This is a genomic window from Leifsonia sp. NPDC058194 (assembly GCF_042883605.1).
Classification (GTDB): Bacteria; Actinomycetota; Actinomycetes; order Actinomycetales; family Microbacteriaceae; genus Leifsonia.
The window spans coordinates 1,053,459-1,162,249 of record NZ_JBHVVL010000001.1; the positions used below are offsets into that span (position 1 = coordinate 1,053,459).

The following is a 108,791-nucleotide window of genomic DNA, read 5'->3' on the forward strand; positions in this document are numbered from 1 at the left end:
CCCCGTGGGGGCCGCCCCCCCCCCCGCCGGCCCGCCGCCCCCCGCCCCCCGCCCCGGGGGGGGTTTTTTTTTGGGTGTTGTTGGGCGGTGTAACCCCCCAAAAAACCCACCCCTCGACGGCTGGCCCCGGCTAGGCTGAAACAATGCTGGTACTGACGCGCAAACCCGGTGAGCGAGTGCTCATCGGCGACGACATCGTCGTGACGATCCTCGACGCGCGCGGCGACGGCATCCGGATCGGGATCGACGCCCCGCGCGGCATCCGCATCCAGCGCGACGAGGTTGTCAAGGCCGTCACCGAGGCCAACCAGGAGGCCACCGAGCAGGCCGCCGGAACCGCCGACCCCGAGGCCCTCATCAAGAAGTCGCTCGGGCTCTGACGCGCCTGGCGACTGGCGGGGTGGACGACATCGCAGACCTTCCCCTCGCCGAATTCGGGTTCCCGGGCACCCTTCGCGACCGCTTGGTCGCGGCGATCCTCGCGGGCGAGAAGACCGCGACGTCCTCCCTCCTGGTCGAGTACGAACGTGAAGGCGAGCCGCTGCCCGTGGTCGGTGCCCGAGCGGTCGTGCCCGACTCGGACGGAAGGGCCGTGGCCGAGATCGTGGTGACGGAGGTCCGCGTCGTGCCGCTCGCGCGGGTGGATGTCGCGCACGCGGTCGCAGAGGGCGAAGGAGATCGCACGGTGGCCGAATGGCGGGCGTCGCACGAGCGCTTCTGGCACGGCGATGAGTTCCGCGCCACCATCGGCGACCCCGAGTTCACCGTGGACGACGCAACCGACGTGGTCCTCGAGCGCTTCGCGCTCACGCTATCCACAGCCCTGCCCCTCCCGCGCTCGTGAAACGACGCAACACGCCCTTTTCCGCGACGTTTCAGGGCGGAGAAGGGCGTGTTGTGACGTCTCAGGTCGGCCGCGCGGCGCGGGTGGAGTGATCGCTAGGCGATGCCGCCGCCGTCCACGACCAGGGCCGAGCCGGTGACGTACGACGACTCGTCGCTGGCCAGCCACACGACCGCGGCGGCGATCTCGGTCGGCTCACCCATGCGGCCGAGCGGCCGGTCGGCGGCCTCGGCGAGGAACGACCCCGCCTCCTGGCCGAGCTGGCGGGCCTCGTCGCGCAGCATCCCGGTGTTCACGTCCCCGGGGTTGACCGAGTTCACGCGGATCCCCTGCGGGCCGTGGTCGATCGCCAGCGCGCGGGTCATGTTGACGACGGCGCCCTTCGACGCGCAGTAGGAGATCGCCTGGCCGCCGCCCTTGAGCCCCCAGCCGCTGCCCGTGTTGATGATGGAGCCCTTCCCGGCCGCCGCCATCACCGGCACGACGTGCTTGCACATGAGGAAGATGCCGCGCACGTTGACACCGAAGACGCGGTCCCACTCCTCGACGGTGGTCTCGACGGCGGTGGTGCGGCGGATGATGCCCGCGTTGTTGAACGCGATGTCGAGGCCGCCGAACGCGTCGACGGCGGAGGCGACGGCGCGCTCGACGTCGGGCTCGGCCGAGACGTCGGCCGCGATGGCGATCGCCTCGCCGCCGGCCGCGCGGATCTCGGCGGCGACGGCCTCCGCTGCCTCCTGCTGCAGGTCGACGACGGCGACGCGGGCGCCGTCGGCGGCGAGGGCGAGGGAGGTGGCGCGGCCGATGCCGCCCGCTCCTCCGGTGACGATGGCGGACTTGCCGGCTAGACGCATTCGGGATCTCCTTCGATGGGGGCCGCGGTGGCGGCACTGACAGGGTAGATGCTCGCCGTGGCGGGCCCGGTGACCACCGTGAGGTGGCCGGCCAGCCGAGCGTCGAGCGCGGGGTCGCCGGTGTCGACCAGCAGGGGCCGGCCGGCGAGGTCGATGAGTTTCTGCTCCGTCGCGACGACGAGCAGAGGGTGCGGCCCGAGCGCCGCGACGACGCGCGGCGAGAGCTGCTGGTTGCCGCGGCCGAGCACGAAGCCCTGGCCGCCGATGACGGTGACGACGGCCTGGGCGGGCCGCCCGTCCACGGCGGAGAGCGCCTGAGCGGCGGTCACGTCGCGCGCCACGAGCTGGCCGTCCTCGACGACGTCCACGCCGAGCGGTGTGGTGTCGAGGCCGAGCACCCGGCCGACCTCGGCGGTGGTGCCGCCCGGGCCGAGCAGGTAGCGCACGCCGGGGAGCATCCGGGAGACCGCGCCGACGGCGGCGCCGTGCACGGACTCCCGCTCGCTCGCGGGGGTGGACGCCTTGCGGGCCTGAGTGCGGCCGGGAGCCGCGGGGACGGGGACGAGGGCGAACAGTCGCGGATCGGGCCGCCCGGCGCGCATCCCCTCCTCGTCGAGGTCGAGCACCTCGGCGTCCGCCGTCGGGAGGGGGCCGCCGGTCCAGGCGGCGGCGAGTGCGCCGGCCGCAGCCGGGCCGACTGCGAAGCAGCCCGAGTACATCTTGACCCCGGCCGGGATGCCGAGCACCGGGACGCCGGCCTGGAGGCCGCGGGCGACATCCCGCGCCGTGCCGTCGCCGCCCGCGAAGAGCACGAGCGTCGCGCCCGCGGCGTGCAGGGCCGCAGCCGCGCGCGCGGTGTCGTCCCCGGTGGTGGCGGCCGCGCGCGCCGCGACATCGGCCGGCCGGTACACGACCCGGGGGACCAGACCGGCCGCCCGCACTGCGTCTTCACCCAGCGCCCCCGCCGCGGTGAGCACCTCGGCTCCGGGATGCGCGCTCGCGAGCACGGCCAGCGCCTCCTCCGCCCGCACCGACGCCCGGGGGACGCCGCCGCGACGCAGCGCCTCCTGCTGCACCGCGGCGCCGTCGCTCCCGGCCAGACCCGCGGGCCCGCCGATCCCCGCGACCGGGTTCACGACGAGCCCGATGCTCATGCGGCGGCATCCTCCGGTGTAGACGCCTCTGCCGATGAGGTCGCACCTGCGCCGAAGTACTTGCGCTGGTACGCCCGCCACGTGACCGCCCACCGCTCCGGGTCGTCCAGGTCGTCGTGGTGGGTGTGGTGCACGGTCTGGTTGTGCGGGGCGGTGCGCACGACCTCCGGTGTCTGGCGCGCCTCCCGTGCCACCTCGGCCAGCACGGCCGCGTATTCGTCGAGCTCCGCCATCGAGTACGACTCCGTCGGCTCGAGGGTGAACGGCTGCGGCACGACGTACGGGTGGTGGCTGGTCCAGTAGTGCATCCCGAAGTCGGAGGCGCGGACGCCGATCTCCTCCGAGCTGATGCCGGTCTCCTCGAACAGCTCCTGCCACGAGTAGCGCACCTGCTCGATGCGGCGGCGGCCGGTCGCGTAGGGGGCGCTCGCGCCCGGGATCTCGAGGATGCGCTTCATCAGGTAGTTGTTGTTGAGCACGGCGGTCTCGGCGACCGCGCGCAGCCCGGGGGCGCCGAGTGCGCGGATCCACGCGTAGGTGCGGACGATGTTCGGGATGACGCCGTAGAACGGCGCGACCGTCCCGATCGACTGGGGCCGGTCGCCGTCGAGCACGTACCGGTCGCCGACCTTCTCGACCACCGGCCCGGGCAGGAACGGCACGAGCGCCTCCGACACCGCGTTGGCGCCGGATCCCGGCCCGCCGCAGCCGTGCGGGGTGCCGAAGGTCTTGTGGAGGTTGAAGTGGCACACGTCGAACCCGGCGTCGCGGGCGCGGGTGATGCCGAGGATGCCGTTGGCGTTCGCCTGGTCGTACGACGCCAGAGCGCCGACCGAGTGCGCCAGGTCGACCCACTCGCGGATGCGCGGGTTGTAGATGCCCGTGTCCTCCGGGTTGGTGACCATGATGGCAGCCGTGCGGGGCGAGATCGCCGCGCGCAGGGCCTCCACGTCGGGGTAGCCGTCGGCGTCGGGGAAGATCGTGATGACCCGGTAGCCGGCCATCTTCGCGGCGGCCGCGTTGGAGGGGTGCGAGAAGATCGTGGTGATCACCTCGTCGCGCTGCTCGCCCTCGCCGCGCGACGCGTGGTAGGCGCGGATCATCGAGATGTTGGCCCAGATCGCCTCGGAGCCGCCGCTGGTCTGCAGCGAGACGCGGCTCATCCCCGAGATCTCGGCGAGCATGCGCTCGGTGCGCCAGACGATCTCGAGCACGCCCTGTGCGGAGTCCGGGTCCTGCAGGGGGTGCAGGTCGGTCAGGTCGGGGGTGCGGATGATCGCCTCGTTGACCTTGGGCGCGTACTTCATCGTGCAGGTGCCCTGGCCCACGTCGACGTTGAGGTCGGCGCCGAGGTTCTCCTGGCTGAGGCGGAGGTAGTGCTTGAGCACGCGCATCTGCCCGATCTCGGGGAGAGTAGGCGGCGCCGGCCGGCGGAGGGAGGCGGGGAGCGCCGCGACGACGTCGCCGACCGCGTCCCCCACGCCCGCCTCGACCTGCGACGGCACGACCCCGCGCTCGCCGGGCGTGTGCAGCTCGAAGACGATCGGTTCGTCCCAGCGTGCCTGGTGGAAGCGGCGCAGCGCCGGCTTGGGTGCGATGGGAAGGCTCACAGTGACGTCTCCTCGAGGGCGGTGCGGACGGCCTCGGCCAGGTCGTCGATGTCGGTCTGGGTGTTCTGCTCCGTCACGCAGACGAGCAGGCGGGCGTCGTCGAGCGCGAGTCCCGGCTCGAAGCCGCGGGCGCGCAGCGCGGTCACGAGCGCGGGCGCGGTGAGGGAGGCGTCGCTCAGGTCGAGCACGAACTCGCGCAGATGCACGGCGTCGTCGGCGTCCTCCACGCCCGGCAGTGCGGTGAGGGCGGCACGGGCGTAAGCGGTGCGGGCGAGCAGGGTCTCACCGAGCTCGGCCATCCCTTGCGGCCCGAGCAGCGCCAGGTACACGCCCGCGGCGATGCCCCAGAGCGCGGCTGCCGTGCCCACCCACTCCTTGCCCTCCTCGCGCACGGCGAAGGAGGTGCGGTCGTAGGCGACGTCGCCGAAGCCGTATTCGCCGGGCACGTCGGTGGAGGCGAGGCCGAAGAGGCGCGACGGCATCTCCATCACCAGGCGCGGGTCGTCGGCGACGGCGATGAAACCGGCGTGCGCTCCGCCGTACCAGGGGTGCAGGCCGAGCGACTGGATGTCGCCGTGCAGGATGTCGGCGCCCGCGTCGGCGGGGGAGGCCAGCACGCCGAGCCCGATCGGGTCCGTGCCCGCGACGAGCAGGGCGCCTGCGGCGTGGGCTGCGTCGGCCAGCTCGGCGATCGCGGTCTCGAGAGCGCCGTGGAAGCTCGGGGTCTCGATCCACACGGCCGCGGTGTCGGCGCCGATGAGCGCGGTCGCGGCGGTGACGTCGGCCGTGCCGCGCAGGGTCGGCACGATCGTCAGGTCGGCGATCGGCCGCACGTAGTCGCGCACCTTGCTCAGCTTGTCCGGGTGGGCGTCGCTGACCAGCAGGATGCCGCGGCGGCCGGTGATGCGGGTCGCCATGGCCAGCGCGGTCGCCGCCGCCTGGTAACCGTCATAGGTGGGCACGTTCACGACGTCCGTGTTCAGCAGCTCGCCCATCAGGGACTGGTACTCGAACAGGGCCTGGAAGCGCCCGTGGTCCTCGTACGGCTCACCGGCGTAGGCCGTGAGGAACTCGCTGCGGTTGATCACCTCGTCGACGATCGCGGGGACGGCGTGGTTGTACGTGCCGGCGCCGAGGAAGAGCCGGCCCGGCTCGACCGCGCGGTTGCGGCGCAGCAGGCCGCCGACGTGACGCACCAGGTCCTGCTCGGCGACCAGCGGCTCCGGGAGGTCGAGGTCGCGACCGAGCCGCAGATCCGCCGGGATGTCCGCGTAGAACTCCTCGACGCTCGCCGCACCGACGGCGTCGAGCATCGCCTGCCGCGACGCGGGCGCCGTGTTCGGCACGTAGGGATGGACGAAGGGGTGGGTCATGCTGGCCTCTCAGTGTTCGCAGGGCGGTTCGTCGGATGTGCGACCACGGCGACGCCGAACGCGTCCAGCGGCAGACCTGCTCCAGCGTCCGCGCCGGTGAGCAGGTCGGTGCCGCCCGGGATGCGCGGTGCGTTCCGCGCCTCCCGGCCGTGATTGAGCACGAAGGTGAAGTCGGTGACCCCGTCGGTGCGGGTGACGATCTCGAGGGCGGTGTCGGGCTCGCGGGTGACGACGCCGGCCGCCGCGAAGACGGCGGAGAGCGCGGAGCGCATCCCCTCCTCGTCGAGACCGGCGCCCAGGTACCAGGCGGCTCCCGCCCCGTGCGTGCGGCGGGTGAGGGCGGGGAGCGCGGCGAGGTCGCCGTCGGCGAAGCGGGCGAGCACCTCGGTGCCGTCGGCCGGCTCGATCCACTCGCCCCAGACGCGGGTCGAGTGCACCCGGCCGCCGAGCTCGACGGTGCGCTGCTGCCCGTCGGCCAGCGGCCACCATTCGTCCACCTCGATGCCGAGGAGGTCGCGCAACGGACCCGGGGCGCCTCCCTCGTGCACCTGCTCGCTGTGGTCGACGACGCCGGAGAACGGGCCGACGACCAGCTGGCCGCCCGCCGCGACGAAGGCCGTGAGCGCCTCCGCCTGCTCGGTGGTGGCCGCATAGAGGTTCGGGACGAGCACGACCCGGTGGTCGCCGAACGGACCGGCGGCGCGTGCGACATCCACCGGCTGGCCGAGGGCGAACGCGGCGGCGTGCCAGGCACGCGCCTCCGTCAGCCAGTCGAGCCGTTGCGACGGCATGGACTCGGTCTGCGTGACGCCCCACCAGGCGTCCCAGTCGGCCACGAGCGCGACCTCGGCCCGCACGCGGGTCCCGCGCACCGCCTCCAGCAGCCGCAGTTCGGCGCCGAGCGCCTTCGTCTCCTGGAAGGAGCGGCTGCGCTCGCCGCGGTGGCCCAGCATCGCCGAGTGGAACTTCTCCGGGCCGAACTTCGCCTGCCGCCACTGGAAGAACATGACGCCGTCCGACCCGTGGGCGACGGCCTGCAGGCTTCCGAGCCGCATCTGGCCGGGCGCTTTCGGCACGTTGACGTCGCGCCAGCTGACGGCGCTCGGGGCCTGTTCGAGCAGCAGCCAGGGACGGCCGTCCTTGAGACTGCGCATGAGGCCGTAGTTGAGAGCCGCACCGACGTGGGCGCGCGGGTCGGCGGGGTCGGGGTACGCGTCGTCCGTCACGAGGTCCTCGGCGTCGGCGAAGCGCCAGTAGTCCAGCTCGCGGAAGAGGCTCATGAAGTTGGTGGTGACGGCGATCTCGGGAGTGACCTCCCGCAGCACGTCGACCTCCGCCTGGAACAGCTCCAGGAGGGCGTCCGACGAGAACCGCTCGAAGTCGACGACCTCGGCCGGGTTGATCGGGCCGGTCGCCGTGCGAGGCGGCTCGATCTGGTCGAAGCTCAGGTAGTTCTGACCCCAGCAGCTCGTGCCCCAGGCGTCGTTCAGCCCGGCGATGCTGCCGTAACGGTCCTCCAGCCAGCGACGGAAGTGGCGCGCCGACTCCGGGCACCAGCATCGCGAGACGTGGTCGCCGTATTCGTTCGAGACGTGCCAGAGCGCGAGCGCGGGATGCGCGCCGTAGCGCTCCGCCAGCGCCCGCGTCAGCCGCAGCGCCGCCTCCCGGAACACCGGAGAGCTCGGGCAGTACGACTGCCGCGAGCCGAACTCGAGTCGCACGCCGTCCGCGTTCCACGGCAGCACGTCGGGATGCTCGCGCACCAGCCAGGCCGGCGGCGTCGCCGTGGCCGTGGCCAAGTCGACGCGGATCCCGTGCTCCCAGAGCAGGTCGATCACGCGGTCGAGGCCGGCGAAGTCCCAGACGCCCGGCTCCGGCTCCAGCAGCGGCCAGGAGAACACCGGGAGCGTGACCAGGTTGACCCCGGCCTCCACCATCAGGCGCACGTCCTCGGCCCAGACCTCTTCGGGCCACTGGTCGGGGTTGTAGTCGCCGCCGTAGGCGAGCGCGTCGAGCCGGATGCTCCGGGGCGCGGGGATCGTCATCGGTCTCCTCTGGTGCTTCGCGTCTTGTGTCGATTCCGTGTCGACTGTATTCTGTATACAGTAACGCTAAGACGATCGCCACCGCGGGTCAACCCCTAAGCTGGCGACCACGGGTCCGGCCGGGAGGGGTCACATGGCGATCGAACGCAAGAATCTGCGTTCCCAGGTGCGCGAGGAGCTCATCGCGCGCATGCGCGCGGGGGACGTCCGCCCGGGGGAGAGCATCAACGAAGTCCAGCTCGCCGCCGAGCTCGGCGTCAGCCGCACCCCGCTGCGCGAGGCCCTCATCGCCCTCGAGAGCGAAGGCCAGATCGAGAGCGAGAACGGCAAGGGGTTCCGCTTCGTGCCCCTCAGTGCACGCGAGTTCGAAGAGCTCTGCCCCATCATCGTCACCCTCGAAGGCCTCGCCCTCGACCTCTCGCCCCTCGACGAGCTCGCCGCCCTCGGCGCGCGGCTCGGCTCCCTCGCCGCCGACTTCTCAGACGACGTCGCCCAGCACGCGGTCGTCAACCGCAAGGACGACGAGTGGCACAACCTGATGCTGAGCGCCTGCCCCAACCGCAAGCTCCTGGAGCAGATCTCCCAGGTGCGCAGCGCCATCCACCGTTACGAGTCGCTGCTGGTCGGTGGAGAGGTGCTCGTGGAGCGTTCCGCCGCCGAGCACGCGATCATCGCCCAGCACCTCGTCGAGCGCGACGTGCCCGCGGCCAAGGCCGCGCTGGCGGAGAACTGGACGAACGGCATGCGCCGTCTGCTCGCCGACGCCGGCATCAAGTGGGAGCGCCTGGCCTAGCGGCTGTCTTCGCCGGAGGCGCCCCGCGCCTCAGCCCGCCGACTCGCCCGCCGCTGCGGGCGACGACGTCGAGCACACCCTTTGTCAGCACCCACCACCCTTGACCGAGGCAGGCCGTCGCCGGGCATGGGCGATTAGAATGCCCCGCGGTGTCAGGCCAGTTTCGGTCGGCCGGGAGCACCACATCGTGCGTGCGCGGCTTGCCTTCGCTTCGACTGAGGACGCGCCGCCCTTCACGGTAGATTCCTGCGGCGGCCTTCGGCTCGACACCCAGGCCAGGCAGCGCGAGCCGTGCAATTCACTGCACGCGCATAGGGTCCCGATTCTGGGCAACGCGGGGGAGGACCAGAGTTGATCGATGAGATTCCTGTGCCTCCGTGCGCCGAAGCCGATCCGGGCGGCCATCCGCAGAATTTCGTGAGCGGGCGGTTCGGCTGGTGTCGAGGGCGGCAAAGAGGATCGGACCTGTCGCTCAACGCGAAAGTGGTCCCGGGCCGTGGTAAATGCGGCACACTGCGAGCTACCGGAGTGTTCTTGGGAGGAACGGTTGGATACAGCTGTGCGTGGTAATCGGTTGCGTGCATTCGCATGGGCAGCTGCAGCCCTCTGGGCGGGGGTGCTGCTCGTGTCGGTGCTCACGGCTGTTGGTTGGATTCGGGCACCGGGACTCCTGATTGCTTGCCTCATCGTCTCCATAGCCGCGTGGGGAGGCGCCCTCGTGTGGCTTTCTCTCAGCGATCGAACGAAGTCGACTGTCAGCTCACTGCGCGTCTTCCGCACCCTAGCGGCGGGTTTCCATCGTGATAAGTCGGCGTTGAGCGTCGTGCTCCCCGTCATGTGTCTTGTAAGTGTCGGTGTATTCGTGGCGGGGGCGATCGTGCTTCCGCGAGGAACGGGGTTGGAGCAAGCCGGTGATACGTACTTTCAGACTGGAGAGCAGGGCCGGCAACAGATCTCCGCTAGCGCAGCCCTCTACTTTCAACTTGCGCGGGATGTCCTGGTCCCGACAGGCCTCACATTGAGTGCCTGTTGCCTTTCGACTCTCACACTCAGAGGTATCGCGCGTTCGCTTGAAATCCATTCGTACAGGGGCTAGCCCATGTCGCGTGAACCGTCCCCGGTTCTCGCCACTTCTGTGCACGTGCCATATCAGCTTCGGATGGCGCGTCGAAGGCGGCGAAATACGCGGTCTCGAGTTCTCCCGCCATGAGTTGTCAAAGTCGACCCGCCCTGGTGGTCGGCTCGGCGGCGAGATTATCCTCGTGGTTGTCAGCGATGACCGAGTGGCATCGTTGCCGCCTCACCCCCGCGACACCTGCACCGCCAGATCCACGAACAGCGCCGCCGACCACCCGAACGCGGTCGTGGCCGTGCGCGCCTTCTCGCCCGTCGCCGGGTTGAAGTACTCGTGCGGCCCGCCCCCGTGGATCACGAGACGCAGCGTCTGCTCGATCAGTTCACGCGCACGCTCGGCCTGCCCCGACACGGCCAGACCCTCGGCCAGCAGCGAATTGACGTTCACCCACACCGGTCCGCGCCACATGCGCTCATCGGAATATGACGGGTCGTGGCGCGCGACGGTCGGCACCGTCCAGGTCGTCGCGAAGCGGTCGGGGTCGTCGAGGGCGGCGAGGATGCTGGTGACGTACCGGCCCGGCAGCCGGCCGGTGAGCAGGGGCAGCAGCGAGACGACCGCTTCCGCGGCGACGGGGGTTCCGGCGCCGGAGGAGCGGAAGAAGCCGGCCGACTCGTCCCACATGCCCTCCAGCAGCTCCAGCGTGCGTGCGGAGCGGGCAGCGTGCCGGGAGGCGGCGTCGACGTCGCCCACCGACCGTGCGCGCGACGCCAGCAGGTCGTCCTGCAGGATCAGGTAGGCCGCGAGATCGGGGGAGGCCACCGGCAGCTCGGCGTCGAAGACGGGGCTGTCGTCGAGGCCGGAGGAGTAGGGGTGGCCGTACTCGGGCATGCCGTCGCCGTCGAGGTCGGAGCGCTCGAACCACCAGTCCTGACTGCGCGTGACGGTCTCCCATGCGGCCGCGAACCACGCGTCGTCGGAGACAAACCCCTCCAGGCGGCGCAACGCCCACGCGGCCAGCGGCGGCTTGGTGAGCGGGATGGGCGCGGACGGGTCGGCGATGGCCGAGCCGGCGCGGCGCAGGTTGTCGCGGTCGCCGGGCGGGAGGTCGTCGCTGGAGGCGAGCACGCCCTCGTCGTGCACGACGTCCGGCAGCTGCCCGTCGGCGGTCGGGAAGGCGAAGGCGAGCTCCAGCTGCTCGCGGGCGAGCTCGGGGTCGCCGTGGCGGAGGCCGGAGGCGATGAAGTACGCGTCCCACTGCCACAGCCCGACGTAGCCGATCTTCGACGGGACGACGGCGCGAGCGCCGCGGCCGGGCAGCGAGACGATGTTCGCGCCGAGCACCCACCAGCAGAACGCGGTCATGTCCGCGAGGTCGTCGCGCACGACGGGCGTGCGATCGAACCACGCATCCCAGACCCGTGTCGTCGCCTCGAGCGCCCGCGTATGCCCGTCAACGCCGGGATGCTCCGAGACCTGCGCGGTGAATCGCGCGCCCGGCCGAAGCTCGGTGGAGGCCGGAACCACGGCGATGCGCACCGCGGAGGACGTCCGCACGGCCGGCGCGAAGGGGAGGTCGAGGTCGGCCGACCAGGCGACCGTGCCGTCACCGCCCAGGCTGAGGGCGTCCGGGCCGTCGAAGGTCAACATGACGCCCGCCTCCCCGAACTCGATGCGGTCGGGGTGCACGGCGGTCACGGCGGCGGGGCGCCCCTCCGCGCCGAGGACGCGCAGGGTGCGCACGAGCACGCAGTCGTCGAGCCGACGCTCGTACTCGGCCAGCCGCACCGTCACCCCGTCGCCGGCCCGCTGCACCAGGATGCGCGAACCCGGGAACGTGAACGGCGCCGACTCGAGGTCGAGGAACGGGGAGACCCGCGCGGCGGTCGCGGCGGCGCGGCTCATCGCCCGCCCAGCCCGGAGGCGGCCATCGAGTTCAGGATGCGCCGCTGACCGATCACGAACGCGATCAGCATCGGGATGGTCGCGATGGCCGACGCCGCCATGATCAGCCCGTAGTTGATCGATCCGTACTGCCCGCGGAAGCTCTGCAGCAGCAGCGGCACCGTGAACAGGTCCTGCGAGTTGAGCAGCACGAGCGGCAGGAGGAAGTTGTTCCAGGTGCTCAGCGCCACGATGATCGCCAGCGCCCCGAGTCCCGGCTTCAGGTTGGGCAGGATGATGCTCCAGAAGATGCGCCAGCGTCCCGCGCCGTCGACGAGGGCGGCCTCCTCCAGCTCCCGCGGCAGCGACAGCACGAACTGGCGCATCAGGAACACCGCGAACGGGTTGGCGAGCGCGGCCGGCACGATCAGCGCGAGGTGCGAGTCCACCCAGCCGAGCCGCGCCATCAGGAAGTAGAACGGGATCAGCGTCACCTGCATCGGGATCATCTGCGTCGCGAGGAACAGCACGAAGAGCATCTTGCTGCCGCGGAAGGGGATGCGCGCGAACGCGTACCCGGCCATGGCGGCGGTGATCAAGGTGCCGGCGACGACGAGCACGGCGATGTAGATGGTGTTCCAGTACGCCTGCCCGAAGGGCACGTCGTTCCACGCGTCGGCGTAGTTCTGCAGCGTGAACGGCTTCGGCCAGACGCTCAGCGGGTCGTTCAGCAGCTGGGGCAGCGACTTGAACGACGTGATGAGCATCCAGAGGAAGGGGAACACCATGGCCAGGCCGCCGAGCAGCAGGACGACGTGCAGCAGCGTCTTGCGGGTGCGTGCGGCGGCGCGCCCGGGGTGGGCGCCGGCGCTGCGGGTGGCAGCGTCGGGGCGGGCGGTGGCGGTGGTCATGCGGCACCATCCTCGTAGTGGACGAACTTCTTCTGGGCGGCGAACTGGATGCCCGTGATCACGAGGGTGATCAGCAGCAGGATGATCGACGCGGCGCTGGCCGGGCCGAACTGGAACTTGCCGAAGCCCAGATCGTAGATGTGGTAGACGATGGTCCGCGTCGCGTTGTCCGGCCCCGCGTTCGCGGTGAGGATGAACACGGTGTCGAACGTCTGCAGCGAGCTGATGAACGCGATGACCGTCGAGAAGAAGATGATCGGCGACAGCAGCGGTAGCCGCACGCGGAAGAACAGGGTGAGCGCGCCCGCGCCGTCGAGCCGGGCCGCCTCGATGACGGCCGGCGAGATGTTCTGCAGTCCGGCCAGGAAGATGATCACGTTCAGCCCGACGGAGGACCAGATGGTCACGATGCACACGGCGATGAGCGCGAGGTGCGGGTCGCCGAGCCAGTCGGGCGGGGCGACGTGGAACACGTTCGCGATGAACCCACTGAGCACGCCGTCCTTGCGGAACAGCTGCTGCCAGATCATCGCGACGGCGACCGACGAAGTGACGACGGGCGCGAAGAACAGGATCAGGTAGAGCGTGCGCGTCTTCAGCTTCTCCAGCGCGACCGCCAGCACGACGGCCAGGGCGAGGCCGATCGGCACGGTGATGAGGGCGATGAGCAGGGTGTTGACGATCGACCGCCCGAACAGCGGGTCGCTCATCTCGGTGCGGAAGTTGTCGAAGCCGACCCAGCTGAGGTCGTTGAGGCCGTCCCACTGCGCGAACGCCAGCACGAGGCTCGCGATGAACGGCACGACGACGAAGAGGGCCATCCCGAACAGCTGGGGCCCGACGAACACGTAGCCCCACCGGCGGTCGCGACGCCGCCAGGCGGACTCCTTGCGGAGCCCGCCCGGCGTCGCGGGAGGGGTGTCGGCCTCGCGGGCGACCAGTGCTTCCCTGACTGCGCTCACGCTCGATGCCTCACTTGCCGCCGGTCTTGTCGGCGATCATCTTCGCGACCTCGTCCAGCGTCGCCTTGGTGGACGCCTTGCCCTGGTAGAGCGCGAGCATCTTGTCGCTGATGTCGCTGGAGAGGCCGGGGACGGACGCCTCGGTGGCGTTGTCCTCGAAGCCGATGTCGCGCATGTCGAGCAGGGTCTGGGCGTGGGCGGGATAGCCGTCCAGCACCACCGAGTCGGCACCCGAGATCGACGGGACCGCGTTGCCGCCGCCCTTGAGCCGGAAGGTCTGGCCCTGGGCCGAGAGGAAGTTCGTCCAGAACTCGAACGCCGCATCCTTGTTCTTGGTCTTCGCGTTGATGGCGAGATAGCTGACCGCGACGCCGGTGGGCGCGGCCTTGCCGCTCGGGGTCGGCCAGGGGGCCACGTCGTAGTTCTCGGGGTCGCCCGCGGCCTTCACCGTTCCGATCGTGTACCGGCCCTGGATGAAGAAGCCGGCCTTGTGCGTGACGAACACGCTGTCCGCGCCCGCGCCCTCCGGCAGGGTGTCGGCGACGACGAAGGTGCCGTCCTGGAAGTTCTTGGCGAGCACGTCCATCGCCTTCACGCTGGTCGGATCGGTGTTCGCGACGAACTTCCCGGAGGAGTCGAACGCCGTGCCGCCCTGGGAGGAGATCCAGCTGTAGTGGGTCGACCAGTAGTTCCAGAACATCGAGCCGGTGAGGCCCGCGTCGTGGAGCTTGGCGTTCATGTCGAGGAACGCCTCGGTCGTCCACTTGCCCTCGGCGGCGAGCGTCGCCGGGTCCTCGGTCACACCGGCCTTCTTCAGGGCCTCCTTGTCGTACCAGAGGGCGTCCGGGTTGGAGTCGTTGGGCGCCGCGTAGATCTCGTCGCCCTTCTTCGTGGCTCCGAACAGGCCCTGCGCGAAGTCCGCCGGCTTGGTCTTGCTGGCCGAGGAGTTCATGAGCGAGGTCAGCGGCATCAGTGCCTTCGAGTTCACGAACTGGCCGATCTTGTCGTCGCCGATGTAGAAGACGTCGGGGGCGGTGCCGGAGGCCAGCTGCGCGAGGAGCTTCGTGTGGTAGTCGCCGTAATCGGCGACCGGCTGGAGCACGACCTTGATGTCGGGGTGCTCCTTCATGAACTGAGTGTCGAATTCCTTGTATCTGGTCAGTTCTTCGGGGGTGCCCCAGGTGGACCAGACGACGGTCTTGGATCCGCCGCCTCCCGATCCGGAGCATGCTGCCATGCTGAGGGCCAGTGCGGCTGCCGCCGTGATGGCCAGCGCCCTTCTCACCTTTGAGTCGACGCGAGACATGAGTACCTCGTTCCTTGAGAGTCTCTGCTGTGGTGGTCTGTATTCTGTATACAGTAGGCAGCCAAGTGATGCAAGCCTTCCAGGAAGGCGAGGTAGTTTATACGTGTGAACGATCTCGTCCTCGACCCGTCCCGTACTGCGCTGCTCCTCATGGACCTGCAGCCCTCCATCCTCGCCTCCCTCCCCGACGCCGACGCGTTCCTCGCCGAGTTGCGCCGTGCGCGGGAGGCCGCACGCGCAGCCGGCGCCACCATCGGCTACGTGCGCGTCGCCCTCTCGGAGGAGGATGCGGCCCACGTCCCGCCGCACTCCCGCTTCGCGACCGCCGCCGAGCGCGTGAACGAGATCGGACCCGACCACCCCGCCGTCTCGGTCGACCCGCGCATCGCGCCCGCCGACGGGGAGATCGTGGTGCGCAAGTCGCGCTACGGCGCCTTCAGCACCACCGACCTGCACGAGCAGCTGCAGGCCCGTGGTGTCGACACGCTCGTGCTCGCCGGGATCTCGACCAGCGGCGTCGTGCTCTCCACCGCCCGTGACGCGGTGGACAAGGACTACCGCCTCGTCGTGCTCTCCGACGGCACGTTCGACCGCGACCCGGAGGTGCACCGCGTCCTCACGGAGAAGGTCTACCCCAACCAGCAGGCCGCCGTCGTCACGATCGACGAACTGGTCGCCGCCCTCTCCTGACCCGCCGGCGTCACCCGTGTCCACCGATCGGTGGACACGGGTGACCACCGGGCGCCGGTGCCGCGCACGGCCGCCGGTCGCGAGGCTGGGAGCATGACATCCTTCTCGAGCTCGTCCGGCGCATCCTCGTCCCGACTGGCGCTCGCCGGCCTCATCCTCGCCGTCTCGATGACGACGATCGACCAGACGATCGTCGCTCTCTCCGCACCTACCATCCAGCAGAACCTCGGGCTCAGCCACGACGGGATGCAGTGGGCGGTCAACGTCTACCTCCTCGCCACTGCGGCGTTCTTCCTGCTCGGCGGCCGCATCGCCGACGTGGTCGGCCACAAGCGGATGGCCCTCATCGGCATCGCCGGCTTCGGCATCACGTCGCTCCTGTGCGGGCTGGCGCCGACCGGTGACCTCGCCGAGCCGTGGCTGGTCGCCGCCCGCGCACTGCAGGGCATCAGCGGGGCGATCATGTTCCCCGCCGCGATCGGCATCGTCGTGGAGGGCTTCGCCCGCGAGAGCCGCGGTCGCGCCATGGCGATCTTCTTCGCCATCACCGGAGCGATGACGGCCCTCGGCCCGATCGCGGGCGGCTACCTGACCCAGTGGACCTGGCGCGCGATCTTCTGGGTCAACGTGCCGATCGCGATCGCCGCGTTCGTCATCGTCGCCATTGCTGCGCGGCCCTCCACCGCGCGCCGCGAGCGCATCGACTGGGTCGGCGCCCTCGTCGTCGCCGCCGGGATGGGCCTGATCGTCTTCGGCCTGCAGCAGGCGAGCCCGTGGGGCTGGGCCAGCCCGGCCGTGCTCGGCTCCCTGGTCGCCGGCGTCGCCCTGATCGTCGTGTTCGTCCTCCTCCAGCGCCGTGCCGCGCAGCCGCTTGTGCAGCTGGCGGCCTTCCGCGACCGCGGGTTCACCCTCTCGACCCTGGCCACGCTGTTCTCGTCGGTCGCCTTCATCGGCACCTTCTTCTTCCTCAGCGTGTACGGCCAGGTGTCGCTCGGGCTCTCCGCCGGCCTCACCGGCGTGCTCTTCCTCAAGTTCTTCATCGGCTTCGTGGTCGCCAGCCGGGTCGGCTCCGTGCGCTTCGACAAGTACGGAGCGCGCGGTGTCGTACTCGCCGGCGGACTCGTCGGCGCGGTCGGATTCGCCTGGCTGGCGCTGAAGGCCACCGATCTGGACTTCGACGCCGAGTCGTTCTTCAACCAGCAGACCTGGCCGATCATGATCGCCGGGGCCGGCATCGGGCTGATGTTCTCGGCGGTGTCGACGGATGCCGTCAACCGGGCCATCGGCGCCAGCTACGGCGAAGTGACCGCCATCTCCCAGACGATGAAGAACTTCGGCGGCGCCCTCGGGCTCGCGGTCTTCACGACCATCGTCACCTCGCGCCTCACCGACCTCCTGACCGCGTCGTTCGAGAAGATCGGCGGCACCGCGGCGGACGCGCAGGGCGCGGTCGACCGCATCAGCGGCGCGTCGGGAGACGGCGGATCCCTGGCGAAGCTGCCCACCGCCGTGCGCGACCAGATCATGCACGCCGTCGCCTCCGACTACGCCGGAGCCGTGCAGTGGGCCTTCTGGGGGATGGCCGGCGCGATGCTGATCGTCGCCGTGATCGGGGTGCTCTACCCGGCCGGTCGCACCTCGGTCGCCGAGGCCTCCTCCGCCGAGGCCGAGCGAGCGGCTACAGTCTGACCGTGCAGCAGCAGCGCAGTAGGGACAGCGAGTTCCTCGAGTTCCGGGCCTGGCTGGTCTACTCGGCCGCGGCCACCGTCGCCACCGTCGTGATCATCCTGGCCAACCCGTACACCGGCGTCGCCAAGTCGATCGTGGCGGCGGCGATCGTGCTCGCCCTGCTCCCGCTGTTCTGGCTGCTGGTGCGCCGCGGCTCCGTGCCGGACGACGCCGGCCGATCGATCGCGTACTGCGTCATCGCCTCCGTCGGCTACCTGGTCGCGCTCTCCCTGAACGACTGGGTCAACGTCGCGCTGTTCGTCCTGTCGCCGCAGTTCTTCCTGCTGCTCTCCCTGCTCCCCGCGGCCGGCGCGATCGTGCTGGTCAACGCGGGCGGTGTCGTGGTGCGCTGGGCGATCGGCGACATCACGCCCGCCTCGCTCGTGGATGTCGCCGGGATGACGCTGCTCGTCATCGCGTTCTCGGTCTTCTTCGGCCACCGCGTCGCCGCGGTCAGCAAGCAGAGCGCCGAGCGCGGGCGGCTCATCGACCGTCTGCGGCAGCAGCAGAAGGAGATCGCCCAGCTCTCCGAGCAGCAGGGCGCGGCTGCGGAGCGGGAGCGCATCGCGCGCGAGATGCACGACACCCTCGCGCAGGGCTTCACCAGCATCGTCACGCTCGGGCACGCCGTGCAGGGCGAGCTGGACGCCGATCCGGCCTCCGCCCGGCGGCACGTGGAGCTGATGACCGAGACCGCGCAGGAGAATCTGCAGGAGTCGCGGCGCATCATCGCGGCGATGACCCCGGGACGGCTGAACGGCTCGCCCCTGCCCGAGGTGCTCGAACGGGTGGTGGCGCAGTTCGCCGAGGAGACCGGGGTCGAGGCGGGCTTCGTCGTGGACGGCGACGCGCGCCCGGCGCCTCCGGCCGTCGACGTGGTCGCCCTGCGCCTGCTCCAGGAGTCGCTGTCGAACGTGCGCAAGCACGCCGGGGCGCGCACCGTGGATGTCGAACTCGCCTACCTGCCCGACGCCGTCCGCCTCCGGGTGGCCGACGACGGCCGCGGCTTCGACGGCGACGCCCCGCGCGACGGCTACGGTCTCGACGGCATGGCCGCGCGCGTCCGCGAGGCCGGCGGCCGCTTCGCCGTCGAGTCGGCCCCCGGCGCCGGCACCGCGATCACCGCGGAGCTGCCCGCCCCGACCGCGACCGCACCGACCACGCCGGCCGCCCCGACCGAGGAGTCCGCATGATCCGCATCGTCCTGGCCGACGACCATCCCGTCGTGCGCGAGGGCATCCGCGGGATGCTCACCGGCTACGACGACATCGACGTGGTCGGGCAGGCGGCGAGCGGCCCCGAAGCGGTCGCGCTCGTCGGCGTGCTCCACCCCGACCTGGTCCTCATGGACCTGCGGATGCCCGGCGGCGACGGCGTCGCGGCGACCCGCGCGATCACCTCCGCCCATCCCGCCACCCGTGTCGTCGTGCTGACGACCTACGAGACCGATCAGGACATCCTGCGCGCGATCGAGGCGGGCGCGAGCGGCTACCTGCTCAAGGACATCGCCCCGGCCGAACTGGCCCGCTCGGTCCGCGCCGCGGCGTCGGGCGAGACGGTGCTCGCGACTTCGGCCGCGTCGGCCCTGCTCGGGAGGCTGCGCGGCGGCGGTCAGCAGGCTCCGGCGCTCTCGCCCCAGGAGGTCAAGGTGCTGCGGCTCGCAGCGGACGGCCGCACCAATGCGGCCATCGGCGCCGAGCTGTTCATCGGCGAGGCGACGGTCAAGACCTACCTGAGCCGTGCGTACGAGAAGCTCGGCGCCTCCGACCGGACCTCCGCCGTCCGGCGTGCCCTGGAGCTCGGTCTGCTCGGCGACGCGACAGAATGAGCGCATGGCAGTGGTGAGGACCGAGCGCGGGCTGGACCGCCTCGTCAACTTCTCGGACGCGACCGTCGCGATCGCGATCACCCTGCTCATCCTGCCGCTGGTCGACCAGGCGGACGACGCGGCCGCGGACATCGGCGCCTGGCTGCGCGACAACTACTGGGAGCTGATCGCGTTCGCGATCTCGTTCATCGTGATCGCCCGGTTCTGGATCACCCACCACCGCATCTTCGAGTGGGTCGTCAGCTACGACGTCCGCATCATCTGGCTGAACTTCCTGTGGCTGGCCTCCATCGTGGTGATGCCGTTCACGACGAACGTGCTCGCGGCCAGCCAGTCCGGTCAGCCCGCGGTCTACGCGCTCTACATCGGCAACATGCTCGTCGCATCGGTGTCGATGCAGTTCATCACCATCGTGCTGCGGCGCTCGCCCGCACTGGTGCGCGACGACGCGAAGCAGGAGATGGACGCGGCCAAGGGCTGGTACGCCGATGTGCTGATGCTGCTGGCCCTGATCTTCGCCGTGATCTTCCCCCACGTCGGGATCTGGTGGCTGTTCCTGCTCTTCCTGCAGGGTCCGCTCATGGGCCTGACGAAGGCGCTGCGCCGCAGGCCCGGCGCGAACTCCTGAGCCGCCCGGGGTTCCAGCCGGGCGGCGTGCGGTCTACTCTCGGCCGTGACGGACTCAGGAGGACCGCATGCGCTTCAAGACTTTCCTCGTTCTGATCGTGATCGCCGTGGCCTACGTGCTCGGCGCGCGAGCGGGCCGCGAACGCTATCAGCAGATCGTGGGCGCGGTGACGTCGTTCTGGAACGACCCGAACGTGAAGAAGACGCGCAAGAAGATCAAGAAGGCGACCCGCTAGGGCGACACCTTCCTCACGGCTCGTCGGTGTCCGTGTACTCGCCCTGCGGGGCGTCTGCGGCCTCTTCGACGTCGGTGTAGGTGCCCTCGACGTCGGTCTCCGGGCCGGGGTTGTCCTCGGTCTCGGTGTACTGACCGTGGACGGTGCGCTCGTGGGGGGCCTCGCCGTCGACCTCGGTGTAGCTGCCCTCGAGGTTCTCCCGCGGCTCGTCGGCCGGCTCTGCTGGGGTGCTCATGCAGCAGACATTACGCCCCGCGGGCCGCTGCGTGTAGAGCGAGATCTATCGCGGGCGACGCGGAGTCTGGCCGCGGCCGGTCGCCGAGCGGTACCCTGCGCGCGTCGGCGGTATCGCGCGGGAGGGTCTCATGGGCTGGTTCACCACGCTGTTCGGCGCGGGCCGCGACGGCACCCGCGACCAGAACATCCTCGAGTTGCGCATCCACGGCATCAAGAACACGCCGCCCGCAGAGATGCTGGGGGTCCCGCCGGGGGATGTCCGGCCGGACCAGGCGGACGAGAACGGCGGCTTCTTCGTGCCGACCGTCGACCCGGTCGACCCGACCGATCCGGCGTACCCGCCGACCCGCATCCGGCGGGAAGGCTATTCGTGGGGCCTGATGGCGCGGTACGGCGGCGGGGCCCTCGTCGTCATCGGGCAGTTCTTCGTGCAGCTGGCCTGGCTGCTCATCCTGCCGTTCGGCCTGTGCAACACCGCGTACTGGACGCGCCGCATCCCCCGGCAGACGGTCGCCGGGGAGTGGAGGGCCGGCCGGGGTGCGGCGTCGCTCCGGGTGTTCGCCCTCTGCCTGACCCTGCTCTACGTCTGCGCGCTCGCCTCGGTGGCGCTCGACCTGATCGGCTCGCAGTGCCTCGCGGGCACCGCCTCGTGCCCGAGCATGCCGAACTGGCTGAACGATTTCTTCGCCCTGCCCGACTTCGATCGCCGCGGCATCCGTCTCGCGATGCTGTCCCTCGTCCCGGTGCTCGGCGTCGTGGTCCTGCTGGTCGTCTCGCACACGGCGCGCACCCGCTACGAAGCCGGGATCTTCGGCACCGTCGACAAGATGCGCCATGCCGAGGAGCGCGGCGGGGCGGCGGCGTCCGACCCCCAGGGCCGCACCCCGCTCGCGACGGAGGGCTTCTGGGGCATGACCCGCGTGAAGCTCCCCTCCGAGCTGCTGCATCTGGCCGGCTCGCTCTTCCTCGTCACGGTGCTGCTCGGCTGGGACAACGTCTTCGCCGCGTGCTCCGGCGGCAGCAGCCGCATCCCGGGCGCGTGCTGGGGAGCCGACCCCGCCCCGCTCGCGCGCTGGTGGGTCTCGGCGGCCGTGGTCGCTGCGGTCCTCGGCCTCGTCGTCACGATCGCGCGGGTCATGGCCGACACGGACACCGTCACGCGCCGCTCGGCCGAGATCTCGTCCGCCGCCCGCCGCAACCTCGTGCGGCGCAAGCTGCGGCGTCGGGAGACGTGGGCGGGATGGACGCTGCTCGCGGCCGTCGCCGTCTACGTCGTCGTGTTCGTCTCGGTCGCGGTGCCCGACCGCAGTCTCAACTACGCGCGCATCCCCTTCCTCGGCCTGGTCGTCTCGCCGGCGGTCGTGACGGGCGTGCTGCTCGCCATCGCGCTGTCCGCCCTCGGCTGGCGCCGGCTGCCCGAGTGGCCGTCCACCGCCGCGCGCGTGCGGGAGTGGTTCCCCGCCGTCGCGTGCATCGTGCTGGTGGTGGTCGCCGGGCTCTCCGTCGCGCTCGCGGTGCTCCTCACTCCGGACGGGATGCCTCCCGAGCCGCCGTCGATCGTCGCGTACGCGGTCAGCGCCACGGCCCTCGTGATCCTCTTCCTGATCATCGCGTTCCAGCCCTCGCGGGCCCGACGGCGGGATGTGCTGCGCTACGAGGGATGGGGCGGCACCGGCCCGGGGGTCGTGCTGCTGCTCTCGCTCGGCGGGGCCATGCTGCTGTCGACCCTGCTGGTGCTCGGCGCCCAGTGCTGGCTCAGCTCGCCCGGTGCGGTGCCGATCTGCCCGCTCTCGCCTGGCGACGCGGCCCTCGTCACCCCGGGCGCGTACCGCAACTTCGGCAGCACCGTGCCCGTGCTCGCGGTGCTCCTCCTCCTGCTGGTCGCGGTCGTCGCCGTGGTCAGGATGCGCACGACGCCCAAGTTCACGACCCCGCGCACCGAGGGCGGTCGGCCGCTGCGGGCGCCGCTGCGCCGGTACCGCGACGGGCACGTGCCGGTGACGACGTCGGCGGGCAAGCTCACGACCCGGATGCTTCACGCCCGCCGCTTCGCCGGGCTGTTCCACCGGGGCGAGCCGATCCTCGGCGCCCTCGCGGGCCTGCTCGCCCTCGGCTGCGCCGTGGCCGTGTCGTTCCCCGACACCTGGCGGCCGACGGCCCTGCTCGACTTCGCGCTGCCCGCGCTCGGGCTGATCGCCGTCACGGCGATCGTCACCATCGCCGAGAACGCCATCGCCACGAAGGAGCGGCCGATCGGGGTGATGTGGGACCTGATGTGCTTCCTCCCGCGGGCGGGACACCCCTATGGGCCGCCCTGCTACGCCGAGCGGGTCATCCCGGAGCTGCGCAGCCGGGTCGTCGCGTGGCTGGAGACGGACCTCCTGAAGGGGAAGATCGTCGACGGGCGCGACATCCGCACCGAGGCCGAGAAGGCGGACGACGAGCTGGCGGCGCTGGGCACTCCGCAACGGCGCAAGGTCGTCCTGAGCGCGCACAGCCTCGGCGGGGTGCTCGCCGTCTCGTGCCTGTTCACCCTCGGCGCCGACACGAAGGACGGCCTGCGCAACGTCGGACTCCTGACGTACGGCACGCAGCTGCGGGCCTTCTTCGGCCGCTTCTTCCCGGAGCTGTTCGGCGGCGAGGTGCTCGGCGTGCGCAAGAGCGGAGGGCCGTCGCTGTGGAGCGCGGACCCCTGGCTGCGGCAGGTCAACCGCGACCAGAGCGCGCCGCCCGTCCAGCGGCCCGGCGACGGCCCGGAGCCGACGCTCCGGGAGCTGCTCACCCAGCCGGACGGCGAGATCGCCTGGATCAACCTCTGGCGCCGCACCGACTATCTGGGCTTCCCCGACGACTCCTACGACGACAACGACATCGACCGCGGCGCGGACGAGTTCGGGCCCACCCGCTACCTGGTGAAGGTGGCGACGCATCCGGGCTATCCGGCATCGGCGCAGTACATGACGGCGTTGCGCGATCTGAGCCGCCGGCTCTGACGTGAAGTCGCTGTGAAACCCTCCCGCTCTTAAAACCGAGTGTTGTAAGGTATTGCCCACCACCCGACCACATCGAAGGAGAACCATGGTCGACCGTCTCGTCCGCGCATCCGAATTGACCACTGAGGAGAAGGCGTCGATCACCTCCGGCGCGAGCTTCTGGGAGACCGAGGCCGTGCAGCGCGTCGGCATCCCCTCCATCTACCTCACCGACGGGCCGCACGGCGTGCGCAAGCAGAGCCAGGGCGGCGACCACCTCGGCATCGGCGACAGCGTGCCGGCCACCTGCTTCCCGCCCGCCGTCGCCCTCGGATCGTCGTGGGACGCCGACCTGCTCGAACGCGTCGGCGCCGCCCTCGGCGAAGAGGCGAAGGCCGAAGGCGTCGGAGTGCTGCTCGGCCCGGGCATCAACATCAAGCGCTCTCCGCTCTGCGGGCGCAACTTCGAGTACCTCTCCGAAGACCCGATCGTCAGCGGCCGGCTGGGCGCCGCCCTCGTCCGCGGCCTCCAGTCGCAGGGCGTCGGCGCCTCCCTCAAGCACTTCGCCGCCAACAACCAGGAGACCGACCGGATGCGCGTCAGCGCCGACGTCGACGAGCGCCCGCTGCGCGAGATCTACCTGCGCGGCTTCCAGCGTGTCGTTCAGGACGCCCAGCCGTGGACGGTCATGTGCTCCTACAACCGCATCAACGGCGTCTACGCCAGCGAGGACCCGTGGCTGCTCACGAAGGTCCTCCGCGACGAGTGGGGCTTCGAGGGCCTCGTGGTCTCCGACTGGGGTGCGGTGAACGACCGTGTCTCCGCCCTCGCCGCCGGCCTCGACCTCGAGATGCCGTCGTCCGGCGGCGTCACCGACGCGCAGCTCGTCGCTGCCGTCCGCGACGGCTCGCTCGACGAGTCGGTGCTCGACACCGGCGCCCAGCGGGTCATCGACCTCGTTCAGAAGGCCGTCGACAACGCCGACGCGAACGCCTCCTACGACGCCGACGCGCACCACGCCCTCGCACGCGAGGTCGCCGGCCGCAGCATCGTGCTCCTCAAGAACGACGGGGTGCTCCCGCTCTCCACGGACTCCGGCCGCCGCATCGCCGTCATCGGGGAGTTCGCCCGCACGCCGCGCTACCAGGGCGCCGGTTCGTCGCAGATCGTCCCGACGCGTCTCGACAACGCGCTCGACGAGATCCGTGCGCTCGCCGGAGGCGCCGACGTCACCTTCGCGGCGGGCTACGCGCTCGGCGCGGAAGGGGACGCCGCAGCGCTCACCGCCGAGGCCGTCGCGGCGGCATCCGCCGCAGACGACGTCCTGCTGTTCCTCGGCCTGCCGGGCGAGGACGAGTCCGAGGGCTTCGACCGCGAGCACATCGAGCTGCCCGCTGCGCAGACCGAGCTGCTGGAGGCCGTGCTCGCCGCGAACCCCCGCGTCGCCGTCGTGCTCTCCAACGGCGGTGTCGTCCGCGTCTCCGGCTGGGCGGACCGTGTGCCGGCGATCGTCGAGGGCTGGCTGCTCGGCCAGGCCGGCGGCGGCGCCGTCGCCGACGTGCTCTTCGGCGCGGTCAACCCGTCGGGCCGTCTGGCCGAGACCGTGGTCGTCCGCCTCGAGGACTCCGCGGCATCGCTCAACTTCCCGGGTGAGAAGGGCCACGTCCGGTACGGCGAGGGCCTGTTCGTCGGCTACCGCGACTTCGACGCGCGCGACGTGACGGTCAGCTTCCCGTTCGGTCACGGCCTGTCGTACACGACGTTCGACTTCGGCGCCCCGGCGGTCGAGGCGACGGCCGAGGGCGGCATCCGCGTCGCCGTCGACGTGACCAACAGCGGCGACCGCGACGGCCGCGAGGTCGTGCAGGTCTACGTGTCGGTTCCCGGCTCCGCGGTGACGCGCCCGGTCCGCGAGCTGAAGGGCTTCGCGAACGTCGCGATCGCCGCCGGAGCCACGCAGAGCGTCGTCGTCGACATCCCCGCGGACGACCTCGCGTACTACGACATCGACCTCGGGGGCTGGATCGTCGAGGGCGGCGAGTACGTCGTCGCGGTCGGCGCGTCGTCCCGCGACCTGCGGGGCTCCGCCACGGTGACGGTCGCCGGCGACGGCAAGGCCGCGCCCCTCTCGATCGAGTCGACGATCGGCGAATGGCTTGACCACCCTGTCGGCTCGCAGGTGCTCGGCGCCGCGCTCGCCCAGTCGGGCGACGCCGCGATCGCCGGGATGCTGGCCGACCCGGGCCTGCGCCGCATGGCCGAGGGGATCCCCCTCGTCCGTGCCGTCGGGTTCTCGGGCAACGCCGTCTCGGCCGAGCAGCTCGACCAGCTCGTCGCCGCGGCGAACGCCTAACCTACGCCGCTCCTGCGGCACGGTGAACCCCCTTGCGAGAGCAGGGGGGTTCGGCGTTTCGTGGGACCCATGAGCGACACCAGCGGACTCCAGAACGCGGACGGCGACGGCGACAACGAGGGCGCCGAACCGCCGCCCGCCGAGTTCGACCCCGCTCAGCAGCCGTCGAACCCCGACCTCGTGAAGAACACCGAGCCGCCGGACTGATCAGAGCCACCGGGCTCCTGCGCGCGTTCGCACCGCTCGGTGCCCGTGCCCTGGCCGTCCGGTCCCAGCTGCGGCCCCGCCCCGTCATCCCGGGCGGGGCCGCTCTTCGTGCTGTCTGCGTCGTCGAGACGGCGAATAGTCCGCCTTCTCGACCCGAGAAGGCGAACAATTCGCCCTCTCGTCGCCGTGGGTCGCGGGATCGCCGCAGCGCGAGCGCTCAGGCGTCGCGGCGGCCGCCGAACATCCAGCCCGCCCCGATGGCGAGGCCCGCCACGCACAGGCCGATGCCGAGCGCGAGCACCGAGATCGTGCCGCCCGCGCGTGGGACGATGAGGCCGACCACGAAGAGGAGTGCGCCGACGTTGAGGAGCACCGCGGCGATCCAGCCGAGGGTCCTGCGCAGCGCCGCGTTCATCCCGGGTATCGTACTCGCCGCGGCTCCGTGTGGGCTGACCGCGATCGTCCGCCGCCGGGCCACCAGGATCACGACCCGCCGAGGTTGCCCGTCCCGGACGGCTCGGCGTCCGCATCGATGGCCTCGTTGATGATCGACCCGACCAGCGTCTTCCAGTCCGACCCCTCGCGCAGCGTCTCGGTCTGCCCGGGCGGGATGGTGCCGAACACCGGCTCGTGCTCCTCGCCCTCCGGCGCCACGCGCACGAGCGTGCCGAGCTCGGCGTGCGACTCGTCGAGCACGACCCACACCCCGGGCGACTTCTTCTCCACGTGGAAGATGCGGTCCCGGTAGGGGTACCGCACGCTGGACATCTCGAGCTCGCTGGCGGACATGGCGGCCCCCTTCGGTCGTTCACCGTCTCTCGTACCAGCATCAAACGCCCGCGAGGCGGCGCTTGGCAAGATCCGGCTAGTTGAAGATCGACCACTCCGCACGGTTCATGACGGCCGGCTCGCCGTCGACGATGACGTGCCAGCTGGTGTCGTCGCGGTGACGGTACTCGACGAGGAGCGTCGTGTACGTCCACTCGCCGTCCGCCTTCGTCCACTGGATGAGCGAGATGAGCTGCCCCTGGCGCAGGTACGGCACGGCGACGAACTCATCGTGCTTGGCGATCGTCATGGTGCATGCTAACTCCGCCGTCGCGCGCGGTGGAAGGGTGGTCTCGCGGTCCGTGCAGGCGTGATCGCGCCACGCCGCGCGCGTTCACGATCCGTTCAGGCTGCGGTGGTGGACTGGCCGCGTGAAGACGCGAATCGCGGAGTACCCGCGGCCCGACCACTTCCTGCTGCACATCAGCGACACCCACCTGCTCGCAGGCGGGGAGCAACTCTACGGTTCCGTCGACAGCGACGCCCACCTGCGCTCCCTGCTCGACGAGGTCGAGGCCTCCGGCGGCCGGCCCGAGGCGATCATCTTCACGGGCGACCTCGCCGATCGCGGCCAGCCCGACGCCTACCGGCGGCTGCGGGAGCTCGTGGAGCCGGTGGCCGCGCGCCTCGGCTCGCGCATCGTCTGGGTCATGGGCAACCACGACGACCGGGGTGCCTTCCGTTCCGGTCTGCGCGGAGATGCGCCGACCGCGGAGCCGGTGGACGAGGTGCACTGGATCGACGGGCTCCGCATCATCGTGCTCGACTCCTCCGTTCCCGGCCACCACTACGGCGATGTGAGCGAGTCGCAGCTCGACTGGCTGGCCGCCGAGCTGGCGAGCCCCGCCCCGGAGGGCACCATCCTCGCGATGCATCACCCGCCCGTTCCCAGCGTGCTCGACCTGGCCGTCTCGGTCGAGCTGCGCGACCAGGCTCAGCTCGCCGAGGTGCTGGAGGGCAGCGACGTGCGCAGCATCCTGGCGGGCCACCTGCACTACTCGTCCACCGCGACGTTCGCGGGCATCCCCGTCTCGGTCGCGTCGGCCAGCTGCTACACGCAAGACCTGAACGTGCCGGTCGGCGGCACGCGCGGGCGCGACGGCGCGCTCGCCTTCAACCTCGTCCACGTGTACCCGACGACGGTGCTGCACTCGGTCGTGCCGCTCGGGCACCACCCGACGCTGGACTACATCGACGCGGAGGAGTCCGCGCGCCGCCTCGCCGCCGACGGCATCCGCATCCCGCCGGCCCGTCCGCGCCTGGATGCGCCGACTGAGCCGGTCACTCTCCCGGTGTGATCTCCCACGGGGCTGCGAAGGGGAAGTAGCGCTCGAGGAAGTCGGTGACGACGCGCGTGCGCACGTCGGCCGGGATCTCGGGCTTCGAGCCGTCGTTGAGGCAGAACATGTCCTGATCGCGGCGCTTCAGCAGGCGCTTCATCGTGTCCGGCGCCTGTCGCAGCGTGGTCTCGATGTAGAGGACCCGCGCCTGGGTCTGCGTGACCGCGCGACCCGACATCAGCGCATAGTAGTGGTACAGCGAGTTGGTGACCGAGATGTCCGTCGCCGACCGGAACGGACTGGCGGCCGTCCGCCGGAACTCGTCGGAGAACTCCCGCTCCATCTCCTGCAGCACGTCGACGCGCAGCGGGGCCGCGCAGTGCTCCAGGTGCCGTGTCGTCACCGCGCCGAACCGCTCCCACAGCAGCCGCCGGTTGACGCGTGCGGCGTTCTCGAACCCGGAGCGTGCCGGGTCGGATTCGCCCAGGCCGATCCGGGTGCCCGCCTCGATGAACTTCGTGACGCCGCCGGGGGAGAAGAACACGTCGGGCGCGATGGGACGGCCGAAGAACATGTCGTCGTTCGAGTAGAGGAAGTGCTGCGAGATGCCCGGGATGTGGTGCAGCTGCGCCTCCACCGCGTGCGAGTTGTGGGTGGGCAGTGTGGAGGTGTCGGCGAAGAAGTCCTCGCTGCGCATCACGTTGATGCGCGGGTGCTCGGCGTCGAGCCAGGCCGGGACGGGGGAGTCGGTGGCGATGTAGATGTTGCGCACCCACGGGGCGAACATGTGGACGCTGCGGAGCGCGTACTTGAGCTCGTCGATCTGCCGGTAGCGCGCCTCGTTGTCGTCGCCGTCGCCGACCACGTAGGAGGCCATCTGCGCGGCACGCTGCCGCTGGTACTCGGCGCTCGACCCGTCGACCCACGAGAACACGATGTCGATGTCGAACGCCACATCGCTGGCGATCGGGTCGAACATGTGCTGGAGGGTGCGCCAGCGCCGGCCGTACAGCTCGACCTCGGCCTCGACGGCCTCGCTGCGGGGCAGCCGGGTGCGCATCAGCGCGTTGGGTCGCGGGGCCTCGATCTCGTCGTCGCCGAAGCGCCAGAGCTCGAGCTGGAAGGCGGTCTCGGAGCCGTAGCGCAGCCGTCCGACCGGTTCGAGGCGCGGGCGGTAGAGGCGGACCACGTCGGCCTTGCGGCGGGAGAGCCGGCCGTCGGCGATGAGCAGGGCCTCGTCGGCCGCCCGGCCGTCCGCATCCACGGCGCGCGAGTAGAACGGTTCGCGCGCGAACGCCTCGGCCAGCACGGCCTCGAGCTCTTTGCGCCGGCGCCGGTCGACGGCCACGATCAGGCGCCCGTCGTCGTCGCGCACGAGGAGGAAGTCGAAGCCGGCGGCCTCGAGGGCGTCGTGCACCGCCAGCAGGTCCTCGATCATCGACTCGCGCGGCGTGAAGGGCCCCGACACGAGGGTGAAGAGCCCCTTGCGGCGCACGATGTCGGCGCGGGCGAAGCGGGAGATCGCGGTGTCGGCGGCGCCGGTGAGGACGACGGGTTCGGGCTGGTCGGAGAGGGCGGCGGGAGGATGCTCTGTCATACGCTCCCCACTCTAGGCCTGGCCGGCCGCGAGGGGGACCGGCGGGTGTAGCCTTCCCGCGTGATCCCCACTGCGCTGCACCACGAATGGCACGGCGACCCGGACTCGCCGCACCCACCGCTGCTGCTGATCCACGGCGGCGGATCGACCATCGACTCCAACTGGGGTCTGCTCCTCCCCTTGCTCACGCCGGCGCGCTCGGTGCTCGCGATCGAGCTGCAGGGGCACGGCCGCACGTCGGCCGGCGACGGCCCCGCGTCGTTCGAGCGCTCGGCCGACGACGTCGCGGCGCTGCTGTCGTCGCTGCACTGCGGGCCGGTGGACGTGCTCGGGTTCAGCAACGGCGGGCAGGTCGGGCTGCAGCTCGCCGGGCGGCATCCGGGCTCCGTGCGCCGGCTGATCGCCGCGTCGGCGCCCTTCCGTCGCTCCGGGATGGTCGAGGGCTTCTGGGAGGGGCTGGCCGCCGGCACCTTCGACGACCTCCCCGAGCCCTATCGCCGTGCCGATGCCGCCGTCAGCCACGATCCGGAGCACGCCCGACGCATGTTCGAGCTCGACCGGGCGCTGATGCTCGGCTTCGAGGACTTCCCGGACGCGTTCGTCGCCTCCATTGCCGCCCCGACGCTCGTGGTCGTCGCCGACCGCGACGTCGTGCGGGTGGAGGAGGCCGTCGCGCTGACGGCTCTGCTCCCGGACGCCCGCCTGCTCGTCGTGCCGGGCACCCATGGCGACTATCTGGGCGAGCTGCTGGCCGCCGCAGGGGATGCCGGGCCGCTGCGCCGCACGCTGCCCTTCCTGCTCGCCCATCTCGACGCGCGCTGACGCAGCAGACCGGCGACGCCGCGCGTCGGCGCGCTTCCGAGGGTTCTCCGAGGGTGTCGCGGTAAGATGTCAGATTCCCGTCACCGAATCACCGGAGGTTGCCATGAAGGCGTTCGTTCGTCGTGTCGGCAAGCTGAGCGCGGATGAGATCGCGCGTCTCGTCGAACTGCAGCTCGCCGCCCAGCGCAATGGTCGAGCCGCGCTCGAGAAGACCGCGCGCGTCAAGGTCTCGCGTCTGGATGCGGATCACGATCTCGTCGCCGAGATCGACACCGCCTTCCTCGAGTCGGCCCGCTCGGTCGGCTATGTGGGCGCGCGTCAGGCGGCGCAGTCCGCCGTCCGCTGGGCAGGGCTCGGCGAGGCGTACCGGGAGCAGCTGGACCCCGAAGAGGTCGAGGCCCTGCAGGCGGTCTGGACGGCGGCGATCGCCAAGCGCTGACACGCAGCGCACGACGCGCAGAGTCCGGGCCCGCGACCGCGGGCCTTTTTCGTACGCCGTAGCGACCAACCTATTATCGTATTACGATAAGGGTCATGGATCCGCAGGAGACGATGAACGGCGCCCCCGTCAGCGAAGAGCAGATCGCGGCGTGGGCGGCTGAAGCGGAGGCAGGCTTCGACGTCTCGGCCTTGAAGAAACGCGGCCGGGGTCGCCCGGGACGCGGCGCCGAGCCGTCGCAGGTCGTCGCCCTCCGGCTCACGACCAGCGAGCTTGCTGCAATCGACGATCGGGCGCTCAAAGAGGGCAAAAGCCGCTCCGAGATCATCCGTGAGGCCATCTCCAACTCCCCGTCGTCGGCTGCGTGAAGGTACACGACTCCGCTCGCAGGCATGGCGTCCTCCCCGAAGATTCGATTCAGGCTGCGACCTGGGCGCTCTGGATCGACGATCTCGACGAGGAGAATCCCGGGCGCCAGCTGCGACTCGGCTTCGACACTCATGGTCGCCTGCTTGAGATCGTGGTGCTGGTCTTCGACAGCGGAAACGAGTTGATCATCCATGCGATGAAGGCGCGCCCGCAGATGATCGAGCTGCTGCCGTAGCGTCGCACGAGGTCCCCCTTTTTCGTACGCCGTATGATCCGAGCATGACGCGTGTCCGAGCGGAGCGGCCCCCGGCGGAGCTGGTCGTCGCCATCGTGCTGTCGTACGTGGTCGGCATCGGGCAGATCCTGGCCGGGATCGTGCTGGTGTTCGTGCGCTACGCCGATGGCCTCGACGGCACGGAGCGGTTCATCGTGACCCTCGTCGGCGCGTTGACGATGCTGCTCGGGCTGCTGGTCGTGTCGTTGGCGTCCGGTCTCGGCCGGGCGCGGCGGGACGCTCGCGTGCTGCTCACCGTGCTCATGTCGGTGTCCGCCGCGCTCGGCGTCTACGTGCTGATCACGTCTCCGGGCGACCTCTGGTTCCGGCTCGTCGACGTCGCCGTCACGGCTGCGGTGATCGCGGTGCTGTGGACGGGGCGGGTGGCCCGCTTCTTCGCACGAAGCGACGGTGCGCGAACCGGATGATCTCGATCGCGCCGATCGTGGCGAGCGAGGTGACGAGCACGAGCAGCGCCGTCACGAGGGACGGGTCCGTGAACTGCAGGAAGTCGTACACGATCGGCACCGAGTAGACGAGCACGAGGCCGACCATCATCGCCCCGATGATGAGGATCTTCCAGCCGTCGATGGGACGCGACAGCACGGTCAGCACCCAGAGCCCCACGATCGTGAGCACCAGCGTGGAGCCGGTGCGAAGCTCCTGCTCGCCGATGCCCGACGCGGTGGCCGCCCACGCGTAGAACCAGAGCGCGGCCGCGATGACGAGCCCGGCGGGCAGGGCGAAGCTGAGCGACCGGCGCAGGAAGCCCGGCCGGTAGCGCTGCGCGTTGGGCATGAGCGCGAGGAAGAACGCCGGCAGCCCGATCGTGAGACCGTCGATGACGGAGAGCTGGCGCGGGAGGAAGGGGAACTGCATCAGCGTCGCCCCGAAGATCACGGCCAGGGCGGTGGCGTAGGCCGTCTTGGTCAGGAACAGCATGGAGACGCGTTCGATGTTGGCGATGACCTGCCTGCCCTCGGCGACGACCGACGGCAGGTGCGAGAAGCGGCCGTCGAGGAGCACCAGGCGCGCCACGGCCTTCGTCGCGGGGGAACCGGTCTCCATCGCGATGCCGATGTCCGCCTCCTTGATCGCCAGGGCGTCGTTCACGCCGTCGCCGGTCATCGCGACCGTGTGACCGGAGGCCTTGAGCGCGAGCACGATCCGCTTCTTCTGGGTCGGCGTCACCCGTCCGAACACCGTGTGCTCCTCGAGCACGGCCATCAGGCCGGCGTCGTCCTCCGGCAGGTCCCGGGCATCGAACCCGGTGGGGGCGTCCAGCCCGACCTCGCGGGCGATCGCGGCGACCGTCTGCGGGTTGTCACCCGAGATCACGCGGACGGCGACATCCTGTTCGGCGAAGTAGCGGAGGGTCTGCGCCGCGTCGCTGCGGATCTTCTCGCGGAAGGTCAGCAGCGTGATCGGCTCGAGTGCGGGCGGCAGCTGCTCTGCGGCGACCTGGGCGGGAGAGAGAGTCGCGGGGGAGAAGGCGAGCACGAGGGTGCGCCGGCCGGTGGCCGCGAGCTCGACCGCCTGCGCACGCAGACGCTCCCCGCCGGTCCCCGTCGCCGGGAACACCATCTCGGGACCGCCGAGCACCCAGGTGCCGCCCGCTTCGCCGTCGGCCGGGAAGGCGACAGCGCTCCACTTGCGTGCGGAGGAGAACGGGATGCGCGCGGCGGGTTCGTCCGGCAGCGGTGTCGGGTAGGCGGCGGCCAGGCAGCGGGCGGTGGCGTTCGCGTCCGGGTCGGCGCCGTACCAGGCGAGCACTTCGTCCCATCCGGCGGGCGGCTCGGCGGAGACGGGATGGGCGCCGTCGAAGACGATGTCGCCCTCGGTGAGGGTGCCGGTCTTGTCCAGGCAGATCGTGTCGACGCGGGCGAGGCCTTCGACCGCGGCGAGCTCCTGCACGAGCACCTGCTGGCGCGCCAGCTTCACCGCGCCGACGGCGAACGCGATGCTCGTCATCAGCACGAGTCCGAGAGGGATCATCGCGACCACGGCGGCGATGGTGTTGACCGCGGCCTGCTGCCAGCGACCGTCGTCGATGGCCTGCGTCCAGCCGCCGAGCGCGATCATCTGGGCGTTGAGCACCAGCAGCGCGATCGGTCCGACGATCCATGCGATCCAGCGCAGCACCCGGTTGATGGAGGACCGCAGCTCGCTGGCGACCAGGGAGAACTTCTTGGCCTCGCTGGCGAGCCGGTTCGCGAACGAGTCGGCACCGACGGCGGAGACCTGGGCTGCGCCCTCGCCGCCCACCACGATCGAGCCGGACAGCACGCGGTCGCCGGGCGACTTGTCGACGGCGTCCGATTCGCCGGTCAGCATCGATTCGTCGAGCTGCAGCCGCGAGGACGAGGTCACCGTCGCGTCCGCAGGCACCTGGTCGCCCGCGCGCAGCAGGAGCAGGTCGTCGAGCACCACCTCGGCGACCGGGATCTCGCCGGCGGCTCCGTCGCGCCGCACCCGCGCCGCCGGAGCGTGCAGGAGGGCGAGCTTGTCGAGGGCCGCCTTCGCCCGGAACTCCTGAACGGAGCCGATTATCGTGTTGGCGAGGGCGCTGATGCCGAAGAGCGCGTCCTTCCAGTGCCCGAGCACGAGCAGCACGAGGAAGCAGGCGGCGATGATGGCGTTGAACAGGGTGAAGACGTTCGCGCGCACGATGCTCCACGCGCTCCGGCTCGACGCGGAGTCGAAGGCGTTCGTCTGGCCGCGCGCGACGCGTTCGCGCACCTCGGCCTGCGTCAGCCCGTCCGTCTCCGCGACCACCTGATCGCCCATGCGCCCCTCCGCTCTCGCAACGGTGTCAGCGTACGGCACGGGTGGTCCGCGCAGCAGGCGATGCGGCGCCCGCTGCGCGGCGCGTTCCCTGCGCTCGTCCTGCGCCCTACCCCCGCCCGACCGTGAAGCGCAGCGTCCGCACCTCGAACGGGGAGAGCGCGAGGTCGAACGCCCCGTCGGCCGCCGCCTCCATGCCGGCGAGCGGCTCCTCGAGCAGGGTCGCGGTGGCTGCGGCAGAGACCGGCGCGTCCACGCGGAGCCGCGCCGTAGCCCGACGGCCGACCGGTTCGTACAGGCGCGCGACGAGGTCGCCGCTGCGGTCGTCGGCGAGTTTCACGCTCGACAGCACGGCGCCGCCCTCCACCGTCGCCAGCGGGGCCGCCTCCCGTGCCCCGGTCACGACGCGTTCATCCTGGTTCAGGAGGATGCCGGCCTCCGTCGCCCCTGCCAGGTCCGTCCCGATCACGAGGCCGTACCGGTGCGTCTGGACGCCCTGGTCCGTCTCCGGGTCGGGGAACCGCGGGGCGCGCAGCAGCGACAGCCGCAGGGTCGTCGTGACCTGCCCGTCCGCGACCACGCGCTCGGTGTCGTAGCCGTAGACCGAGTCGTTGACCAGCGCGACCCCGAAGCCCGGCTCCTCGACCAGCACGAACCGGTGCATCGACGTCTCGAACTTCGCCGCCTCCCACGAGGTGTTCGTGTGCGTCACACGCTTCTGCGCGCCGAACTGGGTCTCCGCGATGGTGTGCTCGGCGCGCACGTCGAGCGGGAAGGCCGCCTTGAGGAACTTCTCCGTCTCGTGCCAGTCCGTCGACTGGGCGATGGCGAGGGTCCGCGAACCGGGTGCGAGCTCCAGCGTCTGCTCGACCGTCGACGCCGAGAACGAGCGGCGCACCGTGACCCGGGCGACGCCGTCCGGGTCGACGCGGGCGTCGATGGCGTCGACGCCGCGGAGGTCTTCCACGCGGTTGCGGTAGAAGCGGTCGACGTCCCATGCGTCCCACATGTTCGGGAAGTCCTGGTGGAGCTGGAGGAGGTTCGCCTCGCGGCCGGGGGCGATCGCGTCTCGGCCCGTCGCGAGGTCGACGGCGGAGGTCACGAGGCCTTCCCGCGACACCGTGACCGAGACCAGGTCGTTCGTCAGCACCCAGTCGTCGCCGGAGCCGGTCAGGCGCGTGGCGGCGGCGTGGCCGGTCGCCGCGGCGATGCCGTGCGCCGGCACCGTGCCGAGCCGTGCCGCTGCAGGGTTGGCCACGAGGGGGACGTCGCCGTCGCCCGTGAGCGCCTGCAGCGCCGCACGGATGATCTCCTCCAGCTCGGCGGCCACGCGCGCGTAGCTCGCCACCGCCTCGCGATGCACCCACGCGATGGAGGTGCCCGGGAGGATGTCGTGGAACTGCAGGAGGAGCACCTGCTGCCAGAGCGCGTCGAGCCGCTCGTACGGGTACGGGGCGCCGGTGCGGATCGCCGCCGCCGAGCACCAGAGCTCCGCCTCGACCAGCAGGTGCTCGGACCGCCGGTTGCCCTGCTTGGTGCGGTGCTGCGACGTGAGCGTCGCCCGGTGCAGCTCGAGGTACAGCTCGCCCACCCAGACGGGTGGGCTGGGCAGCTCGGCGCGCGCCCGCGCGAAGAAGTCGTCGGGGTGCTCCCAGGCCACCCGGGCGCTCCCCTCCAGGTCGGCGAGGCGGGCGGCCGTCCCGACCATCTCCCGCGTGGTGCCGCCGCCCCCGTCGCCCCAGCCCACGGGCGCGATCGAGCTGGTCGCCCGCCGGTTCTCGCGGAACTTCCGGGAGGCCGTGGCCACCTCCTCGCCTGAGAGACGCGAGTTGTACGTGTCCATCGGGGGGAAGTGCGTGAACACCTGCGACCCGTCGATGCCCTCCCAGAGGAACGTGTGGTGCGGGAACGTGTTGACCTGGTTCCACGAGATCTTCTGGGTGAAGAACCACTCGAATCCGGCGCGGTGCATCAGCTGAGGCAGCGCCGGGGAGTAGCCGAAGCTGTCGGGGAGCCAGACGCCCCGGGGAGCGATCCCGAACTCCTCGCGGAAGAACCGCTGGCCCTGGCTGAACTGGCGCACGAGCGCCTCGCCCGTCGGCATCACCGTGTCGGACTCGACCCACATGCCGCCGAGGGGCAGGAAGCGCCCGGCCGCGACGGCGGCGACGATCCGCTTCCACACCTCGGGCCGGTGCTCCTTGACCCAGGCGTATTGCTGGGCGCTGGACATCCCGTAGAGGAAGTCGTCGGTCTGGTCGATGAGCTCGGCGATCGAGGAGGTGGTGCGCGCCACCTTGCGGATCGTCTCGCGCACCGGCCACAGCCAGGCCGAGTCGATGTGGGCGTGCCCGATGGCCGAGATGCGGTGGGCGGACGCGTCGGCGGGCGCCGCGAGAGCAGGCGCGAGAGCGGCCCGGGCGGCGGCCGCCGTCTCCGGGATGCGCTGCAGGTCGAGCGCGTCGAGCGCGTCGTCGAGGGCCTGCAGGATGCGCATCCGCCGCGGGCCCTCGGGCAGTTCGGCCTGCAGTTCCAGCAGCACCTGCAGGTCGAGGGACAGCTCGTGCACCTCGGGCTCGAACACGGTGAGGTCGAACCGCCGGGTCGTGTACAGCGGCTTCGACGACGAGGTCAGGATGTCGCCCTGCTCGGTCGGCAGGAAGGGGTGGTAGTCGAGCAGCACCGGGTTGGCAGCCGCCTCCACGTACAGCTCGACGGTCTCGCCGCCCTCCGCGCTCTCGGTGACGAGCACCCATTGGTTGCGCGGGTTGATGGACTTCACGGGAGTCCCATCGGCGCGGTACACCAGGCCTTCGCACTGGAATCCGGGCATGTTCACGTCGAATCCGAGATCGGCGACGATCTCGACCCGCCGTCCCGCCCAGTCGGCCGGCACCGCCCCGGTCAGCCGGAACCAGGTGGTGCCCCAGGCGGGCCCCCACGGCGTGCCGACGGCGTACGGCGAATACTCGAGGGCCAGCCCGTCCGCCGGGGCGATCGGCTCCCCCGGCAGCTCGTTCCAGGCGACCTCCAGCGGGACGGCGGCGCCGTGCACCGCGGGGAGGACGCGCTCGTCGAGGACGCGGCGGACGCGACCGGTGGTGAGGGGGATGTCGTCGTGCATTCGCGCCTTCAGCTCTGGAGAACGTGTACTGCAGGGCCCTGCAGGCCGGCCGTCAGGCCGAGGCTATCCGGCGGCCGGGTTGCGATCAAGGCCCACGCGAACGCCCCGGGCCGTGGGCCCGGGGCGTGTGCGTTGCGGCTGGTGCGGGTCAGCGACCGAGCACGGCGCCGAGGTCACTGGTGCCGTTGAGGCCCTTGAGGGCGTCGTCGACGGTCCCCTTGACGGAGTCGGAGATGGACGCGCCGAGGTCGCTGACCGAGGTGCCCACGTCCGTCCCGTTGCCGACCGATGCGCCGTTGCCGGTGCTGTTGCCCGAGCCGATCGGGGCGGTGGTGTCGTTGCCGGATCCGATCGGGGCGCTGGTGTCGTTGCCCGAGCCGATCGGGGTCGAGTTGCCGCTGCCGACGGAGTTGCCGTTCGCCTCGTTGCCGCTGGCGATCGGGTTGCCGCTCGCGACGTCGCCGACGGTGTTGCCGCTGGCGACGTCGCCGACCAGCGGTCCCACGTTCACGTCGCCGACGGTCGGCGAGACGTGCACGGTGTGCAGGATGTCGGACACGCTCAGGTAGTCGAGGGCGTCCGTTGCGACGGAGGTCGGCACCGTCGTGGTCGTGCGGGTGGTGTCACTGTCGTTCGTCGCGGCGTTCGCCGGGAGGGCGATCCCGCCCACGATGAGTCCGGCCGCAGCTGCTCCGGCACCGATGATCCCGACTCGCTTCGTGACGTTCTGCATGGTGAACTCCCTACTTTCGTGCGACCGGCGATCGCCGGCCGTCGGGAGTGCTCCGGAGCCGGGTCGGCGACTGGATGGCGGAATGTCCCCCGATTGAGGGGTTTCCCAGGTTCGGCGCCGATCCGGGATGAAGGCGTGCAAAATACCGCGGCGCGAGAATCGCGTCAATCCCCCTGACGACAGCGCGCAGCCGTGATGCCGGTAAGGCACACTATGAACATCATGGGAAAACTCGTCTACGGCGCAGGTCAGGAATACGACCTCGACGACCGCGTGCTGAGCCACGTCAAGCTCGCTGTCGTCGCCAAACTGCGCCGCCACGAGAGCTTCCTCCTGAACTGGGACGTCCCGGTCGAGCAGGGCTCGGGCCGGGTCTCCCTCTGGATCAGCCGGGAGGTCCCGCTGGCGTTCCAGTTCAGCGGCAGCCGCCCCCCGGCGATCAACCCGCAGTGGCTGGAGGCGCTCATGCACACCTCTCAGCGCACCGGCGGGATGGTCGTCATGACCGAGGACCAGGTCGAGGCGCACCTGCCCGACTGAGGCGGTTCAGCGGAACATCATCTTCTCGTAGAGGGTCCGCCCCGCCACGTGATCGCTCAGGTCGTCGAGCGCGATGTCGAGCTCGAGATCGGCGTTGAAGTCGTAGTACATCGGGTGCTCGCCGGCGTGCAGCGCCTTCGCGAGGCCGTGGCGCGGCGTGCGCATGTCGATCGACTCGATCAGGGCCGGATTCGTCGCGGTCATCGTGATGGTGCCGCGCTCGGAGCTCCACGTCCACTCCATCCGGGTGGGGTAGGTCTGGTGGCCCGGGCCGTCGACGTCGCCGCTGGTGGTGAGGCGCAGCGGGAGCAGGTCGTCCGTGATCACGCGGTCGGCGGTCGCGAGGTAGAAGGTGGGGATGTTGATCTCACCGAAGCCGAAGAGGCCCTTGGTCGTCATCCGCACGTAGACGACCGTGTAGTCGCCGACGTGGGCCCGGCCCCAGTACCAGTGGTCGAGGAACGACCCCATGAGATGGTTGCCCCAGTTGTGGTCGTGGTAGGCGCTGCCCGTCACTGACGTCGTCGCGCCGTCCTGGGTGATGGTCGCGGAGACCGTGCCATACGGCACGGGCACGACCCAGGCGAGGAAGTGCGTGCGCGCGGAGTCGAAGTAGTTGATTCCGGCCCCCGGTCGCCACGACGGCGCCGCGCGGTCGATGGTGACGTCGGCGGTGATGCCCTCGGTCTCGATGTGGATCCGGTAGTGGTCCAGGTCGCCGGTGACGCTGTTGGGCCCGATGCGCACGTCGCAGCGGTCGGTCGCCGCACTGAAGTCGGTCGCCTCGTAGTGCGGCTCGAGGTGCAGGCGGGTGCCGTCCGCGAGCTGGCGGATGATGAGGAGGCTCGGCGCGAGCGGGCCCGACGGGTCGGTGTGCGGCTTGTTCGAGAACGTGACGACGAGGGTCGAGCCGTCGTCGAACTGGCAGTCGAAGTACCACCACTCGAACGTGCTGTCCGCGGCGGCGGCCGCCCGGTAGCCGTCCTCCCATACCTCGACGACGGCGGTCAGTCCGAGAGCGGACATCGCGTCCTGCTGGCCGGACGCCATCTTCTCGCGGATCTCGGTGGTATCGGGGATGTCGTGAGCGGTCATGCAGCCAGGTTTGCGGGTCGAGGGCGGGGAGGACAAGAGCCGCAAGCGGGGGGCGCATGGAAGATCGAAGTGATCCGTGAGAGAAGACTCATGTTCGTAACAAACGTTCGATACGGTGCTCTTCACCGAATGTTCACGTGCTCATGCAATAAGCATGCGCTGCTGCGCCATGGGCGCGCAATGAATCTTCGTCACGCATTCTGCACCTCCCCTGCCCCACCCGTGCGATCGCCGATCGCGCGATCGGAAGACGCGCCCCCTTGGAGGACCACAGTTGAAAACCCGGACGATCCCCACGCGGCGGAGGCTGATGCGCTCGCTCGCCGCCGTCGCAGTCACCGCGCTCCTCGGCGCGAGCCAGATCACTCTCGCCAGCGCGGCGGTCGCCGTTGACGGCACCCCCGGTGCGACGTCGATCGGCGACTCCCTCTTCCGTGGCATCGGCAACGGCGGATACGACGTCAAGCACTACGACGCCGCCCTCGCGTTCAACGCCGACAAGACGATCACCGCCACCACGGTGATCAGTGCCACCGCGACCCAGGCGCTCTCGTCGTTCTCCCTCGACTTCGAGGGGCTCACGGTCTCGTCCGTGCTCGTGAACGGGTCGCCCGCCGCGTTCACGCGCACCAGCGACCCGAGCATCAGCTCCTACAAGCTGATCGTCACCCCGGCGGCGACGGTCACCGGCGACTTCACCGTGGCCGTCGCGTACTCGGGCACCCCGGTCACCCACGTCGACCCGGACGGCTCGAGCGAGGGATGGGTCTCCACCTCCGACGGCGCCACCGCCCTCGGCCAGCCCGTCGGCAACATGACCTGGCTCCCGAGCAACAACACGCCCGCCGACAAGGCCACGTACGACATCACCATCGACGCCCCGACGACCATCGACGGCGTCTCGGCCGCGGCGGTCAGCAACGGCGAGCTGGTCGCCAAGACGGTCAGCGGCGACGGCACCCGCACCTCCTGGCACTGGCGGCAGAGCCGGCCGATGGCGACGGAGCTGGCGATGATCACCATCGGCAAGTACCTCGTCTACGAGTCGGACATTGCCCTCGCGGTCAGCGGGCGCACGATCCACGAGTGGACCTTCGTGGACCCGGCCGTGTCGACGTCGAACCAGGCGACCATCCAGACCCGCCGCGCGGCGCTGCCCGAGATCCTCAACTACCTCGAATCCAAGTACGGCGCCTACCCGGGCGGCAGCACCGGATTCGTGGTCGACATCACGACCCTCGGCTATGCGCTGGAGACCCAGGACCGCCCGTACTTCGAGCGCTCCGTGTCGGCGAGCACGTTCATCCACGAGCTGGCCCACCAGTGGTTCGGCGACTCGGTCACCCCGGCCGACTGGAACAGCATCTGGCTCAACGAGGGCCCGGCCACCTTCATCCCCACCCAGTACAACCAGGACCACGGCAGCACGACCACCACCGCGTCGAGCCTCTTCAACACCTGGAACACGACGGCGGCGAGCAATGCGCGCTGGGGCATCCCGCCCGCGGCGATGACCGACCCGGCCGACCTGTTCGACTGGCAGGTCTACACCCGCGGCGCGATGACGCTGGAGGCACTGCGCCAGTCGGTCGGCCAGAGCGCGTTCGACGACATCATGAAGACCTGGGTGCAGCGCTACGCGGGCCAGAGCAAGACGACGGCCGACTTCGTCGCGCTCGCCGAGGAGCTCTCGGGCCGCGACCTGGGCGCGTTCTTCCAGGACTGGCTGTTCGACGCCGACAAGCCCGCGTGGCCGTCGACGTGGACGCTCGGTCTCGCCTCCGACCCCGTCGACGGCGGGGTCGCACCCGAGCAGGAGATCACCTACACGCTGACCGCCGCGAACACCGGGCAGATCGCTCTGACCGGCGCGACGGCGACGGTCGACCTGGCCGATGTGCTGGACGACGCGGCGATCGACACGTCGGCCCTCCCCGCAGGCCTGGCTCTCAGCGGCACGACCCTCACCTGGAGCGTGCCGGACACGGCTGTCGGCGGATCGGCGACCACGGCGTTCACCGCCGTCGTCTCGAAGACGTCGTCGGGCGGCTCGCTCGTCGCGACGGCCACGGTCGGCGCCCTCGGCTCGACGTGCACGACGTGCTCGTCGACGCTCACGACGCCGGTCATCCCCGGCCCGGAGCCGATCACCGAGGACGACCTCACCGACGAGACCCGCGGCCCCGTCCGCGTGCCGGCGACGGCCGTTCCGGGCGGCGTGGTGCACGTCACCCTGCTCGACGGGGCGAACGAAGGCGAGACGGTCACCCCGGTGCTCTTCTCGACCCCGCGTCCGCTGGCCACCGCGGTCGTCGAGGGTGGAGCCTTCTCGGTCACCATCCCGGCCGACGCCGCTCTGGGCGCGCACAAGCTGGCGATCGTGGATGCGCAGGGGGCCCTGATCGGCTGGGACGACCTGACGCTGGTCGCCGCCGCCGGACCGGCCGATCCGGAGACGAGCCCTGCGGCGACGGGTTCGGATGCCCTCGCCAGCACCGGATCGTCGGTGACCCTGCCGCTCGGCATCGCCGGCGGTGTGCTCCTGGCCGGTGTGGCCGCGCTGATCGTGGCGGCCTGGCGTCGCCGGTCGGCGACTCGCGCCGTGACCGAGGGCTCCTCGCCGGAGTAGTCCCGGTTCGTGCACGAAGGGCCGCCCGATCCGACGATCGGGCGGCCCTTCCGTCGTGCGGCCGTCGGTCAGGACGCCGCGGCCGCGGCCTTCGCGAGCGCGGTGAACTCCTCGACGCCGAAGGCGGTGCCCTGGATGCCCCAGCCGCCCTCGGCGGCCTCGGTGAGGATGACCCAGGTCCGCACGTCGGAACCGGCGGTGGCACGGACGATCTCGGTCGCCTCCCGCGTGATCGTCCGCTGGCCCTCGCGATCGAGCGAATCGGGAGGCGTGACGATCTGCACGCGGACGACCGGTGCGGACGGGGTCGCCGCCGTGCCGAGAGCCGTCGTGGGGAGGCGGTGGATGAAGGCGGCGGTGTTGTCGAGGTGGAACGCGCCGGGCTGGGCGACGCCCTCCGCACGCAGGACGGCGTGGGTGAGCTCGTCGACGAGTCGCTCGTCCGCGTCGGCCGGGAAGAGGGTGGTGGGGGCGTAGACGTCGATCATGGGCATGGTGGCTGCTCCTGTCAAAACTATGATGGTATGCATAGACGGTAGATTATGACGGTCGTCATAGTCAAGACCCACCGTCGGGATGGAGCACGCCCGTGCCCGCAGACGTCCGTTCGCGCATGGTCGACGGCGCCATCCGCCTGCTCGCGACCCGAGGCCTCGCCGGCACCTCGTTCTCGGAGGTGCTGGATGTGACGGGAGCCCCGCGCGGCTCGATCTACCACCACTTCCCCGGCGGCAAAGACGAGCTCATCGCCGCGGCGGTCGACCGCTCCGCCGAGAATGCGGTGGCGCTGCTCGACCAGCGGGCCGGAGAGTCCGCCGAGCGGGTCGCCGAGCTCTTCCTCGACGCGTGGCGACTGCTGCTGACCCGTTCCGGGTTCGAGGCGGGCTGTGCCCTGGTCGCCGTGACGGTCGACGCCGACACCGAGGTGCTGCGCGAGCGTGCGGCGGCGGCGTTCACGGTGTGGCGCGGGCACCTCGCCGCACTGCTCGCCCGTGGAGGGATGACGGAGGCCGATGCGCAGCGCTTCGCGACCCTCCTGCTCGCCGCCGCCGAAGGGGGTGTCATCCTCAGCCGGGCGACGCGCGACCTGGAGCCGTTCGACACCGTCGCCGCGGCGCTGCTGGCGCAGGTGCGGGCGGAGTCGGCGGCGTGACGACCCGCTGAGACCGGCTGACGCGAACCCCCTGACGCGGACCCTCTGACGCGGCCCCCTGACGCGGAGTACCGTGCGCCGCACATCCACCTGGATGACAGCACGCGACGGAAGGAGCGCACGATGCCGGGACAGCCGCAGTTGAAGGACGAGGAGCTGTACGAGAAGCTGCGCGACGAGGGCGACTCGAAAGAGAAGGCGGCACGGATCTCGAATGCGGCGGCTGCGCGCGGCCGGTCGTCGGTCGGCCGGAAGGGCGGCGAATCCGGGTCATACGACGACTGGACCGTCCCCGACCTCAAGAAGCGGGCGAAGGAGCTCGGCCTCACCGGCTACTCGAAGAAGACCAAGGCGCAGCTGATCGACGCCCTGCGCAACCACTGAGCCTGGGCGGAGCCCGTACGCTCGCCGGCGCCCGCCGCGCGTATGCTCGCGGCATGGATCTGCGGGAGGTCGCCGACGAGCTCTACGGCGCTGCGCCCGGCGACTTCGTCGAGCGCAGGAGCGCCGCGGCATCCGGTGCCGATCGCGATCTCGCGCAGCGGATCCGCGCCTTCCGCAAGCCGACGGCCTCCGCGGCCGCCATCAACGCGCTCGTGCGGGAGCATCCCGACGCCGTCGAGGACGTGCTGGAGATCGGCGACCGGATGCGTGCGGCTTTCGCCGATCGCGACCGGGCGGCGATCCGCGATCTGACGCGGGAGCGCCAGCGCCTGCTCCAGAAGGCGACGCGCGGGCTCGGGCTGAGCGCGACGGTCGCGCGGGAGGTCGAGGAGACCCTGCAGGCCGCCGTCGTCGACGCCGCGGCGGCGGCCGCGGTGCGGAGCGGGCTGCTGCTGCGCGCGCTCGAGTCCACCGGCGTCGACCAGGTCGACGTCTCGGACGCGGTCGCACTGCCCGTCGACGTGGATGCTCCCCCTCCCGATCGCCCTCGAGCGACCGCGCCGACACCCGCCGCCGACGCAGAGGCGGATGCGGCTCCACGCGAGTCGCCGAGCGAACGCCGGGAGCGCGAGCGGCGCATCCGCACCGCCGAGAAGGCGCTGGAACGCGCCCGGGCCGACGCAGAGGGACTCGACGACGAACTGGACGCCGAGGTCGACCGCCGCACCGACCTGGAAGCGGAACGCGAGACGCTCGCACGCCGGCTCGAGCGGACGACGGACGAGCTCGCGGAGGCGCGGGCCGCCGAGCGCGACCTGCGCAAGCGCATCACGGCGGCTCAGGCAGCGGTCCGTGCGGCCGAGCGCGACCTGCGCGATGCCCGCCCCGAACCCTGACGCATCGCGGCGAAGCGGAGTGAACGCACAGACGCCGAGGCGGTGAGCAGCTCACCGCCTCGGCGTCTCATGGATGGATCAGGCGCGCGGCGCCTTCGAGGCCTTCACCGCGGCGAAGTACTCGCTCGACGGGCGCAGCCAGAGCAGCACGACGGCGATGATCGACGCCACCACCTGCAGGCCGCCGACACCGAAGCTCGCCAGAACGTTCAGCAGCGAGAGGGCGGTGAGCACCGTGAGGACGATCCGGGCCCAGTTGGCTCCCCGGCGGGCGAAGAAGGCGAACAGCACGAAGACGATCGCCCAGAAGATCAGCGTGACGATCGCCCAGGTGACGCCGACGGCGACCGCGGCATCGACGAACTGGTCGGTCGTCACGCCGTGCAGCTCGGTGCTGCCGTTCTGGAGCGTGTCGATCAGCTGCTGACGCGAGTTGCCGACGGCGACAACCGCGATGATGCCGCTGACCACGCTGAGGAGCGCGGAGGCGATGAACAGCCAGAAGGCCGTGTTCACGGTGCTCGGGGGAGCGCTGGGCGCGACGACCGGCGCACCGGGCGTCGCGGCGTACGCCGGGAAGGCCGGCGGCGCGGGGGGCGCGGGCGGGAGGTCCGCGGCGGGCGCGGGCGGGGCCACCGGCGGGACCGGCGCGGCCGGCGCGGCCGGAGGTACAGGCGGTGCCACGGGCGGCTCGGGGGAGGCGGCCGGTGCGGCGTCGGGGGCCGGCGGCGCCGGCGGGACGGGCGGGACCGGCGGGACGGCGTCCGACCCGGCGGGGGCGCCGGCCGGCTCGTGCGGCGTGTTCTCGTCGTTCGGAATTGTCATGCCGTGACCCTACTGCCGGATGGACTGATCTGACTAGCCTCCCACGCGGGACACCGGATCCCCGTCGTCGCCCGCGTGGCCCAGCGGAGACGGAGCCGCGGCGAGCGGTTCGGTGGCCGGACCTTCGAGCACCGAGCCGTCGGGGGCGAACCGGGAGCCGTGCAACGGGCAGTCCCAGGACAGCTCGGCGTCGTTCCAGCGCACCACGCCGCCGAGGTGGCTGCAGATCGCCGAGACCGCGCAGGCGGCGCCGTCCACGGTGGACTCGGCGACGGTCGTCGTCCCGTGCCGCACGAGCCTCCCGGTGCCCTCGGCGGGGGCGGGGAGGGCGCCGTACGCGGGCGCGGTGCCGGCGGCGGTCCACCCGGTCGCGGCCGAAGCACCGGCGGCCGCGTTGATCGCCGCGCCCTCGGCGAGGTCGCCCGGTCGGGTCACCCGATGGTGCAGCACCCGCGCCCACTCCAGCGTCTCGCCGGTCAGGTCGGCGGAGAGGCTGAGGGCGGCGGCGACGGCGTTCGTCATCCCCCATTTCGCGTATCCCGTCGCGAGGAAGATCCGTCCGCGACCGCGAGGGAGCCAGCCGACGAAGGGCACGTGGTTCGCCGACCGGTAGTCCTGGGCCGCCCACCAGTGGGTTCGCCGGGCTCCGGGGAAGTGCTCCTCGGCCCATGCGGTGAGCTCGGCGAGGTGCCGGGCGGGGGAGTCGGCGCGACCGACGGGGTGCCCGTTGCCGCCGACCAGGAGCAGCTCGCCCGCATCGCCCGCCTGCCGCAGGGACCGCACCGGCGTCTCGGCCGAAAGGTGCATCGCGTGGGGGATGCCCTCCGTGACCTCGAACGCGGCGACGTAGGAGCGCTCCGCCGCGGTCTTGGCGAAATAGAGTCCGCGGTCCAGGATGGGCGTCCCCGTCGCCAGCACCACCTGATCGGCCTGCGTGCGCCCGGAGGTGCTCGTCACCTCGGCCGGGGCGGACGCGGAGACGTGGGTCACCCGCTCGCCCTCGAACACGCGCCCGCCGAGCCGGCGGAACTCGGCGGCCAGAGCGGCGAGGACGCGCAGGGGGTGCACCTGCGCCTGCGCCGGGAGCGTGAGCGCGCCCTCCACGGCGAAGGGCAGCTCGCCGTCCCCCTCCTGGCGGCTCGCGCCCAGCCCGGCCGCTCGCATGGCCGCGAGCTCCGCGTCCAGCCGGTCGAGTCCGTCGGGAGTGGTCGCGTAGGTCACCGCGTCGCGCACCTCGTACCGCACGCCCTGCGCGTCGAGGAAGTCGAGCAGCCAGCCCTGGCCGGCGATGTTGCCGTCGACGTAGGCGCACAGCACGCGGTCGGAGGTACGGCGGCGGATGCCGGCGAGGGTGCTGCCCTGCAGCAGGCTCACCTTGCCGGTGGTGTTGCCGGTCGTCACCGCCCCGACCCTCCGGGCCTCGAGCACAGCGACACGGCTGCCGGACCGCGCCAGCATGAGGGCGGTCGCGAGGCCGGTGAGCCCGGCTCCCACGACGATGGTGTCGAAGCGGGCGTCCCACTCGAACGGATCAGTGGGGATGGGAGGAGCGGTCTCGACCCACAGCGACGTCATCGTGGCCGCGGATCAGGAGAGGGAGTCGAAGTCGAACCAGAAGGCGTCGTCCTCGTCGTCTCCCGAGGCGTGCGCCGGGCCCGATTCCCGGGGGATCGTCGCCGTCTCGATCCGCACCCGGGTCTGGGCGGTGACGAACACCTCGCTCGGCGGCCGGCTGGACTGGGTGATGGAGACGAAGTCCCCTTCGCTCCTGCTCGCCTGGACGACCCGCTCCTTGAGCTCGTCGACGGGAGCACGGTCGACGAAGGTGAAGCGGAGATCGTCGATGTAGACGTGGAACACCTGCATGCCCTCTCCCGCTCGCTTTCCTATGTGTCTCGCTCCGCCCGGGTGCGCGGAAATGGATGTCCCGGCCGATAGTACGCGGGGTTGGATGATCCGCCAGTGCAGTCCTGCATCCGGACCGTCCGTCCTGCGATCGGTGCCTGTCAAGCCGGTTGCGTCCACGGCGCGCGGGGCGTTTCGTGCAGGCATGACCGATTCCGCACGCCCCCTGTCCGCGCTGGCCCTCGTCTGCACGCTGAAGCCCTCGCCGGGCGAGTCCAGCAGCCAGCTCCTCGCGACCCAGCTCCTGGACGAGCTCGCCACGCACGACGTGACCGGCACGGCCGTGCGTCTGGCCGACTACGACATCAAGCCCGGCGTCGGACTCGACGAGGGCGACGGCGACCAGTGGCCGCAGATCCGCAAGCAGGTCATCGCCTCCGACATCCTCGTGATCGTCACCCCGACGTGGATGGGCCATCTCTCGTCCATCGCGCAGCGGGTGCTCGAGCGCCTGGACGCCGAGCTCTCCGAGACAGACGACTCGGGCCGTCCCCTCGTGGAGGGAAAAGTCGCCATCGCCGCCGTCGTCGGCAACGAGGACGGCGCGCACGCCATCATCGCCGACCTGTTCCAGGGCCTGAACGACGTGGGCTTCACCGTCCCGTCGCAGGGCGCGACGTATTGGAACGGAGAGGCGATGCAGACGGTCGACTACAAGGACCTCGACGAGACGCCCGAGACGACGGCAGGCACGACGGCGATCGCGGCGAAGAACGCCGCCCACCTCGCCCGGCTGCTCGCGGTCACGCCGTACTGAGCCCGGGAGCCGGTGCTGAACCCGCGGGAGTACGTCGCGGTTAGCATGACGGGATGACCGACCCCGCTCCGCAGCCCGACCACGGGCAGCCCGACGGCGCGCTCGTGCTGCGGCTGCGCGCGGCGGGCTGCGTCTTCGCGGAGGACGAGGCGCTGCTGCTGGCCGAGGCCGCCGGCGGCGACCCCGACGAGCTGGAGCGGCTCGTCGTTCGCCGGGTCGCGGGTGAGCCGCTCGAGCCCCTGCTCGGCTGGGCGGAGTTCGCCGGGTTGCGGCTGCGCGTCGAGCCCGGGGTCTTCGTCCCGCGCCATCGCACCGAACTGCTCGCCGAGCGCGCGGCGCAGGAGGCGGCGGCCCGGCCCGGCCCGACGGTCCTCGATCTCTGCTGCGGCGTCGGCGCCATCGCCGCGGTCGTGCTGCGCCGGGTGCCGGACGCGCGCGTGCTCGCAGCCGATGTCGAGCCGGCGGCGGTGCGCTGCGCCCGCGCCAACCTCGAACCGGCCGCCCGGGTCTTCGAAGGCGACCTGTTCGCGCCGCTGCCGCGCGAGCTGCGCGGAGGGATCGACGTGATCGCAGTCAACGCGCCCTACGTCCCCACCGTCGAGATCTCGCGCATGCCTCCCGAAGCGCGGGACCACGAGCCCGCGGTCGCCCTCGACGGCGGCGGGGACGGGCTCGACGTGCACCGGCGGATCGCCGCCGGGGCCCCGGACTGGCTTGCGCCGGGCGGCGTGCTGCTCATCGAGGCGAGCGACGAGCAGGCATCCGTGAGCGCCGCGCTCTTCACCGCCGGCGGGCTCGCCGTCGTCATCGAGCAGGACGACGAGCGCGGCTCCACCGTCGTCATCGCGCGGTCAGCGGCGTCTTCCTGACCAGCGTGGGCTGACGGCGGAACTGGCCGCACAGCACGAGCACGACCGCGATGATCGTGCACACGATCCATCCCGTCCAGCCGAGCGGCAGGAGGGCGAGCGGCGAGGCGGGGGAGCCCGCCGCGAGCAGCAGCGCGCCGACGCCGGCCGATGCGTTGAACGCACCGTGCGCGAACACCGCGGGCCAGACCGAGCCCGACCGCAGACGCAGCCAGCCGATGAGCACGCCGTAGGCGGTGCAGCCCAGCGTCATGAACAGCACTCCGAGCAGGTTCGGCTCGCCGAAGTTGTAGCCGAGCAGGATGATCGGGCTGTGCCAGAGGCCCCAGATCGCGCCACTGAGCAGCAGGGCGGGCCAGGTGCCGAGCGGGCGCAGGCTGGGCAGGAGCCAGCCGCGCCACCCCAGCTCCTCGCCGACCGTCGCGAAGCCGTTGAAGAGCGCGCCCACCGGGATCGCCACCAGCTGCAGCGCCACCAGCACGCCGATCGGGATGGGCAGCTCCTGCTGCACGCCGGCTGCGGCCAGTTGATCGTGCAGGAGCTCGGCGAACCCCGAGAACCCCGTCAGATCGAGCCGGACGGCGCCGACGGCCGCCGCGATGAACACGGACGCGACCGAGACCGCGATCGAACCGAAGATACCGGCCAGGGTGAGCCCGAGGATCCGCCAGACCGGTCGCAACGGCCACATCCCGAGGTATTCGGGCACCGAGCGCGGCCGCGGGCGCTGCACGAGGAACACCGCGACGAGCGCGCCGATCGTGGGCGTGAACATCATCACGACGAGCAGCACGGGAGCGAGGGGATTGCTCAGACCCCCGTCGAGCCAGAGCGGCAGGGCGACGAGCCAGGCGAGCCCGAAGGCGACGAGCACGTAGGCGCCGACCGCGAACCACGGCACCCGGGCCGGCCGGTCGGGCCGCACCGTGTCGACGGCGTCGGCCACGGGCTGCGCGGCGCTCATGCCGTTCCTCCCGGAGCGTCGGGGAGCTGTGCCGGATCGAGGACGAAGAGGCCTCCGACGCGACGGTCCGGATGCAGGGTCACCCGGCCGACCATGTCGCCCGCTTCGAACTGCAGCGGCACGTCCACCACCGTCAGATCGCCGAGACGGCGGGAGGCCGGTGCGCCGGCGCTCTCGAACGCTCCGACGGCCGCGGCGACCTGCGCCCAGACCGCGCCGAGCGCGTCGGCGTCCAGCGCCTCCGCCATCCGTTCGTCGAAGCGCGCCGTGACCGCGTCGAACCGCGTCGCCGCCAGCTCGCCGAAGATCTCCGTCGCCAGCTCGTCGGCGCCGGCCAGAGGTGTCGTGTCCATGAGTGCTCCTGTCCGTGGGTCGACGGGATGCCCGAAGCGCTGGAAGGCCGCCTGCCTGCTCGTGCCGAGCGTGCGCCCGACATCGTGCCAGGTCGCCCCGGCGTCGCGAGCGGCGTCGACCAGCGCGGCCAGTGCGGCGTCCGAGCGCTCGCGCACGGTGGACGCGCGCGCGATCAGGTCGAGCGCCGCTGCGCGATCGACCGGGCCGCCCGACTGCTCCACCAGGGCCCGCACCGCTGTGGCGAGGGCCTCCACCGCATCCCGTTCCGTCGTCATCGTTGTCAAGGCTACCTTGACAACGCGAAACGCGCACCCTTCTCGGCGTGCGGACCGCGGTCTACCGTGTGGCGCATGAGCACTCTGACCCGGGAGTCCGCCCCCGCTCCCGCGCGGCCCGTCGCCGCCGATCGTGTGCGGCAGACGGTGGTGATCGGGTCCACGGTGGCCGCGGTCGTCGGCGCCGTGGTGGGATCCGGCCTGCTCGGCGGGACCTCGATCGCGCGCGCCGCCGGAGGGGCGCTGAGCGCGGATGCGACTCTGCTCGCCCCCGCCGGCCCCGCGTTCGGCATCTGGTCCGTGATCTACGCCGGGCTCGTGCTCTACGCCATCTGGCAGGCGCTCCCGTCGCAGGCCGGCCGCGACCGCCAGCGCCGTGCGGGGTACTGGATGGCCGCATCACTGCTGCTCAACGCCGCGTGGATCCTCTCGGTGCAGGCCGGACTGCTCGGCGTCAGCGTCGCCGTGATCGTCGCGCTCCTGGTGGTGCTGATCGTCGCGTTCGTGCGGTTGCTCGCGCGACCGGGCGGAACGACCGCCGACGCCGTCCTCTTCGACGGCGTCGTGGGCTTGTACCTGGGCTGGGTGATGGTCGCGACGGTCGCGAACATCGCGGCGGCCCTGACCGCGGCCGGATTCGACGGCTTCGGCTGGAGCATCCACGCGTGGGGGCTTGCCGTCGTCGCGGGGGTCGCCCTGATCGGCTGCGCCCTCGCGCTCTGGGACCGCGGGCGCCTCGCGCCCGCCGCCGCCTCGGCCTGGGGGCTCGCCTGGGTCGGTGTCGCCCGGCTGGAGGGGGCGACGCCCTCCACCCCCGTCGCAGTGGCGGCGTTCGCGGCCGCCGCGCTGATCGCGCTGGTGGCGATCGCGGCACGGGTCGCCGGCCCCTCCCGGCCCGCGCGCACGACTCGACTCTGAGAGTCCGTACAGACGGATTCCGCCGCCAAACGGCGGATCCGCAATGTTTTCAGTGGTCGAATGCCGATTTCGCAATGCGATCAGTCGTCAAGCGATTCGGCGATCGCGCGTCGCCGTGCGTACGATGACACGTCTCGTCGACTGAGCGAAGGAGCTCGCGTGTCCTCACCCACCGCACCCACGTCACTGCGCCGATCCCTCGGGCTCTGGGCGATCGTCGGGCTCGGGCTCGGGTACATGACGCCGATGACGGTCTTCGACACGTTCGGCATCGTCACCGGTGAGACGAACGGGGTGGTGCCGTCCGCCTACCTCTTCGCCCTCGTGGCCATGGTGTTCACGGCCCTCAGCTACGGCCGCATGACGCGGGTCTACCCGTCGGCGGGCTCGGCCTACACCTACGCCTCCGAGACCATCCACCCGAACGTCGGGTTCCTGGTCGGGTGGTCGTCGCTCCTGGACTACCTGCTGCTGCCGCTGGTCAACGCGCTGATCGTGCGGCTCTACCTGGAGTCGTTCTTCCCGCAGGTGCCCGGGTGGATCTGGGTCGTCGGCTACGTCGCCGCGATCACGGCGATGAACCTGTTCAGCATGTCGTCCACCTCCAAGGTCAACGGGGTGCTCGTGGCCTTCCAGATCGTGCTGATCGGCGTGTTCGTCGCGCTCACCTGGGCGGCTCTCAACGCGGGCGCCGGCACCGGGACCGCCTTCAGCCTGACGCCGCTCTTCCACTCGGGCGTGCACCTGGCCGCCGTGATCGGCGGCGCGACCGTCGTCTGCTTCTCGTTCATCGGTTTCGACGCGATCACCATGTACACCGAGGAGGCGAAGGACACCCGCACCGTCCCCCGCGCCATCGTGCTCGCACTGATGATCGGCGGGACGATCTTCTTCGTCGCTGCCTGGTTCGCGCAGTCCCGGTTCCCGACGCTGGCGGGCTTCGACTTCACCGACGACACCCTGCCCGAGATCGCTCTCAAGACGGGCGGCCTCCTCTTCCAGATCCTCTTCATCTCGGCAGCGGTGGCGGCCGCGGTGGCGTCGAGCCTCGCCTCGCACGCCAGCGTCTCCCGCATGATCTTCGTGATGGCGCGCAACGGCAGCGGACGCGTCTCGCGCCTCCTCTCCTACGTGCACCCGCGCTTCCGCACCCCGTCGACGGCCGTGCTCCTGGTCGGCGCGGTGTCGCTGCTCGCGGCGGCGTTCACCCTCGAGTTCGTCTCGTCGATGATCAACTTCGGGGCGCTCATCGCCTTCACCGTGGTGAACGCGACGGTCATCATCCACTTCGCGATCCGCCGCAAGGAGCGGAAGGGAGCGGCGCAGATCGTCCGCAACATCGTCCTTCCCGGCATCGGGATGCTGCTGACCGGCGTGCTGTGGGCCAACCTGCACCTCGACGCCCTCGAGTACGGGATCGTCTGGCTCACCATCGGCATCATCACGCTCCTGGTGCTGACCCGCGCCTTCCGCAAGCCGCTGCGCGTGAAGCTGGACGAGGACGGCGACGCCGCGATCGTCACGCGCGAGGGAGCACCGGCCGCCGAGACCGCTCGGTAGTCCTCGCCCGCCCGGCGAAAGGCGACGTAACGCACCGATGATCCTCACGGCGCCGCCGGGTAACGTGGCGGCCATGACCGTCGACACCATCGTCATCGGCGCGGGCGTCGTCGGCGCCGCCGCCGCTCGCTCGCTCGCCGAGGCCGGCTCCCGGGTCCTGCTGCTGGAGGCGTTCGAGCGCGGTCACGACCGCGGCTCCTCGCACGGGGCATCCCGCATCTTCCGGCACGGATACGACTCCGCCGACTACGTGCAGCTCACCGTCAACGCCGCAGCCGGCTGGCAGCGCCTCGAGAAGCAGTGCGGGCGGCCCCTCTTCGACCGCACCGGAGCGCTCGACCACGGCGACCCCCGGGCCCTCGCGGCGATCGAAGCGGCGATGACGGCCGAGGGACTCCCGTCCGAGCGCCTGGCAGGGGCCGAGGCGGCCGCGCGCTGGCCCGGCCTCCGGTTCGAGGACCATGTGCTGTTCAGCCCGGGCGGCGGGAGGCTGCACGCCCACGAGGCGATCGAGGCCCTGCTCGACACGGCTGCGGCGGCCGGCGCCGACCTGCGGTTCGGGGTGCGGGTCGAGGGCATCGACTCCGACGGCGACGGGGTCGTCGTGACCACCGCCGACGGGGAGCATCGCGCGGCCCGGCTGGTCGTCGCGGCCGGTTCGTGGACGCCGGCGCTCGCCGGGGCCTGGCTCTCGCGCCACGGCGCCGAGCTGCCCGACGTGCGCGTCACCGAGGAGCAGCCCGCGCACTTCCCCCTGCTGCCGGGCCCGGCGGACGACGAGAGCCTCTGGCCGAGCTTCGTGCACCATCCCACCGACCCTGAGGTCCCGAGCGTCTACGGGCTGCTCACCCCCGGCGAAGGCGTGAAGGTCGGCGCGCACGGCTACGGCCCGGTGGTCGACCCCGACGACCGTGATCGCACGATCGACCCGGCGCGGCTCGAACGCCTGCAGAAGTACGTCGCCGAATGGGTGCCGGGCGTCGACGCCTCCCATCCCGACGCCATCAGCTGCCTCTACGACACGACCCCCGACTCCGACTTCGTGCTCGACCGGGTGGGCCCGGTGACCGTGGCGACCGGCTTCTCCGGGCACGGCTTCAAGTTCGGGCCGGCGCTCGGCGACGTGCTCTCCCGGCTCGCTCTGCACGGCGAGCGGGCGCCGGAGCGCTTCCGCCTCGCGGTGGCCTCGCCCGACTAGACGTTCCGCGCGCCGTCGAGCGAGCGGAGGTACTCGGCGTTTCCGCGCAGCGCCGGCTCGTACCGCAGCAGGTCCGGAGTGCGGAGGCGGTCGGCGACGAGCTCCATCAGCTCGGCCACAGCGGCGTCGCTGCGCCCGGCCGCGTGCAGCGAGAGGGCGTGCCAGGTCTGCACGGACTCCGATTCCGGGAAGGCGGCGCGCGCCCGGTCGAGCACCGCCAGCGAGTCGTCGAAGCGGTCGAGGTTGCGCAGGGTGCTCCCGTACTGCAGCAGGCATTTGCGCAGCGTCTCGCCGTCGAGGCCCCGGTCGAGCGCCCGCTCGTAGTAGCCGGCGGCCGTCTCCTCCTCGCCGGCCGTGTCGTAGGCGCCGCCGACCTCGTAGAGCACGCGGGCGTCGTCGGGATGCTCGGCGAGCACCTCCAGCAGCGCCGCGATCGTGGGCGCCATGTCGGCGCGGTCGCGGGCGTCGAAGAGGGCGGCGAGACGGTCGTCGAGCGAAGGCATGCCGACCACCCTACGCGCGCGGCCGCAGCGCCCCGAGCACGGTCAGCAACGGGCGCGGGAGGCGCGCCGGCGGGAGGGCCGCCGTCAGCAGACGGCCGTACTGCTCCTTGCGCCCGGCTGTCGTGCCGAAGAACCGGTGCAGCTGCGCCGCCTCGGGCCTCGAGCGCTGGGCGGGCTGGTTCTGGAACGTGCGGAACAGGCGCAGATCGCCCGCCCGCGCCAGCACCTCCTCGGTCGCCGGCAGGCCGAGCGCCTCGATCAGCTCGCCCTCCAGGTCGGGGTCGCACACGGCGATCGCGGAGTCCGCCAACCCTGCGCGTTCGTAGAACCGCCGCTCGGCGACGTCACACAGACCGCGCAGCTCGGGAGCCCCTCGCGGTCCGGTCGGGCCCCCGCCCTTGGCGAACACCCCGGCGAAACGGCGGATGCTCATCGCCCCGCCCATGGGGACGACGGCTGTCCCCTCGGCGGCGGGGTCGCGGCCGAGTACCCCTGCCGCCGCGTGCACCGCGGCCCGGTCGCTGGCACCCTCCACCAGCACGACGACCCGCACCGACGCGATCTGCGCGGGGCGCGGTTCGTCACCGCCGGCGGCCCACTCGGCCGTCGCGCGCTCGAGGGCCGCCACGGCGGCCTCCTCCCCGACGGGAGCGGTCTCGGTCACGCCGCCATTCTGCCCCGCCGCGCCCCCTGTCGCCTCCTGTCGGGCGCGGGTACGGTTCGCGACATGAAACTTCTCATCTTCGTCGCGGGCGTCGCCCTCGGGTTCGTCATCGGTTCGCGCGCCGGTCGTGGCGCCTACGACGACATGCGCAAGAAAGTCCGCGGCTTCACCGAATCCGCCCCCGTGCAACAGGTCAAGGACGACGTGAAGGACTTCGCCTCCCGGGCCGCCTCCGACATCGGCGAGACCGTCGGCGACGCGGTGGGCAAGGCCACCGACAAGGCGGCGGCGAAGATCGACGACCTCACGGGCAAGAAGAGCGGCGGCGCCGCGACCGCGAGCTGATCCTCAGGCGCCCTGGGGCGGGTTCGCCAGCAGGTCGGCCCGCTCCCGCAGGTAGGCGACCGCGTCGCGGGCGTCCGCATCCGACACCGAGGAGCTCCACCGCACCAGCACGCGCCCGTCGTGGAGGAACAGCGGACCGCGTGCGCCGGCCGCCTCCCGCAACGCGTCGACCTCCAGCACCACCGGTTCCGTGTCGAAATTGACCGTCTCGCCGTCGCGGAAATGCCCGCGCTCTGCAGCCGCCCGATACGCCCGACGGGTCTCCGCCGACACCGAGACGTACTGTGTGCGACCGGGCTCGGTCGCGCGGACGATCGACCCGGTCGCGTGCAGGCCGCCCGCGCGGTCGAGCAGCAGCACCCCGAGCCGCCACACCCGCCCGGCCGGCCGCAGCACGGGCTCGCGCATGATCAGGAGCTTGCGCTGCCTGTCCTCGTAGTGGGCGAGCGCCTCGTCGCGGGCGCCGGCCTCGCCGAGCAGGCCGACGGCCTCGGCGACCGCCGCGCGCAGCGCGTGCACCGCCTCTTCGTCGCCGGTATCCGTCACCCTCCGAGGGTACGGCTACGGCATCGTCCGAATACTGAAGGCGTTGTCGTCCGTCACCATCAGCAGCTCCACGCCCTCCTCGTGGCGCAGCACCACCAGCGCGGAACTGTCGTCGGCGGCGACCCGCTCGACCTGGCGCAGGAAGATCTGCGCCATCTCGTCGCTCACTCGGAAGTCCCTGCCGAGCGCGTGCACCGTATAGCGCGGGAGTGCGGGGGAACGGCGGCTCCCCAGCCGCGTCTCGGCGCGGAAGTCCTGGACGGCGAGCTGCATCTCGGGTGTCATCGTCATGGGACGGCCTCTCTCGATCGTGGGTCTTCGGTCTTCCGCGTGTCTTCCGCGCATCTTCCGCGTGTCTTCTCCTGGATTTCGCACGGTAGTCCTGGCTCTGACCGGCGGGGAGGGGGTTGACGGGGGGAGGATGGGTGTCATGCGAACCTTCACCCTCCCCGGCGTCGCCGTCGACGCGTCCAACATCGTCCTCGGCCTCATGCGCATCGAGCCCTTGACCGACGAGGAGATCCGCACGCTGGTGCGCACCGCCCGCGACGAAGGCGTCACCGTCTTCGACCACGCCGACATCTACGGCGAGGAGCGGCACGGGAGCGAGCGCCGGTTCGGAGACGCGGGAGCCGTTCCCGCCGCCGAGCGCGACCAGGTCGTCATCCAGTCCAAGGTCGGCATCCGCGACGGCTACTTCGACTTCTCGCGCGAGCACATCCTCACCACGGTCGACGAGTCGCTCGCCGCCCTGCGCACGGACTACCTCGACCTCCTGCTCCTCCACCGCCCCGACACCCTCGTCGAGCCGGAGGAGGTCGCCGCCGCGTTCGACGAGCTGCAGGCGGCGGGCAAGGTGCGCGCCTTCGGCGTCTCCAACCACACCCCGGGCCAGATCGAGCTTCTGCGCCGGTACGTCACGCAGCCGATCGTGGCGGACCAGGTGCAGCTCAGCATCACCCACGCTCCGCTCATCGCGCAGGGGGTCGCCGCCAACATGGCCGGTCTGCCCCAGTCGATCGACCGCGACAACGGCATCCTCGACTACGCACGCCTGAACGACATCACCCTGCAGGCGTGGTCGCCGTTCCAGAAGGGCTTCTTCGACGGCGTCTTCCTCGGCGACCGCGAGCACTTCGCCGAGCTCAACGACGTCATCGACGAGCTGGCCTCCGCCTACGGCGTCACCCCGACGGCGATCGCCACCGCCTGGATCACCCGCCACCCCGCCGGCATCCAGGTCGTGCTCGGCACCACCAACGCGCAGCGCGTCCGCGACGCCGCCGCCGGCTCGGAACTCCCGCTGACCCGCGAGGAGTGGTACCGCCTGTTCCGCGCGGCGGGGCACACGCTGCCGTAGGGGTGCGATGACGGCCCTCACACATTCCGGGTGACCCGGCGAGCCGCCGCTTGGCCTATGCGGTATGCCGGGATACCGTCAAGCGAATGGATGCAGAACGCGTGACGGCGGGGCGTCGCCTCGTGACTCGAGCGCGACTGCTGCGTGTCGTCGGCGTGCGCAGCGGGCTGACGCGGCCCGCGGACTCACCTCAGGGATTCGCTGCCGGGCGGCGGAGCGTGCGGGTGCTGCTGGCGGGTTCGGGCCCGGTCGTCGGCTGGGGTGTCGCGAGCTACGACCTCGCGCTGCCGGGGGCGCTCGCCCGCGCGATCGCCTCGTCGACGGGGCGCGGCGCCGTCGTGGACGTGGTGGCGCATCCCTCGGCCGGCGTCGGCAGGCTGCGATCGCTCGTCGCCTCGGCCGGCCCGGAGCGCTACGAGGTTGTGGTCCTGAGTGCGGCGCTCGCCGACTCGCTGAGGTTGCCGGACCCGGTGCGCTGGGGCGAACGGATGCGCACGTCCATCCGGGAGGTGCGCGCGGCGCGCGGAGGGACGGGCGCGATCGTCTGGCTCGGCGCCCAGCCCCTCCGCTCGCTCGATACCGACGACGACGGCCCGACCCGAATAGCACAGAACCATGCGTCGTTGCTGAACGACGTGGCCGAGCGGATCTGCCGCGAGGAGGGCGCGCTGTTCGCGCCGTTGCCCGCGCCTCCGCACTCGGAGTCGACCCGGCACCGAGGGCCGGCCGACTACCTCTTCTGGGCGCGGCGGATCGCCGACGTCATCGTGCCGGCCCTCGGCGAGCTGCCGGTGGAGCAGGCGGAGCCTCCGTCGCCGCGGACGACTGCGGAGCGTGTGGAGGCCATCGAGCGCCTGCGCCTGGCGGAGCGCGGGCGCGACTCCCGCCTCGACGGTCTCGTGGGCACGGCGCAACGCACGCTCGGCACCGAGATCGCGATGTTCACGATCCTCGACGCGGACAAGGAGTGGGCCATCGCGGCGTCGGGAACGGCGACGCGTGAGTTCCCGCTGGAGCAGTCCGCGTGCCAGTACACGATCGCGTCGGCCGACGGGCTGGTCGTGCCGGACGCGCGGCTCGACGAGCGGTTCGCGACCAGCAGCGTCGTGACCGGCCCCGCCCACCTGCGCTACTACGCGGGCTATCCCGTGGAGGCGCCCGACGGCACGCGCATCGGCGCGCTCTGCGTCTTCGGCCGCACCCCGCGCGACGCCGAGACCGGCGAGTTCGACCTCGATGTGCTCCGCGAGCTCGCTCTGCTCGCCCAGCGCGAGCTCTGGCGCTGGGAGCCCGACCGCGTCTGACCGCGCCCCGCCCGCCCCGCCCTGTCACGCCCTCGCCATCCGTTCCGGACTTGTGCACGCAACACGCCGTCGCGAAGCGTGCAGAAGTCCGGAACGGATGGCGAGGCGGCGCAGGGCTCAGTCCGGGAGGGCCGCGAGGAGGCGGTCGAGCGAGCCGCCGAGGCCCCAGCGGGCGGCGAGGGCGTCGAGCGCGTCGCGCTGTGCCGCATCCGGTCGCCGCAGCCGCGCATCCACGCGCGGCAGATCGAGGTCTCGCACCACCTCGACGACGCGCGGGGCGACATCCAGATAGTCCGTCGCCGCGGCGAAGCGGGCACGCACCGCGGGCTTCATGGCGCTGGAGTCGTCCGCCGCCGCCGCCCGGATCGCGTCGAGCGAGCCGTACTCGGCCAGGAGCGCCGCGGCGGTCTTCTCGCCGACGCCGGCGACGCCCGGGAGGCCGTCGGACGTGTCCCCGCGCATGGCCGCGAAGTCGGCGTACTGGTCGGGCCGCACGCCGTACTTCCCCTCGACGACTCCGTCGGTCAGCACTTCGAGGTTGCTCATCCCGCGCGCGGTGTAGATCACCCGCACGTCGTGCGCGTCGTCCACGAGCTGGAAGAGGTCGCGGTCACCCGTCACGACATCCACCGGGCCGTCGCCACGAGAGGCCAGCGTGCCGATCACGTCGTCCGCCTCGTGCTGCGGGGCGCCGACGATCGCGAGGCCGAGAGCGCCGAGCACCTCCCGGATCACCGGCACCTGCTGCACCAGCGCCTCCGGCGTCTCCTCCACATCCACGCCGCCAGGCACCTCCCGAGCCACCCGGTGCGCCTTGTAGCTCGGGATGAGGTCGACGCGCCACCGCGGGCGCCAGTCGTCGTCCCAGCAGGCGACCAGCGATTCGGGGCCGTAGTCGGCGACCAGCCGGGCGATGATGTCGAGGAACCCCCGCACCGCGTTGACCGGCTCGCCCTCCGGCGAGCGCACCGTGTCGGGGACCCCGTAGAACGCGCGGAAATACAGCGACGCGGAATCGAGGAGCATGGTCCGCCCGGCGGCGGACGGGGGCGTGGTCGGGGACATGGGCGGCACCTCCGGCCCCCACGTTACGCAGCCGTCCGCGCCGGGACCAGAGGCGCTACCCTGGCCGCATGGCCGGAACGACCGTCGTCGAACGCACAGAACTCATCGCCGCGACCCCCGAAGACCTGCAGCGCCGCATCGCGGACCTCCCGGCGTGGATCGACTGGTCGCCGTGGGAGGGGCTGGATGCGGACCTCCATCGCGAGTACAGCGGCGAGGCGGGTTCCGTCGGATCGGGCTACGCCTGGTCGGGCAACCGCAAGGCGGGAGCCGGCCGCATGCAGGTCACGGCCGTGGACGCCGACGGCGTGAGCATCGCGCTCGAGTTCACCCGGCCGTTCCGCTCGGCGAGCGATCTGCGGTTCGCGCTCACTCCCGAGGGCGGTCGCACCCGCGTGATCTGGCGGATGGAGAGCCCCACGACGTTCATGTCGCGCCTCTTCAACATCGAGAAGCTGGTCGGCAAGGACTTCGAGAAGGGGCTGCGGCAGCTCAAGCAGGTCGTCGAGGGGTAGCGGCGTCGGGAGGCAGCCGTCGCCGGCAGCCGCATCGCCTAGCGTTGAGGCATGACGCTCCCCCCGCTGCAGGTCGCCGCGATCGCCCTGGTGCGCGATCGCACCGTGCTCATGGTGACGGCGCGCGGTCGCGACGTGCACTACATGCCCGGCGGCAAGATCGATCCCGGCGAGACCCCCGCCCAGGCGGCGGCGCGGGAGGCGTCGGAAGAGGTGGCGCTGTCTCTCGATCCGGACGCTTTGGAGGAGCTGTTCGAGGTGCGCACGCTGGCGCACGGCCAGGCCGAGGGGCGGATGGTGCACATGCGCGTGTTCCGCGCGTTCACCGACGCCGAGCCCGCGCCGTCGGCGGAGGTCGGCGCGCTGCACTGGGTCACGACGGCGGACGCCGATCGCTGCCCGCCCGCGGGTCGCGAGGTGCTCCGCCTGCTGGCCGGGCGCGACCTGATCGACTGACGCCGCGATGCTGACGTCGCGGTGCCTACGTCGTGGTGGCGGCGACGATCGAGGCGCAGGCGTCGCTGGGGCGCCGTGACGGGTCGATGGCGCCGACGATGGAGGCGGAGATCGCAGCCAGCTGCTCGACCTGCTCGGGCGTGAGCGCTCCGAGCACGCGGGAGCGCACCGTGTCGAGGTGGCCGGGGGCGGCGGTCGCGACGAACTCGGCGCCCGCATCGGTGAGCACCGCGTTGGTCGCGCGGCCGTCCTCTTCGCAGGGCATCCGCTTCACCAGGTCGCGGGCCTCCAGGCGGGTGATCACGTGGCTGAGACGCGAGACGGAGGCGTTGGTCGCCGTGGCGAGCGCGCTGAGTCTCAGCCGGTGGTTCGGCGACTCGGCCAGACGCGAGAGCACGAAGAACTCGTAGTGCGTCGCCGCGGAGTCGCGCGAGAGCTGGCCGTCGATGACGGGAGGCAGCAGCTGCGTGAGCGCGACGAGGCCCATCCAGGCGTCGCGTTCGCGCCCGGCGAGGTCGTCGCTCGTCGTCATACGGCGATTCTAGCAAATAACTTGACGCTTCAACCAACCCGTCGTACATTGGTTGAAGCATCAACTAATCACGGCGTCAGCCGGAAAGGAACCTCATGAGCTCGGTCAGCATCATCGGCAACGGAAACATGGCGAAGGCGATCGGCGGCGTTGCTGCGGCCGGCGGCAGCACGGTCGAGTACCTCGGTCGCGACGGCGGTGCCGTCGCCGGCGATGTCGTGGTCTTCGCCGTCCCGTACCCCGAGGTGGAGTCGGTCATCGCGACCTACGGAGAGGCGCTCGCCGGCAAGATCGTCGTCGACATCACCAACCCCGTCGACTTCGCCACCTTCGACGGTCTGGCCGTCCCGGCCGACAGCTCGGCCGCCGCGGTGATCGCCGCCGCGCTCCCGCAGTCGAAGGTCGTCAAGGCGTTCAACACCAACTTCGGGGCGACGCTCGCCTCGGGCACGGTCGGAGCCGAGACCACCACCGTGCTCATCGCCGGAGACGACGACGACGCGAAGGCGACGCTCGCCGGCATCGTGACGGCCGGCGGCCTGAAGGCGGTCGACGCCGGCTCGCTCAAGCGCGCCCGCGAGCTCGAGTCGCTGGGCTTCCTGCAGATCACCCTCGCCGCCGCCGAGCGGGTCTCCTGGACGGCGGGCTTCACGCTCGTCGCCTGAGGCGCGGACGCGGGGCGCGGGGCGCGGGGCGCGAGACGCATCGAACGGGCGGGCCGGGACGACCCCGGCCCGCCCGTTCGCGCCCCTAGACGCCCGCGCCGCCCGGCCGGTACTGTCGCGGCACGGACGGCGAGGGGATCGGCATGATGCGCACGGCGACGGCCGGTGACGCGGCGGGGTTCTTCGCGGGCCTCGACACGTGGTCGGTGCTGTTCGCCCTGATCTCGGTCGCGGCCGGCATCGTGCTGGGCGTGCTGGCCCATCGCGCCACGCTGAGGCTCTGCGCGCGCATCCCGGGCGTCACACCCGATACCGGGCGGCGGATCGCCCGCGTCGTGCGGCTCACCGTCATCGTGCTCGGGATCGGCGTCGGCATCGCGTTCCTCGGCGCGCCCATCCAGCCGGTGCTCGCCGTCGCCGTGATCGTCGCCGTCGTGGCGGGGCTGGCGCTGCGCGGGATCAGCGAGAACTTCGCGGCCGGACTCGTGCTGCAGACGCGCAGGCCGTTCAAGGCCGGCGATGTCGTGGACGTCGCCGGCTACCGGGGCACCGTGCGCGAGCTCACCAGCCGCACGGTGGTGGTGCGCACGGCGGACGGTCGCATCGCCCACATCCCGAACGCGGACGTGATCGGCAACCCCTTCGTCAACGAGTCCGAGGCGGGCGGTCGCCGCTCGGAGGTGGAGGTGCGGGTCGCCATCGACCCGCACGCCGCCACGGCCGAGACCCGTGAGGATGTGCGCGACCTGATCGCCGCCGCGTGCGCCGCCGTCGACGGCGTGCACCGCCGCGAGCCGATCCGCGTGCTGAGCGTCGCGCACGAACCGCACCGCTACACCGTGCGCGCGCAGTTCTGGCACCACGCGGGCGACGGGTCCGCCGTGACCGCGGCGGTGGTCGACGCCGTCTGGGCCGCCCTCGGCGACCGGGAGGCCATCGTCACCTCCGACCCGCAGGGGCCGCCGCTCACCCCGCCTCCCCCGGTGTGACGCGGGCGACCGCGTCCCGGGCCTCATCCGCGTTCGTCTCACCACTCCCGACGGTTGCAACGCCATGCGCGCCGCTAGGGTGAAGGGATGATCGAGAGCGGACGCGCCCCGGGGGTGCGCGAGGTCGCCGCCGCCGCGGGGGTCTCCCGGCAGACGGTGTCGCGCGTGCTGAACGACCACCCCAGCATCCGGCCGGAGACCCGCGAGCGCGTGCTCGCCGCGATGGCCGACCTGAACTTCCGTCCCAACCGGGCGGCGCGCATGCTGACGACGGCGCGTTCGACGACCATCGGCGTGCTCGCGGCCTCCACCTCGTCCCTCTTCGGGCCGGCCTCCAGCATCGACGCGGTGGAGAACGCTGCACGGGACGCGGGCTACTTCGTCACGGTCGCGCACACGACGGCGCTCGATCGGGCATCCGTCGAGGCGGCGCTCGACCACCTCCTCGCGCAGGCGGTCGAGGGGATCGTCGTCATCGCCCCGCAGCAGCGGGTCCAGGATGCGATGGCCGCCGTCTCCCTCGCCGTCCCGTCAGTCACCCTCCACGGGGCGGGCGCCGCGGGCGACGACGGGGTGTTCGTCGACCAGGTCGAAGGCGCACGCCTCGCCACGCGCCACCTGCTCGACCGCGGGCACCGGCGCATCGCGCACCTGTGCGGCCCCGGCGACTGGGCCGAGGCGCGTGCACGACGCGACGGCTTCCTCGCCGAGATCACTGACCGCGGGGCGGACGGCGTGGTGACCCGCGAGGGGGATTGGACCGCGGCCTCCGGAGCCGAGATCGCCGCCGAGCTGCTGGCCGACGAGAGCGTGACCGCCGTCTTCTCGTCGAACGACCAGATGGCGCTCGGCGTGCTGCACGCCGCCCGTCTAGCCGGCCGCCGGGTGCCGGAGGACCTCGCGGTGGTCGGCTTCGACGACATCCCCGAGGCGGCGTTCTTCGCGCCGCCTCTGACCACGGTCCGGCAGGACTTCGCCGAGCTCGGGCGCCGCTGCGTGGCACGCCTGGTCTCGCTCATCGAGGGCGGCGGCGCGGACGGCGGCGCCGTCGCGTTCGGCGCGCCCGTCGCGCCGGTGCTGGTGGAGCGCGCGTCGGCGTAGGTGCGGTGCGGTTCTCTCCACAGGCGCCGATCCAGTTGTCGAGACACGCCGTCGAGGAGTGTGTTCGCGCGGCGGGTCGTGACAAGTGGATGGTGGGCGGCGGGTTCGTGCGGCTGGTCGTGACAAGTGGATGGTGGGCGGCGAGGGCGCGCGGGCACCGAGTGCATCGCCGCCGCTTGACGTGCACCGGCTGGCCGACGCATACTGGAGTCGAATTGTGACCGGTCACAACGTGGTGAGGAACAGATGACGGCATCCGAGCGCGCGAACGGGCGCGACGCCATCCAGAACGGGCGCACGGCGCTCGGCATCGAGTTCGGCTCGACGCGCATCAAGGCCTGCCTGATCGATGCGGACGACCCGTCCCTCGTGCTGGCGGTCGGCTCGCACGAGTGGGAGAACGAGCTCGTCGACCGGGTGTGGACGTACTCGCTCGACGCGATCTGGTCCGGCGTGCAGGCGGCCTACGCCGCGCTCGTCGCCGACGCGGAGCGCACCCACGGCGTGCGGCCCACGACCTACGGAGCGATCGGCGTCTCGGCGATGATGCACGGCTACCTCGCGTTCGACGCAGCGGGGGAGCTGCTCGTGCCGTTCCGCACATGGCGCAACACGAGCACAGGCCCGGCGGCTGCCGAGCTCTCCGACCTGCTGGGCGTGAACATCCCGCTGCGCTGGTCCATCGCGCACCTCCACCAGGCCGTGCTCGACGCGGAGCCGCACCTGGGCCGCCTCGACCACCTGACGACCCTCGCGGGCTATGTGCACGAACGGCTCACCGGCCGTCGCGTGCTCGGGGTCGGCGACGCCTCCGGGATGTTCCCGATTGACCCCGGGACCCGCGGCTACGATGCCGGGCTCGTCGCCCGCTACGACGCTCTGCTCGCCGAGACCGCACCCGCGCTCGCCCCGCGACTGGCGCTCGCGGGCATCCTGCCCGAGGTGCTCGTCGCGGGGCAGCCGGCCGGCGCGCTCACGGCCGACGGCGCCACCCTGCTCGACCCGTCCGGCGAGCTGGCGCCCGGCACCCCGCTCTGCCCGCCGGAAGGCGACGCCGGCACCGGGATGGTCGCGACCAGCTCCGTCGCGCCGCGCACCGGCAACGTGAGCGCCGGCACCAGCATCTTCGCGATGGTCGTGCTCGAGCGCCCGCTGGCGAGCGTGCACCACGAGCTCGACGTGGTCACCACGCCGGCCGGCGACCCGGTCGCGATGGTCCACTGCAACAACGGGGCGAGCGAGCTCGCGGCATGGGTCGGGATGTTCGGCCGGTTCGCCGAGGCCGCCGGCACGCCGATCGGATCCGACGCCGCGTACGACGCGCTCTTCCGCGAAGCACTCACCGGTGACAGCGACGCGGGCGGCGTGCTCGCCTACAACCATCTCGCGGGCGAGCCGATCGCCGGACTCGACGAGGGGCGCCCCCTCGTGGTCCGCACTCCCGGCAGCCGTCTCACGCTCGGCAACTTCATGCGCGCTCAGCTCTACGGGGTGTTCGGCACGCTCGCGCTCGGGATGCGCGTGCTGGCCGACGAAGGCGTCGCGCTCGACCGGATGTTCGCCCACGGGGGCATGTTCCGCACGGCAGGGGTCGCTCAGCGGTTCCTCGCCGGTGCCCTCGACGCCCCGGTCTCCGTGGCCGACACGGCGTCGGAGGGCGGCGCCTGGGGCATCGCGGTGCTGGCCGCGTACCGGGAGGAGGCCGAGCGCGGAGCGAGCCTCGCGGAGTATCTGCGCCGCCACGTCTTCGGCGGCTTCGCGTTCGAGACCACCACGCCGCACCTGGACGACGTCGCCGGGTTCGCGTCCTACATCGAGCAGTACCGCGCCGGCCTCGCCATCGAGCGCGCGGCCGTCGTCGCCGTCCCCCTGGAGGCCGCCGGCCCCGCATCCGACGAATCCGACGCATCCGACGCATCCGACGAATCCCCTCTGGAAGGAGCCACCCGGTGACCGACGCATCCGCCGCCGAGCCGAACCACGCCGAGCCGAACCATCCCGAGACCCCCGCCGTGCGGCGGGTGCGCGAGCAGGTCGCCGCGCTGCATGCCGAGCTCGTGCGCTACGGCCTGGTCGTCTGGACCGGCGGCAACGTCTCCGGCCGCGTGCCCGGCGAGGACCTCTTCGTCATCAAGCCGAGCGGCGTCGACTACGACGATCTGGCTCCCGAGAACATGATCCTGTGCACGCTCGACGGGGAGGTCGTGCCGGGCTCCCACGGATGTGACCGGTCCCCCTCGTCCGACACCGCCGCGCACGCCTACGTGTACCGCGAGCTTCCCGAGGTCGGCGGAGTCGTGCACACGCACTCCACCTACGCGACCGCCTGGGCGGCCCGCGCCGAGGCCATCCCGTGCGTCATCACCGCCATGGCGGACGAGTTCGGCGGCGAGATCCCGGTCGGGCCGTTCGCGATCATCGGCGACGACTCGATCGGCCGCGGCATCGTCGCGACCCTCGCCGGCCACCGCAGCCGCGCCGTGCTGATGCAGAACCACGGCGTCTTCACCATCGGCACGGACGCCCGCGACGCGGTCAAGGCCGCCGTCATGGCCGAAGACGTCGCCCGCACGGTGCACCTCGCCCGTGAAGGCGGGCCGCTCGTGCCCATCCCGCAGGAGGCGATCGACCGCCTCTTCGACCGCTACCAGAACGTTTACGGACAGACCCCGGAAGGTACCGATTCCTGATGCCGAAGCTCACCCCGTCCCCGAACTCCGCCACCCTCGACGGCTACGAGATCTGGTTCCTCACCGGCAGCCAGCACCTGTACGGTCCCGAGACGCTCGCGCAGGTCGCCGAGCAGTCCCGCGGCATCGCCGACGAGCTCGGCGCGTCCGCCGACGTACCGGTGCGGGTGGTGTGGAAGCCGGTCCTGACCGACTCCGACGCCATCCGCCGGGTGATGCTCGAGGCCAACGCCGACGACCGCGTGATCGGCCTCGTGGCGTGGATGCACACCTTCAGCCCCGCCAAGATGTGGATCGCCGGCCTCGACGCGCTGCAGAAGCCGCTCCTGCACTTCCACACGCAGGCGAACGTCGAGCTGCCGTGGGGCGAGATCGACTTCGACTTCATGAACCTCAACCAGGCGGCGCACGGCGACCGCGAGTTCGGGTACATCCAGACCCGGCTCAGCGTGCCGCGCACGACCGTCGTCGGACACGTGAGCAACCCGACCGTCACCGCCCGCATCGGCACCTGGACGCGCGCCGCCGCCGGCTGGGCGGCCACCCGGTCGCTCAAGCTCGCCCGCTTCGGCGACAACATGCGCTTCGTGGCGGTGACTGAGGGCGACAAGACCGAGGCCGAGCTCGTCTTCGGAGTGCAGGTCAACACCTGGGGCGTCAACGAGCTCGCCGAGGCCGTGGCCGCGGTGTCGGCCGCCGACGTGGACGCGCTCGTCGCCGAGTACGAAGACCTCTACGACGTCGCCGCCGAACTCCGCCGCGGCGGGGACCGGCACCAGTCGCTGCGCGACGGCGCCGCGATCGAGCTGGGGCTGCGCTCCTTCCTCGAGGAGGGCGGCTTCGGCGCCTTCACCACCAGCTTCGAGGACCTGGGCGCCCTGAAGCAGCTCCCCGGGCTCGCCGTGCAGCGGCTCATGGCCGAGGGCTACGGCTTCGGCGCCGAGGGCGACTGGAAGACGGCGATCCTCGTCCGCGCCGCGAACGTGATGGGCGCGGGGCTGCCCGGCGGCGCCTCCCTCATGGAGGACTACACGTACGACATGACGCCGGGCGACGAGCGCATCCTGGGCGCGCACATGCTCGAGGTCTCGCCGACGCTCACCACCACGAAGCCGACCCTCGAGGTCCACCCGCTCGGCATCGGCGGCAAGGACGACCCGGTGCGCCTGGTCTTCACGGCGACCCCGGGCCCCGCTGTCGTGGTGGCGCTGTCGGACATGCGCGACCGCTTCCGCCTCGTGGCGAACGTGGTGGAGGTCGTGGAGCCGTCGGCCCCGCTGCCCAAGCTCCCGGTCGGCCGCGCCGTGTGGAAGCCGGCGCCCGACTTCACGACGTCGGCGACGGCGTGGCTCGAGGCCGGAGCCGCCCACCACACCGTGATGAGCACCGCGGTCGGAGTGGAGGCGTTCGCCGACTTCGCGCGCATCGCCCGCACCGAGCTGCTCGTGATCGACGGCGACACCACCCTGCGCGGCTTCGAGCGCGAGCTCGACTGGAACGCCGCGTACTACCGGCTCGCCCGCGGCATCTGACCCGGGCCTCCTCGTCCTGGCCGCCGGCAGTCATCGGCACGGCGGCCAGGATGCTCTCCAGCCGCGACTTCTGCACAGGGCGCCCATCGAGACGGCACGAAATCGCGGAAAACGTGCCGAGAAGGCGGATAGTTCGCCGCCTGGGTCGCCCACTCTGGCGGCGGGCGGGGGTGCAGGGGTTGGATGGGGAGCATGACGGATCTGGACGGCAGGGATCAGGACGGCAGAGGCATGCCGACGCTCGCGGTGACCGGCGTGACGGGAGTGGTCGGGCGACTGACGGCGGCGGGGCTCGCCGATGCGGGGGTGCCGTTCCGGATGCTCGCGCGCACACCGGCCAAGGCGCCGCACCTGCCGGGGACCGTGACGCTGGAGTGCTCCTACAGCGACGCGGCGCAGGCCCGGGCCGCGCTCGCCGGGGTCGAGACCCTCTTCATGGTCTCGGCTGCCGAGAACGCCGAGCGGCTGAGCGAGCACTTCGCGTTCCTCGACGCGGCGGCCGAGGCGGGAGTGCAGCACATCGTCTACACCTCGTTCTTCGGCGCGGCTCCCGACGCGACGTTCACACTCGCGCGCGATCACTACGCGACCGAGGAGCGGATCCGGGGCACCGGGATGACGCACACCTTCTTGCGCGACAACCTCTACCTCGATTTCGTCGAGTACATGGTGGGCGAGGACGGCGTGATCCGCGGCCCCGCCGGCGCCGGGCGCGCGGCGCTGGTGGCGCGGGCGGATGTCGCGCGGGTCGCGGCCCTCGCCCTGCAGCATCCCGAGCAGCACCGTGACGTCACCTACGACCTCACCGGGCCCGAGGAGCTGACGATGGCGGAGGTCGCCGAGACGCTGTCGCGGCGACTCGGCCGGGCGGTGTCGTTCCACGACGAGACCGTCCCCGAGGCGTACGAGTCCCGGAAGAAGTGGGACGCTCCCCAGTGGCAGTACGACGCCTGGGTGTCGACGTACACGGCCATCGCAGCGGGCGAGCTCGCCGGCGTGAGCGACGCCGTGGAGCGGGTCACCGGCCGGGCGCCCCTCTCGCTGGACGAGCTCCTGCGCGACCGCTGACACGCGGAAGGCCCGCCGAGGTTCACGTCGTGGCGCTCATCCGGGATGGAATGGTCGCCACTTCGTGAACCTCGACGGGCCGGAGACCGGAGGTCGCTACGGCTGGGACTGCCAGCCGCCGCGCGGCGGGGTGGGCCAGTGCGGCCGGGTCGAGACGATCTTCGTCACCGCTCCGCTGGTCGGGTCGAGCAGCACCTGCCGCTGCTGCGGGTGCCACCAGTCGAACAGGCCGCCGAGCGATCCGGCACGGGTGTCGAACGACGCGTCGCCGATCCGTCCGGCCAGCCAGTTGCTCTCGATGAAGCGCAGCACGCTCGCCTGCTCGATCGGGGTGTGGTCGACCTTGTTCTGGGCCGCCCAGGGCGAGACCACGAGCAGCGGGAGGCGCTGGCTCGGGCCGCAGCGGTCGGCGTAGCCGCCGGCCGTGTGCGAGACGCTCGTGCACACGGCGGAGTCGACCGCGGAGTCGTTCGACCCGTTGGTCACCTTCGGCGCCACGTGGTCGTACCAGCCGTCGGAGTCGTCGTAGGTGACGACGACCGCGGTGCTCGACCAGCTGTCCGACTTCTGGATGGCGTTGATCTCGTTGACGAGGAACTTCTGCTCGTCCAGCGGGTCGGAGTAGGCGGCGTGGCCGTCCTGCGCCTCCGGGGCCTTGAGGAACGAGACGGCCGGGAGGTTGTCCGCCTTCAGGGCCGCGTCGAACGAGGTCAGGTCGTACTGGTGGTTCGCCTGGTCGGTGTGCCCGATGGCCTTCACGCTGGAGGGCGCGAGGTGGTGCGGGTTCGACGTCGACTTGTAGTACTGGAAGGGCGAGTGGTGCGGCGAGTAGTCCTTCGGCGTCGCGCCGGCCACGTTCGCGGTCGTCTTGTCGCAGGCGGCGTACGAGCCGGACTGCCCGTTCCACGCGGTGGTCGGCGTGAAGCCGCCCTGGAACCAGCCCCAGGTGACGCCGCGGGCGTTGAGCAGGTCTCCGACGTTCTTGCCCGCCATCCCGACGACCGCGGAGGTCGACGTGTGGTCGTTGTCGGAGCAGTCGTCGTACGCGGGGTCGGGGTCGCCGATCACGGTGCCGACGCCGGCGGCGTTCGGCGACTGGACGGCGGTGGAGGCGGGCAGCACCGCGCCGGTCTTCGGGTCGTAGGCGGTGCCGCCGTGCGTCTGGCCCGAGATCAGGTTCAGCGCGCCGGGAGTGGACGGGCCGAACTCGGTGTCCCAGTTGTTGTCGCTCATGGCGTAGTTCTGGGCGTAGTTCCACAGACCGGTGACGGTGTTGCCGTCGTAGTAGTCCATGACCAGGCCGGGTGCTCCGTACGCGCCGGTGCAGGTGTCGGTGCTGGTCTTCTGGACGAACATGTCCATCTTCCCGGCGTCGACGGCGGCCTGCTCGGCGGCGTAGCTGTGGTTCTGGTCGCAGGTCACGGCCTGGCTCGGCGAGAGCCGCTTGGGCGGGTAGAGGTTGGGGTTGCGGGTCACCGTGCCGCTGCTGAGGAGCGTGTTCGCCGCCGGCGTGCGGGGCGCGGCGGTGAACGGCGTGCCGTCGGTGTTCGCGGCCTTCGGGTAGGTGCCGAAGTAGTGGTCGAAGGAGATGTTCTCGTCGAAGATCACGACGAGGTGCTTGATCGGGGTGACGGTCTGACCGGAGTGGTCTCCGTGGTCCCCGTAGCCGTTCGCGGAGGCGGAGGCCGGCGCGCCCGCGAGCACACCGGCGGCGACGAGCGCGACGACGCCGAGGAGGGCGGCCCCCGCTCCGGCGAGGGTGGAGCGGCGCAGACGGGAGAGTCTGGACACGGTTCCTTCTTTCCTGCTGATGGTGGTGGGGCCGGCGCGGCTGCGCCGGCCGTCCTGCGGCCGGTCAGGCGAGCATGCTGCGCCCGAGCCAGTCGGAGGAGTCGCGGACGCCGGGCAGCGCGAAGTAGTAGCCGCCGCCGAACGGTTGGATGTAGTCGACCAGCGGCTCGCCCGCGAGCCGCTTCTGGACGGCGACGAACTGCCGGTCGAGGTCCTGGTTGAAGGCGACGAAGACGAGACCCATGTCGAGGTTGCCGTTGACGTCGGTGCCGCCGTCGTAGTTGTAGGCGCGGCGGAGCAGTCGCTGGTCGTCGGTGGCCGAGGTGCGGGGGTTGGCGAGGCGGATGTGGGCGTCGAGCTGGATGACGTCGCCGGTCGCGTCGAGCTCGAAGTGCGGGTCGTCGAACTCGTGCGAGGCGGTCAGCGGCGCTCCGGTGTCGCGACGGCGGCCGATCATGTTCTCCTGCTCGTGGAGGTTCACCCGGTCCCAGAACTCGACGAGCATCCGGATGACGCGCACGACGTGGTAACTGCCGCCGGTCGTCCACCCGGGCTCGCCGCCGTCGCCGCCCCGCGTCCAGACGAGCTTCGACATCAGCGCGGCATCCGTGACGTCGGGGTTGCTGGTGCCGTCCTTGAATCCCATGAGGTTGCGCGGGGTGCCGCTCGGGCGTGGAGGGGAGACGAAGCCGTCCTGCCGCCAGCGCACCTGCATCCCTCCGCGGGTCGCCCGGGCGATCTCGCGGACGGCGTGCGTGACCGTGTCCCGCTCGTCGGCGCAGACCTGGAGCAGGAGGTCGCCGTCGCAGACCTCGCGCCGCAGCGCGTCGTCGGGGAAGGCATCCATCGCCCGCAGCCGGGCCGGCTTGGCGGCGGCGAGGCCGTAACGGCCGTCGAAGAGCGAGGCGCCCGCCGAGAGCGTGACGGTGAGCGCGCCGGGTTCGACCGTCGGTCCGAGCACGCCGGAGTCGCGTGGCGGGGCGGTGAGGCCCGGGTCGGGAGGCGTGCCGCCTGCGGTGAGGAAGCGGGCGCGCTCGGTGATGGTCTTCAGGAGGTCGGCCAGCTCGGCGCGATCGGTCGTCATGGTGTCGAGGGCGATGAAGGCCGCTGCGCGCTGCTGCGTCGTGAGCACCCCCTGCTGGTGTGCGCCGTGGAACGGGTAGGACCGCGCGGCGGAGGCGGCGGAGGCGGCGGCGGATGTCGTCGGCGCCGCGCCGATCCCGGCTCCCGCCCCGGCGGCGACCACGGCGGCGGCGGGCAGGGCGGCGCCGGCGGCGGTGAGGAATCCGCGTCGTCCCAGCCCGGCGTCGGCGGCGGTCCGTCCGGTCTCGGTCATGAGTCCCTCCTCGGGTCGCAGATCGCGGCGACCGGCGCGAGCAGCTCCGCGTCCTGGTCGAGGGCGGCGTCGAGCCGCTCCCGCCGGTCGCGGTCGAGCGACGCCAGCGGCGTCCACGTGCCGTCCGCCGCGCGGAACGATTCCACGAGCGCCTGCGACTGCTGCAGCGCCTGCGTGGTCCGGTCCAGCGCGTCGTAGCGCGAGGCGAGGATGTCGTGGAGGGGCGCGAGGGCCTGCTCCGCGCCCGCGAGGTTGGCGTCGATCGTCGCGAGCTCGGTGCCCGAGCCCGCGTCCGCCGCGCCCGTCAGCACATCCTGCAGGGCGACCTCCACGATCTCGTGCGCCCGCAGCGCGATCGCGCCCGGATCGATCTCGGCGTCGCCGAACGTGCTCGCCAGGGTGCCGACGTCGGCGAGGAGCGCGGCGGACGACGTCGCGACCGTCGCAGCGGGTGCTCCGCCCCAGAGCTGCGACTCGACGAGGTGGAAGCCCGTGAGGCCGTCGCGGGGGAGGCCGTCGATCCGGTCGCCCACGTCGCCGAACGCGTCGTACGCGGCGCCGAGCGTCTCATACGTCGTGTGCGCCGCCAGCCAGTCGCGCTTCGCGGCCGCTAGGTCGCCCTCCTCGGCGTCGGCCGAGAGGGCGGCGACCTGCTGCTGCAGCACGGGCAGGCGTGTGCCCACCCACTTCCCGTACGTCAGCGCGACGGGGATGAGGTCGCCCCGGGTCACCGGGACGAGCCCGGGCGTCAGCTGCGCCGAGCGGGGCGCGGCACCGACCGTGACAGTGGGGCCGCGCACCGGGTCGGCGTCCGCGGGCAGGCAGACGAAGCGGTACCTCCCGCTGCCGAGCACCACGTGCGCCTTCGTGTGAGCACCCGCGCCCAGGTTCTCGAGGTCGAGGTAGACCTTGCCGCCGACGGCCTCCTGCAGGTAGACCTCCATGCCGGCGACGGTCGGGTTGGTCACGGTGAGGTCTTCGTCGCCGCCCGGAGCACGGCCGCCGGCTCCCCAGCCCGCGCCGCAGTCGTCCAGTCCGGCCGAGACGGCGTACGTCCCAGACGCCGACGCGACGGCCGCGGGCCGGGCGACGATCGCGAAGGCGACGGCCGCCGCGACGAGCACGCCGACGACCGCGAGGATCGCGGTCAGGCGGCTGCGTTTCGACATCGCGGGTGTCCTTCGCGGGGAGGTTCCGGTGCCGGCGGCGCTCCGGCAGCAGCGATCCTAGGAGCCTGCTGTGCGCGGGGTCAGCGGGGGTCACCCCTTGTTCACCGGACGGTCACGGGAGTGACCCCCAACGGGGGGTCCTGACCCGGAGCGGGCTGGGAGACGCGGCGTGGACTGGTGAGAATCCCCACAGACTGGGGGCACCCGCGACACCTCCCCTTCACCTTCCCGTCGCCGTCCCTTCATGAGGGAGCCTCAGCGTATGGATGACGGTCGCCCACCAGAGGCACGAGACCCCGCGTGCCGGCTCCGTCCCCTCTCCCGAAGGCACAGCCATGTCCGCGACGCCGCGCATCGTTTTCTCCACGTTCCGTTCCAGCGCCGACCCGATGTTCCTGGCCTGGACGCGTTTCCTCCAGACCGTGGAGGGCGCCGCCCGGCGCACCGGGTCGATCTCCGTCTCCCGCCCGGGAACGGCGGCGGCGGCGAGCGTGGTCCGGCGGGGGCCGATGGCGCATCCGGTCGTGGCGGACGGCGCGTGCGGAGTCTGGCGCATCCTCGCCTCGAACAATCGGGAGCTCGGCCGCAGCGCGCGTGCCTACACCTCGTACGCCAGCGCGCGGGCGCACGTCATCGCCCTGCGCGCCGGAGTGGACGACCTGCGCCTGACGACGGTGAGCGGGGAGCGCACCGGGATGCACGGCTGGTACCTGTCGCACGGCCGCCAGCCCGTCATCACCTGCGGCCGCTGGTACGGCGCCGCCGCCTCCGGGACCACCGCGGCCTTCGCCGCCATCGACGCGCTGCGCGAGGCCGAGATCGAGGACACGGTGCGCCGTCTCGAGCCGCCGCGCCGCACCGGCGCAGTCGCGGACGACGTCGTGTGGTGATGCGGAGACTGCTGCTCGTCGCCGGGGCGGTCGCGATCGCGGCCGTCGTCGGGGTGTGCGCCCTGAGCTCGGCGCCCGCACCGCGCGGGTGGAGCGTACCGCCGTCCGATGCCGTTCCTGCCGGGGAGGGGATCGCGGGGGAGGGGATCCCGGGCGAGGGCGCGGCGCTCGCCGACGGCGCACCCGGCGCGGACTCGACTGCTGCTGCTGCACCCGGCACCGTCACGGTCACCGGGGGCAACGCGTCCCGCGTCTCGCGCTCCTGGGCGGCCGATGTCGCGCGCCGCACCGGGATCCCGCTGCGCGCCGTGCTGGCCTACGCGGGCGCTGCGACCGCGCTCGCCGCGGAGGCCCCGGGGTGCCGTCTCGGCTGGACGACTCTCGCCGGCCTCGGCGCGGTGGAGTCGCACCACGGCACCATCGGCGGCTCCGCTCCGCAGCCCGACGGCACCGTCCAGCCGCCCATCCTGGGACCGCGCCTCGACGGCACGGACTACGACGCCATCCCGGACACCGACGGCGGACGCTACGACGGCGACGCCCGCTGGGACCGCGCCGTCGGGCCGTTCCAGTTCATCCCGTCGACCTGGGAGCAGTGGGGAGCGGACGGATCGGGCGACGGTGTCGCCGACCCGCAGCAGCTCGACGACGCGGCCCTCACGGCGGGACGCTACCTGTGCTCGTACGGCGACCTCTCGCGGCCGGCCTCCTGGCGGAGCGCGATCTTCGCGTACAACCACCTCGACTCGTACGTCGACGCGGTCGCCGCGGCCGCCAATGCCGCGGCCGCGAGCGCGCGCGGCGCGAGCGCCGGATGAGCGCCTTCGCCGGCCGGTTCGAGCTCGACGGTCTGCTCGGCAGCGGGGCGACCGCCTCGGTCTACAGCGCGCACGACACGACGACGGGGTCGACCGTCGCGGTCAAGGTGCTGCATCCCCGCCTCTCGGGCACCATCGCCGAACGCGACGCCTTCTTCGCTGAGGCCGCCGCGGCGGCACGCGTGGACCATCCCGGCGTGCCGGCCGTGCTCGGGCACGGCGTCGACGACGAGGGAGGCGAACCGCGGGCCTGGATCGCGACCGCACGGGCTCCGGGCCGGACGCTCGCCCGGCTGGTCGAGAGCGACGGGCCGCTCGAGCCCGGTGACGCTCTCGCCGTCGCCGCGCGGCTGCTCGACGCGCTCGGCGCGGTGCACGCCGCGGGGCTGGTGCATCGCGACCTCGCGCCGGGCAACGTGGTCGTCGCCGACGACGGCACCGTCTCCCTGCTCGACTTCGGGCTCGCCGACGCCCCGGGCCGGCCGGCGACCGGAGGGGACGTGCTGCGATCCGGCAGCGCGGACGGCGGCGTGATCGGGAGCGTCAACTACCTGTCGCCAGAGCAGGCGCTCGGCGCCGCGGTCGACGAGCGCGGCGACCTGTACCAGGTCGCCGGCCTCCTGCATTTCGCCCTGACCGGGCGTCCGCCGTTCCCGCGCGCGACGACCGAGCAGACGATGGCCGCGCACGTCTCGGCGCCCCCGCCGGTGCCCTCGGCGCTCGACTCCCGCATCCCCACACCGATCGATGAGATCGTCGTCCGCGGCCTGATGAAGCAGCCCGCCGCCCGGTTCGCGACCGCCGCGGCGATGGCGGCCGCGGTGCGTGCGCTGCTGGGGGAGGCGGCGCCGGCACGTCTCGGCGGGGAACCGTCGACCGCGCTCCTCGCCTCCGCAGCTCCCGCGTCGCCCTCGGTCTTCGTCGGCCCGGGAGGCGCGCGGATCGATCGGGAGGCGGCGACGGACGTGATCCCGCGCGTCCGGCGGTCTCCCGGGCGCAGGCCGGGCGGAGGATCGATCGGATCGATCGGATCGACCGTGTCTGCCACGTCGGTGTCTGCCACGTCGACCCCTCCCGGGCCGGCGCTCGGCGACCGGGCGGAGCTGCGCGCGCCGGCGCGGCCCGCATCGGCTCCGGCCCGCACGCAGCATCCCGCCGGTCGCCCGGGGCGCACCGCGCTCGCGGTCACGGCGGGCGCCGTCGCCGTCGCCGCGACGATCTGGCTGGTCGCCGCCAACGCGGCTCCCACCACTCCGCCGACGCTCGCCGCCGTGCCGCCGTCGGCGTCCGCTCCGCCGCTCGCCACGCCGGCGCCGACCCGCACGACCGCACCGGCGGTCGCCGCCCCGCAGACCGTGCCCGTGCCGGAGCTCGCCGGCCTCTCCCGCGCCGAGGCGCTGGCGCGGCTGGCGTCGGCCGGTCTGGCAGGCGGCGCGATCACCACTCGCGACGGGACGTCGGCCGAGGGGACGGTGCTCGAGATCACACCGGCTCCGGGCACCGCCGCCACCCCGGGAACGACAGTCGCCCTCGTCGTCGCCTCGGGCCGCAACGCCGTGCCCGAACTGCGGGGGCAGACGATGCTCGCCGCCGGAGCGACACTCTCCGCGGCGGGCTTCGCCGTCGTCGAACGCGCGGTCGTCGACTCCACCGTCCCCGACCGCACCGTGCTCGGCAGCGAGCCGGGAGCAGGCGTCGTGATCCCGCTCGGCGGCACCGTCACCGTCGTCGTCAGCCGCCTCCCCGGCCAGCCCAGCGCCACCCCGACCCCCACACCGACCGCGACGCCGTCGCCGACCCGGCCACCCGCGCCATGACCCCCATCCGCGCACGGTTGCAGCCCCTTCACCCCTGCGTCTCCCGGCGTTCACCCGCTCTGAGCACGCTGTGCCGAGGCCCACGCCCACCCGAGGAACCCGAATGTCACAGCACACCATGACCGTCCCGTCCGAGCCGGACACGCGCCAGCGACCCCGCTCGCTGGCCTCGCGCCCCTCGCGCTCCGACTCCGTGTTCCGCACCGCCAGCTACGCGGCCGGCGCGACCACGGTCGGCATCATGCTGGCGGTCGGCTTCTTCCTCGCCGTCCGCGCGGGCGACGCGCTCAGCGTCACCGGCTTCTCGTTCCTCACCGAGCAGCAGTGGTCGCCCGAGACGCAGAAGTTCGGCATCGCCGCAGTGCTGAGCGGCACCGTCACGATCGCGATCATCGCGATGTGCGTCTCCGTCCCGCTCGCCCTCGGGACGTCGCTGCTGATCTCCGAGATCGTCTCGCCGCGGGTCAAGACCGCCCTGATCAGCCTCGTGGACCTCATGGCCGCGGTGCCCAGCGTCGTCTACGGCCTGTTCGGCCTGTTCTTCCTGCAGGAGAACATCATCCCGGTCGCGCGCTGGATCTCCGCGCACTTCGGCTGGATCCCCTTCTTCGCCGTCACCGACGGGAGCGGGCACGCGCTCACCGAGGCGAGCGCGTTCACCTCCTCCGCCTTCATCGCCGGCCTGGTCGTCGCGCTGATGGTCGTTCCGACGCAGACGTCCGTGATGCGGGAGGCGTTCTCGCAGGCGCCCGCAGGAGAGCGCGAGGGCGCGTACGCGCTCGGCTCGACCCGCTGGGGCATGATCCGCAGCGTCGTCCTGCCCTTCGGCCGCGGGGGGATCATCGGCGGCACGATGCTGGGCCTCGGCCGCGCGCTCGGCGAGACGATCGCCGTCTACCTGATCATCTCGCCGGTGTTCAGCATCAACCTGCAGGTGCTGAAGACCGGCTCGAACTCGGTCTCCGCCCTGATCGCCAACCGGTACGGCGAGGCGAGCTCGTTCGGACTCTCGGCGCTGATGGCCGCCGGCCTCGTGCTCTTCCTGATGACCCTCGTCGTCAACTTCACCGCCTCCTCCATCGTCGCCCGCTCGCGGTCCGGCGCCCAGACGAACTGACCGGGACCATGACCACCACCGAGAACTGGAACGCGCCGGCCCTGCTGGTGGACGACATCACGGTCGTCGCCGCTCCCGCCGAGCTCCCCTCCGCGCCGACGGTCCCGGACGCCGTCGCGCACACCGCGATCCCGCCCGAGGACCGCGGCGAGATCGGCCCGCGCCGCGACCTCAGCCAGACCACCTCCGAAGACCGCTTCAACCTGTGGGGTGCGCTCGTCGCGGGCATGGCGCTCGCCCTGCTGCTCTTCGGCTGGTTCGCGCCGCTGACCGGCGAGGTCGGCTGGGCCGTCGTGGCCTTCCTGTCCTTCCTCGGCATCTACGCCCTGCTCGTCTCCTTGCGCTCGAACCGCCAGACCGTCGCCGACCGGGTGATGACGGTGCTCTTCGTGAGCGCGGGCCTGGTGCTGTTCGCCTCCCTCGTGTTCGTCTTCGTGTTCGCCTTCGTGCGCGGGTCGTCCGCCGTCATGCATTTCAACTTCTTCGGCCAGACGATGGAGTTCGCGGGCCCGCTCGACCCGCTGACCAAGGGCGGCATCCTGCACGCCATCGTCGGCACGCTCATCCAGATCACCATCGCGCTGGCCATCACGGTGCCGCTCGGAGTGGCGACCGCCGTCTTCCTCAACGAGATCGGCGGGAGGTTCGCCCGGTTCGTGCGCACCATCGCGGACGCCATGACCGCCCTGCCCTCGATCGTCGCCGGCCTGTTCGTCTACTCGGCGATCATCACGTTCGTGACCCACCAGCGCTCGGGCTTCGCGGCCTCGCTCGCGATCACGGTGATGATGCTCCCGATCGTGATCCGCGCCTCCGACGTGGTGCTGCGGCTCGTGGCGGGCAACCTGCGCGAGGCGTCGTACGCGCTCGGGTCCACGCGGTGGCGGACCGTCTGGCACGTCGTGCTGCCGACCGCGCGCTCCGGCCTCGTCACCGCCGTCATCCTGGGCACCGCGCGCGGCATCGGCGAGACGTCGCCCGTGCTGCTCACCAGCGGGGTGACCGCCGTGATGAACTTCAACCCGTTCAGCGGCCCGATGATCTCCCTCCCGCTCCAGGTCTTCGACTTCGTCAAGAGCCCCGAGCCGAACATGATCGCCCGCGGCTTCGGAACCGCCGTGGTGCTGATCCTGCTGGTGCTCGCGCTGTTCTTCGCCGCGCGCATCCTCGGCGGCAAGGCACCCGGACAGCAGTCGGCCGGCAACCGACGCCGGACGGCCGACGCGAGCCGTCGCGACCTGCAGCGGATCGAGACCCGCGCGCCGCTCGCCGCAGACCCCGGCATCGCAGACCCCGCCAGCGCTCACCCCGCCACCGCACCCGACCAGAAGGACCCCACGCCGTGACGCCCCGATCCTCCCGCCGCATCGTGCGGCTCGCGCTGGCCGCTGCCGCCGCCGTGCTCGCCCTGGCCGCGCCGCTCGCCCCCCAGACGGCGCAGTCGGCACAAGCCGCGAACTGGGCGCCCATCACCGGCACCGGCTCCACCTGGTCGCAGAACGCGCTCGACCAGTGGCGGCGCAACGTCGCCACCAACTACAGCATGACGGTCAACTACTCCGGCACCGGATCGTCGGCCGGCCGGCGCGACTTCATCGCGCAGACGGTCGACTTCGCGGTCAGCGAGATCCCCTTCCAGTCCTCGCCCGAGGACGGCTCGGCGCCCGAGAAGCCCACCTCCGGCTTCGCGTACATGCCGATCGTGGCCGGTGGCACGTCGTTCATGTACAACCTCAAGATCGGCGGCAAGCGGGTCACCAACCTCCGGTTGAGCGGCGACACGATCACCAAGATCTTCACGGGCGTCATCACCAACTGGAAAGACCCGCAGATCGCCAAGGACAACCCGGGCCTCGCGATGCCCGACAAGCCGATCGTGCCCGTGGTCCGCTCCGACGGCTCCGGCTCCACCGCCCAGTTCACGCTCTGGATGTCGAAGCAGCACTCCGCGCTCTGGAACTCGTTCTGCAGCAAGGTCGGCCGCCCGAACCCGTGCGGCCTCACCTCGCAGTACCCGTCGTACGGCAACTTCAAGGCGCAGAGCGGCTCGCTCGGCGTCGCGGGATACGTCAGCCAGTCCTACGGCGAGGGTGCGATCACCTACGTCGAGTACTCCTACGCGCTCAAGTCGGGCTTCCCCGTCGCGAAGGTGCTGAACGCGGCGGGCTACTACATCGAGCCCACCGCCCCCTCGGTGGCGGTCGCGCTCATGAGGGCCGCCATCAACGACAACGCGTCCTCGCCCGACTACCTCACGCAGATCCTCGACGGCGTCTACAACGGCGCCGACCCGCGCACCTATCCGCTGTCGAGCTACTCGTACATGATCGTGCCCACCCAGGTCGCCGGCATCTTCACAGCCGAGAAGGGCAAGACCCTCGGCGCATTCTCGAACTACATGCTGTGCGAGGGCCAGCAGCAGGCGGCCACCCTCGGGTATTCGCCGCTGCCCATGAACCTCGTGCAGGCCGGTTTCGCGCAGATCAAGCGCATCCCCGGCGCCGATGTGAGCGGCGTCGACCTCAACAAGTGCAACAACCCCACGTTCAAGCCCGGCGACTCGCCGTCCAGCAACCAGCTTGCCGCCACGGCCCCGCAGCCTGCGGCCTGCGACAAGCAGGGACCGGACCAGTGCACCACCGGAACCGCGGGAGCGCGCAACACGCCCACGGCGACCACGGGCGGGGGCAAGGGCGGCAGCTCGGCCGAGGCCGGCGGTTCAGGTGGTTCAGGCGGTGCGGGCGGTGCCGCCGCGGGCGGGACCGGTGGCGACGGCACGGCCGCGTTGGACGGGTCGACGGGCACGACCGACGAGACCCAGCTCACGAGCGCGAACGCGGCCCGCGCGACGCCGTTCGCACTGGCCGACGACGGATGGGGCGGCCAGCAGACCGTGATGCTCATCGCCGCCGGCTTCCTGGTGCTCGCGATCGTGCTCCCGCCGCTGCTCTTCAGCCGCCTGCGCCGCTCGCGGGGCTCGCAGCCCTAGGCACGCACCTCCCGCACCGCCCCCTCCCGCACACAGCCCGCGAGAGGTGAGAACGTCGCGGGTGCTCCCTCCGGGACACCCGCGACTACTCACCTCTCGGCGGGCTGTTCGGGCATGCCCGCGGCGTGTCCCGGGGCGGTCTCCGCTGGACAAGCTCCCGTCGTCAGCCCGTTCCCGCATCGTTCATCGGGATGTCACGAACCGCCCATAGCTTTGCGCCCGGTCGAGGCAGGTTCGGCCAGGAGAAACCCGGGAGAGACATGGAATCGAGCGGTCGCGTGCGGCCTCGCGGAACGATCGCGCGAGCCCTCGTCTTCGGCGCCCTGGTGGGCGTCGCGGCCACCGCCGTGTTCTCCGGAGTCGCCGGTGCCGGCTCGTCCTCCGCCCGAGCCGAGGACTCCACCGCCGTCACCGCCACGGCCGCGCAGCAGGACACGGACGCGAAGAACGCGCCGTTCCCCGACCTCGCCGTCACCGTCTCGCAGACGACCGACCTCATCTCGCAGGGCATCACCGTGAGCTGGACCGGCGGCAAGCTCTCCACGCCGCCGAGCGGCACCAACGGCGGCGAGAACTTCCTCCAGTTCGCGCAGTGCTGGGGGGAAGATCCGGACAACCCCGGCCACCCCGACCGCACGACGTGCCAGTACGGCGCGTTCAACACTCCGGGCGCCACCCGCGACGGCTACGTCACCGACGACACCGTGGCGCCGCAGGATGCGAAGTTCTCGCTCCCGCGCCGCGGCCCGTTCACCCCGGGCTACACGTCCGTCCCGTTCACCAGCGTGGACGGCAAGACCGTGACCTCGATCGTCGACGGCAAGCAGACGACCACGAACGTCAACGTCAACGAGTTCTTCAACCCCAGCCAGTCGAACGAGGTGCCCTGGGCGGGTTCGGCGTCCAACGGCGCCGGCTCCGTGCGCTTCGAGGTGCAGACGGCGCTGCAGGCCAACGGCCTCGGCTGCGGGACGCCGGTCAAGACCGGCAGCACCACGGCGCCGCAGTCGTGCTGGCTGGTCGTCATCCCCCGCGGGACCGCCGACTCGGGGGAGCCGCACATCACGCAGTCCGGTCTGCGCTGGGACGCCTGGAAGCACAACATCGCCTTCAAGCTCACGTTCAAGCCGCTCGGCGTCTCGTGCAACATCGGGGCGGCCGAGCGCCAGCTCCGGGGCAGCGAGCTCGTCGCGGGCGCCGTGGCATCGTGGCAGCCCGTGCTCTGCAACTCGCAGGGCGGCGCCATCTACACCATGAGCAACAGTGCCGAGTCGGACGCGGTGCAGGCGGCGAACGGGACGGACGCAGCACCCCTGGCCCTGACCTCCCGTGCTCTGGGCGGAGACCAGGACGACCTCAGGTACGCCCCGGTCGCCGTGGGCGGCCTCGCGATCTCGTTCGCCGTCGACCGCGCCCCCTCGGCAGCGGACGACACCCCGGCCGAGCAGCTCGAGAAGGCGGGCCTCTCGTTCGATGCGATCAAGCTCACCCCGCGACTCATCGCGAAGCTGCTGACGGCGTCCTACACCGACTCCCTCCCCACCTACGCCGACAAGGCCCATCTCGGCGCCAACGCCCGCAACCTGCTGCTCGACCCGGACTTCCTCGACGTCAACTCCGACATCCCCGACTGGAAGTTCCAGGCCATCGTCGCGCCGTCGGTCGCCGACCTGCTCGTGCCGCAGGGCCGGTCGGACGCCGCGATGCAGCTCTGGCGCTACGTGCTCGCCGACGCCGACGCGAAGGCGTTCCTGGCGGGGGCGGCCGACCCGTGGGGCATGAAGGTCAACCCGACCGCGTCGACGACCGCCGCGGTCAACCCGTCGGGGGCCGGACTCGAGCTGCCGCGCGAAGACTTCCCCAAGGCCGACCCGGTCGTCCAGCCCGTCATCAACGGAGCGGCGGAGGTCAACCTCGTCACCTGGCGCCCGTACACCAACGACCTCGACCAGTCGGCCTACCTGACGCTGCGCGGCGACGGCCAGGTGCTGGGACAGTGGGACCCGACCTCGTCGCCGGCGAAGTACGGCAAGACGCCGCGCAGCCTGCCCGGCTACCAGAAGGTCCTCGGCCTGACCGACACCAGCTCGGCCGCGAAGTACCAGGTCGTCACTGCGGCACTGCGCAACCCCGCCGGGAAGTTCGTCACGCCGTCCACCCAGACGATGACGGCGGCCGCGACGGCGATGACGCCGGTCGCCGGGCAGCCGCAGGTGGTCGAGTACGACCCCGCCGGCGCCACCGCGAAGTCGGCGGCCGACGCCTACCCGCTCACCATGCCGGTCTACGCAGCGACCAATCCGGCGCAGGGGGATGCGGCCACACGGGCCGACTACGCCGCCTTCATCCGCTTCGCCGCGACCACCGGCCAGACCCCGGGCGTCGAGTCCGGCCAGCTCCCGCCCGGATACGCACCGATCCCCGCGGCCTGGAAGGCGCAGTCCATCGCCGCCGCCGCCGCGATCCAGAGCGGGGCGACCCTCGACTCGCCCTCCGACGGCTCGGGCGACGGATCCTTCGGCAGCAGCGGCGACTCCGGCGGCGGCTTCGGTACCGACGGCTCCACCGGGACGACGGTCGACCTCGCCTCCGCTCCCACCGCACCCCAGGCCCTCGGCAGTGCAGCCGGCAGCCTGAGCGACGGCAAGACCGCGAAGGATCCGAACACCGGAGCCCTCGCCGCCGTCCTCCCCGGCGGCCTGATCGGCGGCCTCGCCGCCGCCGGCGCCGTTCCCGTCATCGCCCGCCTCCGGCGGTTCCCGTGACGGCACCAGAGCTCGGGTCCTCACCGGCCCGACGAGCGCGTTCCGACCGGTCCGCGCCCAACCCGAAAGGAACCAGAGTGAAGATCAAGAAGGCTGCGGCTCTCTGCGCTGTCGTCGGCACCGCCGTCGCCGGTCTCGTGCTCGCCACGCCGGCGAACGCCGATCCCGTGTCGAGCAGCTACGTGCTGGCCGGCTCGGACACCCTGCAGGACGTCAGCAACGCGCTGTCGAACGGCACCCAGCTCACCGGCCCGTTCGTGCGGACGGTCGCCGACAACGGCACCATCGCCTCTTACGACGCGTTCGGCTCGGCCGCCATCCAGGTCAAGCCCAACGGCCCCTACTTCGCCCGCCCGGCCGGTTCCGGCGACGGCGTGAAGGCCCTCAGCCGCTCGATCGACGGCGCCAACTTCTCCGTCTCGGGCAACACCACCCCGGCCACCGCGATCAGCGGCCAGGTCGACATCGCCCGTTCGTCCTCCGGCCCCGGCTCCGCGGCCAACCCGTCGGGCCCGCTCGCCTACGTCCCCTTCGGCCGTGACGCCGTCTCGTTCGCGATCGCCCCGGGCACCGCTGCCGGCCTCGAGCAGCTCACCACCGCCCAGCTCACCCAGATCTACAACTGCACGCTGACCACGGTCAACGGCGTGGCCGTCAAGCCGGTCCTGCCGCAGTCGGCCTCGGGCACCCGCAAGTTCTTCCTGTCCGCGATCGGCGTCTCGACCCTCGGCTCCTGCGTCAACGACAGCACGCTCGCCGAGAACGACGGCACCGTGCTGACCCAGCCGGGCCAGATCATCCCGTTCTCGGTCGCCAGCTGGGTCGCGCAGAAGAACGGCGCTGCGCAGAACCGCACCGGCACCTCCACACTGGGCAGCGCCCTCGGCGCCACCGCGCCGTTCACCGGCACGGGCAACGCCCTCGTCCCGAACGCGTCGTACTACAACAACTCCACCTGGGGTCGTGACACGTTCGTCGTCGTCGAGTACGCACGCATCGACTCGTCGAGCGCCACGTACGACCCGACCCTCGCCGCCCTCGTGGACCCGGCGAAGGCCAAGAGCCTGACGAACTTCGGCACCCTCGCCGGCACCTCCGGTGCGGTGAAGTCCAAGTTCGGCTTCCTCGCGCCGTCGTCGACCACGCCCCAGCGCGCCAACCTCTCCTAGTCCAGACCCGAACTGAGAAAAGGACGATCATGAAGAAGTCGAAGATCGCCATCGTCGCCACGACGATGGCCGCCACCGCGGCGCTGGTCGCGGTCGCCGCCTCCCCGGCCCTCGCCGCCACCCAGGCGAACGGCTCGGACGGCCCGGCGTACCTGTTCAACAACGATGCGGGTGAGTTCTCCGCCAACGGATCCACGGTCCAGTGGCTGGACGACATCTCGCTCACGCCGGTCACCTCCGACCCGTACGCGGCGTTCCAGTGCTCGGCCGACGCCACCGGCTACCGCACGTTCTGGACCGACCCGGGCACCGAGCGCCAGCCCCTCGGCTACAAGGCCTACTCGTCCCTCCTGCCCCTCAACCCGGGCAAGACGGTCATCGGCCCGAACACCCGCCCCCAGGGCCAGCTCGGAGCGAAGGACCAGATCAAGGCGAACGGCGGCAACTACTCCATCGGCTTCGCCTGCCTGAAGGACAACGGCGTGAACCTCGCGGCGAGCGGCGTCTGGTACTTCACGGCGCACATCACCGCGGGCACCGGCGCGTACACGTTCGACGCACAGACCGAGACCCCGACGAACCCGGGCAACCCGTCGCAGACGGGCGACATCGCCCTCGAGGCGACCACGGTCGCCGCGCAGGACGGCGCGCTCAGCCTCGTCGTCCCGTCGGGCGCCAAGGCGACCCTCGGCACGGCGAGCCTCGTCGGCGGCCTCTCGACCTCGACCGGCACCCTGCCGGCGTTCACGGTCGACGACCAGCGCGTCGTGAGCAAGCCGGGCTGGAACCTCACCGCCAGCACGGCGAACTTCGTGAACGGCGCCGACGCGTCGAAGACCATCGACGCGAAGCAGCTCGGCGTCAAGCCGACGATCGCCACGAACCCGGGAGGCGTGGTCGCGGGGACCGAGCACGTCGCCGGAGACGCGACCGCGTTCAGCGGTTTCGCGTCCGCCCCCGCAGGCACCGGAACCGGTGCGACCAGCCTCAGCGCAGATCTGAAGCTCGTCGCTCCGGCCGGCACGCCGGCGGGTACCTACGCCTCGACGATGACGCTGACGCTCGTCTCGAAGTAGCCGTGGGAATCGGGAGGGGCCGTCGCGAGGCGGCCCCTCCTGCCCGTTTCCCGCACACCTCGACCGTCCTGTTTTCACCCAGTTAATGCCGGGGACACACCCCGGCCACCCGGATTCGGATCAATGTAGCGTGCCCTCCACACAGACCCTGCCGCCGCGGCCCGTTCGTGCCGCGGCCGCTCTGCTCGCCGCTCTGGCCGCCGCCCTCCTGGGCGTGGGACCGGCCTTCGCCGACGATGTCGACGCCATCTCCGCCGGCCCCGGCGACGACCGCACCCGGCTCAGCTACCAGCTCCAGCCCGGCCAGCACGTGGAGGACGAGTACGTCGTCCGCAACACGGGCACCACCCCGCAGAACGTCACCCTGTTCGCCACCGACGCCTTCAACACCGACGAGGGCGAGTACGCCCTCCTCGACACGGCGAAGAAGCCGACCGCGGTGGGCACCTGGGTGCTCTTCGACGGCTCGCAGCCGACCGAGGCCTTCGCACTCGATCCCGGCCAGCAGCGCACCGTGCCGTTCACCCTGACCGTGCCGGCCGACGCCGGTCCCGGCGACCACGCGGGCGGGATCGTCGTCTCCAGCCAGAAGGGCGACGGGCAGATCCTGGTCGACCGCCGGGTCGCCACCCGCCTCTACGTGCGCGTCCCCGGCGACCTGCAGCCGGCCCTGACGATCGCGAACGTGTCCGCGGACTACCAGGCCGAATGGAATCCCTTCGCCGGCTCGACCGCCGTCACCTTCACCGTCCGCAACAGCGGCAACGTCGCCCTGGGCGCGACCATGCTCGTCGGTGCGAAGGCGCTGTTCGGCATCCCCGCGGGAACGGCCGTGCGGCAGGAACTGCCGGAGCTGCTCCCGGGCAGCACCCGCACGCTCACCGTCGTCGTCCCCGGCACCGCCCAGGTCGGGTATCTCAATCCCTACGTCCAGCTCCAGCCCACCGTCGAGAAGGACGCGCTGAACCCGGGCCCGCTGGAGCTCGTCTCGCGCGACACCGTGATCGCGGCCGTGCCGTGGTGGATCCTCGTGCTCGCGGCCCTCGTCGCCGGCTTCTTCCTGTTCCGTCGCTGGCGCCGCCGGAGCGACGGCAAGCGCGCCGAGGCGTGGATCGCCTACACCGAGGAGGAGGCCCGCCGGAAGGCGCGCGAGGAGCAGACGGCCGAGCCGGTCGGAGCTGCTGCCGTGTCCGGCTCGCCGGCCGCGGGGCCTGACGAGGACCACCGATGAGGCGCACCGCCCGCACCCTCGCCCGCACTCTCGCCCTCTCCGTCGTCCTCGGGCTCGGGATGCTCCTCGCGGGCGCCGGGGCCGCCTCGGCGGACGACGGCGGGATCGGGATCTCGATCGACATCCCGTCCACCGACGACACCTCGACCGGCGGAACCGGTTCGTCCGGCACCGGCGGCTCGGGCTATCCCGGCACGACCGTGCCGACCGACGCCCCGCCGAGCGATGTCGCCGGCCCCGGCGCCACCCCGGCTCCGGCCGTCGCCGTCGACAACGGACCCTTCAACGTCAGCGGTCTGAACGCCAAGTTCGTCCCGTCGCTCAACCCCGGCGCGGGCTCCATCGTGGTCTCCTTCTCGGTCCACAACGGCTCGGCGTCGACCTGGTCGTCGACGGTGCGCGTCTGGCTGACCGGACCGTTCGGCAACGCACTCGACGACTCCGGCGCGATCGCGGTCACGGACCTGAAGCCCGGCCACACGGTCACCTACAGCCGCACCCTGACCGGCGTCGGGCAGTGGGCGGTCGTCACGGCGCACGCGAAGTTCACCCCGCCCGCCACCATCGACGGCATCGCGACGAAGCCCGCGCTGCGCGAGGCGACGGTGTTCGCCTTCCCGTGGCTGGGGAGCGTCGGCGCCGTGCTCGCCGCGACCGCGCTCGCGATCGTGCTCGCCCTGCGCGCCGCAGCTGCCGTCCCCGCCGCCGTGCTGGCGGTGCGGGCATGAGCCGGATCTCCCATCCGCTCGGGAGCCCGGGAGGCGCCCCCGGGCCGCAGTTCGCCCCGCCGGCGCCCGACGGCGGCCGCCCGGACCTGCCGCCGCGCTCCGGCCGGCCCCCGCGCCCCCCGAAGCCGCCGCGTCGGCCGCCCGCGCCCCCGCGCGAGCCCGTCGTCCAGACCCCCCGTCAGCGCCTCGTGCGCGGGATGGTCACCCTCGGCGCCGTGCTCCTCATCGCGTTCGCCGCGAACATGCTCGTCGTCAGCCACCTCCATCACCTGATCGGCCAGCAGATCGCGGGCAACGCGTTCCGCGAGCAGCTGGCGGCGGCCACCGCGCCGGTCAGCGAGGGCACCACGGACGACGTCCTGGTGAGCGACGGGGCGCCCGTCGCCAAGATCTCCATCCCCTCCATCGACGTGGCGGAGTACGTGCTCGAAGGCTCATCGTCGGGCGTCACCGCGGACGGCCCCGGCCATCGGCGCGACACGGTGCTCCCCGGTCAGCCGGGGACGAGCGTGATCCTCGGCCGTGCCGCCGCCTACGGCGGACCGTTCTCGCGCATCCAGGAACTCGCTCCCGGCGCGACGATCAACGTCGTCACCGGCCAGGGCAAGAGCGTCTACCGGGTGATCGGCGTGCGCTACGCGGGCGATCCCGACCTGCCGGCGCTGCGCGGCACCCAGGGGCGGATGACGCTGGAGACCGCCCGCGGCCTCCCGTACGTCCCGGCCGGAGTGGTGCGGGTGGACGCCGAGCTCGTCACGCCGGTCAAGGACCGGGGCCTCCGGCAGACCACGGCCAACACCCTGCCGCTGGCCGACCGCGAGCTCGCCAGCGACCCGAGCACCGCGTGGCTGCTGGTGTTCGCGCTGCAGGCGCTGGTCGTCGCCCTGCTCGTGGGCACGCGCGCGCTCGAGCGCTTCGGCGCCCAGCGCACCTGGATCGTCTTCACCCCCATCGTGGTCGCGGCGGGCGTCATCGTCGCCGACCAGGTGTCCCGTCTCCTGCCCAATCTGCTCTGAGAGAGAACTCCCCGATGTCCGACCTCTTCGCCCCCCTCGACCGCACGGCGGTCCTCCCCGGCCCCGCCGCCCCCCTCGACCAGACCGCGCAGCTGCCGCTGCTCGCCCCGCTTCCCGGCGATCTCGCCGCCCTCGAGGCCCGGGGCATCACCGCGTGGTTCGGTGACCACCAGGTGCTCGACCGGGTCTCCCTGACGATGGAGGCGGGCGAGATCACCGCCCTCATCGGGCCGTCCGGCTGCGGCAAGTCCACCTTCCTGCGCATCCTCAACCGCATGCACGAGCTCATCCCGAGCGCCTCGCTCGCCGGCGAGGTCCTGCTCGACGGCGACGACATCTACGACCCGCGCAAGCGCCTGGTCGATGCACGCAAGTCCATCGGCATGGTGTTCCAGAAGCCCAACCCGTTCCCCGCGATGTCGATCTACGACAACGTCGTCGCCGGTCTCAAGCTCACCGGCACCCGCGTCAGCCGCGATGAGAAGGACGAGCTGGTGGAGTCGTGCCTGACGAAGGCGGGCCTCTGGAAGGAGGTCAAGGACCGGCTGCGCTCGCCGGGCGGCGGCCTCTCCGGCGGCCAGCAGCAGCGTCTGTGCATCGCACGCTCCCTGGCCGTCAAGCCGCGTGTCCTGCTCATGGACGAGCCGTGCTCCGCCCTCGACCCGACGTCGACGCGTGTCATCGAGGAGACCATGCTCGAGCTGGTGTCCGAGGTCACGATCGTGATCGTCACGCACAACATGCAGCAGGCCCAGCGGGTCTCCAGCAACTGCGCGTTCTTCCTGGCGGCGGGGGGCAAGCCGGGCGCGATCGTCGAGCACGGCGACACCGACGCGATGTTCTCGCAGCCGCTCGACCCCCGCACCTTCGACTACGTCAACGGCCGCTTCGGATGAACGGGCTCTCAGCGAGCGGATACAGTTCTGGATCGAATAAGGGTACAAATCGCCTGTTCCGTGCGATCCTGTAGACATGAAGGATTCTCAGAGTGGAGAGGCCGCTCGACCGGCCTCGGCGCACGGTCCCGGTCGCGCACCCTCCGGAATCCCCTTGACCGTCCGCCTCGGTGAGCGGGAGTACGCGGCGCTCGTCCGCATCGCGCGCCATCGCGACACGACGGCCGCCGCTCTCGTCGAGCAGCTGGTGCTGCACGCGCTGAGCAAGACGGACGTGCCGCCGCCGGCGGAGTCGCATCCCGCACGCAAGCACACCACCTACGAGGAGGCCACGGCGGGCTTCCGGCAGGACGGCCCGCTGCACGCCGAGCCCGAACCGGAACGCGAACGCGAATCGACCGGGTGACCCGCTGAGCGCCCCGCTCCCTTGACCGGGGGCCGCAACGCACCGATGCTCGACTCATGGACGAACCCCGCGTCGCCGACGACCGCGACATCGATCCCGGCGACGGCCGGCCCGAGACCGCGAGCCAGCGCGCGGACCGCAACTGGAACGAGCTCCTCCAGGAGTTCCGCGTCTTCCAGACCGGCACGCAGATCGTCGCCGCCTTCCTGCTGACGCTGCCGTTCCAGCAGCGCTTCGGCGAGCTGCCGCCGTTCGACGTTGGCGTGTACCTCGTGCTCGTGCTGCTCGCCGTCGCGATCACCCTGCTGGCCCTCGCGCCGGTCGCCCTGCACCGCATGCTCTTCCACCACCGGCTGAAGGAGCGTCTGGTCGCCTACGGCAGCCGCCTCCTGATCGTCTGCCTGGCGGCCGCCTCGCTGCTCTTCACCGGCATCGTGATGTTCATCGTCGACTTCCTGCTCTCGCCCGGCGCGGGCGCGATCGCCGCGGCGGCGGTGTTCCTGGTGGTCGTCGTGCTCTGGATCGTGGTGCCGCTCGTCATCCGGCGGCGGGCGATCCGTACGCTTCGCTCTGGCGCCGCATGATCTCCCGCATCGAGGTCCCGCGCGGCACGCCGTACATCAGGCCGGGGAAGTCGAGCGTGCTCTGCACCGCCCACAGCTCGTCGTGGCGGTCGGGCGAGAAGAGCTGAGCCGGGTCGCCGGCGGCGATCCATCCGATCGGCACCACCGAGTCCGGCGGCAGCACGGAGCCGGCGTGCAGCACCGAGTGGATGCGCAGCTCCGACCGCGCTCCGACGACCGCTCCGGCGAACACGCACGCTCCGGTGGCGATGAAGACCTCGTCCGCGATCCGCGCGCCCGTGACGTTCGTGTGCGGGCCGATCAGCACGGCGTCGCCGACGACGAGTGGACGGGCTGGCCGGCCGCGCAGCACCGCGTGCTCCATGACCAGCGAGTCCTCGCCGATCACGACCGCACCGCGGCTCCCGTCCACGACCGCGCCCGCTAGCACGCGCGCGCCCGCCGCGATCGTCACGTCGCCGGTGATCACCGCGGAGTCGGCGATGCGCGCCGACGGGTGGATGCCGTTCACGCGTCCGCCTCGCCGGCACCCGCCTCGCCGGACCCTGCCTCGCCGTGACCCGATGCGAGCTCCGCGATGAGCAGGTCGTCGTCGCCGTCGGTCCAGCGCGTCGTGCGCCGCACCCGCAGGCCGGCCGGCGCGAACGTCGCGTCCAGCGCCTCGACGCTGCGGAAGGGCTCGTGGTGCAGCATCGCGGCCGGAGGGGCGGCGCGGTGCCGGGTCGGGTCGAACGCGACGAACGTCGCCGTCACCACGCGGCCTCCCGGGCGCAGCACACGCGCCCACTCGCGGATCGCGGCGGCCGCGTCCGTGAACAGCTGGAGGCCGGTGACGCACGTGACCAGGTCGACGGTCGCGTCGGCCAGCGGGAGGGAGGCGGCGTCCGCCTCGAACAGCTCGGCGTCGGGGAGGTGGCCGCGGGCGACCTCCAGCATCCGTGGCGCGAGATCGACCCCGATCATGCGGCCGCGCGCACCGCGGTCGCGGAGCGCGCGCAGCACGAGGCCGGTCCCGGTCGCCACGTCGAGGATGTCCCCGGTCGCAGCGGCGGTGCCGCCGGCCACGATGAAGTCGGCCACCGCATCCGCCAGCCCGCGGTGCATCGCGCTCTCGTCGTACGTCGGCGCCCGGTCGTCGAACCGGCGCCGCACCTCCGCCCGCGCCTCGTCGGCGGTGGGTTCCTGCCCGGTCTCACTCATGCGGTCAGGCTACTCGTGCGTGCCCCGGCCTTCTCCGTTCGAACGGAGAATCCTCACGGGTCGACCGGAAACTCCGTCCGAACGGCGCCGCACGCCGCGTGTCGGTCGAGATTTCCGTTCGGACGGACTTCTTCGGCGACCCGCCGACCCTTCCTCCGGACGAACGGAGGTTCGTGCGTCTGACCAGAAGGTGTCCGGAACTGCTCGCCGCCGGCCGCCGCGTCACGCTCGCTGCCTAGAGGTGCGGGATGGTCGACCCGCGGATCACGAGTCGCACCGGCAGGCGCTCCGTGCCCGCCTCGAGGCCGCGGCCATCGATGGCATCGAAGAGCCGGCGCGCAGCGAGTCGCCCGAGCTCCTCCAGGTTGTTGTCGACACTGGTGAGCTCGGGCCGGGAGTTGGTGGCCAGCACCTGCCAGTTGTCGTAGCCGATGACCGCCACGTCGTCCGGCACGCTGCGTCCGTGGTCGCGGAGGGCGTCGATCACGCCACGGGCGATCTGGTCCGAACCGCAGACCACCCCGTCGATGTCGGGATGGCGGCGGAAGAGCAGCGTCGCGGCGTCGCGGCCCCAGCTCTCGGTCCAGCTCGCGAACATCGGCTCGGCGGGCGATTGCAGGCCCGCCTCGGCCATCGCCTCGCGGAAGCCGACCGCGCGGTCCTGCGCGGCCGCGTACGAGGGGTCGCCGCTGATGTGCACGATGCGCGAGCGCCCGCAGGTGACCAGGTGCTCCACGGCCATCCTGCCGCCGACGCGGTTGTCGGGGGTGAGGGAGTGGTCGGACGGGTCGTCGGAGGGCGAGTACGCGTAGACGACCGGGACGGGCACGTCGTGGCCGAGCGACGGGCGCGGGTCGGTCTGTCGGCCGACGACGATGATGCCGTCGACCCGCCTGTTGAGCAGTGCCTTGAGGTGGTACTGCTCGCGGATCGCATCGCCGCGGGCGTCGCACAGGAACACGTTGACCTGGCCGGCCCCGAAGGCGTCTTCCGCGCCCATCAGGATGGGGATGACGAAGCGGCCCTCGAGGTCGCTCGTCAGCAGCCCGACGGTTCCGGTGCGACCGGCGGTGAGGCTCTGCGCCAGGGCGTTGGGGGTGAAGCCCACCTCCTCGGCGGCGGCGAGGACGCGGGCCCGGGTGCGCTGGGCGACCTCGTCGCGGCCGTTGATGGCCTTGGAGGCGGTCGCGATCGAGACGCCCGCGAGGCGGGCCACGTCGCCGAGCGTCGCCGCGCGGCCCGTGCCGGTGCTGCCGTCGGCCATCGCGCCCCCCTTGTCTTGACGATGTGTCGATCAGTTTTCCGAGGTTTTCGGTTGTTTCGAAACCATACACCCAAGAACTGCTTGACAGGGAAGCGGACTTCGCGGTTGACTGTGCAGCACATTCCGAAACCCGTTTCGGATGTTTCACCAGCCGATGACGTTACCCGCACCACACTCAACGATGAGCACCGACTCAATGAAGAGCACCGAGGAGATGCAATGACAGTACTCACTCGTCGCACGCGACGCCTGGCGGCGGTAGCCGTCGCCGGCGCGCTGGCGATCACACTGGCCGCCTGTTCCGGCGGGGGCGGTTCGACCGCTCCGCAGTCCATCAGCAAAGACGGCACCGACGACGGCTCCACGATCACCCTCTGGACCCGTGCGCCCCTGGAGAAGCAGGCCAAGCTCCTGGTCGAGGCCTACAACGACAGCCACAAGAACAAGGTCGAGCTGACCGTCGTCCCCAACGACGACTACGTGGCCAAGGTCGGCGCGGCAGCAGGCTCGGGCGGACTGCCCGACCTCTTCGCCGCCGACATCGTCTACGTGCCCAACTGGGTCAAACAGGGCCTCTTCCAGGACATCAGCTCCCAGATCGACGGCCTGAGCTACAAGGACTCCATCAACAAGGGGCACCTCAAGGCGGGGACCGCCGACGGCAAGGAGCACGTCCTCCCGTTCGTGCTCGACCTGTCGATGATGTTCTGGAACAAGGACCTCTTCAAGGAGGCCGGCCTCGACTCCGAGAAGGCCCCGGCCGACCTCGCGGAGTACGCGGCGGACGCCAAGAAGATCCAGGCCCTGAACAAGCCGGACACCTACGGCACCGCGACCGGCCTCGCCTGCGGCGGCTGCCTGGTCTTCACCTGGTTCCCGAGCGTCTGGGCCGACGGGCAGCAGGTCATGAACGAGAAGGGCACCGAGTCCCTCCTGAACAGCTCGACCGCGAAGGACGTCTACAGCACCTGGCAGGACATGTGGAAGGCGGGCGCCGTGCTCCCGGCCTCGAAGGACGAGACCGGTCCCACGTGGACCGCGGCCTTCACCGAGGGCAAGGTCGGCGTCATGATGTACCCGGCCACCCTGCTCTCCTCGACGAAGTTCGACGTCGGCGTCGCGGGCATCCCCGGCCCCAAGGGCGGCGGCTCCACCTTCGTCGGCGGTGACGGCATCGGCATCTCGAAGGACTCGAAGAAGTCCGCGCAGGCCTGGAACTTCCTCAACTGGATGATGTCCGAGGACGCCCAGGTCGGCGTGCTCGCGAAGGACAACGACGTCGTCTCCCGCTCCGACCTCGCCAAGAACGAGTACTCGGAGAAGGACCCGCGTCTGGTCACCATCAACGAGGTGGCCGGCAAGGGCGAGACCCCGTTCTCGCTCAACTTCCAGGAGGCGTTCAACGCGCCGAACAGCCCGTGGCTGACCCTGATCCGCAACGCGGTGCTCGGCGACGGCAACTCGGTCGACGCCGACAACAAGGAGATCACCTCGGTCCTCTCGCAGTAGCGGACCGACCTCGCGGGGCGGGCGCCGTGCTGCGCGCCCGCCCCGTTCCCTCTTCCTCCCTCCCCGACGAAAGGCTCCCCATGACCGCCGGTGCAACGGTGGCCCAGCGGCCCCCGCGTCCCGCCCGCTCCCGCAAGCGCGGCTCCGGTCGCTGGCTGGGCTGGCTGTACGCCTCCCCGACGGCGCTGTTCGTCGTCCTGCTCTTCCTCCTGCCGCTCCTGCTGGTGCTGCAGATGTCCGGATCGGACTGGCCGCTGCTCGGCGGCAACCAGGGCGTGAACTTCCCCGACAACTACGTGAAGGCCTTCAGCAACCGGTTCTTCATGGAGTCGGTCGGCTTCACCCTGCTCTACACGGTCATCACCACGGTGATCCTGCTCGGCCTGGCCCTCGGGCTGGCGATGCTGGTGCAGGAGTCGTCGCGCTGGAAGGGCTTCCTGCGCACCGCGATCCTGATCCCGAGCGCACTGGGTCTGGCCTCGGCGTCGCTCCTCTTCTACGTGCTGTACTCGCCGATCGCCGGTCCGTTCGCCGATCTGATGAAGGCGTGGGGCTTCACGTTCCTCGGCACGCCGGAGGGCGCCCTCTGGTCCACCGTCTTCCTCATCGTCTGGCGGTACGCCGGCTTCTACATGCTGCTGATGCTGGTCGGGTTGCAGGGCATCCCAGAGGAGGTCTACGAAGCCGCCCGCATCGACGGCGCGAGCCGCTGGCAGACCTTCCGCGGCGTCACCCTGCCGCTCCTGCGGCCGACGCTCGCGCTCACCACGGTGCTCTGCGTGACCGGCTCGCTGCTCGCCTTCGAGCAGTTCTACATCCTCACCAAGGGCGGCCCCGACAACAGCACCATCACCGTCGTGCAGCTGATCTACAGCGTCGCCTTCCAGGGGCCGAACAACCTCGGCGTCGCCGGGGCGCTATCCGTGATCGTGCTGGTCGCCCTGATCATCGTCAACATCGCGCAGATCCGCGCGTTCGGCCAGAAGGAGGACGCCCTGTGAGCGCAGACACCCTCGCGCGGGAGACGGATGCCGGCCGCGGCACCGCGTCGCGCACCGATGGCCCCGGCTCCGTGCGGCGCCGCAAGCCCACCCGCCTGCTCGGCATCGCCACCCGCACCCCTTACTGGGTGCTGACCGGCGGACTGACCCTCATCTTCCTCTACCCGCTGATCTGGACGGCCGTGTCGTCGCTCGCCCCGCGGGCGGGCACGAGCCAGACCGACGGCTGGGGGCTCGGCAACTACGCGTCGCTCGCCAACTACCAGGCCGGCATCTGGGTCTACATCGGCAACTCGCTGTTCGTGTCGCTGCTGACCGTGCTGCTCACGCTCGTCGTGTCCCTGCTCGGAGGCTACGCGTTCGCGCGGTTCCGGTTCCCGGGCCGTAACGTGCTCTTCATGGCGACCCTGGCCATCCTGATGGTGCCGTACGCCACGCTGCTCATCCCGCTCTACGTGCTGCTCAACCTGGTCGGCCTGTCGAACTCGCTCGTCGGCGTCGCCCTGGTGCTGACCATGTTCCAGCTGCCGTTCGCGACCTTCATGATGCGCATCTCGTTCGAGTCCATCCCGAAAGAGATGGACGAGGCCGCCATGGTCGACGGCTGCTCGACGTTCGGGGCGCTGTGGCGGGTGCTGCTGCCGGCCGTGAAGCCGGGGCTGATCACCGTCGGGCTGTTCGCCTTCCTGGCGGCGTGGAACGACTTCATCGCACCGCTGATCCTCATCAACGACTCCAACCGGATGACCCTGCCGCTGGCGGTCTCGAACCTCCGCGGTCAGGTGCAGGGCGTCGTCGACTACGGCGCGACGGAGGCCGGCGTGATCGTGCTCGCGCTGCCGTGCGTCCTGCTCTTCCTGCTCCTGCAACGACACTACGTGCGCGGCTTCCTGTCCGGCGCCTTCAAGGGATAGACATGACCTTCACCGACACCGACCGCAGCGCCGCCGCACCTCGCGTGCGCATCCCCGTCGCGCCCGCGGTCCCTTCCGGGGGACGACTGCGCCCGCTCGGCCTCGACGAGGTGCGCATCACGGGCGGCCACTGGGCCGATCGGCAGCGCGTGAACGCGACGGCCACCTTGGCGCACATCGAGCACTGGCTCGAGCGCGAGGGCTGGCTGCCCAACTTCGACCTCGCCGCTGCGGGAGGGCTTCCCGAGGGGCGCCGGGGACGCGAGTTCTCCGACTCCGAGGTCTACAAGTACCTGGAGGCCGTCGCCTGGCAGCTCGGCCACGGCGACGACCCCGAGCTGGAGGCACGCTTCCGGCGCACCGTCGCCCGGGTCGCCGCGGCTCAGGAGGCCGACGGGTATCTCGACACGAACTTCGGACGCCCGGGGCAAGGGGCCCGCTGGTCCGATCTCGAATGGGGTCACGAGCTCTACTGCGCCGGCCATCTGTTCCAGGCCGCGGTCGCCCGCGAGCGCACCCGGCCCGGCGCGGACGACGGGCTGCTGGGCGTCGCCACCCGCGTCGCCGACCTCGTCTGCGACGTGTTCGGCCCCGACGGCATCCCCTCGGTCTGCGGCCACGCGGAGGTCGAGACGGCTCTCGTCGAGCTCGGCCGGGTGACGGGCGAGCGCCGCTACATCGAGCAGGCGCGCCTGTTCGTGGAGCGCCGTGGGACCGGTGTGCTGCGCGACATCGAGTGGGGCCGCTCCTACTACCAGGACGACATCCCGGTGCGGGAGGCGGAGGTCCTGCGCGGCCACGCCGTGCGCGCCAACTATCTCGCCTCCGGCGCCGCCGATGTCGCCGACGAGACCGGTGACGCCGGTCTCGCGGACGCCCTGCGCCGCCAGTGGGCGAACACGGCATCCCGCCGCACCTACATCACGGGAGGCCAGGGGTCCCATCACCAGGACGAAGCGTTCGGCGACGACTTCGAGCTGCCCTCCGACCGCGCGTACTCCGAGACGTGCGCGGGCATCGCCTCCGTTCAGTTCAGCTGGCGGATGCTGCTCGCCGACGGCGACGCGGCGTATGCGGACCTTCTCGAGCGCACCCTCTACAACGTGGTCGCGACCTCTCCGTCGGCCGACGGCACGGCGTTCTACTATGCGAACACCCTCCATCGGCGCACCCCGGGCGAGGCCGCCGATCCCGACGTCGTCTCGCCGCGTGCGGAGGCCTCGCTGCGCGCCCCGTGGTTCGAGGTGTCGTGCTGCCCGCCCAATGTGGCGCGCACGCTCGCCAGCCTCGACGCGTACCTCGCGACCGCCGCTTCCGGCGACGGCACGGACGCGCTGCAGCTGCACCAGTACGCGCCCGCGCGCATCCGGACCGTTCTCGGGAACGGGCAGGAGGTCGCGCTGACCGTCGCCACCGCGTACCCCGCCGAGGGGAGGATCGCCGTCACCATCGAGGACGACGCGGTCGAGCCGTGGACGCTCCAGCTGCGCGTGCCCGCGTGGGCGTCCGGTGCGACGGTCACCGTCTACGGCGAGACGCAGGAGGTCGCTCCCGGGTACGCCGACGTGCGTCGTGCCTTCCGGGCCGGTGACGTCGTGCTCCTCGACCTGCCGGTGGACCCGCACTTCGTGCGCGCCGACCCTCGCATCGACGCCGTGCGCGGAAGCCTCGCCGTCGAGCGCGGCCCCGTCGTCTACGCGCTGGAGTCGGTCGACCTCCCGGCCGGTTGGGACGGAGTGGACGACGCGGTGCTGGATTCGGGGGTCCCCCCGCGCGACGCCGGCGGCCGTGTGCTGGTCCGTCTCGCGCACCGCGTCTCCGGCGACGGCCCGTGGCCCTACGTGACGGCTCCCGCGGGATCGTCCACCGAGCCCGCCGACGTCGCCCTGGTGCCCTACAACGAGTGGGCCGAGCGCGGTCCCTCGACCATGCGCGTCTGGATCCCGGAGAGTTAGGGCCGGCTCGCGTCCCTCCACCCCGTCGGCGCCGCCCCGAACTGCTTGCGGAACCGGCGCGAGAAGTACAGCGGGTCGCCCCATCCGGTCTGGCGGGCGACCTCGGCGACCGTCAGATCGGTGACGCGCAGGAGGAGGGACGCCCGCTGCAGCCGCGCACGTTCCACGTAGCGCTGCGGGGTCTCGCCCGTGGCATCCCGGAAGAGGTGGGAGACGCGGGAGGGCGACAGGTGGATGACCGCCGCGAGGGCGTCGAGGTCGAGCGCCTCGTCGAGGTGCTCGGCGATGTGGTCCAGCAGCGCGAGGACCCGCTCGTCGGCGCGGGCCGGGGAGGTGTTGGCCGCGTCCAGCACCAGGAGCGCCGATTCGAGTGCGTTGACGGCGGCGAGGTCGGCGGTGCGCGGCCCGGTCGCGGCGGCCCGACGCAGGTGCTCGAGCACCCGGGCGCTGCCGTCGGCGGAGGAGGCGAGCACCCGGACGTCGCCGGCGCGCTGCGGCCACTCCAGCAGCCCCAGCCAGTCCGGGCGGGGGTGGAAGTGCGCGAAGGCGAGATGCCAGCCGGACCCCGTCGCCGCGTAGTCGTGCGGCTGCCGCGGGCGCAGCAGGACGGTGTCGCCCGGGGCCGTCGCGACGGCGCCCTGCGAGCCGACGATCCGCCCGCCGCCGCCCACGGTGTGGATGAGCAGCCAGTCGTCGGTCCCGGCGCGGCGATAGGTGGCGTAGTCGGCATCCGTCCGGAACTCGCCGGCGAGCACTCGTGCGAAGGTCGGATGCGGTGACTCCACCCGGTCGGCGATCGGCTCTGACATAGCGTGATTATCCATGTGTGCGGCGCGAGAATCCATTCCCCGATCCGAGCTCGATCGACACCATGGTGCCATGACCACAACAGACACGGGGCTCGATACCGGCCTCACCCATCGCTACGACGCCGACGGAGTCGTCCATGTCCGCGGAGTGCTGACGCCCGCCGAGGTCGCCGAGATCCGTGAGGCGTTCATGCAGCAGGTCGACGCCGACCGCTCCCTCGGCCACGACGACAACCTCGGCGCGGACGACATCCTCGCCCGCTACCCGCGCTTCGTGCATCCGCATCGGCATCCCGATCTCGCCGTCGGGCGGCTCGCACGGCAGTGGATGCTCGACGAGCGGATCACGGGCATCGTCCAGTCCCTCGTCGGTCCGGTCCACGCCGCGCAGTCGATGTTCTACTTCAAGCCGCCCACCGCCCGCGGTCAGGCGATGCACCAGGACAACCTGTTCCTCCAGGCGCACCCCGAGACCTGCATCGCCGCATGGATCGCGGTCGACGACTGCGACGGCGAGAACGGTGGCCTGAAGATGGTCCCGGGATCGCACCGGTACGAGCTTGTCTGCCCCGAGGAGGCCGACCCGGAGGAGTCGTTCACGAACGCCGAGGTCAAGCTGCCGGAGGGGATGGCCGCCGAGCAGACCGTGCTCGAAGCCGGCGACATGCTGTTCTTCCACGGGAGCATGGTGCACGGCTCGGGCCCGAACCGCTCCGCCGACCGGTTCCGCCGGTCGCTGATCTTCCACTACGTCCCGCAGGCGAGCGTGGAGATCGCCCGCTTCTACGACCCGCTGCTCCGCCTCGACGGCACCGAGGTCTCCCTCGACGAGTCGGCCGACGGCGGTGCCTGCGGCGAAGGATGGACACAGGCCGGCCCCCACTGACCGGCGCGACCTGCGGCGCGGCGCGACCCGCGGCTACCCCTCCACCGGGTCCCGCGGGTTCGCGCGCGCGACGATCAGCGGGTCGACCGGTGTGAACGGGAACGCCGGCAGCTCCCGCTCCGGCACCTTGAACGCCGCCGAGAGCACCTCGCGCGAGAAGGCGGACGCAGTCGCGCGGTAGCCGACGTCGCCGGGGGTGGGCTGGTCGAAGAAGATGAGGAAGCGGATGCCCTCGTCGCCGAGCGCCTCGATGTGGTGCGGGTAGGCGCGGGGGACGAAGTACGCCTCGCCGGGGTGCAGCTCGTAGGTGTCGAGCGAGCCGTCGGGGTCGAGCACGGTCATGCGGGCGTGGCCGCTCTGGACGTAGCCGAGCTCGCCGGTGACGGGGTGCCAGTGCGGCTCGCGCATCCCGTCGCCGCCGATCTGCAGCTCGTACATCGAGAGGTCGTCGAGGGCGGCCCAGAACTGCTTGCGGGCGAGCCGCGCCTGACCCCACTGGTACGACAGGGGCGCATGCTGCCCCTCCATGTCGAAGAGGCGGGCGTTGGGCAGACCGGCGGTGTCCGGGATGCGCGCCGGGCCGTCGCGGTGCACGATCTGAGACGAGTGCTGCCGGTCGAAGGCGGCGAATGCGGACGCGGGGAGGTCGTAGGTGTTGCCGAGCACGGCGTTCGACATCGCGCTCACGCTGTCCTGCAGGGAGAAGTGCTGCGGGCGGTCGGTGCGCAGGGCGGCGATGACCTCGGCCTCCCCGTCGCCGACGTTCTCGATGTGGTAGACCGCCCCGGACTCGACGTGGTACATCTGCCCGGTCTGCACCACGAAGGTCGAGAACGAGTCCCCGTCGCCCAGGGTGGAGACGAGGATGGAGCCCTTCACGACGTAGGCGATCTGGTTGGCGTTGACGTTCCATTGCGGTTCCCGCACGGCGCCGGGCGCGAGGACGATGCGCTTGACCGACAGCCCGGTCAGGATGGGCAGCGACGACGAGGTCACCTGCGTGATGCTCCCGAACTCGTTCTCGAAGACGCCTTCGCCGCCGATCAGCTGCGCGACGTGCCTGGACTCCGACATTGCGACCCCTTGTCTCCCGGGCGCGGCCCGGGTCTTCCGATGCGATGCGTACGGTCAGGAGCGTAGGACGGACCGGAGGCCCCGCGGCAGTCCCGTCCGCCGGACGCCGTTCTGACACGACCGGCTTCCGAGTAGCTTGGGCTTCGCAGGCACGGGCAGCGCAGTGCGGGCCGGCCGACCACGCACCCTCGAGGAGGATCCCATGACCGACACCCGACGCGACGGCATCGACCCCGCCGTCCCGCCCTCCGGCCCCGGTTGCGTGGAGTGCACGCGCGACGGATCGTGGTGGTTCCATCTGCGGCGTTGTGCGGAGTGCGGGCACATCGGCTGCTGCGACCAGTCGCTCGGCCGACACGCCACCGCGCACGCCCAGGAGACCGGGCACCGGTTCATCCGCAGCTTCGAACCCGGCGAGGACTGGTTCTGGGACTACACGACCCAGCGCTTCACCGCCGGCCCCGAGCTCGCCGCGCCGCAGAGCCATCCGCTCGACCAGCCGACTCCGGGTCCCGCCGGTCGCGTCCCCTCCGACTGGCAGCGGCAGCTCGCCTGACCGGCGGTGTTCAGCCGGCGGGGGCGGTGGAGTCCCTGGTCACCAGGCGGCACGCCACCCGGTGCGTCCCCTGCCCCGGCCGGCCGTCGATCGCCTCGACCAGCAGGTGCGCGGCGACGCGGCCGACCTCCTGCAGCTCCATGTCGATCGTCGTCAGCGGGGGACGCGACTGGGTGGCCAGCGGCTCCCAGTTGTCGTGGCCGATGACCGCGATGTCGTCCGGCACCGCCCGGCCCGTCTCGTGCAGCACATCGAGCACGCCGCGTGCGATCTGGTCGGAGCCGCACAAGATGGCGTCGACCTCCGGGAAGCGCGTCAGCACAGTGCGCGCCGCTCCGCGCCCCCAGACCTCGCTCCAGGCGCCGTAGAGCGCCTCGCCGCCGAGCAGCTCGAGCCCGGCGTCGCCGAGCGCCGCGACCGCGCCCGCAACCCGCTCGCGCGCGACTTCGTAGGTGACGTCGCCCGAGATGTAGGCGATGCGCGAGCGCCCGCACGAGATCAGATGCTCGGCGGCCATCCGGCCGGCCCCGAGGTTGTCGCTCACCACCGAGACGTCGCCCGGGTCGGTCGAGGGCGCGTAGGCGTAGACGACCGGCACCGGGAGGTCGTGGCCGATGGAGTCGCGCGGGTTGGCGGAGTCGCCGAGCACGATGATGCCGTCCACCCGGCGCGAGAGCAGGGCGCGCAGGTGGTGCTGCTCGCGGATCGCGTCGCCGCGGGCGTCGCACAGGAACACCGACATGCTGCCGGCGCCGAACGCGTCCTCCGCGCCCATCAGGATCGGGATGGAGAACCGGCCGTCGAGGTCGCTCGTGATCAGGCCGACCGTGCCGGTCCGCCCGGCGAAGAGCCCCTGGGCGAGGGCGTTGGGCGAGAAGTGGAGCTGCTCGGCCGCCTGCTGCACGCGTCGGCGCGTCTCGTCGCGCACGTGCTCGCGCCCGTTGAGCGCCTTGGAGGCGGTGGCGATGGAGACGCCTGCGAGCGCGGCGATGTCCTTGAGGGTCGCCGGCCGGTGCGGGGTGGCGACGGCAGCCTCCTCGTCCGTCATCCGGCCATCATATTCGCGATCCGCGGGCGACCCTCAGCTCGGCTTCGTGGCGACCCCGTCGAGCCACAGCGTCTCGGACTCGTCGGCGTGCGTGCCGTCGGTGCCGACGTGCTTCCTGCTGATCTGCGGGCCCTTGGTGATCACGTGGACGAGCGCCATCCCGTGGCCGCGGCCGAGGTCGTAGTCGTCCTTCAGCCAGGCGAGGATCTCGCCCGCTTTCGTGCCCGGGGCGTCGAGGCCCTTCTCGTGGGCGAGCTCGATGAACTGCCGGGGTGTGAGCCCCGTCTTTGCCTCGATGTTGTCGAGGTACGCCTGGAACGACATCGTCATCTCCCCTGGTCGGTGATCGCGCGTCCGAGCCTGCCCCATCCCCTCGGGCTCCTGCAACCAGGACACGGAAATTGCCGATGCGGCCTTGCGCGATGCCCCCGAGTGGGGCGACAGTGGCAGACATGCCCCCCATTCCACCTGCCGGACGCGTGCCCGCGAGCATGCCGGTCGTGGTGCCGTGCCCGCGGTGCGGCGGTCGCATCGTCGTCATCGGGCGCACGGTGGGCGGGATCCTGAAGCTGACGGCCGGAGGATCGTGCACCGAGTGCGACGGCGCGGTCTACTCCGCTCTCGACCTCGAGAACGCCCGGCGCTAGCGGCATGACGCGCGCCGACGCCGTCGACTGGTTGCTGGACGCCGATCCGGCCATCCGCTGGCAGGCGCTGCGCGATCTGACCGACGCGGCCGACGACGAGGTGGCCGCCGAGCGCTCCCGCGTCGCCCGCGAGGGGTGGGGCGCCGAGCTCCTCGCCGCTCAGGACGCCGACGGCCGGTGGGACGGCGGCACCTACCGCCCCGGTTGGGCCGACGAGAGCCGCCCGTTCTTCGACGCCTGGACCGCCACCCACTTCGTGCTCCAGCAGCTCGCGGACTACGGGGTCGACCCCGAGGCGCCGCAGGTCCGGGAGGCGATCGGCCGCGTGCGCGAGAACGTGCGCTGGGAGCACGCCGGCGAGCCGTACTTCGACGGCGAGGTGGAGCCGTGCATCAACGGCATGGCGCTCGCCTCGGCCGCCTACTTCGGCGAGGACGGGTCGCGCATCGCGCGCATCCTCGCCGACGGCCGGCTCGACGATGGAGCCTGGAACTGCTGGGCGGAGTACGGGGCGCGCGTCTCCTCGTTCCACTCGACGATCTGCGCGGTCGAGGGCCTGGCCGCCTGGCAGCGCACGGGCCGCGCCGACCCCGCCACCGCCGACGCACTCGCGTCGGGCGAGGAGTACCTCCTCGAACGGAGCCTCTACCGTCGCCGATCGACGGGAGCGGTCGCCGACCCCCGCATGACAATGCTGTCGTACCCGGTGCGCTGGTACCACGACGTGCTGCGCGGCCTCGAGCACTTCCGGCTCTCCGGCCGTCGCGACCCCCGGCTCGCCGACGCGATCGAACTGCTGCGCGGCAAAGCGGACGACCGGGGGCTCTGGATGCTCGAGAACCACCACGAGGGCCCGACCTGGAACGACGCGGGCGAGGGCGAAGGGCACCCGAGCCGCTGGGTCACCCTTCGGGCGCTCCGCGTCCTCCGGTGGTGGGACGAGGAGGCAGCAGCCTCGTTGTAACGCGTAACGTTACGCGTTACACTTGACCGATGATCCGGAGCTTCACCCACAAGGGCTTGGCGGCGTACTACCGCTCCGGATCTGTCAAGGGGATCGTGCCTCAGCACGCCAAGCGTCTGCGGCTGATCCTTTCGGTGCTCGATGACGCCGCGGTGCCGGCCGACGTCGACCTGCCCGCCTTCGGTCTTCATTCGTTGAAGGGCGATTTCGCGGGGATGTTCTCGTTGCGCGTCAGCGGGAACTGGCGAGTGATCTTCGCGTTCGAGGGCGAAGACGTGATCCTCATCGACTACCTCGACTACCACTGATGAAGGGAGCTGATCCGACGATGCACAACCGACCGCATCCTGGCGAGGTGCTCGACGAGCAGCTCGGCCCGGAGGGATTGAATCTCACCACCGTCGAGGCGGCGATGACGCTCGGGATGTCCCGGCCCGCGTTGTCCCGGGTCCTCAACGGGCACGCCGCGATCAGCACCAAGCTCGCCCTCTCTCTGGAGCGCAACGGAATCGGCACGGCCGAGCTGTGGCTCAAGATGCAGATGCGCTACGACCTGGAGCATGCCCGGGCCGAGGCGAGCTAGCCTCAGCGCGGGCTGACGCCCCTCAGGACGCGGCCTCGGTCTCGGGCAGCGGCTCCTTCGGGAGCTTGCGCACCTTCGCGCGACGCTTGCGGCGGTCGGGGATCATCGAGCGCATCTCCTCCAGCTTGCCGAAGCAGAGGAGGCGGTCGCCGGGCTCCAGGAGCACGCCGCTGCGCGGGTTCGGGATGACGGAGCTGCCACGGTGCACGGTCAGCACCGTGATGTCGCGGTCCCACAGACCCGACTCCTTGATCGTCTTGCCGACCAGGTCGGCGTTCGTGTGCACGAGCAGCTCGGCCACGCCGTAGCCGGTCGAGACGGTGAGGCGCTGCCGCACGTCGATCTCGGGGAACGCGACCTGGTTGTCGATGAAGTCGATGATCGCCCCGGCGACGTCGAGACCGGTCGCTCGCTCGATGCCCTCCAGCCCGGGCGACGAGTTGACCTCCATCACCAGCGGTCCGTCGTTGCCCTCGAGCATGTCGACGCCGGCGACGCGGAGGCCCATGATCTGGGCGGAGCGGACCGCCGCCTGCTCGTACTCGGGCGTCAGCTCCACCTTCTCCACGGTCCCGCCGCGGTGCACGTTGGAGCGGAACTCGTCGCCGTGTGCGACGCGCCGCATCGCCGCCACGACGCGGTCCCCGACGACCAGGGCGCGGATGTCCCGGCCGCGGCTCTCGCTGATGAAGCTCTGGATGAGCACGTTCTGCTTGGTGGAGTGCAGCGTCTCGATGATCGACTCGGCGATCTTGACCTCCGGCGCCAGGATCACGCCGATCCCCTGGGTGCCCTCGAGCAGCTTGATGACGACGGGCGCCCCGCCGACCTGCTCGATCGCTCGACGCACATCGTTGCGGTTGTTGACGAAGGTCGTGGCGGGCATCGAGATGTTGTGTCGCGAGAGGATCTGGCTGGCGCGGAGCTTGTCGCGCGAGTTCGTGATCCCGTTCGCCGTGTTGGGCGTGTAGACGTCCATCTGCTCGAACTGCCGCACCACGGCCGTGCCGAAGTAGGTGATCGAGTTGCCGATGCGCGGCAGGATGGCGTCGTAGTCCGACAGGAGCTTTCCCCGGTACTGCAGATCGGGCTCGTCGCCGGAGAGGTCGATCGCGAAGCGCAGCGTGTTCAGCACCTTGACCCGGTGCCCGCGTTGGAGGGCCGCCGCGCGCAGGCGCTGCGTCGAGTAGGCGTGCGGGGCGCGCGAGAGGATGGCGAGTTTCACCGGTGCTCCTGCCAAGATGGGGGAATGGCTGACGACCTCCATTCAAACACCGTGGCGGTCGGCTGGCGTGAGTGGGTGGGTCTGCCGGGCATCGGCGTGCCGTGGATCAAGGTGAAGATCGACACGGGCGCCCGCAGTTCCGCGCTCCACGCGTTCGATGTCGAGGAGCTCGACGGCGACCGCGTGCGCTTCAAGGTGCACCCGTGGCAGGACACTGAGTCCGATGAGTTCGTCGTCGAGTGCGACATCCACGACCGCCGGGTGGTCCGCAGCTCGTCCGGGCACACCGAGGAGCGGATCGTCGTCCTCCTCGATCTGACGCTGGCGGGGCGCGTCGTCCAGGCCGAGACCACGCTGAGCAACCGCGACCAGATGGGCTTCCGGATGCTGGTGGGCCGCGAGGCGCTCCGTCAGGGCTTCCTCGTCGATCCCGGCTCCTCGTTCCTCGGCGGCCGCGCACCCCGTGACGTGCGCCGCCGCAACCGAGGCCGCGCCTAGGCTCCACAGGTCCACCGAGGCGGCGGATTCTGCGCCGCCTCGGCAGGATTCGCGCCATTTATCGCCGTCTCGCCGTCTCGACGGCTAGGCCGCGCCTAGGCCGCGGCGCGGGCGCGCGAGCGCGCGAAGCCGTAGGCGACGAGCGCGGCGGCGAGCACGGTGATCGCGCCCGCGGCGAGGGTCACCGCGGTGCGGAACTCTCCCGTCTGCTCCGGCGTCCAGCCCGTGGAGGCGAGGCTGCCCGTGAAGAGCGCGGCGAGGAGGGTCCCGGCGACCGCGAGGCCGACGCCCGACGCGACCTCGCTGGCCGTGTCGGTGAGGGCCGCGCCGATGGTGGTGCGGTTCTCCGGGAGGCCGCGCATCACGTTCACGCCCGCGACCACACCGACCACGCGCATGCCGGCCGCGACGAGCACGAGGGCGAGCGCCACCCAGACGTAGCCGAACCGCCCGAGCGTCGCGTAGACCGCGAGTCCCGCGACGACCGCGGCGGAGCTCATCCATGCTGCACGCCGGAACCCGGCCCAGCGGACGAACGGGCTCACGATTGCGCCGCCCGCGATGAGGACGACGACCTGGGGCAGCATCCCGAGCGCCGCCAGCGCCGGAGGCCAGCCCCAGTCGAGCTGCAGCTGAAGCGTCACCAGGTAGCCGAGGCCGGCGACCGCGAGACCCGACGCCGCCTTGTACGCCAGTCCGCTCGAGACGAGGGGGCGGGCGAGCAGGGCGAGGTCGAGGAGCGGGTAGCGCGCCGTCCGCTCGCGCAGCACGAACAGGATGGCGGCGACGACCGCGGCGGCGGTCGCCGTCCACGGCTGCCAGGAGCCCGCGCCCTCGTTCACGAAGAGCGTCGGAGCCACCAGGGCGAGCACGATCGTGGCGGTGCCGAGCACCGCGCCGGCGACATCGATCGGGTCGCGGTGCAGGTCCGCCGGAGCGTCGGCGGCCACGCCGGCCCGGATGCCCGCGAAGGCGAGAGCCGCGATCGGGACGTTGACGAGCAGCAGCGCCTGCCACGGTGCGACCGCGAGGGCCAGGCCGCCCACCGTCGGGCCGATGGCGAGCCCGACGAGCCCGACCGTGGAGATCAGGGTCGTCGCGCGCACCCGGAGCTCGTCGGTGGCGAACAGCCGGAAGGCCAGGGCCAGCGAGCCGGGCGTGGTCATGGCCGCCGCGACGCCCATGACCACGCGGACCGCGATCAGCTCCTCGGCCGTGCTGACGAAGGCGGTCGCGAGGCTGGCGAGCCCGAGCAGCACCAGGC

108 protein-coding genes (1 of these 108 only partly in view) are annotated in these 108,791 nt (G+C 71.7%); 66 read left to right on the forward strand and 42 right to left on the reverse strand.

What is annotated here, in order from left to right:
- Positions 1-143: 143 nt before the first annotated feature.
- A complete protein-coding gene (locus ACFVU2_RS05120) occupies positions 144-380 on the forward strand; it encodes a carbon storage regulator (protein WP_021763348.1) in 237 nt (78 codons plus the stop codon).
- Positions 381-400: 20 nt separating this feature from the next.
- Entirely contained in the window at positions 401-844 is a 444-nt protein-coding gene (locus ACFVU2_RS05125; protein ID WP_387871798.1) for an ASCH domain-containing protein, read from the forward strand.
- A gap of 95 nt (positions 845-939) precedes the next feature.
- Here the strand turns inward: ACFVU2_RS05125 and ACFVU2_RS05130 are convergent, their stop codons facing one another.
- From ACFVU2_RS05130 to ACFVU2_RS05150, 5 genes are read right to left on the reverse strand one after another with little or no spacing between them, the layout of a single operon-like run.
- Entirely contained in the window at positions 940-1,698 is a 759-nt protein-coding gene (locus ACFVU2_RS05130) for an SDR family NAD(P)-dependent oxidoreductase (protein WP_387871800.1), read from the reverse strand.
- Positions 1,689-2,852 (reverse strand): ATP-NAD kinase family protein, encoded by a 1,164-nt coding sequence (locus tag ACFVU2_RS05135; RefSeq protein ID WP_387871802.1) that lies wholly within the window; start codon positions 2,850-2,852, stop codon positions 1,689-1,691. Before ACFVU2_RS05135 ends, ACFVU2_RS05130 begins: the two co-directional genes overlap by 10 nt.
- The gene (gene gcvPB, locus ACFVU2_RS05140) at positions 2,849-4,462 is read right to left on the reverse strand and encodes an aminomethyl-transferring glycine dehydrogenase subunit GcvPB (RefSeq protein ID WP_387871804.1); all 1,614 of its coding nucleotides are present in this window, start codon (positions 4,460-4,462) and stop codon (positions 2,849-2,851) included. Before gcvPB ends, ACFVU2_RS05135 begins: the two co-directional genes overlap by 4 nt.
- Entirely contained in the window at positions 4,459-5,835 is a 1,377-nt protein-coding gene (gcvPA, locus tag ACFVU2_RS05145) for an aminomethyl-transferring glycine dehydrogenase subunit GcvPA (RefSeq protein ID WP_387871806.1), read from the reverse strand. Before gcvPA ends, gcvPB begins: the two co-directional genes overlap by 4 nt.
- Entirely contained in the window at positions 5,832-7,880 is a 2,049-nt protein-coding gene (locus ACFVU2_RS05150; RefSeq protein WP_387871808.1) for a beta-galactosidase, read from the reverse strand. The genes gcvPA and ACFVU2_RS05150 overlap by 4 nt, the downstream gene beginning before the upstream one ends.
- A gap of 133 nt (positions 7,881-8,013) precedes the next feature.
- Between ACFVU2_RS05150 and ACFVU2_RS05155 the strand changes: the two genes are divergently transcribed.
- A complete protein-coding gene (locus ACFVU2_RS05155; protein WP_387871810.1) occupies positions 8,014-8,673 on the forward strand; it encodes a GntR family transcriptional regulator in 660 nt (219 codons plus the stop codon).
- 1,300 nt (positions 8,674-9,973) lie between these two features.
- Here ACFVU2_RS05155 and ACFVU2_RS05160 read toward each other — a convergent pair.
- The 4 genes from ACFVU2_RS05160 to ACFVU2_RS05175 are packed head-to-tail and all read right to left on the reverse strand — an operon-like array spanning position 9,974 to position 14,811.
- Entirely contained in the window at positions 9,974-11,653 is a 1,680-nt protein-coding gene (locus tag ACFVU2_RS05160; protein ID WP_387871812.1) for an amylo-alpha-1,6-glucosidase, read from the reverse strand.
- The gene (locus tag ACFVU2_RS05165; RefSeq protein ID WP_387871814.1) at positions 11,650-12,543 is read right to left on the reverse strand and encodes a carbohydrate ABC transporter permease; all 894 of its coding nucleotides are present in this window, start codon (positions 12,541-12,543) and stop codon (positions 11,650-11,652) included. The genes ACFVU2_RS05160 and ACFVU2_RS05165 overlap by 4 nt, the downstream gene beginning before the upstream one ends.
- Positions 12,540-13,505, reverse strand: coding sequence for a carbohydrate ABC transporter permease (locus ACFVU2_RS05170; protein ID WP_387871816.1), 966 nt, complete (start codon positions 13,503-13,505; stop codon positions 12,540-12,542). The genes ACFVU2_RS05165 and ACFVU2_RS05170 overlap by 4 nt, the downstream gene beginning before the upstream one ends.
- Before the next feature lie 10 nt (positions 13,506-13,515).
- Positions 13,516-14,811, reverse strand: a complete 1,296-nt coding sequence (locus tag ACFVU2_RS05175) for an ABC transporter substrate-binding protein (protein WP_387871818.1) — start codon at positions 14,809-14,811, stop codon at positions 13,516-13,518.
- A 105-nt stretch (positions 14,812-14,916) separates the two neighbouring features.
- On the opposite strand from ACFVU2_RS05175, the gene ACFVU2_RS05180 reads away from it, so the two are divergent.
- The 6 genes from ACFVU2_RS05180 to ACFVU2_RS05205 all read left to right on the forward strand — a co-directional run bounded on the left by ACFVU2_RS05180 (position 14,917) and on the right by ACFVU2_RS05205 (position 19,920).
- The gene (locus tag ACFVU2_RS05180) at positions 14,917-15,501 is read left to right on the forward strand and encodes a cysteine hydrolase family protein (RefSeq protein ID WP_387871820.1); all 585 of its coding nucleotides are present in this window, start codon (positions 14,917-14,919) and stop codon (positions 15,499-15,501) included.
- A 93-nt stretch (positions 15,502-15,594) separates the two neighbouring features.
- Positions 15,595-17,190, forward strand: coding sequence for an MFS transporter (locus tag ACFVU2_RS05185; RefSeq protein WP_387871822.1), 1,596 nt, complete (start codon positions 15,595-15,597; stop codon positions 17,188-17,190).
- Between the two features lie 2 nt (positions 17,191-17,192).
- A complete protein-coding gene (locus ACFVU2_RS05190; RefSeq protein ID WP_387871824.1) occupies positions 17,193-18,422 on the forward strand; it encodes a sensor histidine kinase in 1,230 nt (409 codons plus the stop codon).
- Entirely contained in the window at positions 18,419-19,057 is a 639-nt protein-coding gene (locus tag ACFVU2_RS05195) for a response regulator (RefSeq protein ID WP_387871826.1), read from the forward strand. The genes ACFVU2_RS05190 and ACFVU2_RS05195 overlap by 4 nt, the downstream gene beginning before the upstream one ends.
- A 4-nt stretch (positions 19,058-19,061) precedes the next feature.
- Positions 19,062-19,685: a TMEM175 family protein gene (locus ACFVU2_RS05200; RefSeq protein ID WP_387871828.1), complete on the forward strand. Its 624-nt coding sequence runs from the start codon at positions 19,062-19,064 to the stop codon at positions 19,683-19,685.
- A 67-nt stretch (positions 19,686-19,752) separates the two neighbouring features.
- Positions 19,753-19,920: a hypothetical protein gene (locus ACFVU2_RS05205; RefSeq protein WP_387871830.1), complete on the forward strand. Its 168-nt coding sequence runs from the start codon at positions 19,753-19,755 to the stop codon at positions 19,918-19,920.
- A gap of 13 nt (positions 19,921-19,933) precedes the next feature.
- Here ACFVU2_RS05205 and ACFVU2_RS05210 read toward each other — a convergent pair whose 3' ends face one another.
- Entirely contained in the window at positions 19,934-20,155 is a 222-nt protein-coding gene (locus ACFVU2_RS05210) for a hypothetical protein (protein ID WP_387871831.1), read from the reverse strand.
- A gap of 130 nt (positions 20,156-20,285) precedes the next feature.
- Here ACFVU2_RS05210 and ACFVU2_RS05215 point away from each other — a divergent pair, with 130 nt between their 5' ends.
- The 3 genes from ACFVU2_RS05215 to ACFVU2_RS05225 all read left to right on the forward strand — a co-directional run bounded on the left by ACFVU2_RS05215 (position 20,286) and on the right by ACFVU2_RS05225 (position 25,689).
- The gene (locus ACFVU2_RS05215; RefSeq protein WP_387871833.1) at positions 20,286-23,150 is read left to right on the forward strand and encodes a hypothetical protein; all 2,865 of its coding nucleotides are present in this window, start codon (positions 20,286-20,288) and stop codon (positions 23,148-23,150) included.
- An 85-nt stretch (positions 23,151-23,235) separates the two neighbouring features.
- Positions 23,236-25,482, forward strand: a complete 2,247-nt coding sequence (locus ACFVU2_RS05220) for a glycoside hydrolase family 3 C-terminal domain-containing protein (RefSeq protein WP_387871834.1) — start codon at positions 23,236-23,238, stop codon at positions 25,480-25,482.
- Between the two features lie 69 nt (positions 25,483-25,551).
- Positions 25,552-25,689 carry a hypothetical protein gene (locus tag ACFVU2_RS05225; RefSeq protein WP_387871836.1) on the forward strand — a complete coding sequence of 46 codons (138 nt, stop codon included), beginning with the start codon at positions 25,552-25,554 and terminating at the stop codon, positions 25,687-25,689.
- 217 nt (positions 25,690-25,906) lie between these two features.
- Here the strand turns inward: ACFVU2_RS05225 and ACFVU2_RS05230 are convergent, their stop codons facing one another.
- The 3 genes from ACFVU2_RS05230 to ACFVU2_RS05240 form a co-directional block, all read right to left on the reverse strand.
- A complete protein-coding gene (locus ACFVU2_RS05230) occupies positions 25,907-26,104 on the reverse strand; it encodes a hypothetical protein (RefSeq protein WP_387871838.1) in 198 nt (65 codons plus the stop codon).
- A gap of 68 nt (positions 26,105-26,172) precedes the next feature.
- Positions 26,173-26,478, reverse strand: a complete 306-nt coding sequence (locus ACFVU2_RS05235) for a hypothetical protein (protein ID WP_387871839.1) — start codon at positions 26,476-26,478, stop codon at positions 26,173-26,175.
- Positions 26,479-26,554: 76 nt separating this feature from the next.
- A complete protein-coding gene (locus ACFVU2_RS05240) occupies positions 26,555-26,767 on the reverse strand; it encodes a hypothetical protein (RefSeq protein ID WP_387871841.1) in 213 nt (70 codons plus the stop codon).
- 121 nt (positions 26,768-26,888) lie between these two features.
- Between ACFVU2_RS05240 and ACFVU2_RS05245 the strand changes: the two genes are divergently transcribed.
- A complete protein-coding gene (locus ACFVU2_RS05245) occupies positions 26,889-27,815 on the forward strand; it encodes a phosphodiesterase (protein WP_387871843.1) in 927 nt (308 codons plus the stop codon).
- Here the strand turns inward: ACFVU2_RS05245 and ACFVU2_RS05250 are convergent.
- Positions 27,799-29,394: a stealth conserved region 3 domain-containing protein gene (locus ACFVU2_RS05250; RefSeq protein WP_387871845.1), complete on the reverse strand. Its 1,596-nt coding sequence runs from the start codon at positions 29,392-29,394 to the stop codon at positions 27,799-27,801. The genes ACFVU2_RS05245 and ACFVU2_RS05250 overlap by 17 nt on opposite strands.
- A gap of 60 nt (positions 29,395-29,454) precedes the next feature.
- On the opposite strand from ACFVU2_RS05250, the gene ACFVU2_RS05255 reads away from it, so the two are divergent.
- The 5 genes from ACFVU2_RS05255 to ACFVU2_RS05275 all read left to right on the forward strand — a co-directional run bounded on the left by ACFVU2_RS05255 (position 29,455) and on the right by ACFVU2_RS05275 (position 31,726).
- The gene (locus ACFVU2_RS05255) at positions 29,455-30,216 is read left to right on the forward strand and encodes an alpha/beta fold hydrolase (RefSeq protein WP_387871847.1); all 762 of its coding nucleotides are present in this window, start codon (positions 29,455-29,457) and stop codon (positions 30,214-30,216) included.
- 103 nt (positions 30,217-30,319) lie between these two features.
- Complete coding sequence (locus tag ACFVU2_RS05260; protein WP_387871849.1) at positions 30,320-30,655, forward strand: hypothetical protein; 336 nt, start codon at positions 30,320-30,322, stop codon at positions 30,653-30,655.
- Positions 30,656-30,750: 95 nt separating this feature from the next.
- Positions 30,751-31,023: a ribbon-helix-helix domain-containing protein gene (locus tag ACFVU2_RS05265; protein ID WP_387871851.1), complete on the forward strand. Its 273-nt coding sequence runs from the start codon at positions 30,751-30,753 to the stop codon at positions 31,021-31,023.
- Positions 31,020-31,259, forward strand: a complete 240-nt coding sequence (locus ACFVU2_RS05270) for a toxin (RefSeq protein ID WP_387871852.1) — start codon at positions 31,020-31,022, stop codon at positions 31,257-31,259. The genes ACFVU2_RS05265 and ACFVU2_RS05270 overlap by 4 nt, the downstream gene beginning before the upstream one ends.
- A gap of 44 nt (positions 31,260-31,303) precedes the next feature.
- Complete coding sequence (locus ACFVU2_RS05275; protein ID WP_387871854.1) at positions 31,304-31,726, forward strand: hypothetical protein; 423 nt, start codon at positions 31,304-31,306, stop codon at positions 31,724-31,726.
- On the opposite strand, the gene ACFVU2_RS05280 is transcribed toward ACFVU2_RS05275, so the two are convergent.
- The 3 genes from ACFVU2_RS05280 to ACFVU2_RS05290 all read right to left on the reverse strand — a co-directional run bounded on the left by ACFVU2_RS05280 (position 31,644) and on the right by ACFVU2_RS05290 (position 37,939).
- Complete coding sequence (locus ACFVU2_RS05280; RefSeq protein ID WP_387871856.1) at positions 31,644-34,085, reverse strand: HAD-IC family P-type ATPase; 2,442 nt, start codon at positions 34,083-34,085, stop codon at positions 31,644-31,646. The two genes, ACFVU2_RS05275 and ACFVU2_RS05280, sit on opposite strands and share 83 nt — an antisense overlap.
- Positions 34,086-34,191: 106 nt before the next feature.
- Positions 34,192-37,206, reverse strand: a complete 3,015-nt coding sequence (locus tag ACFVU2_RS05285; protein WP_387871858.1) for an alpha-mannosidase — start codon at positions 37,204-37,206, stop codon at positions 34,192-34,194.
- Between the two features lie 148 nt (positions 37,207-37,354).
- Positions 37,355-37,939 carry a hypothetical protein gene (locus ACFVU2_RS05290; protein WP_387871860.1) on the reverse strand — a complete coding sequence of 195 codons (585 nt, stop codon included), beginning with the start codon at positions 37,937-37,939 and terminating at the stop codon, positions 37,355-37,357.
- A 213-nt stretch (positions 37,940-38,152) separates the two neighbouring features.
- Here ACFVU2_RS05290 and ACFVU2_RS05295 point away from each other — a divergent pair, with 213 nt between their 5' ends.
- Entirely contained in the window at positions 38,153-38,479 is a 327-nt protein-coding gene (locus ACFVU2_RS05295; RefSeq protein ID WP_387871861.1) for a hypothetical protein, read from the forward strand.
- 6 nt (positions 38,480-38,485) lie between these two features.
- Here the strand turns inward: ACFVU2_RS05295 and ACFVU2_RS05300 are convergent, their stop codons facing one another.
- Positions 38,486-39,574 (reverse strand): hypothetical protein, encoded by a 1,089-nt coding sequence (locus tag ACFVU2_RS05300; protein ID WP_387871863.1) that lies wholly within the window; start codon positions 39,572-39,574, stop codon positions 38,486-38,488.
- A 310-nt stretch (positions 39,575-39,884) separates the two neighbouring features.
- Here ACFVU2_RS05300 and ACFVU2_RS05305 point away from each other — a divergent pair, with 310 nt between their 5' ends.
- On the forward strand, positions 39,885-42,203 hold the full coding sequence (locus ACFVU2_RS05305) for a M1 family aminopeptidase (protein WP_387871865.1): 2,319 nt from the start codon (positions 39,885-39,887) through the stop codon (positions 42,201-42,203).
- A gap of 68 nt (positions 42,204-42,271) precedes the next feature.
- Here ACFVU2_RS05305 and ACFVU2_RS05310 read toward each other — a convergent pair whose 3' ends face one another.
- The gene (locus ACFVU2_RS05310; RefSeq protein WP_387871867.1) at positions 42,272-42,697 is read right to left on the reverse strand and encodes a 4-oxalocrotonate tautomerase family protein; all 426 of its coding nucleotides are present in this window, start codon (positions 42,695-42,697) and stop codon (positions 42,272-42,274) included.
- Positions 42,698-42,792: 95 nt separating this feature from the next.
- Here ACFVU2_RS05310 and ACFVU2_RS05315 point away from each other — a divergent pair, with 95 nt between their 5' ends.
- The 3 genes from ACFVU2_RS05315 to ACFVU2_RS05325 all read left to right on the forward strand — a co-directional run bounded on the left by ACFVU2_RS05315 (position 42,793) and on the right by ACFVU2_RS05325 (position 44,636).
- Positions 42,793-43,356 (forward strand): TetR/AcrR family transcriptional regulator, encoded by a 564-nt coding sequence (locus ACFVU2_RS05315; RefSeq protein WP_387871869.1) that lies wholly within the window; start codon positions 42,793-42,795, stop codon positions 43,354-43,356.
- Between the two features lie 123 nt (positions 43,357-43,479).
- Positions 43,480-43,740 carry a Rho termination factor N-terminal domain-containing protein gene (locus ACFVU2_RS05320; protein WP_387871871.1) on the forward strand — a complete coding sequence of 87 codons (261 nt, stop codon included), beginning with the start codon at positions 43,480-43,482 and terminating at the stop codon, positions 43,738-43,740.
- Positions 43,741-43,793: 53 nt separating this feature from the next.
- Entirely contained in the window at positions 43,794-44,636 is an 843-nt protein-coding gene (locus ACFVU2_RS05325) for a hypothetical protein (RefSeq protein WP_387871873.1), read from the forward strand.
- Positions 44,637-44,714: 78 nt separating this feature from the next.
- Here ACFVU2_RS05325 and ACFVU2_RS05330 read toward each other — a convergent pair whose 3' ends face one another.
- Genes ACFVU2_RS05330 through ACFVU2_RS05340 form a run of 3 tightly spaced genes read right to left on the reverse strand, consistent with a single transcriptional unit; the run spans position 44,715 to position 47,327 of the window.
- Entirely contained in the window at positions 44,715-45,461 is a 747-nt protein-coding gene (locus tag ACFVU2_RS05330; RefSeq protein ID WP_387871875.1) for a hypothetical protein, read from the reverse strand.
- Positions 45,462-45,494: 33 nt separating this feature from the next.
- Complete coding sequence (locus ACFVU2_RS05335) at positions 45,495-47,036, reverse strand: FAD-dependent oxidoreductase (RefSeq protein WP_387871877.1); 1,542 nt, start codon at positions 47,034-47,036, stop codon at positions 45,495-45,497.
- A 12-nt stretch (positions 47,037-47,048) separates the two neighbouring features.
- On the reverse strand, positions 47,049-47,327 hold the full coding sequence (locus ACFVU2_RS05340; RefSeq protein WP_387871879.1) for a hypothetical protein: 279 nt from the start codon (positions 47,325-47,327) through the stop codon (positions 47,049-47,051).
- Positions 47,328-47,511: 184 nt separating this feature from the next.
- Here ACFVU2_RS05340 and ACFVU2_RS05345 point away from each other — a divergent pair, with 184 nt between their 5' ends.
- On the forward strand, positions 47,512-48,123 hold the full coding sequence (locus ACFVU2_RS05345) for a flavodoxin family protein (protein ID WP_387871881.1): 612 nt from the start codon (positions 47,512-47,514) through the stop codon (positions 48,121-48,123).
- A gap of 53 nt (positions 48,124-48,176) precedes the next feature.
- Positions 48,177-48,992 carry a putative protein N(5)-glutamine methyltransferase gene (locus ACFVU2_RS05350; RefSeq protein WP_387871883.1) on the forward strand — a complete coding sequence of 272 codons (816 nt, stop codon included), beginning with the start codon at positions 48,177-48,179 and terminating at the stop codon, positions 48,990-48,992.
- Here the strand turns inward: ACFVU2_RS05350 and ACFVU2_RS05355 are convergent.
- On the reverse strand, positions 48,964-49,956 hold the full coding sequence (locus ACFVU2_RS05355; RefSeq protein WP_387871884.1) for a CPBP family intramembrane glutamic endopeptidase: 993 nt from the start codon (positions 49,954-49,956) through the stop codon (positions 48,964-48,966). The two genes, ACFVU2_RS05350 and ACFVU2_RS05355, sit on opposite strands and share 29 nt — an antisense overlap.
- Positions 49,953-50,585, reverse strand: coding sequence for a DUF3887 domain-containing protein (locus ACFVU2_RS05360; protein ID WP_387871886.1), 633 nt, complete (start codon positions 50,583-50,585; stop codon positions 49,953-49,955). Before ACFVU2_RS05360 ends, ACFVU2_RS05355 begins: the two co-directional genes overlap by 4 nt.
- Positions 50,586-50,660: 75 nt before the next feature.
- On the opposite strand from ACFVU2_RS05360, the gene ACFVU2_RS05365 reads away from it, so the two are divergent.
- From ACFVU2_RS05365 to ACFVU2_RS05375, 3 genes are all read left to right on the forward strand, one after another.
- Complete coding sequence (locus ACFVU2_RS05365) at positions 50,661-51,503, forward strand: tryptophan-rich sensory protein (RefSeq protein ID WP_387871887.1); 843 nt, start codon at positions 50,661-50,663, stop codon at positions 51,501-51,503.
- Between the two features lie 159 nt (positions 51,504-51,662).
- Complete coding sequence (locus tag ACFVU2_RS05370) at positions 51,663-53,063, forward strand: APC family permease (RefSeq protein WP_387871889.1); 1,401 nt, start codon at positions 51,663-51,665, stop codon at positions 53,061-53,063.
- A 73-nt stretch (positions 53,064-53,136) separates the two neighbouring features.
- The gene (locus ACFVU2_RS05375) at positions 53,137-54,261 is read left to right on the forward strand and encodes an FAD-dependent oxidoreductase (RefSeq protein ID WP_387871891.1); all 1,125 of its coding nucleotides are present in this window, start codon (positions 53,137-53,139) and stop codon (positions 54,259-54,261) included.
- Here ACFVU2_RS05375 and ACFVU2_RS05380 read toward each other — a convergent pair.
- On the reverse strand, positions 54,258-54,764 hold the full coding sequence (locus ACFVU2_RS05380) for a tetratricopeptide repeat protein (RefSeq protein ID WP_387871892.1): 507 nt from the start codon (positions 54,762-54,764) through the stop codon (positions 54,258-54,260). The two genes, ACFVU2_RS05375 and ACFVU2_RS05380, sit on opposite strands and share 4 nt — an antisense overlap.
- 10 nt (positions 54,765-54,774) lie before the next feature.
- Positions 54,775-55,428, reverse strand: a complete 654-nt coding sequence (locus ACFVU2_RS05385; protein WP_387871894.1) for a TOPRIM nucleotidyl transferase/hydrolase domain-containing protein — start codon at positions 55,426-55,428, stop codon at positions 54,775-54,777.
- A gap of 63 nt (positions 55,429-55,491) precedes the next feature.
- On the opposite strand from ACFVU2_RS05385, the gene ACFVU2_RS05390 reads away from it, so the two are divergent.
- Positions 55,492-55,773 carry a hypothetical protein gene (locus ACFVU2_RS05390; protein ID WP_387871896.1) on the forward strand — a complete coding sequence of 94 codons (282 nt, stop codon included), beginning with the start codon at positions 55,492-55,494 and terminating at the stop codon, positions 55,771-55,773.
- Positions 55,774-55,776: 3 nt separating this feature from the next.
- Here ACFVU2_RS05390 and ACFVU2_RS05395 read toward each other — a convergent pair whose 3' ends face one another.
- Together ACFVU2_RS05395 and ACFVU2_RS05400 are read right to left on the reverse strand one after the other, a co-directional pair.
- Positions 55,777-56,319 (reverse strand): hypothetical protein, encoded by a 543-nt coding sequence (locus ACFVU2_RS05395; RefSeq protein ID WP_387871898.1) that lies wholly within the window; start codon positions 56,317-56,319, stop codon positions 55,777-55,779.
- A gap of 15 nt (positions 56,320-56,334) precedes the next feature.
- Positions 56,335-56,610: a TetR family transcriptional regulator gene (locus ACFVU2_RS05400; protein WP_387871900.1), complete on the reverse strand. Its 276-nt coding sequence runs from the start codon at positions 56,608-56,610 to the stop codon at positions 56,335-56,337.
- 139 nt (positions 56,611-56,749) lie between these two features.
- Between ACFVU2_RS05400 and ACFVU2_RS05405 the strand changes: the two genes are divergently transcribed.
- Both ACFVU2_RS05405 and ACFVU2_RS05410 read left to right on the forward strand, forming a co-directional pair.
- Positions 56,750-57,679 carry an aldo/keto reductase family oxidoreductase gene (locus tag ACFVU2_RS05405; protein ID WP_387871902.1) on the forward strand — a complete coding sequence of 310 codons (930 nt, stop codon included), beginning with the start codon at positions 56,750-56,752 and terminating at the stop codon, positions 57,677-57,679.
- Positions 57,680-57,765: 86 nt separating this feature from the next.
- Complete coding sequence (locus tag ACFVU2_RS05410) at positions 57,766-58,983, forward strand: hypothetical protein (RefSeq protein WP_387871904.1); 1,218 nt, start codon at positions 57,766-57,768, stop codon at positions 58,981-58,983.
- Between the two features lie 117 nt (positions 58,984-59,100).
- Here ACFVU2_RS05410 and ACFVU2_RS05415 read toward each other — a convergent pair whose 3' ends face one another.
- Positions 59,101-60,009 (reverse strand): 5'-3' exonuclease H3TH domain-containing protein, encoded by a 909-nt coding sequence (locus ACFVU2_RS05415; RefSeq protein WP_387872398.1) that lies wholly within the window; start codon positions 60,007-60,009, stop codon positions 59,101-59,103.
- A 107-nt stretch (positions 60,010-60,116) separates the two neighbouring features.
- On the opposite strand from ACFVU2_RS05415, the gene ACFVU2_RS05420 reads away from it, so the two are divergent.
- Complete coding sequence (locus tag ACFVU2_RS05420) at positions 60,117-60,563, forward strand: SRPBCC family protein (RefSeq protein WP_387871906.1); 447 nt, start codon at positions 60,117-60,119, stop codon at positions 60,561-60,563.
- Positions 60,564-60,614: 51 nt separating this feature from the next.
- Complete coding sequence (locus tag ACFVU2_RS05425; protein ID WP_387871908.1) at positions 60,615-61,019, forward strand: NUDIX domain-containing protein; 405 nt, start codon at positions 60,615-60,617, stop codon at positions 61,017-61,019.
- Positions 61,020-61,044: 25 nt separating this feature from the next.
- Here the strand turns inward: ACFVU2_RS05425 and ACFVU2_RS05430 are convergent, their stop codons facing one another.
- Positions 61,045-61,551, reverse strand: a complete 507-nt coding sequence (locus ACFVU2_RS05430) for a MarR family winged helix-turn-helix transcriptional regulator (RefSeq protein ID WP_387871909.1) — start codon at positions 61,549-61,551, stop codon at positions 61,045-61,047.
- Between the two features lie 95 nt (positions 61,552-61,646).
- Between ACFVU2_RS05430 and ACFVU2_RS05435 the strand changes: the two genes are divergently transcribed.
- The 7 genes from ACFVU2_RS05435 to ACFVU2_RS05465 all read left to right on the forward strand — a co-directional run bounded on the left by ACFVU2_RS05435 (position 61,647) and on the right by ACFVU2_RS05465 (position 69,596).
- Complete coding sequence (locus tag ACFVU2_RS05435) at positions 61,647-62,216, forward strand: NADPH-dependent F420 reductase (RefSeq protein WP_387871911.1); 570 nt, start codon at positions 61,647-61,649, stop codon at positions 62,214-62,216.
- A gap of 143 nt (positions 62,217-62,359) precedes the next feature.
- Positions 62,360-63,205: a mechanosensitive ion channel family protein gene (locus ACFVU2_RS05440; RefSeq protein ID WP_387871913.1), complete on the forward strand. Its 846-nt coding sequence runs from the start codon at positions 62,360-62,362 to the stop codon at positions 63,203-63,205.
- Positions 63,206-63,292: 87 nt separating this feature from the next.
- Positions 63,293-64,306 (forward strand): LacI family DNA-binding transcriptional regulator, encoded by a 1,014-nt coding sequence (locus ACFVU2_RS05445; protein ID WP_387871915.1) that lies wholly within the window; start codon positions 63,293-63,295, stop codon positions 64,304-64,306.
- Between the two features lie 246 nt (positions 64,307-64,552).
- The gene (locus tag ACFVU2_RS05450) at positions 64,553-66,259 is read left to right on the forward strand and encodes a xylulokinase (RefSeq protein ID WP_387871917.1); all 1,707 of its coding nucleotides are present in this window, start codon (positions 64,553-64,555) and stop codon (positions 66,257-66,259) included.
- Entirely contained in the window at positions 66,256-66,996 is a 741-nt protein-coding gene (locus tag ACFVU2_RS05455) for an L-ribulose-5-phosphate 4-epimerase (protein WP_387871919.1), read from the forward strand. The genes ACFVU2_RS05450 and ACFVU2_RS05455 overlap by 4 nt, the downstream gene beginning before the upstream one ends.
- Positions 66,996-68,528: an L-arabinose isomerase gene (araA, locus tag ACFVU2_RS05460; RefSeq protein WP_387871920.1), complete on the forward strand. Its 1,533-nt coding sequence runs from the start codon at positions 66,996-66,998 to the stop codon at positions 68,526-68,528. Before ACFVU2_RS05455 ends, araA begins: the two co-directional genes overlap by 1 nt.
- A gap of 192 nt (positions 68,529-68,720) precedes the next feature.
- Positions 68,721-69,596 carry an NmrA family NAD(P)-binding protein gene (locus ACFVU2_RS05465; RefSeq protein ID WP_387871922.1) on the forward strand — a complete coding sequence of 292 codons (876 nt, stop codon included), beginning with the start codon at positions 68,721-68,723 and terminating at the stop codon, positions 69,594-69,596.
- A gap of 96 nt (positions 69,597-69,692) precedes the next feature.
- Here the strand turns inward: ACFVU2_RS05465 and ACFVU2_RS05470 are convergent, their stop codons facing one another.
- From ACFVU2_RS05470 to ACFVU2_RS05480, 3 genes are all read right to left on the reverse strand, one after another.
- The gene (locus ACFVU2_RS05470; protein WP_387871924.1) at positions 69,693-71,387 is read right to left on the reverse strand and encodes a phospholipase C; all 1,695 of its coding nucleotides are present in this window, start codon (positions 71,385-71,387) and stop codon (positions 69,693-69,695) included.
- A gap of 64 nt (positions 71,388-71,451) precedes the next feature.
- Positions 71,452-72,723 (reverse strand): iron uptake transporter deferrochelatase/peroxidase subunit, encoded by a 1,272-nt coding sequence (efeB, locus tag ACFVU2_RS05475; RefSeq protein WP_387871926.1) that lies wholly within the window; start codon positions 72,721-72,723, stop codon positions 71,452-71,454.
- Positions 72,720-73,892 carry an imelysin family protein gene (locus ACFVU2_RS05480; RefSeq protein ID WP_387871928.1) on the reverse strand — a complete coding sequence of 391 codons (1,173 nt, stop codon included), beginning with the start codon at positions 73,890-73,892 and terminating at the stop codon, positions 72,720-72,722. Before ACFVU2_RS05480 ends, efeB begins: the two co-directional genes overlap by 4 nt.
- A gap of 335 nt (positions 73,893-74,227) precedes the next feature.
- Between ACFVU2_RS05480 and ACFVU2_RS05485 the strand changes: the two genes are divergently transcribed.
- The 15 genes from ACFVU2_RS05485 (at position 74,228) to ACFVU2_RS05555 (ending at position 91,394) form a co-directional block, all read left to right on the forward strand.
- Entirely contained in the window at positions 74,228-74,782 is a 555-nt protein-coding gene (locus ACFVU2_RS05485) for a hypothetical protein (protein WP_387871930.1), read from the forward strand.
- The gene (locus ACFVU2_RS05490) at positions 74,782-75,600 is read left to right on the forward strand and encodes a lytic transglycosylase domain-containing protein (RefSeq protein ID WP_387872400.1); all 819 of its coding nucleotides are present in this window, start codon (positions 74,782-74,784) and stop codon (positions 75,598-75,600) included. Before ACFVU2_RS05485 ends, ACFVU2_RS05490 begins: the two co-directional genes overlap by 1 nt.
- Positions 75,597-77,417, forward strand: a complete 1,821-nt coding sequence (locus tag ACFVU2_RS05495; RefSeq protein WP_387871932.1) for a PASTA domain-containing protein — start codon at positions 75,597-75,599, stop codon at positions 77,415-77,417. Before ACFVU2_RS05490 ends, ACFVU2_RS05495 begins: the two co-directional genes overlap by 4 nt.
- A 103-nt stretch (positions 77,418-77,520) precedes the next feature.
- On the forward strand, positions 77,521-78,534 hold the full coding sequence (gene pstC, locus ACFVU2_RS05500) for a phosphate ABC transporter permease subunit PstC (protein ID WP_387871934.1): 1,014 nt from the start codon (positions 77,521-77,523) through the stop codon (positions 78,532-78,534).
- 8 nt (positions 78,535-78,542) lie between these two features.
- Positions 78,543-79,880, forward strand: coding sequence for a phosphate ABC transporter permease PstA (gene pstA / locus ACFVU2_RS05505; RefSeq protein ID WP_387871935.1), 1,338 nt, complete (start codon positions 78,543-78,545; stop codon positions 79,878-79,880).
- Positions 79,877-81,523: a phosphate ABC transporter substrate-binding protein PstS gene (gene pstS, locus ACFVU2_RS05510; protein WP_387871937.1), complete on the forward strand. Its 1,647-nt coding sequence runs from the start codon at positions 79,877-79,879 to the stop codon at positions 81,521-81,523. Before pstA ends, pstS begins: the two co-directional genes overlap by 4 nt.
- 260 nt (positions 81,524-81,783) lie before the next feature.
- On the forward strand, positions 81,784-84,288 hold the full coding sequence (locus tag ACFVU2_RS05515) for a hypothetical protein (RefSeq protein ID WP_387871939.1): 2,505 nt from the start codon (positions 81,784-81,786) through the stop codon (positions 84,286-84,288).
- Between the two features lie 77 nt (positions 84,289-84,365).
- Positions 84,366-85,457, forward strand: coding sequence for a hypothetical protein (locus ACFVU2_RS05520; protein ID WP_387871941.1), 1,092 nt, complete (start codon positions 84,366-84,368; stop codon positions 85,455-85,457).
- Between the two features lie 29 nt (positions 85,458-85,486).
- The gene (locus tag ACFVU2_RS05525) at positions 85,487-86,533 is read left to right on the forward strand and encodes a hypothetical protein (protein ID WP_387871943.1); all 1,047 of its coding nucleotides are present in this window, start codon (positions 85,487-85,489) and stop codon (positions 86,531-86,533) included.
- 130 nt (positions 86,534-86,663) lie between these two features.
- Positions 86,664-87,764 (forward strand): WxL protein peptidoglycan domain-containing protein, encoded by a 1,101-nt coding sequence (locus tag ACFVU2_RS05530; RefSeq protein WP_387871944.1) that lies wholly within the window; start codon positions 86,664-86,666, stop codon positions 87,762-87,764.
- Positions 87,761-88,492, forward strand: coding sequence for a hypothetical protein (locus tag ACFVU2_RS05535; RefSeq protein WP_387871946.1), 732 nt, complete (start codon positions 87,761-87,763; stop codon positions 88,490-88,492). The genes ACFVU2_RS05530 and ACFVU2_RS05535 overlap by 4 nt, the downstream gene beginning before the upstream one ends.
- Positions 88,489-89,508 carry a sortase gene (locus ACFVU2_RS05540; RefSeq protein ID WP_387871948.1) on the forward strand — a complete coding sequence of 340 codons (1,020 nt, stop codon included), beginning with the start codon at positions 88,489-88,491 and terminating at the stop codon, positions 89,506-89,508. Before ACFVU2_RS05535 ends, ACFVU2_RS05540 begins: the two co-directional genes overlap by 4 nt.
- Before the next feature lie 14 nt (positions 89,509-89,522).
- Positions 89,523-90,404: a phosphate ABC transporter ATP-binding protein gene (locus ACFVU2_RS05545; protein WP_387871950.1), complete on the forward strand. Its 882-nt coding sequence runs from the start codon at positions 89,523-89,525 to the stop codon at positions 90,402-90,404.
- Between the two features lie 154 nt (positions 90,405-90,558).
- Positions 90,559-90,810 (forward strand): hypothetical protein, encoded by a 252-nt coding sequence (locus ACFVU2_RS05550; protein ID WP_387871952.1) that lies wholly within the window; start codon positions 90,559-90,561, stop codon positions 90,808-90,810.
- Between the two features lie 56 nt (positions 90,811-90,866).
- On the forward strand, positions 90,867-91,394 hold the full coding sequence (locus ACFVU2_RS05555; RefSeq protein WP_387871954.1) for a DUF6328 family protein: 528 nt from the start codon (positions 90,867-90,869) through the stop codon (positions 91,392-91,394).
- On the opposite strand, the gene ACFVU2_RS05560 is transcribed toward ACFVU2_RS05555, so the two are convergent.
- From ACFVU2_RS05560 to ACFVU2_RS05570, 3 genes are all read right to left on the reverse strand, one after another.
- Positions 91,348-91,905: a gamma carbonic anhydrase family protein gene (locus tag ACFVU2_RS05560; RefSeq protein ID WP_387871956.1), complete on the reverse strand. Its 558-nt coding sequence runs from the start codon at positions 91,903-91,905 to the stop codon at positions 91,348-91,350. The genes ACFVU2_RS05555 and ACFVU2_RS05560 overlap by 47 nt on opposite strands.
- A complete protein-coding gene (locus ACFVU2_RS05565) occupies positions 91,902-92,594 on the reverse strand; it encodes a class I SAM-dependent methyltransferase (RefSeq protein WP_387871958.1) in 693 nt (230 codons plus the stop codon). Before ACFVU2_RS05565 ends, ACFVU2_RS05560 begins: the two co-directional genes overlap by 4 nt.
- 235 nt (positions 92,595-92,829) lie before the next feature.
- On the reverse strand, positions 92,830-93,858 hold the full coding sequence (locus ACFVU2_RS05570) for a LacI family DNA-binding transcriptional regulator (RefSeq protein WP_387871960.1): 1,029 nt from the start codon (positions 93,856-93,858) through the stop codon (positions 92,830-92,832).
- 219 nt (positions 93,859-94,077) lie between these two features.
- Between ACFVU2_RS05570 and ACFVU2_RS05575 the strand changes: the two genes are divergently transcribed.
- From ACFVU2_RS05575 to ACFVU2_RS05590, 4 genes are all read left to right on the forward strand, one after another.
- Positions 94,078-95,367 (forward strand): ABC transporter substrate-binding protein, encoded by a 1,290-nt coding sequence (locus ACFVU2_RS05575; protein ID WP_387871962.1) that lies wholly within the window; start codon positions 94,078-94,080, stop codon positions 95,365-95,367.
- An 80-nt stretch (positions 95,368-95,447) separates the two neighbouring features.
- Positions 95,448-96,368, forward strand: coding sequence for a carbohydrate ABC transporter permease (locus ACFVU2_RS05580; RefSeq protein WP_387871964.1), 921 nt, complete (start codon positions 95,448-95,450; stop codon positions 96,366-96,368).
- Positions 96,365-97,282, forward strand: coding sequence for a carbohydrate ABC transporter permease (locus ACFVU2_RS05585; RefSeq protein WP_387871966.1), 918 nt, complete (start codon positions 96,365-96,367; stop codon positions 97,280-97,282). The genes ACFVU2_RS05580 and ACFVU2_RS05585 overlap by 4 nt, the downstream gene beginning before the upstream one ends.
- A gap of 2 nt (positions 97,283-97,284) precedes the next feature.
- Positions 97,285-99,237 carry a glycoside hydrolase family 127 protein gene (locus ACFVU2_RS05590; protein WP_387871968.1) on the forward strand — a complete coding sequence of 651 codons (1,953 nt, stop codon included), beginning with the start codon at positions 97,285-97,287 and terminating at the stop codon, positions 99,235-99,237.
- Here the strand turns inward: ACFVU2_RS05590 and ACFVU2_RS05595 are convergent.
- On the reverse strand, positions 99,234-100,046 hold the full coding sequence (locus ACFVU2_RS05595; RefSeq protein ID WP_387871970.1) for a helix-turn-helix domain-containing protein: 813 nt from the start codon (positions 100,044-100,046) through the stop codon (positions 99,234-99,236). The genes ACFVU2_RS05590 and ACFVU2_RS05595 overlap by 4 nt on opposite strands.
- Positions 100,047-100,116: 70 nt before the next feature.
- Between ACFVU2_RS05595 and ACFVU2_RS05600 the strand changes: the two genes are divergently transcribed.
- Positions 100,117-100,932, forward strand: a complete 816-nt coding sequence (locus ACFVU2_RS05600; protein ID WP_387871971.1) for a phytanoyl-CoA dioxygenase family protein — start codon at positions 100,117-100,119, stop codon at positions 100,930-100,932.
- Between the two features lie 33 nt (positions 100,933-100,965).
- Here ACFVU2_RS05600 and ACFVU2_RS05605 read toward each other — a convergent pair whose 3' ends face one another.
- Positions 100,966-102,006 carry a cupin domain-containing protein gene (locus ACFVU2_RS05605; protein WP_387871973.1) on the reverse strand — a complete coding sequence of 347 codons (1,041 nt, stop codon included), beginning with the start codon at positions 102,004-102,006 and terminating at the stop codon, positions 100,966-100,968.
- Positions 102,007-102,208: 202 nt separating this feature from the next.
- Between ACFVU2_RS05605 and ACFVU2_RS05610 the strand changes: the two genes are divergently transcribed.
- Entirely contained in the window at positions 102,209-102,562 is a 354-nt protein-coding gene (locus ACFVU2_RS05610) for a UBP-type zinc finger domain-containing protein (protein ID WP_387871975.1), read from the forward strand.
- A 10-nt stretch (positions 102,563-102,572) separates the two neighbouring features.
- Here ACFVU2_RS05610 and ACFVU2_RS05615 read toward each other — a convergent pair whose 3' ends face one another.
- Both ACFVU2_RS05615 and ACFVU2_RS05620 read right to left on the reverse strand, forming a co-directional pair.
- Positions 102,573-103,610, reverse strand: coding sequence for a LacI family DNA-binding transcriptional regulator (locus ACFVU2_RS05615; RefSeq protein ID WP_387871977.1), 1,038 nt, complete (start codon positions 103,608-103,610; stop codon positions 102,573-102,575).
- A gap of 33 nt (positions 103,611-103,643) precedes the next feature.
- Positions 103,644-103,934 (reverse strand): DUF4287 domain-containing protein, encoded by a 291-nt coding sequence (locus ACFVU2_RS05620; protein ID WP_387871979.1) that lies wholly within the window; start codon positions 103,932-103,934, stop codon positions 103,644-103,646.
- Between the two features lie 128 nt (positions 103,935-104,062).
- Between ACFVU2_RS05620 and ACFVU2_RS05625 the strand changes: the two genes are divergently transcribed.
- Genes ACFVU2_RS05625 through ACFVU2_RS05640 form a run of 4 tightly spaced genes read left to right on the forward strand, consistent with a single transcriptional unit; the run spans position 104,063 to position 105,804 of the window.
- Positions 104,063-104,257, forward strand: coding sequence for a hypothetical protein (locus ACFVU2_RS05625; RefSeq protein ID WP_387871981.1), 195 nt, complete (start codon positions 104,063-104,065; stop codon positions 104,255-104,257).
- A gap of 4 nt (positions 104,258-104,261) precedes the next feature.
- Positions 104,262-105,221 carry a hypothetical protein gene (locus tag ACFVU2_RS05630; protein WP_387871983.1) on the forward strand — a complete coding sequence of 320 codons (960 nt, stop codon included), beginning with the start codon at positions 104,262-104,264 and terminating at the stop codon, positions 105,219-105,221.
- Positions 105,222-105,250: 29 nt separating this feature from the next.
- Complete coding sequence (locus ACFVU2_RS05635; protein WP_387871985.1) at positions 105,251-105,529, forward strand: type II toxin-antitoxin system RelE/ParE family toxin; 279 nt, start codon at positions 105,251-105,253, stop codon at positions 105,527-105,529.
- A complete protein-coding gene (locus tag ACFVU2_RS05640) occupies positions 105,529-105,804 on the forward strand; it encodes a HigA family addiction module antitoxin (RefSeq protein ID WP_387871987.1) in 276 nt (91 codons plus the stop codon). The genes ACFVU2_RS05635 and ACFVU2_RS05640 overlap by 1 nt, the downstream gene beginning before the upstream one ends.
- A 22-nt stretch (positions 105,805-105,826) precedes the next feature.
- On the opposite strand, the gene rimK is transcribed toward ACFVU2_RS05640, so the two are convergent.
- Positions 105,827-107,029, reverse strand: coding sequence for a 30S ribosomal protein S6--L-glutamate ligase (gene rimK, locus ACFVU2_RS05645; RefSeq protein WP_387871989.1), 1,203 nt, complete (start codon positions 107,027-107,029; stop codon positions 105,827-105,829).
- 24 nt (positions 107,030-107,053) lie between these two features.
- Between rimK and ACFVU2_RS05650 the strand changes: the two genes are divergently transcribed.
- Positions 107,054-107,527 (forward strand): ATP-dependent zinc protease, encoded by a 474-nt coding sequence (locus tag ACFVU2_RS05650; RefSeq protein ID WP_387871991.1) that lies wholly within the window; start codon positions 107,054-107,056, stop codon positions 107,525-107,527.
- Positions 107,528-107,622: 95 nt separating this feature from the next.
- On the opposite strand, the gene ACFVU2_RS05655 is transcribed toward ACFVU2_RS05650, so the two are convergent.
- On the reverse strand, positions 107,623-108,791 hold the 3' portion of the coding sequence (locus tag ACFVU2_RS05655; protein WP_387871992.1) for an MFS transporter. The gene runs 295 nt beyond the window's last position; only the last 1,169 of its 1,464 coding nucleotides appear in the window; its start codon lies off the right edge, out of view; the stop codon is at positions 107,623-107,625.

What these genes read in the sequence shown, in the direction of transcription:
- ACFVU2_RS05620 (WP_387871979.1), bottom strand. Translation starts at nt 103,934, where the DNA reads ATGTCGTTCCAGGCGTACCTCGACAACATCGAGGCAAAGACGGGGCTC.
- ACFVU2_RS05610 (WP_387871975.1), top strand. Translation starts at nt 102,209, where the DNA reads ATGACCGACACCCGACGCGACGGCATCGACCCCGCCGTCCCGCCCTCC.
- ACFVU2_RS05220 (WP_387871834.1), top strand. Translation starts at nt 23,236, where the DNA reads ATGGTCGACCGTCTCGTCCGCGCATCCGAATTGACCACTGAGGAGAAG.
- pstA (WP_387871935.1), top strand. Translation starts at nt 78,543, where the DNA reads ATGACCACCACCGAGAACTGGAACGCGCCGGCCCTGCTGGTGGACGAC.
- pstC (WP_387871934.1), top strand. Translation starts at nt 77,521, where the DNA reads ATGTCACAGCACACCATGACCGTCCCGTCCGAGCCGGACACGCGCCAG.
- ACFVU2_RS05605 (WP_387871973.1), bottom strand. Translation starts at nt 102,006, where the DNA reads ATGTCGGAGTCCAGGCACGTCGCGCAGCTGATCGGCGGCGAAGGCGTC.
- ACFVU2_RS05545 (WP_387871950.1), top strand. Translation starts at nt 89,523, where the DNA reads ATGTCCGACCTCTTCGCCCCCCTCGACCGCACGGCGGTCCTCCCCGGC.
- ACFVU2_RS05490 (WP_387872400.1), top strand. Translation starts at nt 74,782, where the DNA reads ATGCGGAGACTGCTGCTCGTCGCCGGGGCGGTCGCGATCGCGGCCGTC.
- ACFVU2_RS05300 (WP_387871863.1), bottom strand. Translation starts at nt 39,574, where the DNA reads ATGACCGCTCACGACATCCCCGATACCACCGAGATCCGCGAGAAGATG.
- ACFVU2_RS05375 (WP_387871891.1), top strand. Translation starts at nt 53,137, where the DNA reads ATGACCGTCGACACCATCGTCATCGGCGCGGGCGTCGTCGGCGCCGCC.
- ACFVU2_RS05360 (WP_387871886.1), bottom strand. Translation starts at nt 50,585, where the DNA reads ATGACGACGGAACGGGATGCGGTGGAGGCCCTCGCCACAGCGGTGCGG.
- ACFVU2_RS05555 (WP_387871954.1), top strand. Translation starts at nt 90,867, where the DNA reads ATGGACGAACCCCGCGTCGCCGACGACCGCGACATCGATCCCGGCGAC.
- ACFVU2_RS05515 (WP_387871939.1), top strand. Translation starts at nt 81,784, where the DNA reads ATGGAATCGAGCGGTCGCGTGCGGCCTCGCGGAACGATCGCGCGAGCC.
- ACFVU2_RS05285 (WP_387871858.1), bottom strand. Translation starts at nt 37,206, where the DNA reads ATGCACGACGACATCCCCCTCACCACCGGTCGCGTCCGCCGCGTCCTC.
- ACFVU2_RS05335 (WP_387871877.1), bottom strand. Translation starts at nt 47,036, where the DNA reads ATGACGTCGCTGTGGGTCGAGACCGCTCCTCCCATCCCCACTGATCCG.
- ACFVU2_RS05485 (WP_387871930.1), top strand. Translation starts at nt 74,228, where the DNA reads ATGTCCGCGACGCCGCGCATCGTTTTCTCCACGTTCCGTTCCAGCGCC.
- ACFVU2_RS05440 (WP_387871913.1), top strand. Translation starts at nt 62,360, where the DNA reads ATGATGCGCACGGCGACGGCCGGTGACGCGGCGGGGTTCTTCGCGGGC.
- ACFVU2_RS05325 (WP_387871873.1), top strand. Translation starts at nt 43,794, where the DNA reads ATGGATCTGCGGGAGGTCGCCGACGAGCTCTACGGCGCTGCGCCCGGC.
- ACFVU2_RS05160 (WP_387871812.1), bottom strand. Translation starts at nt 11,653, where the DNA reads ATGAGCCGCGCCGCCGCGACCGCCGCGCGGGTCTCCCCGTTCCTCGAC.
- ACFVU2_RS05240 (WP_387871841.1), bottom strand. Translation starts at nt 26,767, where the DNA reads ATGACGATCGCCAAGCACGATGAGTTCGTCGCCGTGCCGTACCTGCGC.
- ACFVU2_RS05635 (WP_387871985.1), top strand. Translation starts at nt 105,251, where the DNA reads ATGATCCGGAGCTTCACCCACAAGGGCTTGGCGGCGTACTACCGCTCC.
- ACFVU2_RS05580 (WP_387871964.1), top strand. Translation starts at nt 95,448, where the DNA reads ATGACCGCCGGTGCAACGGTGGCCCAGCGGCCCCCGCGTCCCGCCCGC.
- ACFVU2_RS05405 (WP_387871902.1), top strand. Translation starts at nt 56,750, where the DNA reads ATGCGAACCTTCACCCTCCCCGGCGTCGCCGTCGACGCGTCCAACATC.
- ACFVU2_RS05280 (WP_387871856.1), bottom strand. Translation starts at nt 34,085, where the DNA reads ATGGGCGATCAGGTGGTCGCGGAGACGGACGGGCTGACGCAGGCCGAG.
- efeB (WP_387871926.1), bottom strand. Translation starts at nt 72,723, where the DNA reads ATGACCGAGACCGGACGGACCGCCGCCGACGCCGGGCTGGGACGACGC.
- ACFVU2_RS05295 (WP_387871861.1), top strand. Translation starts at nt 38,153, where the DNA reads ATGAACATCATGGGAAAACTCGTCTACGGCGCAGGTCAGGAATACGAC.
- ACFVU2_RS05380 (WP_387871892.1), bottom strand. Translation starts at nt 54,764, where the DNA reads ATGCCTTCGCTCGACGACCGTCTCGCCGCCCTCTTCGACGCCCGCGAC.
- ACFVU2_RS05615 (WP_387871977.1), bottom strand. Translation starts at nt 103,610, where the DNA reads ATGACGGACGAGGAGGCTGCCGTCGCCACCCCGCACCGGCCGGCGACC.
- ACFVU2_RS05625 (WP_387871981.1), top strand. Translation starts at nt 104,063, where the DNA reads ATGCCCCCCATTCCACCTGCCGGACGCGTGCCCGCGAGCATGCCGGTC.
- gcvPA (WP_387871806.1), bottom strand. Translation starts at nt 5,835, where the DNA reads ATGACCCACCCCTTCGTCCATCCCTACGTGCCGAACACGGCGCCCGCG.
- ACFVU2_RS05200 (WP_387871828.1), top strand. Translation starts at nt 19,062, where the DNA reads ATGGCAGTGGTGAGGACCGAGCGCGGGCTGGACCGCCTCGTCAACTTC.
- ACFVU2_RS05155 (WP_387871810.1), top strand. Translation starts at nt 8,014, where the DNA reads ATGGCGATCGAACGCAAGAATCTGCGTTCCCAGGTGCGCGAGGAGCTC.
- ACFVU2_RS05415 (WP_387872398.1), bottom strand. Translation starts at nt 60,009, where the DNA reads ATGCTCCTCGATTCCGCGTCGCTGTATTTCCGCGCGTTCTACGGGGTC.
- ACFVU2_RS05260 (WP_387871849.1), top strand. Translation starts at nt 30,320, where the DNA reads ATGAAGGCGTTCGTTCGTCGTGTCGGCAAGCTGAGCGCGGATGAGATC.
- ACFVU2_RS05165 (WP_387871814.1), bottom strand. Translation starts at nt 12,543, where the DNA reads ATGACCACCGCCACCGCCCGCCCCGACGCTGCCACCCGCAGCGCCGGC.
- ACFVU2_RS05250 (WP_387871845.1), bottom strand. Translation starts at nt 29,394, where the DNA reads ATGACAGAGCATCCTCCCGCCGCCCTCTCCGACCAGCCCGAACCCGTC.
- ACFVU2_RS05150 (WP_387871808.1), bottom strand. Translation starts at nt 7,880, where the DNA reads ATGACGATCCCCGCGCCCCGGAGCATCCGGCTCGACGCGCTCGCCTAC.
- ACFVU2_RS05210 (WP_387871831.1), bottom strand. Translation starts at nt 20,155, where the DNA reads ATGAGCACCCCAGCAGAGCCGGCCGACGAGCCGCGGGAGAACCTCGAG.
- ACFVU2_RS05570 (WP_387871960.1), bottom strand. Translation starts at nt 93,858, where the DNA reads ATGGCCGACGGCAGCACCGGCACGGGCCGCGCGGCGACGCTCGGCGAC.
- ACFVU2_RS05535 (WP_387871946.1), top strand. Translation starts at nt 87,761, where the DNA reads ATGAGGCGCACCGCCCGCACCCTCGCCCGCACTCTCGCCCTCTCCGTC.
- ACFVU2_RS05185 (WP_387871822.1), top strand. Translation starts at nt 15,595, where the DNA reads ATGACATCCTTCTCGAGCTCGTCCGGCGCATCCTCGTCCCGACTGGCG.
- ACFVU2_RS05275 (WP_387871854.1), top strand. Translation starts at nt 31,304, where the DNA reads ATGACGCGTGTCCGAGCGGAGCGGCCCCCGGCGGAGCTGGTCGTCGCC.
- ACFVU2_RS05305 (WP_387871865.1), top strand. Translation starts at nt 39,885, where the DNA reads ATGCGCTCGCTCGCCGCCGTCGCAGTCACCGCGCTCCTCGGCGCGAGC.
- ACFVU2_RS05445 (WP_387871915.1), top strand. Translation starts at nt 63,293, where the DNA reads ATGATCGAGAGCGGACGCGCCCCGGGGGTGCGCGAGGTCGCCGCCGCC.
- ACFVU2_RS05575 (WP_387871962.1), top strand. Translation starts at nt 94,078, where the DNA reads ATGACAGTACTCACTCGTCGCACGCGACGCCTGGCGGCGGTAGCCGTC.
- ACFVU2_RS05390 (WP_387871896.1), top strand. Translation starts at nt 55,492, where the DNA reads ATGAAACTTCTCATCTTCGTCGCGGGCGTCGCCCTCGGGTTCGTCATC.
- ACFVU2_RS05195 (WP_387871826.1), top strand. Translation starts at nt 18,419, where the DNA reads ATGATCCGCATCGTCCTGGCCGACGACCATCCCGTCGTGCGCGAGGGC.
- ACFVU2_RS05290 (WP_387871860.1), bottom strand. Translation starts at nt 37,939, where the DNA reads ATGCAGAACGTCACGAAGCGAGTCGGGATCATCGGTGCCGGAGCAGCT.
- ACFVU2_RS05495 (WP_387871932.1), top strand. Translation starts at nt 75,597, where the DNA reads ATGAGCGCCTTCGCCGGCCGGTTCGAGCTCGACGGTCTGCTCGGCAGC.
- ACFVU2_RS05540 (WP_387871948.1), top strand. Translation starts at nt 88,489, where the DNA reads ATGAGCCGGATCTCCCATCCGCTCGGGAGCCCGGGAGGCGCCCCCGGG.
- ACFVU2_RS05265 (WP_387871851.1), top strand. Translation starts at nt 30,751, where the DNA reads ATGGATCCGCAGGAGACGATGAACGGCGCCCCCGTCAGCGAAGAGCAG.
- ACFVU2_RS05525 (WP_387871943.1), top strand. Translation starts at nt 85,487, where the DNA reads ATGAAGAAGTCGAAGATCGCCATCGTCGCCACGACGATGGCCGCCACC.
- ACFVU2_RS05175 (WP_387871818.1), bottom strand. Translation starts at nt 14,811, where the DNA reads ATGTCTCGCGTCGACTCAAAGGTGAGAAGGGCGCTGGCCATCACGGCG.
- ACFVU2_RS05450 (WP_387871917.1), top strand. Translation starts at nt 64,553, where the DNA reads ATGACGGCATCCGAGCGCGCGAACGGGCGCGACGCCATCCAGAACGGG.
- ACFVU2_RS05630 (WP_387871983.1), top strand. Translation starts at nt 104,262, where the DNA reads ATGACGCGCGCCGACGCCGTCGACTGGTTGCTGGACGCCGATCCGGCC.
- ACFVU2_RS05435 (WP_387871911.1), top strand. Translation starts at nt 61,647, where the DNA reads ATGAGCTCGGTCAGCATCATCGGCAACGGAAACATGGCGAAGGCGATC.
- ACFVU2_RS05355 (WP_387871884.1), bottom strand. Translation starts at nt 49,956, where the DNA reads ATGAGCGCCGCGCAGCCCGTGGCCGACGCCGTCGACACGGTGCGGCCC.
- ACFVU2_RS05330 (WP_387871875.1), bottom strand. Translation starts at nt 45,461, where the DNA reads ATGACAATTCCGAACGACGAGAACACGCCGCACGAGCCGGCCGGCGCC.
- ACFVU2_RS05205 (WP_387871830.1), top strand. Translation starts at nt 19,753, where the DNA reads ATGCGCTTCAAGACTTTCCTCGTTCTGATCGTGATCGCCGTGGCCTAC.
- ACFVU2_RS05565 (WP_387871958.1), bottom strand. Translation starts at nt 92,594, where the DNA reads ATGAGTGAGACCGGGCAGGAACCCACCGCCGACGAGGCGCGGGCGGAG.
- ACFVU2_RS05310 (WP_387871867.1), bottom strand. Translation starts at nt 42,697, where the DNA reads ATGCCCATGATCGACGTCTACGCCCCCACCACCCTCTTCCCGGCCGAC.
- ACFVU2_RS05420 (WP_387871906.1), top strand. Translation starts at nt 60,117, where the DNA reads ATGGCCGGAACGACCGTCGTCGAACGCACAGAACTCATCGCCGCGACC.
- ACFVU2_RS05480 (WP_387871928.1), bottom strand. Translation starts at nt 73,892, where the DNA reads ATGTCGAAACGCAGCCGCCTGACCGCGATCCTCGCGGTCGTCGGCGTG.
- ACFVU2_RS05130 (WP_387871800.1), bottom strand. Translation starts at nt 1,698, where the DNA reads ATGCGTCTAGCCGGCAAGTCCGCCATCGTCACCGGAGGAGCGGGCGGC.
- ACFVU2_RS05425 (WP_387871908.1), top strand. Translation starts at nt 60,615, where the DNA reads ATGACGCTCCCCCCGCTGCAGGTCGCCGCGATCGCCCTGGTGCGCGAT.
- ACFVU2_RS05215 (WP_387871833.1), top strand. Translation starts at nt 20,286, where the DNA reads ATGGGCTGGTTCACCACGCTGTTCGGCGCGGGCCGCGACGGCACCCGC.
- araA (WP_387871920.1), top strand. Translation starts at nt 66,996, where the DNA reads ATGCCGAAGCTCACCCCGTCCCCGAACTCCGCCACCCTCGACGGCTAC.
- ACFVU2_RS05595 (WP_387871970.1), bottom strand. Translation starts at nt 100,046, where the DNA reads ATGTCAGAGCCGATCGCCGACCGGGTGGAGTCACCGCATCCGACCTTC.
- ACFVU2_RS05230 (WP_387871838.1), bottom strand. Translation starts at nt 26,104, where the DNA reads ATGAACGCGGCGCTGCGCAGGACCCTCGGCTGGATCGCCGCGGTGCTC.
- ACFVU2_RS05430 (WP_387871909.1), bottom strand. Translation starts at nt 61,551, where the DNA reads ATGACGACGAGCGACGACCTCGCCGGGCGCGAACGCGACGCCTGGATG.
- ACFVU2_RS05135 (WP_387871802.1), bottom strand. Translation starts at nt 2,852, where the DNA reads ATGAGCATCGGGCTCGTCGTGAACCCGGTCGCGGGGATCGGCGGGCCC.
- ACFVU2_RS05345 (WP_387871881.1), top strand. Translation starts at nt 47,512, where the DNA reads ATGACCGATTCCGCACGCCCCCTGTCCGCGCTGGCCCTCGTCTGCACG.
- ACFVU2_RS05410 (WP_387871904.1), top strand. Translation starts at nt 57,766, where the DNA reads ATGGATGCAGAACGCGTGACGGCGGGGCGTCGCCTCGTGACTCGAGCG.
- ACFVU2_RS05640 (WP_387871987.1), top strand. Translation starts at nt 105,529, where the DNA reads ATGAAGGGAGCTGATCCGACGATGCACAACCGACCGCATCCTGGCGAG.
- ACFVU2_RS05235 (WP_387871839.1), bottom strand. Translation starts at nt 26,478, where the DNA reads ATGTCCGCCAGCGAGCTCGAGATGTCCAGCGTGCGGTACCCCTACCGG.
- ACFVU2_RS05225 (WP_387871836.1), top strand. Translation starts at nt 25,552, where the DNA reads ATGAGCGACACCAGCGGACTCCAGAACGCGGACGGCGACGGCGACAAC.
- ACFVU2_RS05340 (WP_387871879.1), bottom strand. Translation starts at nt 47,327, where the DNA reads ATGCAGGTGTTCCACGTCTACATCGACGATCTCCGCTTCACCTTCGTC.
- ACFVU2_RS05365 (WP_387871887.1), top strand. Translation starts at nt 50,661, where the DNA reads ATGAGCACTCTGACCCGGGAGTCCGCCCCCGCTCCCGCGCGGCCCGTC.
- ACFVU2_RS05650 (WP_387871991.1), top strand. Translation starts at nt 107,054, where the DNA reads ATGGCTGACGACCTCCATTCAAACACCGTGGCGGTCGGCTGGCGTGAG.
- ACFVU2_RS05465 (WP_387871922.1), top strand. Translation starts at nt 68,721, where the DNA reads ATGACGGATCTGGACGGCAGGGATCAGGACGGCAGAGGCATGCCGACG.
- ACFVU2_RS05400 (WP_387871900.1), bottom strand. Translation starts at nt 56,610, where the DNA reads ATGACGATGACACCCGAGATGCAGCTCGCCGTCCAGGACTTCCGCGCC.
- ACFVU2_RS05320 (WP_387871871.1), top strand. Translation starts at nt 43,480, where the DNA reads ATGCCGGGACAGCCGCAGTTGAAGGACGAGGAGCTGTACGAGAAGCTG.
- ACFVU2_RS05600 (WP_387871971.1), top strand. Translation starts at nt 100,117, where the DNA reads ATGACCACAACAGACACGGGGCTCGATACCGGCCTCACCCATCGCTAC.
- ACFVU2_RS05350 (WP_387871883.1), top strand. Translation starts at nt 48,177, where the DNA reads ATGACCGACCCCGCTCCGCAGCCCGACCACGGGCAGCCCGACGGCGCG.
- ACFVU2_RS05590 (WP_387871968.1), top strand. Translation starts at nt 97,285, where the DNA reads ATGACCTTCACCGACACCGACCGCAGCGCCGCCGCACCTCGCGTGCGC.
- ACFVU2_RS05120 (WP_021763348.1), top strand. Translation starts at nt 144, where the DNA reads ATGCTGGTACTGACGCGCAAACCCGGTGAGCGAGTGCTCATCGGCGAC.